Below are 81,008 nucleotides of genomic sequence, written 5' to 3'. Positions count from 1 at the left end.
GGGGTGGGGTCTGCGCCGCACCCCACCCCGGCGCTCCGCGCCGACCCTCCCCATCAAGGGGAGGGTAACCCATCAGGCGCCGCGCTCAAGAATTACGGTGACGGTACACCATTTTCCTTTGGCCGCCTGCCTCGCTTCCGCAGTTTCACGGCCTTTCCGGTTTGGCCGAAAATCCGGTCCAGAAATGCCTCGCTGCCCATCGGCCGGCCGATGCTCTCGGCCTTGCGCAAGGCGTCGAACGCCGCGACATCCGTCTCGAGCAAATCGAACAGTCCGGTCGACGACGGCAACCTGTCCTGCATCGGCCCCAGGTCCGTGACGCCGTCGGGCTCGCCCGTCAGATGTGCCCGAGCACTTGACCAGGGCCAATCCGCCGCCTGGCTCGCCAGTCCGGCGCGCACGGGGTTCAGCCCGACATAGCGCACCGCCGACAGAAGGTGGTCCTCGTCCATCGCAACGGCGCCGAAGCGGCCTTGCCAGAAATGCCCGGTTTTCCTTTGTCGTGCGTGGATGATCCCGGCATAGGCACGGTGCACCTTGGCGAGCGCACGCCGCAGGCCATCCGGGTCAGCTGGCGTCAGGATCAGGTGCACATGGTTCGGCATGAGGCACCACGCCCAGATGCCGACACCGGCGGCACGGCAATGCTCGACCAGCAGGTTTTTGTAGAGCGCGTAGTCTTGCAGCGTGAAAAACACCTTGGCGCGCCCGTTGCCACGCTGCGTCACGTGGTTGCAGCAGGCCGGGAACGACGATGCGGGCAAGGCGGGCCATGTGCTTAATCTACCTACGGTGATGCCGGCGAATAGGGTAAAAAGTGCACTGTCACCGTAATTCGAGCAAACGGGGCAAAAGGTGCACTGTCATCGTAATTCCCACGGTGAAGGCGCACGTCTCGGAGATTCTGCGCAAGCTCAATGTCTACAGCCGCACGCAAGCGGTGATCGACGTTTCGAAGCTGGACAATGCGGAGCTGTTTCGCGATCAGGCGGGGTTTTGAGCTTTTACCCGTCACCTCGTTGCTTCACATGGTGTGGCAGCCCGGGAACGATAATGCGGGCAAGGCGAGCCATGTGATCAATTTACACACAATGACGGCCGGGCGAAGATGGTAAAAGGACACTGTCACTGCAATCCGAGAAGTTGCTCGACACTCTCTCTTGTGATCGGACCATATAGCGGCGGTGTCGATAGGGTTGTAATAACCATCTTTATCCAATTGGCATCTGATCCATAAAATGCTATATCGTCTCGAAGTTCTATTGCGTCTGCCCATGCTTCTAGATCAGTTTTGCTCAAATTTCCATCTAGAAATCTCTTCATAACGCTCTCAACATCTGTTCGATTTAAAATAACAGGATCTCCATCATAATCCCAAGAAAAAGTATTTAAGGCATTTATACATGAATCTATTGGTTTCTCCAATCCTATCAAAGATTTTACCGCCTTTATCCTATCTTCGTTGATCATTTGCTGACCTCGTGATCGTTGACGCTAACCGCTGACCCTTTGTCAGATCCGCTACCGCCGCTTCCGGACTTAGGACTGTCAGCCTTCGATAGCTTATCTTTGTTGGAAACTAGCCCCCCAAGCGGGTCGAACACTTTCTTGCTGTAACTTAGGGTTTTTCCGTTCATGTCGACCACCTTCTCATACGTGGCATAGGAACCGGGAACCTTCCCAGGTGAAACGGTTGTAAAAGTTGCAGTGCCTTTTTGGACAGATATGGAAACATTCTCAGTTGAATTGCTCGGCACTTTACCCATGTAGTTTTTAAAGCTTGACAACTGAGAGGAGCTTAATTTTTCTGTTACTGTATCCAAGGCCTTTTTCATAGCTTCCGACCTGGATAGCGCCACTGCCCCAACTGCGCCAGCCGGAGCAATCAGCCCTGTCTCTGCGGCGACCATTTCGGTGGCAAACATTGCCGCTTCAGGAAAGGCAGCACTTACAGCTGCCGCTGCTTCCGGCGCTGCGACAACAGCTCCAACACCTAACGCGGCAATGCCTCCAATTGCCGCGCCTTTCGCGGCATCTTGCTCGACGTCGGCGAGGGCTTGTACTTGGGGTCCGACTTCCCGGTTGATGTAGCTTCTAGCGATACCCTGTAAATCGGCATGCCCATTGGCGTCACTCTTGTTTACCGGATCATTCTGAGCATAAGCATATCGGTTGGTGCCAACACCTTCCTTGGTCGGATCCCAATCATCCGGCGAAATGAACCTCCCCAGCACCGGATCCATGTACCGTGCATTGAGATACAGCAGTCCGGTCTCGGGATCGAAGCGTTCGCCGATGTAGTTCTTTTGGGTCTGGAAGCCGGTGTTGAGGCTCTCGCCATAGGTGGCGTAGCTGGTGCTATCGACGACAGTGCCCGTCATGTCGGTGACCTGGCGCACCGAGGCAAGATGCTCGCGGTGCAGGAAGTATTTGGTCGTGCCGACGACCTTGATGTCGGGATGCGGATAGCGGGTGTAGATCTCTGCGCCCGGTGTCGCCGGATCGATCTCGACATTGGCGTCGGGATAAAGCGTCGTGGCGAAGCTCGATGACTTCTTGGCTCGCGCTCCGTCCGGTCCATAGGCGAGATTGACGGTGTTGGAGGCGCGCGTGACCGTCTTTAACCGGTTGGCTTCGTCCCAGATCAGCGTTCGGCTGCCGTCCGAGGCCAAATTGCCATTGGCGTCATAGGCCATCGCATTGGCGCCGACACTTATTGGCGCATGCGGACGTGGCGCTGTCGCTGCCGGATAGGTGTAGGTGCCGGCCACACGGGTGCGTGAGGTCAGATTGTCGTTGGCAGCATAGGCAAAAGTCTCGCTGAGCGCCATATTGCCAAGATTGGTGCTCGCCGTCAGCCGATCGGCATTGTCATAGCCATAGGTCCAGCTGTCGGAGGCGGTCAGCCCCGTGGTGCCGGTGATGCGGCCGACGCTGTCACGCGCGTACTGATCGTCGAGCAGGATGGTGGCGCCTCGTGCCGTGGTGACACGCGTCACCCAGCGCCGCGTCGGCGAATAGGTGAAGGAGGTTTTGACGCCATTGGTGTAGGTGATCTCCTTGGTCTGGCCATCGGCCTCGTAAATCGTCGAGGTGATGAAGCCGGGGGCGGAGGCGAGCTTGTTGCCGGCGGTGTACTGCAGGCGGTTGGCGTTCGAACCGAAGTCGAGTTGAACAGGGAAGTACTGGACATATACGTTCTGGCCGGAGCCGTCGTGGACGTTGAACGTATAGTTGGTGATCCCCGCGATCGTGGCATCCTGGCGAGCAACCTTGCCGAGACCGTCATAATTGTAGAGCTGGACGGCAGCCGCGTTTTCCGAGCGGGTCAACTGGCCGATGTTGTAATAGCCAGCCGCCGCCTGATCATAGGTGTTCTGCGTCTGCGTCACCGCACTGCCGCCTGGCGCGGTAGCCGTCTTCAGCGTCAGCCGGTCCATCTGGTCGTAGGCGAGCGTGGTGACCGTGCCCCTGGCGTCGGTCTGGCTGACCAGCCGGTTGGCGGTGTCATAGACATAGGTCCAGGTGCCCAGATCGGCGTCCGACGCCGACAGCCGATTGCCGAGCGTGTCGTAAGTGTAGGTCCAGGTCGAACCGCCAGGATCGGTGACGCCGATCAGCCGACCGAGCAGATCGTAGCTGCGGCTCTCCGGCAGATTGAGGCCACCGACGTCGCGAATGATGCCGGCAATGTCACCGCGTGTCGTCGATGGAGTTCTGGTCAAATGCCCGAGCTCATCGGTCAGCGTCACCCCGTAAAGTCGGGGGGTGGGTGTGCCGGTTGCGGTCGCGATGTCGTGCAGATAGCTGCGCTGGCTGGCATCCGGCAAAACCGTCTTCACCAGCCGGTCGGCCCAGTCATAGCTGCTGGTGGTCCACTGTGCCGTCTCACCGACGAACCTCGGGAAGGCGGTACGCAGCACATTGCCGCGAAGATCGTAGTCGGTCTCGGCAATGCGTCTTGCACTGGCCGCCGTCTCTCCGGGGGTTTCCACGCGGTAGACCCGGCCGAGCCCGTCATAGAAGGAGCGGGTAAATCCTCGCCAGCGCCCCCACTCGCGCCATTGGGCAGCGGGGTATATTTGACCAGCGCCTGTGTTGCCGGATTGCCCTCGTTCTCGAAGCGCGTCTTGGCATAGGCGCCGGTGACGCTCTGAGAGACCTGATAGGGCCGGCAGAAGGCGTCATAAGTAAAGGTTTTGACGAGACCATTCGGGTCTGTCTTCGTTGCCGGCAGGCCGCACACGGCATTGTAGGTGGCGGTCGAAACAAAGCGCGCGTCGGCGACCTGTCCGCGGGAGGACGCGCTCCTTTCAAGACGATCGGAATAGCGCGTGAGAAGTGATCAGGCCAGCAAATGCGCCAGCAGCGCCCTTAGTTGGGCCGGCTTCAGCGGCTTGCGCATCAGTTCGATGCCGCCGGAGCGGGCGGCCTTGGCGACGGCTTCCGAACTGTCGGCGGTGACGATCAGCGCCGGCACGGCGCGGCCGAGATAGTCGCGGACTTCGGCGATGGTCGTGGTGCCGAGATCGCCGCCGTCGAGATGCTGGTCGGCAATGACGATGTCGGGCACCCAGTCGGTGTCGCCAAGCATGTCGAGCGCATCGTCGGTCGAGGTCGCGGCCCGCACCAGGCATTGCCAGCGTTCGAGCAGGAAGGTCATGGCTTGCAGCACTTCGATATCGTTCTCGACCAGCAGCACCTTGGTGCCGAACAGGCCATAGCCGCGCGGCCGTTCCATGTCGGCAACGCTGGCGATGGCATCGGCTGGCGCACCGATGCCGACGGGTACATCGATGTGGAAGATCGTGCCGCGTCCGACCTTCGACGAGAATGTCACGGGATGACCGAGCGCGCTGGCCATGCGGCGCACGATGGCGAGCCCGAGCCCGAGACCGCCACCGTCCAGTTCGGCATTGGCCGGCGAGGTGCCGCGGTGGAACTCCTCGAACACCGCCTCGCGCTGGTCGTCGGGAATGCCGCAGCCCGTGTCGGCGACGTCGATGCGGATGGTGTCGCCGCGATGCCTGGTGCCGACAAGCACGCCGCCCGAGCGTGTATAGCCCAGCGCGTTGGAGAGAATGTTCTGCAGGATACGGCGCAGCAGCGTGCGGTCGGAGCGGACCACGGCATGGACCGGCCGGAATTTCAGCGACAGGCCTTTCATCTCCGCCACTGGCAGGAAATCCGAGCGGAGCGACGAGAACAGCGCCTCCAGGCTGACGTCGCTGATGTCGGGCTGCACCACGCCGGCATCGAGCTTGGAGATGTCGAGCAGGGTTCGCAGCAGGTCCTCCATCGTCTCCAGCGAGCGCTCGACCTGCCGCACCAGTTTCTTGCCCTCGTCGCTGGTCTGAACTTCGGCGAGCGCCGAAACCGAAAGGTGGGCGGCATTCAGCGGCTGCAGCACATCGTGACTGGCAGCGGCGAGGAAACGGGTTTTTGACAGGTTCGCCAGTTCGGCGTTTTCCTTGGCGGCACTGAGGTCAATGTTCGACTGCTCCAGCCGCCGCAAGGTCGAGTGAAGTTCCTCGGTACGTGTACGCACCCGGTTTTCCAGCGAGATCGTGGTCTGGAACAGCGAAAAGGCGTTGCCTTGCTGGTCCATCGAGCGCTCGACGCGGCTGACCAGTGCCGCGTTGATCTTCTTCAGCTTTTCAAGATCGTTTATGTCCCTCAGCGGCATCTTGTTGCGCCGTCCTATTCCGCCGCCTGGCGCTCGCCGAAGGCGATGCCGGTGAAAGTCTGGTTCAGATGCATCGACCGGTACTGTTCGCCATAGGTGCCGAAGCCGATGACATTGTTGACCCGGTAGAGTTCCGAGATCTCGCGAAACACCTGCCGATTGCGTGCGTCCAGCCGACGCAGCACGCAGTCGAAGCCGAGGATCATGTCGATACCGCCAAGCCTCTCCTCGACGTCGCGCAGGGCGGCGCGCGTCGATTCGACCATGTCCTTGGGCTGAGCGATCGACAGCACGACGCCATCGTCTATGGCGCAGAAGAACGACAGCGAGCCGTCGGCATGCATTTTCTGGATCGACCGGCAATAATATTGTCCGCCCACCTTCACCACCACGGGATGCGAGGCGAAGCTCAGTGGCGTCAGCATCTGCGCGACGATACCGACGGACGCGGCGTATTCCTGCGCCGCATTGGTGGCGTTGAACTCGCGCACGATGCGGTGATCTGGATCGGAAGCCGTCACCACCAGTTTCTCGTCGGTGGGAACGAAATTGTCGGTCTTGAAGACATGGAAGGGAATTTCGGTCGATATCAGCACGATGATGGCGCTGTCGGAGGTGACCTTGCCGTTCGAGATCAGGCGCGTCGTCTCGAATTTCAGATCGTCGCCGGCGGAGCCGCCAAGCAGCGGAATGTCATCGAGGCCCCAGTGGATGGCTGAACTCACCGCTTCTTCGGCATAGGAGAGCCCGTCGATGAAGCAGAGCGCGAAAGTGCCTTTGGTCCGATCGCAACCGAGGCGCGCGCGCAGCGATCGCCGCAGGGTCTCGACCTCGCCGGTGATCCTGTCCATACCCGACGAGGACAGATTTTCGACCATCACGCTGACGGCGGTAAACGCGGTGGACGGAAGCAGCATGGCCAGCACATGACCATCCTCGAGACCTTGCGGCGTGATCTCGCCGGCAGTCGAGCAGCCGGCGTGGTGGAGCGCCGGCGCGTGGGTCATGAGCGCCTGGGAAAGGGCGCTGGCTTCGACCAGGCTCTGGGAAAAGAACAGCAGGGCAAAGCCCGCGTCGATGGCGGCTGCTTCCAGTGCGATCGCCTTGGCGAACGCCTCCATGTCGGGCTCGTCCGTGGTGAGCGCCGACAGGCCGCATGCATAGCGCGTCTGTGAATTGGCCAGCGATGTTCTCCGCATTTCCTCCGACGCTTTTTTGTGCGCGGCTGTTTTTAAATGCTTCTGTCGCGCGGGCGTCGACCGACATTGTTGCCTTCAATCGGCGGTTTGGCAATGGGGCCACCGGCACCGCATGTTTGGGCGCGGCCATGACCGAAAGTACAATGTGCCGCGTTTGCGACGTGCTGTTTTTTGTCCGATGTGCGGTGTACCAATAACGCATGGCCGATGCGCCAACGCCGCGTTGGCAACGTGATGACCAAGGTAGATACCCAGGGAGGGACCATGTCGGACGTTTCGTTGATGGTGAACGGAAAGCGGGTCAGCGGTGCTGCCGAGGACCGAACACTTCTGGTTCACTTCCTGCGGGAAAATCTCGGCCTTACCGGCACGCATGTCGGTTGCGACACCTCGCAATGCGGTGCCTGCGTCGTCCATGTCGACGGCAAGGCGGTCAAATCCTGTACGATGCTCGCGGTGCAGGCCTCCGGCTCGACCGTGTTGACGATCGAGGGCCTGGCCAATGGCGCCGACCTGCATCCGGTGCAGGCCGCCTTCAAGGAACATCACGGGCTGCAGTGCGGCTTCTGCACGCCGGGCATGATCATGACGGCGACCGACATGATCGGCCGCCACCCCGAAGGGCTCGACGAGGCGACGGTGCGTGCCGAGCTCGACGGCAACATCTGCCGCTGCACCGGCTACCACAACATCGTCAAGGCGATCCTCGCCGCATCGACGACGATGAAGGGGTCGAAGGGTAAGGCGAAACAAGCTGCTTAGGCAAGGGAATATGGGAGTAGGGCAGTAGGGGAGTAGGGCAAGAAGGCCAACGCAACGAGGCCCTTTTTCCTACTCCCTTACTCCCCTGCTGCCCTACTCCCATAAATTCCGGAGGAATTTCTGATGGGCATTGAAGGTGTTGGCGCTCGGGTCGCGCGCAAGGAAGACAAACGATTCATCACGGGCGCCGGCCGCTATGTCGACGACATGGTGGTTCCCGGCATGAAGCACGCCGCCTTCGTGCGCAGTCCGCACGCGCATGCGCAGATCAAGAAGATCGATGTGAAGAAGGCCCAAGGCATGCCCGGCGTCATCGGCGTGCTGACCGGCAAGGAACTCAAGGCCGATGGCATCGGCAATCTCATCTGCGGCTGGATGATCCACTCCAAGGACGGCTCGCCGATGAAGATGGGGGCATGGTCGCCACTCGCCTTCGACCGGGTCCGTTATGTCGGTGACGCCGTCGTCATTGTCGTCGCCGAGACCAAGGGGCAAGCGCGTGACGCCGCCGAGGCGGTCGAGATCACCTACAAGGAGTTGAAGGCCGTCGTCGACGCCTCCAAGGCGATGGACAAGGGTGCGCCGCAGATCCACCCCGAAGCGGACAACAATCTGATCTTCGACTGGGACATTGGCAATGCCGACGACACGGAAGCGGCCTTCGGGAAGGCAGCCCATGTGGTCAAGATGGACATCATCAACAACCGGCTGGTGCCTAACGCCATGGAGCCGCGCGCCGCACTTGGCCATTACGACAAGGCCGAGGATCACTACACCTGCTGGACGACCTCGCAGAACCCGCATGTGGCGCGGCTGGTGATGAGCGCCTTCTACAATGTCGCGCCGGAAAACAAGCTGCGCGTGATCGCGCCCGATGTCGGCGGCGGTTTCGGCTCGAAGATCTACATCTATCCCGAAGAGATCGTCTGCCTGTGGGCGTCGAAGAAGACCGGCGTGCCGGTCAAATGGGTGGCTGACCGGACCGAGAGTTTTCTGACCGACGCGCATGGCCGCGACCATCACACCCATGCTGAAATGGCCTTCGACAAGGACCACAGGATCCTCGGCCTGAAGGTCGAAACCCAGGCCAATCTTGGCGCCTATATGTCGCTGTTTTCGTCGGCGACGCCGACCTACCTCTATGCGACGCTGCTGTCGGGCCAGTACAATATCCCGGCCATCCACGCCAATGTGAAGGCGATCTATACCAACACCGCGCCCGTCGATGCGTATCGCGGGGCAGGGCGGCCGGAAGCGACCTTCGTCATGGAGCGCATGATGGAGACGGCGGCCCGCCAGTTCGGCGTCTCGCCGGCCGAGCTGCGGCGCAAGAACTTCGTCACAGCGTTTCCGCATCAGACGCCGGTCATCATGTGCTATGACGCCGGCGACTATGCCGCTTCGCTCGATGCGGCAATGAAGGCGTCGGATTATGCCGGCTTTGCCAAGCGCAAGGCCGCCGCCGCCAAGAAGGGGCTGCTGCGCGGCATTGGCATGAGCTGCTACATCGAAGCCTGCGGCATCGCGCCGTCTGCTGCCGTCGGCTCGCTCGGCGCCGGTGTCGGCCTTTGGGAATCGGCGGAAGTGCGCGTCAACGCGGTCGGCACGATCGAGGTGCTGACTGGCTCGCACAGCCACGGCCAGGGCCATGAGACGACCTTCGCGCAACTGGTCAACGAGCGCTTCGGCGTGCCGCTCGATTCGGTCTCGATCGTGCATGGCGACACCGACAAGGTGCAGATGGGCATGGGCACCTATGGCTCGCGCTCGGGTGCAGTCGGCATGTCGGCCATCGTCAAGGCCCTCGACAAGGTCGAGGCCAAGGCCAAGAAGATCGCGGCACACCTGCTCGAAGCCGACGAAGGCGATATCGTCATCGAGAATGGCGCGCTGAAGGTCGCCGGCACCGACAAGAACGTGCCGTGGTTCCAGATGGCGCTGGCCGCCTACACTGCCCACAACCTGCCGGGCGGCATGGAGCCCGGGCTGAAGGAGACGGCGTTCTACGATCCGTCGAATTTCACCTTCCCGGCGGGCTGCTATATCTGCGAGGTCGAGGTCGACCCGGAAACCGGCGTCACCGAGATCGTCCAGTTCGTCGCTGCCGACGATTTCGGCAACATCATCAACCCGATGATCGTCGAGGGCCAGGTGCATGGCGGGCTGGCGCAAGGCATCGGCCAGGCGCTGCTCGAAGGCGCCCATTATGACAATAGCGGCCAGCTTTTGACCGCGAGCTACATGGACTACACCATGCCGCGCGCCGGCGATCTGCCGTCGTTCAAGGTCTCGACCTCGAACACGCCATGCCCGGGCAATCCGTTGGGGATCAAGGGCTGCGGCGAGGCCGGCGCCATCGGCTCGCCGCCGGCGGTGATCAACGCCCTCACCGACGCCATCGGCAGCAACGATCTTGCCATGCCGGCTTCGCCGTCCACCGTCTGGGCCGCGATCCGCGCGACGAAACACTGAAAGCGAATAGCGAATAGGGAGTAGCGAATAGGGAAGAGAAGGCGGTGCGACTGGATAGATCCTATTCGCTATTCGCTACTCCCTATTCGCCCATTCACCCAAGGGAGAATTCCATGTACGCAGTCAACTATCACCGCGCCGCCTCGGTCGCCGATGCTGCCAAGCTGGTCAAGACAGGCGACGCCAAGCTGCTTTCGGGCGGTATGACGCTGATCCCGGCGATGAAGACGCGGCTTGCCGCGCCGTCCGACCTTGTCGACCTGTCGCGGATCGCGGAGCTGCAGGGCGTCAAGGTGTCGGGCAAGACCGTCACCATCGGCGCCGCCACCACGCATCACGCCGTTGCCAATGACGAGAAGCTGAAGAAGGCCTGTCCGGCGCTTGCCCATCTGGCGTCACTGATCGGCGATCCGGCGGTGCGCCATAAGGGGACGATCGGCGGCTCGATCGCCAACAACGACCCGGCGGCCGATTATCCGGCGGCGCTCCTGGCGCTGGGCGCCACCATTATCACCAACAAGCGCGAGATCGCTGCCGACAAGTTCTTCAAGGGTCTGTTCGAGACCTCGTTGAAGGAAGGCGAGATCGTCACCGCCGTCACCTTCACCGCGCCGGCCAAGGCGGCCTATGAAAAGTTCCGCAATCCGGCATCGCGCTACGCCATCGTCGGCGTGTTCGTTGCCAAGGGCAAGGATGGCGTCAGCGTCGCCGTCACTGGAGCCGGCGATGACGGCGTCTTCCGCTCGAAGGAGATCGAGGCAGCATTGGCCAAGAATTTCGCGGCCTCGGCACTGGAAGGTGTGAAAGTGCCGGCGAAGAATCTGATGACCGACATCCATGCCTCGGCCGATTATCGCGCCAATCTGATCGCGGTGATGGCCAAGCGCGCGGTTGCGGCAGCCAACGCCTGAGAAACTGTTTGGAAACTCTACTCCGGCGGCCATCTGATGGCGTTTTCTGTGCTTCCGGTGCTCACGTACCAAAAGTACGCTCCGCTCCGGTTCTCGAAACCACCACCATATGACTCGCCAGGGCGAGTTTCGAAACAGTTTCTAATACGATCGGTCGCAGACAAGGAAAGGGGGCCTCCGTGGCCCCTTTTCTCGTGCGGCGGCCTGCATCCGTTCAGTTGCTGATGGAATCGCTGCCGCACTGCTTGAAGCAAATCCCCGCCGAGCCGGAGGCCGGACCTGATCCGGCAGCAATCTCGCACTTGCACAAATTCATATTGCACTGCAATATGGACTGGGCGGGAATGCGAGCTGGGTTCGAAATGTACCGTCGTACCCTTCGCATACCTATTGCGAGAGGATCGGCATGACCGACATTTCCGCGACGCACGTCGTTCCGTCCCGATCCGCCGCCGACAGATCAACCAGAACAAGACTGGCCTATCTCGACGGCTGGCGCGGGCTTTCGATCGCGCTGGTTCTGATCGGCCATTTCTTTCCGGTTCCGGGAATCAATCTTGGCGTGCTGGGCGTCGAATTCTTCTTCGTGCTCAGCGGCCGGCTGATGGGCGAGATCCTGTTCATCGAACGCTACCCGCTGAAAAAATTCTTCAAACGCCGCTTCTCCCGCATCTATCCGGCTCTTCTGGTCTTCGTAGTCGTCGCGATGATCGCGCTCTCCGGCACGTTCCTCGCCTTCAAATGGAAGGCCGCGCTGACGGCGCTGACATTCACCTACAATTATGCCGGCATTCTCGTGGCTCGGGCAGGGGCGCTCGACCATATCTGGTCGCTCTGCATCGAGGAGCACGCCTACATCATCCTGGCGCTGATCAGCGTCATCGTCTCAAGTCGCTCTCGCGTGGTCGTGCTGCTCCTGGCGCTGGCCTTGCTGGCCATGGCCAATGGCGCGGTTTCGTACTGGGTCTTGGGGATGGACTACGAAACCACTTATTGGCGCACGGATGTGCACATCGCGTCGATCCTCCTGTCGGCTTCGATCTGCCTGCTCAAGGCCGACGGCAGGCTGCCGGCGTTTTTGAGAGGCAAGCATGTGGCCCTGGTGGCAACGGTCTGTGCCGTTGTCCTGTTCCTGGATCGGGTGCCGACGCCGATGCACTATCTCTTCGCGGTGCCGCTGCTGGCTCTGGCCGTCAACGCACTCGATTTCAGCCCACGGTATTTTTCCGGATTGCTGTCGTCCTGGCCGATGGCGACGCTGGGGCTGTGGTCGTACTCGCTCTATTTATGGCAGCAGCCGTTCTACAAATTCGTCTATGAGCAAGGCAGCGCGCCGATACCGATGCTGGCCGCGGTCTTCGCTTGCGCGGCCTGCAGCTACTACCTCATAGAGCGCCCGGCGCGCGAATGGCTCAACCGCAACTGGTGAATGCCGTCGTGCCCGGCCAGATGATCGTGAGTGCAGGTGGAGGGATCGTGCTTCGTAAGCAGACGATCCATTAATTGTTTCTAATCTAACTTTCGGGAAAGCAATGACCTGCTTTCCGATCTGGGCCAGTCTCATTAGACATTGGTCTTATGGCAGGCATTCCTTATTGCCTCGCCGGCTTACCCGCCTAGTTTGTTCGCAGGACACATCTGAGAAGATGGTTCGAAGACGCATCTGGGAGGATGGAATGGATACGACCGGGGAAAGGGCGGGCGGCTGGCTCGACCGCTCACGCACCGTCGCCGAGCCTGGCTTCAGCAGGTGGATGGTGCCGCCGGCGGCGCTCTGCATCCACCTTTGCATCGGCCAGGCCTATGCGTTCAGCGTTTTCAACTTGCCGATGTCTAAGCTGATCGGCATCACCGACTCGGCGCCCGACGACTGGAAATTGACCGGCCTCGGCTGGATTTTCTCGATCGCGATCCTGTTCCTGGGCATTGCGGCGGCGTTCGGCGGCGGCTGGCTGGATCGCGTCGGTCCGCGCAAAGCCATGGTCGCTTCTGCCTGTTGTTTCGGCGGCGGCTTCATTGTCTCGGCGCTCGGCGTCTATCTGCACCAATTGTGGATCATCTATCTCGGCTACGGCGTGCTGGGCGGCATCGGTCTCGGCCTCGGCTATATCTCGCCGGTCAAGACGCTGATCACCTGGTTTCCGGACCGGCCGGGCATGGCAACCGGCATGGCGATCATGGGCTTCGGCGGCGGCGCCTTCATCGCCTCGCCGCTGTCGGTTTATCTGATGAAGCTGTTTTCGACGCCTGAGCACATCGGCGTCGCCGAAACCTTCCTGGTGCTGGGCATCGTCTATTTCGTCTTCATGCTGATCGGCGCCGTTATCGTCAGGGTGCCGCCGGAGGGCTGGAGGCCTGCCGGATGGACGCCGCCGGCGGCACAGAATGCGATGGTGACGACGTCCAATGTCCATCTCGACGATGCGTTGAAGACGCCGCAGTTCTGGCTGCTGTGGGGCGTGCTGTGCCTTAATGTGACGGCAGGGATCGGCGTGCTCGGCCAGGCCTCGGCGATGAGCCAGGAGATGTTTCCGGGACGCATCACGCCTGCCGCTGCCGCCGGCTTCGTCGGCCTGCTGTCGATCTTCAACATGCTCGGCCGCTTCTTCTGGGCCTCGACCAGCGATTATATCGGCCGCAAGACAACTTATGCCATCTTCTTCGCGCTGGGCGTCGTCCTCTATGCGGCGGTGCCGTGGACCGGCCAGACCGGCAGCGTTTTCCTGTTCGTGCTGTTCTACGGGATCATCCTCAGCATGTATGGCGGCGGCTTCGCCACCATTCCCGCTTACCTGCGCGACGTCTTCGGCGTGCGTTACGTCGGCGCCATCCATGGCCGATTGCTGACCGCGTGGTCGGTGGCGGGCGTGCTTGGCCCGGTGCTGGTGAATTATATCCGGCAGTACCAGATCGACAGCGGCGTTGCGAAGGCCGACGCCTACACGGTCACCATGTACATCATGGCCGGCCTGCTGGTTGTCGGCCTCCTGCTCAACCTGATGATGCGGCCCGTCAATGCGCGCTTCCACATGAAGACCGAACCAGCGGTGGCTTAGAGTCAGTTCCATCCCGACAGAATCGGGATGGGCTCTATCTTATTGTTTGAGCATGATCTTTTCCGAAAATCGGAATCCACTTTCGGGATCAGCTCTGAGGAGACCGACCATGGCGCAAGACAACGAGAATTCGATCAGACTCACGCTGGCCTGGCTGCTGGTCGGCATCCCGTTGGTCTGGGGGTTCTGGATGACGCTGGTGAGTGCGACAGCCCTGTTCCAGTAGTCCTCGTCTTCGTGCGCAGATCTGCCTGGTCTGTCAGGCGCTGATCTGCCTGGCGTAATAGCGCACCGCTTTCTTGCCGCCATGGATGACGGCGTCGCCGGCCTCGACGAAGCCGAGCGCAGCGTGAAAGGCATCCGAGGCGGGGTTCGGCGGGGCGGTGTTGACTTCGCAGGTGACCAGCGTGTGGCCAGCGCGCTCAACATGGCCGAACAGGTCCTGATAGAGCCGGCGGGCGTGGCCGCGGCCGCGTGCGTGCGCCGCCACGACGACCCGGTCGACATAGACGAAGCGCTCATGGCGCTCGCGGAACCACAGGAAATTCGGGCTGTCGTAGCGGGCGTCCTGGTCGAAGGTCATGATGAAAGCTTCGAGATCGCCGATGCGCCTGGTGTAAAATGCTTCGCCAAGCAGGAAGGCCAGCCGCTCAGCCTCCAGCCACGACAGTTCCGCGGCATGCTCGTTGTTGAGCGCCAGGATCGCCGCTTCGTCTTGGGCCGATACACGGGCTATCGGGGCAGGGCTCGAGGTCATGCCTTGGCTGCCGCGATCGTTGCCGCTACCAGCGGTGTGTCGGTCAGCGTGTTGCGATACTCGCGATCGAGATCGGAGCCACCCATGCCGACATGGGGATTGCGGTAGTCCATGGCACTCGGCACATCCTTGAGGGCGGCAAAATGCATTTCGGACAGGCCGGTTTTGCTGCGCACTTCGGCAATGTTGTGCAAATCCAGTCCGCCGCAGCCGAGGATGACGATGCGGTCGCCGGCCTGCCGCACCAGATCCGCCAACAGCGGCAAGCCTTCGATGGCAGTGTCACGCTGGCCGCTGGTCAGCACGCGGCCGACCTTGCTGCGGATCAGCGATTCGAGCGCCTCGGCCGGCTCGCGCGTCATGTCGAAGGCGCGATGGCAGGTGACGTTCAAGGGGCCGGCGGCCTGCGTCAGTTCGCTCATGCGCGCCTCGTCCATGGTGCCATCGGCGTTCAGGCAGCCAAACACCACGCCGGGCACGCCGAGTTCGCGCAGTGCCGAGACATCTGCCAGCATCGAGGCATATTCGGTCTCACTGTAGAGAAAATCGCCGCCGCGCGGCCGCACCATGACGTGAAACGGCACGTTTGCCTGCTCGATGGCGGCGCGGATCGTGCCGAGGCTTGGCGTAATCCCGCCTTCGACGAGGCTGGCGCACAGTTCGACCCGGTCGGCGCCGACGGCTTGCGCCGCGAGAAGGCCGTCAATGCCTTCGACACAGATTTCGATCAGCGGCAGGCGGAGAGCTTTGGTCAAGGGGCGATCCATTCCATGATTCCCGGCCAGCCCTACCACCGCGCCGGTTGCTGCGAAAGCGCGAACAGACTTTCGCGCCGGGCACGGATTTCGCGGTTATTGGCGCAATTCCGTGTTCTTGGCGCCTTGCTCGACCTGATCGATCACCAGAAGCTTCACCTCGATATCACCGATATTGGTGGCCTGATGCCACTGGCCGATCATTTCGATGATGAAATCGCCGGCCTTGTAGGTGTTGCTGTCGCCGGTCTCGACATTGGTGACCTTCAGCGTGCCGGCCTGGACATAGGCATAGCGCGGGAAAGGGTGCCTGTGGACCGGCAAGGTCGCGCCCGGCGCGATGTCGTAGGTCGAGACCAGCACCTGCACGTTCTTCTGCGGCAGCGTGATCGGTTGGCCGGACGCGGTCGTCGTGCGCGACGCAAGAGGGGTCACGACGACAGGCGTGCCGCTACTGTCCAGCGCGTGGGCCGGGTTCGCGGAAAAGGCTGCCGCGAGCAGCAGTCCGGACATCAAAATTTTTCGCATGATTCGCATCCACCCCTGGCGTCAACATCGCGCAGTGGCCACCAGCACGCAAGGCAGCGCCTTGGGCACCTGCCTGCCGGCCAAAAATATTTTTGTCGCCCCTCTTGAAGGAAAAAAACACGATTACCAGATCGTTTTCCGTCGAGGCTTCGGCTCGACATACTGGCGTCGCAGCGACGCTGCGACAGCCTCGTAATCCATGTTGCTTCACGGAGGATATGGCTATGAGAAGCTCTGATTATACCCCTCTTTACCGCACAACGGTCGGCTTCGACCGTCTCTTCGATATGCTCGAAAAAAGCGTACGCTCCGACTGGCCTCCCTACAATATCGAGAAGACCGGCGAGAACGACTATCGCATTACGATGGCTATCGCCGGCTTCGCTCTCGATGAGGTCGAACTCATGCAGAACGGCCCCGAATTGTCTGTCGTCGGCCAAAGGAAACCCGACCAGGAAAATCGGGAGGTCCTTCATCGCGGCTTGGCGACGGGCAACTTCAAGCAGGTGTTCAAACTTGCCGACCACGTAAAGGTCAAGGCGGCCAACCTCGAGAATGGCTTGCTGTCAGTGGACCTGGTCCGCGAAGTGCCCGAGGAACTCAAGCCTCGGCGCATTGAGATAGGGTCCGAAGCCAAAGCGGTTTCGCTCGAGCAACCCGGCAAGAAGCAGTTGATCGACTCGGATGCGGAGCCTCAACGCGAGGTCGCCTGATTCCCTGGACCTAAATCTACGGTCCGCCTCCCGGTTCGGCCGGGAGGCACAGATCGCGGAGAATGGAGATGAGAACCGACACTTACAGTTTTCACCAACCTGAACCGAAAAATCTTGCCGCGGAATCCGCCGGATTGCGGACGCCGGATGATGTGCTGAACGAGGAGACGATGACGATCGGTGCAAAGCGGGCTTTGCTCGCTTTCTGGGCTTCCGACGTTCATGCGGTTCCTGACAATCCCGCGTTGCGGCAATTGGACAACGGCGCCATCGTGGAAGTCAGCGACATACTTCGCGCCCTCCGCCTTCTGGACGAAACCGGGCGGGAACCGCGTGTTTCAAAGGAGTCGGGAACCGTCAGCCTGTCTTTCGACCGGCGCCGCAAGAAGAGCCGGCTCGGTTGGATGCGGCGCCCCTGGCGAGATGACGATGATGATCCGCCGCCAATCCCGGCCTTTGCGACGGTACCGCCCGGGCGTGGAGGCGGCGGCATGTTGGCCGAGCCGGAGCATGCAATCGCATGATGACCCGAACCAACAACAACCCAGGTGCGGAATGGAGGATTACATGAGTGACAGGACGTTCGACCGACCGGTTCTTGTCAAGAATGGCGAGTTCATTCAAGAAATAGGGTGCCTCGACGATGCGTTCGACTTCTTTGACGAGTGGCCAAGGGAGCGGCGGGGTCCGATTTTCGAAACGGCCTTTCGAGCTTGCCAGCGTGCTCACGACGGCCAGGTTCCGCTGACAGTGGCGCGCGATGCCGTCGCCGGCTTCGCAAGATCCGTCAAAATCTTGCAGGACCCGCTTGCCCAATTCCCTTGGATGGACGGCACAAGGTCAGGTCGTGGTGGGGTAACCGCTTAGCCTTGATAAGGGGCGGCCCCATCAGGATGGTCCGGCTGCATGGTCGTCGTTTCCGCATCGCTACTAGGTGAGCTGCCCTGCCAGCTCACCTTTGGCGGGCGGTTGTTGTTTCGAGCCGTTAGTACGGTTTTTTGGCGGGCGCGTCCGCGTCGCCATCAGCGGCATGCGACACTCTCGCAGATTATGCCACGGCCCTCAGCGGAGGCTCCGCCATTGTCCCTAGGCCGTCGCATTCCGTGCAGGCACCCGTCTTTCCGGGGCAGCCACCCCGATGGGTTCCCTGCGGGCAGCAGTGCCCGTTTGACGCATACCATTTGGAGCAGTCGAAAACCCTGCCGCTGCCATGACAGCGCGGGCATTCCATATTCGATGAAATCATACCAATTCTTGCCCAACCCAAACGCACTCGCCCCATGCCGCAAGTAACAGGAATCATTGCGCTTTCAAGCACATTGCCCTGACTTAAATTGGGGGGATCGACGGATGGCCGGCATCGATGGCGAACTATCGTTGCGCCGTAATTGAGTTGCTCGTGAAAATCTTGCTCGTCACAAGCCGGGTTGGGCATTGGTCGGCACCAGCAGGCTGCGCCGCCTTGTCCGGTTCCTTGTCGGCAGTGACAGCGACTGCGTCGCCGGGCTGCGCGTTGGCGGCCTGTGTGGCCGTGGACGCGAAGAGGACCGTCTGAGTGATGAGAGCCGAAACCGCGGCAACCTGGACCAGCACGGCGGCAAGGGCGATCTTCTTGAGCATGCGAGAAAACGCTTTTTGGCGCTCCCGGTTCCCCCATTCAGGTTTTCGGCTTGTTGCGGGAACAAGGGACCGGCAGTGCGGTTAACTCGATTATGCCGAGCAAGATCAAAGAACCACCGTCGAAGCCCGAACCGGAGAAGCTACCTGTCCGACGTCGGGACAAAGAAGCCCCGCCAGAGCTTGAACATGTCGACCCGCCACCACGAGACGTGCGAGAGGCACCGGCGCCCAATCCGAACGGCGACAAGAGATGAAATCCTGATGGGATCTCCGTGATCGAAGCGCGCTGCATAGCGGCGCCAGGTCAAGTTGAGGATCAACCTGCTGCCTGCGGTTAGCCCGCTCCTCACGGTGGCGAGTCAACAGATCCTAGAACGTTGTACAATTGACGGTGTTGCCGAACCGATTGCATGTCGTGCTCCTTGGCCGATTTGCAGCCGCCTGAGCTGCCATCTCGGCGTTAGACTGGGCAATCTCAGCATTGACGGATGCGGATCGTATAGCTGCGGCCTGTCGTGTAGAGCCAGATTCATTCTGGATGCACTGCGCTATTTCGGGCGTGCCTGGCTTGAAACCGTAAGCTTGGCATCGTTTGGAAAAATATTGGACTTGGGTGTTCACCGAGGCAGTCGCGAACCACGCGGGAGAACCGGGCCTGCCGAGATATCTCTCCCCATCTGCGCCGGTACAACCAACGAGAAGTATCAAAGGGAGCAAGATTGCTTTTTTGGACATCATCAGTGTTCTCCTAGAAAGTTGCAACGGGTCGCGTGCCAATCAGAGGCAGGCCTTCGCGCTCTCGATGCTGCCAGCGCTGGAGACGCAGTCAGACACACGCCGGGCCTTGGTTTGAGCTTCTTCTAGGTCGGACAAGGCCGATGCCTTCTCAGTCTGCGCGTCTTCATAGGTCGAGTTCAGCGAATTGAACTTATCGACGAGATCGTTGTATTTTCTGACCTCTGCATCGTAGGTATCGACCACGTCGTCGAGCTTTGATTTGCAGACAAATCCTTTGTAATCGCATGTGTAAGAATCGAAGCAGACCGAATCCTTACGGACACAGGTAGCGTTGCTGTTGCAGACGACAGCGCCATAATCCAGGCAGGCCGGCTCACCGAACGAGCATGAGAAAGATTGGCCTGCCGAAGTCGGGGCTGCCCAAAGGCTAAGCGCCAATAGCGCACTCGTCGAGATAATAGCCCGCGACATTGATCTCCCCCAAGATCTCTGAATTATTTTAGCACATTGCCAAGCAGATAGCGTGTCGCCCGGACTTGGCCGATAGTCGCAGGAACTGGACCGAAAGCAAGGCGCAGGCAGAACCCGCTGCCTCACGATGACGGGCTTTTCCATGCCATTTCTACGATAGGGGTTCCGGCTCCGACCTCAGCCTCCGTTCGCCATATGCGCCATTCGGGAAGAAAGCTCCGTTAGCAAGCGCTTCCGAAGTAGCAGCCTGACCGGTGAGACTTATCGCCCCAATCGAATGATTCCCGGGAGGGACTTTCATTATGATCTGGATGTCATCGTTATATACCGCCAGTGTGCCTGGGATTCAGCGTCCCGCGCCGGGTGGCAGTTCGGTCCCCAAAACTGGCTCAAGTACCCAATTGACGCCAAATGACAGGCATCGACGAACCGCGCTAGGGTTAAGCAAATAGGATCCTTGAAAACCAGATTCCTCTGACTTCAGGACCACGATAGCCGGCATATTCCCAAAAATGGTTCGCACCCCATACAATCGCCCGCGTCCTAAATCGTGAACGATCAAGGCGAAGAACGGCAGGGCTACCGCATAATAGATGACAATAACTACCGCGTAGGAGAGTAGGGCCTCAGTGTGAGACTGGGTGCCCCGGGGCGAGCAGGGCGAGGCCATTGGCGACCTTGGACAGGTCTTCCATTACCTCGAACCCCATTTTGTCGAATCACTCCAGTTTGCTGGGCGCAGGATTTTCGCGCGCAAAACTTCAGGAGTTCAATGAGCCCATCGTAATTAGTCACAGGGTAGATGTTGCCCCTGGCGTTGCCCCAAGTCAGGAGGGAGTCAGATTAAAGCGATCGGAACTTCGCTAAGCCTTTGAAGAATTTGGCTCCCCGGGCCGGATTCGAACCAGCGACCAACCGGTTAACAGCCGGTTGCTCTACCACTGAGCTACCGGGGAACGGAGGCTCTTATGTGAGTGGCGCAGCCTATAGCTGCCCTTTTCGGCTTTGCAAAGAAGCTTTTCACATTTTTCCGAGGCTTTTTCGCGCAGGCCTTTCTCGCAATCGTCGAAGGATGCCCTCATATTAGCCGTCCTGGCAGGGATATGGAACCGAAAGCGCGGCGGCGTCTTTGGTTTGAGCATGCTTGCGAACGATCGAAACGGGTCAATCTTTCGAGACGATGACAGCACAAGACAACCAGATGCCGGCGCGCAAAATCTCCGTTTTCGGGCGCGAGTTCAAAATGCCGCGCTCGCGCGGGCTCAGAATCACGATCGGCATCCTGCTGACCATCGGTGGCATCCTCGGTTTCCTGCCGATCCTCGGCTTCTGGATGGTTCCGCTCGGATTGCTGGTGCTGTCCTATGAATTCGCCATGGTTCGCCGTCACCGGCGTCGCTTTGTCGTCTGGTGGGAACGGCGTCGCCGGCCCGATTGACCGCCGATAGCGCAAGGTGGTGTTTCAGTGGGCGGCGTGCTCTTCCAGTGCCTCACGGATCTGCTTGAGAACAGCCGCGGCCGAGGCAAGCCTTGCCCTGTCATGCGGCGACAGGATGCGTTTCTTCTCCCATCAGGCTATGCTTAACTGTCCGCTAATAAAGCGGTCCGATGATTTGCCGGACGCCGTCCGGACTGACGCGAGGAAACCGTTCGGAATGCAAGGTGGCCGCTTGACGGCATTTTCGCCGCAACCTATTGGAACCGGGTGGAACGCCGGGAGCAATGAGGCCTCGTGGCGGAGTGGTTACGCAGAGGACTGCAAATCCTTGCACCCCGGTTCGATTCCGGGCGAGGCCTCCAATGCCCGGGCCCCCGCGCGGCAGCGCAGGGGCCTGAAGTTCCTGACACAATGGACCGCGGTTCTGGCGCGGCAAGCGGACTGGTTGGGACATGAGCGCTGATTTCTCCGAACTACGCGTCAAGATGGTCGACGGCCAGGTCCGCACCACAGATGTGACCAGCGCGCCGCTGCTCGATGCAATGCTTGTCGTCCCAAGAGAGATGTTTGTCGGCGCCGCCCAGCGCGATCTCGCCTATATCGACGAGGACATCCGCATTGCAGCCGGCGCGGACGGTTCGCGCTACCTGATGGAAGCGTCGCCGTTGGCCAAGCTTATCCAGCTGGCCGAGATCAACCCGACCGATTCGGTGCTCGATGTCGGTTGCGGAACGGGCTACGCCTCGGCCATCCTGTCGCGGCTGGCCGGGTCCGTAGTGGCGCTCGAAAACGATTCGGCGCTGGCGGAAACCGCCAGATCGACGCTTTCGTCGCTTGGCTGCGGCAATGTGACCGTCGTCCAGGGCGCGTTGCCGCAGGGGCATGCCGCCAAGGCGCCTTATGATGTTATCTTTATCGGTGGCAGTGTCGCGGAAGTGCCGGCCCCGTTGCTCGACCAGCTTGCCGAAGGCGGCCGACTCGTCGCCGTCGAAGGGCAGGGCAATTCCGGCGTGGCCCGTCTCTTTTTCAAGGCCGGGGGGGTTGTAACCGGAAGACGTGCATTTAATGCGGCAATTAAGCCACTACCGGGGTTTGAACGCATTCGTGCTTTCGAATTCTGAATGATTTGGCCTTGCAGCAGAGGCTTTGTCATGGTCGCTTGCATTTGAACGATCGCTGCTGATGCCAAACTGGGGGCACTTTGGGGGTGAGCAGCAGGGAACACGAACACGCGGCGCCGGCTGATCTATGAGAGAAGCAGGCGCGGCGCGGTTCCCATGGAAAACGAATGAGGGTTTAACCGTGCCGTCTTTACGCAAGTCACTTTTCACCGCCGTCCTCGTTTCGGCGACCATGCTGTCCCCACTGGCCGCTTCAGCCGAAACCATCTCCGGCGCGCTTGCAAAGGCCTACCAGTACAATTCTTCACTGAATTCGGCCCGTGCCGGCGTTCGCGTCACCGATGAGGGTGTCGCCATCGCCAAGTCGGGCTACCGCCCGGTTGTCACCGGCTCGGCGGATATCGATTATTCGAGCAGCCATCTCAACGGCACCAATTCAAGCGTGCGGCTGACCACCGGCAATTTTGGCGTTCAGATCGACCAGACGCTGTTCGACGGCTTTCAGACCAGGAACAATGTTGCTGCCGCTGAAGCGCAGGTCCGGGCCTCGGTCGAAAGCCTGCGCAACACTGAAGAGGGCATCCTGTTCAGCGCGGCGCAAGCGTATATGAACGTCATTCGCGACCGGCAGGTCGCCGTGCTGACCGAGCAGAACCTGCAGTTCCTGACCGAGACGGCGCGCGCGGCGCGTTCGCGTTTCGAAGTTGGTGAAGGCACACGCACCGATGTCGCCCAGGCCGACGCCTCACGCGCCGCCGCCGTGGCATCGCTGAGTGCTGCCCGGGCGCAGGCGCTGGCAAGTGCGGCGCTCTATCGCCAGATCGTCGGCGACGAGCCGGGCAAGCTCAAGGGCGCTTCGCCGGTGGCAAAGCTGTTGCCGTCGAGCCTCGCCGCCGCCGTCGGGGTGGCCTCGAACGAGCATCCGGCCATCCTTGCCACGCAGCATCTGGTCGACGCCGCCGCGTTTTCGGTGAAGTCGGCCGAAGGCGCGCTGTTGCCGCAGCTGTCGGCTTCCGCCGGCGTTTCGAGCGCCTATCGCAATACCTCGCCTTTGCCGGGTGTCGGTTCGCAGGATGGCACGACCAATTCGGCCAGTGTCGGGGCAACGCTGACCATCCCGATCTATTCGGGTGGCCGCACCTCGGCGATCGTGCGCCAGGACAAGGAATCGCTCAGCCAGGCCCGCATCCAGGTCGATGTCAGCCGCGACCAGGTGCGCCAGGCCGTCACCGCCGCCTGGACCGAGTACACCGCCGCGCAGCAGCAGCTGACGGCCAACAGGCAAGTGATCGAAGCCGCGAAGCTGGCACTGAACGGTGTCATCGAAGAGCGCAATGTCGGCCAGCGCACCACGCTCGACGTCCTCAATGCGCAGGCGACGGTCATCACCGCCCAGATCAACCAGGCCGGTTACGAACACGATGTGGTGGTGGCGAGCTACGCCATCCTGCAGGCGACCGGCCGTCTGTCCGTCGACCGCCTTGGCTTGCAGGTAGCGAAATACAAGCCTGAAGAGCACTACAACGCGGTCAAGGACAAGTGGTACGGACTGCGCACGCCGGACGGCCGCTGAGGCGTTCGGCCTAAACTGGCCGTGTTCCCTGCTTGAGCAGGATCTTTCGCGCTGCGGCTCTCGGGTTCAGATGGCGCTAATCTGTTGAAATCCCACAAGTCCCCAGATTGGGGATTCTCGTGCGGCGATCCGTCGGTTACGCTGTGGCCATGATTCGATCCGGCTCTGCCGGAGCGGAAAACCCAACAGGGGTCACAAGGGCGGCGGATGTGACGATGGCAACGGCAAGCAGCGCACAGCGCGAACCTTCCATGGAAGAGATACTGGCTTCCATCAGGCGGATCATCGAGGACAGCGACGGCGGCCGCAAGCAGCCGGGCGACGCCGATGAGCTGAGCCAGGATCTGGAGCGCGCGTCGAGCGCCTATGCAGCCCCCGACGTGGAAGCTTTTCGTGCCGACCTGCATGCCGCCCCCGAGGGCAGGAAGCCTGTCACGCTGGCGGAAGTCCAGTCACAGCTGCCGCCGGCCGAGCCGGTGGTGGCGCGCATGGAAACGCCGGTGCGCCCCGATCCCAGCCCGGCAAGGCCATCGATGACACTCGCCGAGGTCAGCGCCCGCGTTGCAGCGGAGCCAATCACGGCTGAAGCGCCAATATCGCGTCCTGTCGCCGACGCTTCCATCGCCGATTGGCGTCGCGAGATCGCCGCGGTTGGCGAGCAGGCGAGGGCGGCGGTGCCAGACCGGAGCGAAGCCCGCAAGACAGCTGCCCAGCCGTCGATGGAGGCTCCAGGGGATGAACCGACCGCGAAACCGGCTACCGAGCCGTCTCGTCCGGATGCAAGCGTGGTGCGGCCGGTGGCGGCCAGCGACGCGCCGCGTCCGGCGATCGTTTCCGAGCACACCGGCCGTCAGGTCGCGGCTGCCTTTGGCGAGCTTTCCGACGCATTTGCCAGCCGCAGCAAGAAGACATTCGACGAGATGGCCGAAGAGATGCTGCGGCCGATGCTGCAGGATTGGCTCGACAACAATCTGCCGACACTGGTCGAAAGGCTGGTGCGCGAGGAGATCGAGCGCGTGGCGCGCGGGGCGCAGTAGTTCCCCATGCCGATTGCCCAGAGGAAACGGCGCCTTCGTGGCGCCGTTTCTTTTGGTGAAGTCGTTGTCGGCAGGACGACGGATCGCTTTGCGTTGAAATGACTGAGGCCGCGCCTATCTGCTTGTGAGGGTCCGAGACTGCCCTTGCGGTTGACTTGGCCAAAACCTTCCGATTTACACCGGACCAGCAAAACTCCCGACAGCGCGGACCATTTTCCCATGCTTGAAAAGACCTACGACGCCAAAACCGTCGAGCCGAAGATCGCCAAAGTCTGGGAAGAGGCCGACGCGTTTCGCGCCGGTGCCGGGGCCGAGGAGGGGGCGGAGGCCTTCACCATCGTCATCCCGCCGCCGAACGTCACCGGCTCGCTGCATATGGGACACGCGCTCAACAACACGCTGCAGGATATATTGGTGCGCTTCGAGCGCATGCGCGGCAAGAACGTCTTGTGGCAGCCGGGCATGGACCATGCCGGCATTGCCACGCAGATGGTGGTCGAGCGGCAGCTGATGGAAAAGCAGATCCATCGCCGCGACCTGACCCGCGAACAGTTCATCGAGAAAGTGTGGGAGTGGAAGGCCGAATCCGGCGGTGCCATCTTCAACCAGCTGAAGCGGCTCGGCGCCTCGGCCGACTGGTCACGCGAACGCTTCACCATGGACGAAGGCCTGTCCAAGGCGGTGCTCGAAGTGTTCGTCACGCTCTACAAGGAAGGGCTGATCTACAAGGACAAGCGTCTTGTGAACTGGGACCCCAAGCTGCTCACCGCGATCTCCGATCTCGAGGTCGAGCAGCAGGAGGTCAATGGCAATCTCTGGCACTTCCGCTACCCCGTCGAAGGCAAGGTCTTCGACCCGGAAAACCCGAAAACCTTCATCGCCGTGGCGACGACGCGCCCGGAGACGATGCTGGGCGATACGGCCGTCGCGGTGCATCCCGACGACGAGCGCTTCCGGCATCTGGTCGGCAAGAACATCGTCCTGCCGATCGTTGGCCGCAGGATTCCCGTGGTGGCGGATGAGTATTCCGATCCGGAAAAAGGTTCGGGCGCGGTCAAGATCACGCCGGCGCACGACTTCAACGATTTCGAGGTCGGCAAGCGCCACAAGCTGCCGGCGATCAATATCCTGACCACGGAGGCGGCGGTAAGCCTTAGGGATAATGAAGATTTTCTCGCCGGCCTCGAGGTGACGCCGGAGCGCCAGGCGGTCTGGGACGAACTCGACGGCCTCGATCGCTTCGTCGCGCGCAAGAAGATCGTCGAGCTGATGGAAGAGGGCGGCTTCCTCGAAAAGGTCGAGCCGCATCGCCACGCGGTGCCGCATGGCGATCGCGGAGGCGTGCCGATCGAGCCGTTCCTGACCGAGCAATGGTATGCCAATGCGGCGGAACTGGCCAAACCGGCGATCGCTTCAGTGCGCGAAGGTCGCACGAACTTCGTGCCGAAGAACTGGGAAAAGACCTATTTCGACTGGATGGAGAACATCCAGCCCTGGTGCATCTCGCGCCAGCTCTGGTGGGGTCATCAGATTCCGGCCTGGTACGGGCCCGACGGGCGCGTCTTCGTCGAAAAGACCGAGGAAGAGGCGCTGAGCGCCGCGATCGAATTCTATCTGGCGCTGGAAGGACCGTGGAAGGCCTGGGTCGAGGACAAGCTGGAGAACTTCAAGCCGGGCGAGATCCTGACCCGTGACGAGGACGTGCTGGACACCTGGTTCTCGTCGGCGCTGTGGCCGTTCTCGACGCTGGGTTGGCCGGACGAGACTCCCGAGCTGAAGACCTACTACCAGACCGACGTGCTGGTGACCGGCTTCGATATCATCTTCTTCTGGGTCGCCCGCATGATGATGATGGGCCTGCACTTCATGGACGAGGAGCCGTTCCACACCGTCTATGTCCATGCGCTGGTGCGCGACAAGAACGGCGCCAAGATGTCGAAGTCGAAAGGCAACGTCATCGACCCGCTCGACCTTATCGACGAATACGGCGCCGATGCGCTGCGCTTCACGCTGACGGTGATGGCGGCGCAGGGCCGCGACGTGAAGCTCGATCCGGCGCGCATCGCCGGCTATCGCAATTTCGGCACCAAGCTGTGGAACGCGACGCGTTTTGCCGAGATGAACGAGGTCGCGCGCAATGACGATTTCTGGCTGAACGACGCCAAGCTGGCGGTCAACCGCTGGATCCTCACCGAGCTGACGCGGGCGGCGCGCGAGATCACGGACGGCATCACCTCATACCGCTTCAACGAGGCGGCGGGTGCCGCCTACCGCTTCGTCTGGAACCTGTTCTGCGACTGGTACCTGGAACTGCTGAAGCCGGTGTTCATGGGAACCGACGAGGCGGCCAAAGCCGAAAGCCGAGCCTGCGTCGCCTTCGTGCTCGACGAGATCTACAAGCTGCTGCATCCGATGATGCCGTTCATGACCGAGGAACTGTGGGCGCAGACCGCTGGCGAAGGCAAGCAACGCCCCTCGCTGCTGTGCCATGCCACGTGGCCGTCACCGGACTTCGAAGACGCCGAGGCTGCAGCCGACATCAATTGGCTGGTCGACCTCGTCTCCGGCATCCGCTCCGTGCGTTCGGAGATGAACGTGCCGCCGGCAGCCATCGCACCGCTCGTCGTGGTCGGCGCCAACGATGTGACACGCGAGCGCCTCGTTCGCGAGGATTCGGCGATCAAGCGGCTGGCGCGGGTCGGCGACATCTCGCTTGCCGATGTCGCGCCCAAGGGTTCGGCGCAGATCGTGCTCAACGAGGCGACGATCTGCCTGCCGCTTGGCAGCCTGATCGACCTCGCCGCCGAGGCTGCACGGTTGCAGAAGGAACTGGCCAAGGTGACCGAGGAGATCGCACGCCTGCACAAGAAACTGTCGAACGAGAGGTTCGTGGCCAGCGCGCCGGCCGAGATCGTCGATGCCGAGCGTGAAAAGCTCGCCGAATACCGCGATGCACAGGACAAGCTGTCGGTCGCGTTGGCCAGGGTTCGCGACGCCGGTTGAGGATAGATTCGCGAGACTTTAGACCCCTCTAAAATGCTGGTTTTCCGCCTCGAAAATCAGCATTCCGTTGCGTTAATATTGACGTAAACGGAAGTTTTAGCCCCATTGTTGCCATAATGTAACAATGGGGCTCCTGGAGCCCAAAAAAGGCCTGTTTTCGAGCCTTTTTGGATGGTTCTCTCTGTTTTTTGAGAGCCGCTCAGCCTTCACAGACCATTTTTCGGCCTTGCCGCACCCGGTTGCATTTCCTCGAAAATGCGGCTGGCCAGTGTGTACATGTACGCCCGCGAATTCGTTGTTGCACCGTTAACCTGAATTGGTTCTAGCTTGGTGCACTCGAATTCGGGGGAGGACATTTCATGACTATTCTGCGACTGAAGGCGCTGCTGGGGGCGGGCTGCTTTTCGCTGGCTTTGATCGGGACGGCGATGAATCCGGCACATGCCGGCGGCCTGGAGCGTGCTGGCTACGACATCGACCTGTTGTTCGATCCGGCTCCGTTCGCGACCGAAGCGGAAGCGACCTATGTGATGCCGGATCGCAAGTACAAGAATGCGCGCGGTCCGGGCGGAGCCGATCTCGGCTTGGGCACCTCGGCCGACGGAGCCGAGGGCTATTGGGTTCCGCGCATTGGAGCTAAGGTCCAAGTTGTTCAAGGCGTCGACTGCATGGTCGACTATTCGCAGCCCTGGGGTGCACATACGGCGCCGGGAAATGCGTGGAACGGCGCGTTTTCGAATATCGAAACCGATATCAAGAGCGACAACTACGCGGCTACCTGCTCCTACAAGATGGACGCTGGCAAGGGCCAGCTTCGGTTCATAGGCGGCGTTTTCTACCAGAAGATCTATGGCTTCAAGGAGAACTACACAGATATCGGCTTCGGCACGATGGTCGGTCGTGTCGATCTGGAGGCAGATGGCTGGGGCTGGCGTGCGGGCGTCGCTTATGAAATTCCAGATATCGCGCTGCGCGCCAGCCTTGTCTACAATTCACAAGTGAAGCTCGACAATATCTCCGGTACTCTGAACATCGGCGGCATCGTATCTGTACCGATTTACGGTGCGGAGGAGTCAATGCCGGATTCACTCGAATTGAAACTGCAGTCGGGCATCGCACCCGGCTGGCTCGCTTTCGGTTCGATCAAGTGGGTCAATTGGAGCGTCCTGCAAAGCGTTCCGATCTGTGCCCAAGGCACACCTTCCTCATTCTGCGTAACGAATGGTCTGGGCCAACTAACTTCACTCGACTTGATGTATCGTGATGGCTGGACTGTCACGGGCGGTATCGGCCACAAGTTCAATGATCAGTGGAGTGCCGCCGGGCAGCTTTCCTGGGATCGTGGCACGTCGCATGGTTATGGTGCACAGACCGATACTTGGACGCTGGGTGGTGGCGTTGCCTATACGCCTACGCCGAATATCGAGGTTCGTCTGGCAGGCGCGGTCGGTGTGCTGACCAGCGGCCACTCAGGGGAGTTGGCTGGCGAGAACGGCTACATCGCGGGCACCGATGACAGCTATGACTTCGGCAACGATCTGGTCACGGCAATTTCCGGCGGTATCAAGATCAAGTTCTAACCTGTTGAGAATTTTACAAAAAGGCCGGGCAATACCCGGCCTTTTTCATTTGGGCGGCTCTTGCCCGTGCGCCATTCATATAGGCCGCGTGCACATAAGCCGCGCTGTTGCCGCCCTCGTGCGATTGTGGCGTTTTGGCAACACTTTCTGAACAACCCCTGCGCTGGAAGCCGGGCTGAGGAAATTGCCTATTTCCCGCCATAAACCCGGCGCACCTCGATCTTGTCTCGGGACACGCGCCAAAAGGCTCGGCGAGGGGGCAGGCCGCTCCGCCCCATTTGCAGGGAAGATGGGGCAAGGAAGAGTATGGACGCCAAAGTCATCTCCAAGGCTAAGCTCCCTAGCCGCTATGTGACCGTCGGTCCGGCGCGTGCGCCGCATCGTTCCTATCTCTATGCCATGGGTTTGTCGGCGGCCGAGATTGCGCAGCCGCTGGTCGGGGTCGCCTCCTGCTGGAACGAGGCGGCGCCCTGCAACATTTCGCTGATGCGCCAGGCGCAGGTGGTCAAGAAGGGCGTCGCGGCCGCCAGCGGCACGCCGCGCGAATTCTGCACCATCACCGTCACCGATGGCATCGCCATGGGTCACCAGGGCATGAAGTCGTCGCTGGTGTCGCGCGAGGTCATCGCCGATTCGGTCGAGCTCACCATGCGCGGCCATTGTTATGACGCGCTGGTTGGGCTCGCCGGCTGCGACAAGTCGCTGCCCGGCATGATGATGGCCATGGTGCGGCTCAACGTGCCGTCGATCTTCATCTATGGCGGTTCGATCCTGCCCGGCAGCTATCGCGGCCGCCAGATCACCGTGCAGGATGTTTTCGAGGCGGTCGGCCAGCACTCGGTCGGCACGATCAGCGATGACGAACTGCTTGAGATCGAGCAGGTCGCGTGTCCCTCGGCCGGTTCCTGCGGCGCCCAGTTCACCGCCAACACCATGGCGACCGTCGCCGAGGCGATCGGCTTGGCGCTGCCCTATTCCTGCGGCGCGCCGGCACCCTATGAAATGCGCGACCGGTTCAATTTCGCCTCGGGCGAAAAGATCATGGAGCTGATCGCCAGAAATATCCGGCCGCGCGACATCGTCACGCTGAAGGCGCTGGAGAATGCGGCGACCGTGGTCTCGGCCACCGGCGGTTCGACCAACGCGGCACTGCATCTGCCGGCGATCGCGCACGAGGCCGGCATCAAGTTCGATCTGTTCGACGTGGCCAAGATCTTCGAGAAGACGCCTTACATCGCCGACCTCAAGCCGGGCGGCAAATATGTCGCCAAGGACATGTTCGAGGCCGGCGGCATTCCGCTGCTGATGAAGACCCTGCTCGACCACGGCTATCTGCATGGCGACTGCATGACGGTGACTGGCCGCACTTTGGCCGAAAACATGCAGCACGTTGTCTGGAATGAGCATCAGGATGTGGTCCGCCCGGCCAACAGACCCATTACCCAAACCGGCGGTGTCGTGGGCTTGAAGGGAAACCTGGCCCCCGAAGGCGCGATCGTGAAGGTCGCCGGCATGGCGGAGTTGAAATTCTCCGGGCCGGCACGCTGCTTCGATTCGGAAGAGGAATGTTTCGAGGCGGTGACGCATCGCAACTACAGGGAAGGCGAGGTTCTCGTCATTCGCTACGAAGGACCGCGCGGCGGCCCCGGCATGCGCGAAATGCTGTCGACGACGGCAGCACTTTACGGCCAGGGCATGGGCGGCAAGGTGGCGCTGATCACCGACGGGCGCTTCTCGGGCGCGACGCGCGGTTTCTGCATCGGCCATGTCGGCCCCGAAGCAGCCGTGGGTGGCCCGATCGGACTGCTCAGGGATGGTGACGTGATCTCGATCGACGCGGTGAACGGCACGATCGATGTGGCGTTGTCCGATAGCGAACTGGCGGCGAGGGCAAAGACATGGAAGGCGCGCGCGACCGATTATCAGTCGGGCGCGATATGGAAATATGCACAGACGGTAGGGCCGGCGCGCGATGGCGCGGTGACCCATCCGGGCGGTGCGAAAGAAACACACTGTTATGCGGACATCTGAGTTGTTGAGGTCATCTGTCTTTTCGGCACTGGTCGTGGCCGCCACGTTTGGCGCGACCTTTGGCGCCGTCGGCCAGGCCATGGCCTTCGACGACAAGGTGTTCGACGACAAGACCGGGGTGAAGCCGCAATCGAGCCCCTGGGCGGTCTTCCAGTTCGGCTTCTCCGCCTACAAGAACGGCCACAAGGAGCAGGCTGCCGAGGCCTACAAATACGCCGCCGAAAACGGCCAGATCGGCGCCACCTGGAAGCTTGCCCGCATGTATGCCGAGGGCGACGGCGTGGCGCGCGACGACTATGAGGCGTTCAAGTTCTTCTCCGAGATCGTCGACCAGGATGTCGAGCCCGGCTCGCCCGAGGAAAGCTATGTCTCCGATGCGCTGGTGGCGCTTGGCGACTATTTGCGCACGGGCATTCCCGGCAGCCCGGTCACCGAGAACGAGGTGGCGGCCCAGGAATACTACATGCGCGCGGCTGCCAACTACCGCAACCCGAACGCACAGTTCGAGATGGGGCAGATGTTCCTGAAGGGCGAGGGCGGGGTGAAGGCCAGTGTCAAGCAGGCCGGGCGCTGGTTCCAACTCGCCGCCGAGAAAGGCCATGCCGGCGCCCAGGCGACGCTGGGCCATCTGTTGTTCCAGAGCGGCAAGATCGTTCGCGGCCTGGCGATGATGACGGCAGCGCTCGAACGCGCTTCGCCCGCTGACCAGCCCTGGATCCGCGGCATGCAGGAAGAGGCATTTGCCACCGCCGGCGAGGCCGACCGCCGCACCGCGATCTCGCTGGCCGATGATATCCTCACCAAGGGCAACAACGCGGACCAGTAGTTTTGCTGGCGGCTGAACTGCCGATCTCCCCCACAAGGCGCGAGATTGGCTCAGTTCGCGATCGGCTCCGTCGGCACCATGCTGGGCGCCGGCGTCGAGATTGGCGTGACATGGGGGTGTGGCGCCAGCGTGTTTTCCGGGCAGCTATCCCCGATCTTCGTCCACGAGGTGTTGTTGAGCACCATATCGCAGCGGGCCAGATGGCTCTGCTCGGCCACCGTCAGGCAGGCGACCTGACCGATCTGGTAGGATTTTCCATTGGCCAGGCATTCCTGGTCGGCAAATGCCGTACCAGGAACGGTCATGGCAAATGCCAGGCCAATGGGACAAAGATGAAATCGTGCGCTCATGGAACCCCAGCCGCCATGCTGGTCTGCAATGAACGGCGCGAAATGTGGCGATATGAGGGTTCAGCGCAGACGGGCCCGGCGAGGGTTCTCTCAAGCCGGCTGAAGCGCGAGATCGATCGCCACCGGGACATGGTCGGATGGTTTTTCCCAAGCGCGCACATGCTTTTCGATAGAGGCCGATGAGAATCGGTTGGCGGCTTCCGGCGACAAAAGCAGGTGGTCGATACGGATGCCGTTGTTCTTCTGCCAGGCGCCGGCCTGATAGTCCCAGAACGTATAGGTGTCGCGCGCGTCGGTGACCGCGCGCACCGCCTCGGTGAAACCAAGATTGAGCAGCCGGCGGAAGGCTTGTCGCGTCTGCGGCTGGAACAGGGCGTCGCCCAGCCAGTTCTCCGGAAACCGCGCGTCGATCGGCTCGGGAATGACGTTGTAGTCGCCGGCGAGCACCAGAGCCTCCTCAAGTCTCAGCCGTTCTTCGGCCCAGCGCTCAAGCCGCGCCATCCAGGACAGCTTGTAAGGAAACTTCTTCTCGTCATCGATCGGATTGCCGTTCGGCAGATAGAGCGAGGCGACACGCAAGGCGCCCTTGTCGGTTGAGAAAACGCCTTCGATGAAACGCGCCTGTTCATCGGCATCGTCGCCGGGCAGGCCCCTGATCACCTCGTCGAAGCGCAGCTTCGACAACAGCGCGACGCCGTTGAAACCCTTTTGGCCATGGGTTTCGACATTGTAGCCAAGCGCCTCGATCTCGGCGCGCGGGAACTGCTCGTCGACCGTCTTGATCTCCTGCAGGCAGACGATGTCGGGTGCGCTCTCGGTCAGCCAATGGGTCAGGTTGCCGATGCGGGCGCGGACACCGTTGATGTTCCAGGTGACGATTTTCATGGCGGTCTCGATGCTGTTCAGTTGGGCTCTTGCGGCGGATGGCGTTCGACGAGGCCGATCGTATTGCCAGCCGGGTCCTTTAGGAAGGCCATCCATTCGCTTTCCCCCGCTGGACCGAACTGGCCGTCCGTGTCGCGATGGACAAGCGTTGGCGGCGCGGTGAAGGGCACGCCGGCGGCAGCAGCCGAGGCATGGAACTGATCAAGGCCCGATATGTCGAGATAGACGGTTCCGGCCGGTACGCCGTCGGTGAACAGCAGCCTGATTTCTCCGGCCATGATGAAGGCGATGCCCGGCGGATCGAAGCGTGCATGGACGGCCATGCCGAGCACGTCGCGCCAGAAAGCCAGCGTCACGTCGAGGTCACGGCCAGCCGACAGCGCGATCTGACGGACCGCACCGATGGCAGGCATTCTATATGGAGAAACTCGTGCCGCAGCCGCAGGAGGCGACGGCGTTCGGATTGCGGATCTGGAACGACTGGCCCATCAGATCGTCGACGAAATCGATCACAGATCCGCCCATATAGACCAGCGACAAATCGTCGATCAGCACGGTGGCGCCGTCCTTCTCGATGGCGACGTCGTCGTCGTTGCGCGTATCGACCAGATCGAACTTGTAGGAGAAGCCCGAGCAGCCGCCGCCTTCGACCGAAACGCGCAGCGCCGTCTTGCCGGCTTCGTTCGAGACAATCCTGGCGATCCGCTTGGCGGCGGCCTCGGTCATATCGACTTTCATGGCAGTCTTGGCATCAGCGCCCATGGGCGTCACCTTGCTTTCGGTTTCACATGATAGGTATGAAGCGCGAGGGGCCAAGTCAACCTGGCTAAGTCAAACGCGGCAGCATCAGCCATGACCAGTGAGTTGGGCGACATCGGATTCGGCTATCGGCCACGCGCCGCCTATGCCTGCGATCCGGCAAACTCGCGCGGGCGGCTGTTCGACGAGGTGGAGAGCCCGACCCGCACGCCATTCCAGCGGGACCGTGACCGCATCATCCATTCGACGGCCTTCCGGCGGCTGAAGCACAAGACGCAGGTCTTCATCGCCCATGAAGGCGACCACTATCGCACCCGGCTGACCCATTCGATCGAAGTGGCGCAGATAGCGCGCGCCCTGGCACGGGCGCTGCGCGGCGACGAGGATCTGGCCGAGGCGGTGGCGCTGGTGCATGATTTCGGCCACACGCCCTTCGGCCACACCGGCGAGGACGCGCTCAACGAGAAGATGGCCGTCTGGGGCGGCTTCGACCACAACGCACAATCGCTGCGCATCGTGACAAGGCTGGAGGCGCGCTACGCCGAGTTCGACGGGCTCAACCTGACCTGGGAAACGCTGGAAGGCCTGGTCAAGCACAATGGGCCGCTGACGGATGCCAACGGCAAGGGTCTGAAAGGGCCGGTGCCACAGGCGATCCGTGATTATTCGCAACTGCACGATCTCGAACTCGACCGGTTCGCCGGCATCGAGGCGCAATGCGCGGCGATCGCCGACGATATCGCCTACAACACGCATGACATCGACGACGGGTTGAGGGCAGGGCTCTTGACGCTGGACATGCTGGAGACGGTTTCGCTGCCGGGAACGATCCTGAAAGGCGTGCGCGAACGCTATCCTTCCCTCGATGCCGTGCGCACCGGCCACGAACTGATGCGGCGGCAGATAACGGCCATGGTCGAGGACGTGATCAGGTCGACGACCGCCAATCTCGATCGCATCAGGCCGCCGAGCGCCGATGCAGTGAGGGCAGCTGGCGAGACGATGGTGGTTTTCTCGGCCGAAATGGCTGCCCTGGAGAAGGAACTGAAGGCCTTTCTGTACAAGCACCTCTACCGGCACGCCGAGGTTATGAGGGTGCGCGCGGATGCCGAGCAGATCGTCAAGGATCTGTTCGACGCCTATTTCGCCGATCCGCGCGCCATGCCGGATGGCTGGCGCGAGGGGCTGGATCGGGCCGATGATCGCATCAAGGCGCGCAGCGTCGCCGACTTCCTGGCGGGTATGACCGACACCTACGCGCTCAAGGAACACCGGCGTTTGTTTGACCATACGCCTGAATTGGGCTAGGGCGGGCTCGATTTTGCCGGCCAACGAGCCGGATTCGCTGCAAAGCCGCCAGAGCCAGACCCCAGAGTCACACAAATGAACATCTTCGCCGATTTCACCGCGCGAATCATAAAAGCCGTCGAAGCGCTTGATCTGAAAGACAAAGACGGCATTTCGCCTGACCTGTCGCGCATTGCCGTTGAGCCGCCGCGCGACGCCAGCCATGGCGACCTGGCGACCAATGCGGCAATGGTGCTGGCCAAGCCGACCGGCCAGAACCCGCGCGCGCTGGCCGAAAGACTGGCGCAGGCGCTGCGCGACGACAAGGATGTCGCGGCAACAGAGGTGGCCGGCCCCGGTTTCGTCAATCTCAGGCTGAAGGACGGCTTCTGGCAGACACATCTGACCGCACTGCTCGGCGAGGGCCGCAACTATGGCCGCTCGATGGTTGGCGGCGGCAGGAAGACCAATGTCGAATATGTCTCGGCCAATCCGACCGGACCGATGCATGTCGGCCATTGCCGGGGTGCTGTCGTCGGCGATGCACTTGCCAATCTGATGGCCTTCGCCGGTTACGACGTGACCAAAGAATACGTCATCAACGACGCCGGCTCGCAGATCGACGTGCTCGGCCGTTCCGCATTCCTGCGTTACCGCGAAGCGCTGGGTGACGACATCGGCGAGATTCCGGGCGGGCTTTATCCGGGTGATTACCTGGTGCCAGTTGGTCAGGCGCTGGTCGCGGAATTCGGCCGCTCGCTGCTGCAGATGCCCGATGACGAGGCGCTCGCCATCGTCAAGGATCGCACCATCGATGCGATGATGGCGATGATCCGCGAGGACCTGGCGATGCTCAACGTGCATCACGACGTGTTCTTCTCCGAGCGCACGCTGCACGCCGACAATGCCAGGAAGATCCGATCCGCGATCAACGATCTGACGCTGAAGGGCCATATCTACAAGGGCAAGCTGCCGCCGCCCAAGGGCGAGAAACCCGACGATTGGGAGGACCGCGAGCAGACGCTGTTCCGCTCGACCGCGGTCGGCGACGACATGGACCGGGCGCTGGTCAAGTCGGACGGCTCATTCACCTATTTCGCCGCCGACGTTGCCTATCTCAAGGACAAGGTCGATCGCGGCTTCGTCGACCTGATCTATGTGCTCGGCGCCGACCATGGCGGCTACGTCAAGCGGCTGGAAGCCCTGGCGCGGGCGATTGCCGGCGAAGAGGTCAAGCTCACCGTGCTGCTTTGCAATCTGGTCAAGCTGTTTCGCGAGGGCGAACCGGTGCGTATGTCGAAGCGGTCGGGCGATTTCGTGACGCTGCGCGAAGTGGTGGAGGAGGTGGGCCGCGACGCGATCCGCTTCATGATGCTCTATCGCAAGAACGATGCGCCGCTGGATTTCGATTTCGCCAAGGTGACCGAGCAGTCCAAGGACAATCCGGTGTTCTATGTCCAGTACGCCTCGGCGCGCTGTCATTCGGTGTTCCGGCAGGCGAGCGAGCAACTGGGCGAAGCCAATTTCGACCGCAACAGCCTGGCGTCCGCCGCGGCATTGCTGACCGACGAGGGCGAGATCGGCCTGATCCGCAAGCTTGCCGAATACCCGCGGCTGATCGAGTCCGCCGCCCTTGCGCTCGAGCCGCATCGGCTGGCATTTTACCTCTATGATCTGGCTTCCAGCTTCCACGGGCACTGGAACCGTGGCACGGATAATCCGGACTTACGTTTTGTTAAGGTTAACGACCGACAATTGACGCATGCCAGACTAGGGCTGGTGCAGGCTGTTTCGGACGTTTTGACGTCCGGCCTGACGTTGATCGGGGCCGCCGCGCCCACTGAAATGCGTTAGGTTTGACTAAATAACCTGTCACCTTTTGCCCACATTGCGCTGGTAAGGGCCAACCCTACGCGACGTCCATGGCGTCCGAATGAGTGCGAGTTCGGGAACAATAATGGCAGACAGAACCCAGCTGAGAGTAGCCGACAACAACGACATCGCTGAGGATGATCCGTTCGCGGAACTGACCAGGATCATGGGATTCGACCCGCGCCAGCCGGTCAGGCCGCAATCGCCCGCCCAGCCGCAGGCCCCAGCCGCCGATCACGGGCTCGAAGAGGGCGATTTCGATGTCGATCTCGAGAAAGAAATGATGGGCGAGTTCGGCGCTGACGACAGCGACGCCGCTCCGGTTGTTCAGGCTCATGAGCCGACTTTCGTGCATGAGCCGGCATTCGAAGCGGCTGACGCCAGCGCGATGGACGACGAGCTTTCGGTGTCGCTCGACGACGATTTCGAACTGGACATGGCTGAGATCGACGACCACGTCGCCGGCGCCAGCCATGCGGTCGCCGCTGAAGCCGTGCCGTCCGTCGAGCCCGCTTTCGCGTCCGACATTGGCGATGCCGTCGCCGGTTCGCTCGAGGACGTGTCCCCCTTCGAGGACGATCAGTCGATGGCGGACGAGCTTGCCGCCTCGCTCGACCAGGACCTTCGGATCGATGAGGAAGCCGAAGAGGCCCTGTACAGCGTTGCCGATACGCCCGCTTCTGTCGAGCCGGTTGCCTCCGATGACGAATTCGACGATGCGGTGGCAATGTCGCTTGAAGACGAGCTGATGCTCGACGACCATTCGGCGGCGGAACAGTCATTCATGGCCGCCGATCCCGTCGAGCATGCCATGCCGGAGCAGGCGGCGGCGCTTGACGGCCAGGCAATCTCCGACGAGAGCTTTGCTGGCCTCGACGATGCCATGGCCGATGTCGACATGGATTTCGACGTTCGCGCGGATGAGCCGATCGCCTTCGACGAGCCGGAAGCGCATGAAGTGCTTGCCAATGCTGCGGACTCAACAAGCGAGATTTCCAACCCTGAAGGCCTGTCGGACGATGCCTTCGACCTGAACTTTGAAGATTCGTTCGCCGAAACGGTCGAAGAGCCGGTCGCCGAAGTTGCTGCCGCTACGATCCAGCCGGCGGCGCCAGAAGCCAATGTCGCGCCGGCGGTGCACGCCCCGATTGCGGACGAACGGAGCCTGGAAGACGAGTTGAATGCGCTGCTGGGCGCCATGACTTCCCGCACGGCGCCGGCGGCCAGCGAGCCTGTCACGGCTCAGCCGGCTGTCGCTGCCCCGCCGCCTGTTGCCGAGCCTGCCGAGGAACCGGCCGACCTTGTCGGCGACCTCGACTGGGATCTTGACGAAACCACGCCTGAGCAAAATCGACATGTTGGCACGGCCCAAGCGGCCGACGCGGATATTGACGATCTTATGCTTGATGAACTCCAGGATCCGAACTCGGACACCATTGGCGATGTCGATTTCGACGATGATGCGTTGGACGCGGCTTTGGCCCAGGGCCTTGATCCGCGTGACGAAGCCGCTCCCCGGGACAATTCGGCGGATTCTTTCGATTGGCTTGCGGAGCGTTCCCAACCGACAGAGCCGACGCGTTCGTGGAGCCGCGTGACGCCGGTTCCGCAGCAGCCGTCATTCATCACTCAGCCTACGTTTAGCGCTCAGCCGGCCGCTTCGGTGGCATCATCCGTGGCCGCAGCGCCGGCAGTCGCCGCCACGACGTCCTATGGTTCGTCCGAGCCGGTCGAAACCTTGGCTCCCGCTGCCCCAGTATCGGCGCCGCAATCGCGCCAGCCGGCGCGTTACGAAGACATGCCCGATGTCGAGACGGTCGATGTGCCCGAGCGTGTCGTGGCGCTGGCGGACGATCTCGATATCCCCGAACTGCACTTCGAGGAAGACCAGCCGGCGTCGCCTGGCTATGACGATCTCGATGCCGAGTTCTCCAGCCTTCTCTCCGAGATGAACGCGGTGGAGGTCGCTGCCGCCCCCGCAAGCAACGCGGCCGGCGCATCTTACGATGATGGCTCCTATGCCGCGGGCTTCAAGCCGGGCTATGACAGCCTCAAGCCGGGCTATGACGGGGTCAAGCCGGGCTATGAGCCGGAAGCGCGAACCTATGCGGCGCGGCCGATGGAAATGTCTGCCCGCGCGGCGGCGCCCACGGGTTATGCCGACGCCTCGGGCTACGACCTCGACAACCTGCCGGGGAGCCAGCCGGCTTCCCAAGCCGATGATTTCACCGTCGATGAACTCGACTACGATCCCGAACTCGACGAGGAGATGGCTGTTCCGGGTCTCGGCGAGCGTGAGGCCGCAAGGCCGTCGCGCGGACGCGGCCTGTTCATCGCCGCGATTGTCGGCGCGGTCGCGGTCGCGGGCGGTCTCGGTGCCTTTGCGCTGTCCTTTGGCGGCAAGGGCGGCAGCGAAGCGCCCGTCATCGTCAAGGCCGACAACGCGCCGATCAAGGTCAAGCCGGAGAATCCGGGCGGCGCCGTGGTGCCGAACCAGGACAACAAGGTCTACGACGCGGTCAGGGGCGCCAAGCCCGCCGAGCCGGTCCAGGAAAAGCTGGTCACCAACACCGAAGAGCCGGTGGACGTGCAGGCGAAGGACCCGGCCCGCGCCATCGATCTTTCGCCGGACCAGAATGCAGCCGGCGCTGGAACCGATGTCGGCAATGCCGCGCCGATGGCTGGCGCTGCTTTGGCCGACAATACGGCGCCAGCTCCCAAGTCCGAGGACCGCATCGCGCAGGTGCTGCAGGATGCAGACAAGGGCACAAATGCCGATGTCGTCGCCATTGCACCGCGCAAGGTGAGGACCATGGTGGTCAAGTCGGACGGTTCGCTGGTGCCGCGTGAAGATCCGGCGGCACCCGCCGCTCCGCAAGTGGCCGCTACCGAGCCGGTCGATCCGGCGCCGCAGCATGTCGCCCCGGCGGCGCAAGCCGATGCCGACCAGACCGGTACCGTGGCGCCTGCCGCCGCCCAGGCGGACGACGAGCCGGCCCTCAAGCCGGTGGCCAAGCCGAAGGCCGAGGCCAAGGCCCAATCGGCCAACACGCCGGCAAAGGTTCCGCTCGCGCCGCAGCGTCCGTCCGACCAGCCGGTCGATGTCGTCGGCGAGGTCAAGCCCGATCAGGTTGCGTCCATCGATCCGGCATCGACCGCGGCCGGCGGTGGCTCGTGGTCGATGCAGATCGCCTCGCAGCCGACCGTCGAAAGCGCCCAGTCCAGCTATCAGGATCTGCAGCGCCGCTATGGCAGCGTGCTTGCCGGGCGTACCGCCAACATCGTCAAGGCCGAGATCGCCGGCAAAGGCACGTTCTACCGCGTGCGCGTTCCGGCCCAGTCACGCAATGACGCGATCAATTTGTGCACCAGCTACAAGGCCGCCGGCGGCAACTGCTTCGTCTCGCGCTAAAGCCGGAGCCAACCGATTGAAAGCCGGCGCGGTCACCGCGCCGGCTTTTTTCATGGGGAAAGCAGATCCGGCGTTGCCGTGGATGAATCCCTGGCGATTCCCTTTGATCGCACAAAGCCCTAAACTGCCGACATGACCGAATCAAAATCCATGATCCTCGGCTGCGCCGGGAAATCGCTCACCCGCGAAGAAATCAATTTCTATCGCAATGAATGCCCGTGGGCCTTCATCCTGTTTGCGCGCAACATCGGCGAGACCGAACAGATCCGCGATCTGGTCGCCGAGATGCGAGACTGCATAGGGCGTCCGGACGCGCTGGTGTTCATCGATCAGGAAGGCGGCCGTGTGCAGCGCTTGCGGCCGCCGCTGGCGCCGAACTATCCAGCCGGCGGCGCGCTGGGCGCGCTGTGGCGCGACGATCATGATGCCGGCGCCCGCGCGGCCTGGCTGATGGCGCGGCTGCATGCTTTCGACCTGTTACGCTACGGCATCACAGCCGACTGCCTGCCGGTGCTCGACGTGCCGATCGAAGGCGCCAGCGATGTCATCGGCGCGCGTGCCTACGGCAAGGACCCGCGACCCGTGATCGAGCTCGGCCGCGCAGCCGCGGAAGGGCTGATATCGGGCGGCGTGCTGCCGGTCATGAAGCATATTCCGGGCCATGGACGTGCCTTTGCCGACACGCATTTTGAACTGCCAGTGGTCAATGCCTCGCTCAGTGATCTGCAGCGGCATGATTTCGCCCCGTTCAAGGAGCTTAGCCATCTGCCGATGGCGATGACTGCGCATGTCGTCTACAGCGCGATCGACCCTAACAATCCGGCGACCACCTCCGGCAAGGTCATCGACGAGATCATCCGGCGCGAAATCGGCTTCGACGGACTGCTGATGAGCGACGACACATCGATGAAGGCACTTTCTGGGGATTTCCCGACAAAGGCGGCCTCGATCCTTGCGGCGGGCTGCGATCTGGTCCTTCACTGCAACGGCGTTTTCGAGGAGATGGCCGGCATCGCATCGCGCACCACTGGGCTTGAGGGCACGTCGCTGGAGCGCGCCAAGCGGGCGCTGACCTATATAAAGGACCGTGACACGGTCGAAGAAACCGAAATACGCGCCGAATTCGCCACCTACTTCGATGCGGTGGCATAGCAAGGGAAAGTGACAGGCAGTGGCGGAGACATTGGAAAGCAAGGCCGCGAAGGCCGCACCGATGGACCGTCTGTGGGCCGAAAATGACGATTCACGCGTCACCGGCGACCCGTCGCTGGTCGTCGACGTGGCCGGCTTCGAAGGTCCGCTCGATCTTCTGCTGCATCTTGCCCGCACCCAGAAAGTCGATCTGGCGCGCATTTCGATCCTGGCGCTGGTCGAGCAATATCTGACCTTTGTCGAGACGGCGAGGGCGCTCAGGCTGGAGCTTGCCGCCGACTATCTGGTGATGGCGGCGTGGTTGGCCTTCCTCAAGTCCAAGCTCCTGATCCCCAAGCAGCCAGGCGACGAGGGCGAAAGCGGCGAGGAACTGGCGGCGGTGCTGCAGTTCCGACTGAAGCGGCTGGAAGCCATGCGCGACGCCTCGGCGCGTCTGGTCAACCGCAACCGGCTCGGCCGCGACGTGTTCGCGCGCGGCATGCCGGAAATGGTCATCATCGAAAAGCGCAACGCCTATTCTGCCTCGCTCTACGATCTCTTGACCGCCTATGCCCAGCAGCGCCAGAAGCAGGCGATCAACAATGTGACCATCGCCAGGCGCGGTGTCTGGTCGCTCAAGGACGCGCGCGACATCCTGACCCGCCTTGTGGGAGCCGTGAGCGACTGGACGACGATGGAGAGTTTTCTGATCGCGTACATGACCAGTCCCGAGGAGCGGCGCACGGCGATCGCGAGCTCGTTCGCTGCCACGCTGGAACTGGTGCGCGAAGGCAAGATGGATGTGCGGCAGGATCAGACGTTCGCGCCGATCTACCTGCGCGGCCGAACGCAGACAATCAAGGCAGTCGAGGTGGCATCATGAGCGAACGCGCCAACGCTTCGGTTGTCCCGTTCAAAGTCGGCGATGAACCCGAAGAGGGCCCGCTTTCCCAGGATCCGGCCGAGCAGCAGCTACAAAACCCGGCCGAGCGACTGCATCTGGCCGAGGCTGTGCGCATGGCCGAGGCGATCGTGTTCGCCAGCGCCGAACCCGTCAGCGAAAAGCAGCTTGCGGCACGCCTGCCGGACGGCATCAACATCGCCCTGGCCATGGCCGAGCTGCAGCAGATCTATGCGCGGCGCGGCGTCAATCTGGTGCGTGTCGGCGATGCCTGGGCGTTCCGCACCGCCGGCGACCTGGCTTTCCTGATGAGCAGGGATACCGTCCAGCAAAGGAAGCTCTCCCGCGCGGCTCTCGAAGTGCTGGCGATCATTGCCTATCACCAGCCGGTGACGCGTGCCGAGATCGAGGACATCCGCGGCGTCGAAACCTCGAAGGGCACGCTCGACACGCTGCTGGAAACGGAATGGGTGCGCATGCGCGGTCGGCGAAAGACACCCGGACGCCCGGTCACCTACGGCACCACGGAGACCTTCCTCGATCATTTCGCGCTGGAAGAGATCCGCGATCTTCCCGGCATGGAGGAACTGAAGGGGGCCGGCCTGCTTTCGGGCCGCATGCCGTCGAATTTCTCCATTCCGCAGCCGCCGGCCGATCCCGATGCATTGACCGACGACGAGGATGCGCTGACCGATATCGATCTCGAGGAACTCGGCCTGCTGACGCCGCGCGTCACGGAAGATTGACTGGCATTGGCGGCCTGATCTGTCGAGGATGCGCGGATTCGTAGCGGGGCCGCCACGTCGAAAATGCGTGACATCCGCCACCCTTTCATAAACTCTGTCGCAGTTGTGTTTGAATCCCAACGCGAAAACGCATAGATCATCGCCAGGGAAAACATTCGAGAGAGATTTGCTATGGGTTCATTTTCGATTTGGCACTGGATGATCGTGCTGGTGATCGTGCTTTTGGTGTTCGGCCGCGGCAAGATTCCCGAGCTGATGGGCGACATGGCCAAGGGCATCAAGAGCTTCAAGAAGGGCATGGCCGACGACGACGTTGCCGAAGACAAGCGCACCGTCGAACATCGTGCCGACGAGACCGTTGCGGCCGCGAAGGAAAAGGCCAGCAAGAGCTGAGCCCAAAGGTTCTAGTCGGAACAGAGTGTCATGTTTGAAGTCGGCTGGACCGAAATGCTGGTCATCGCGATCGTCATGATCGTGGTCGTCGGGCCCAAGGATTTGCCCAATATGCTGCGCACCTTCGGCCGCACGACGGCGAAGCTGCGCGCCATGGCATCCGATTTCCAGAAACAGTTCAACGAGGCGCTGAAGGAAGCCGAGCTCGACGACGTCAAGAAGTCCGTCGACGAGCTCAGGGGCATGAGCCCGATGGCCGAGATCAGGAAGCAGCTCAATCCGTTCGAACAGGCCGCGGCCGACGTTCGCTCCGGCGTCGACGCGGCGATGAAGCCGAAGCCGGCAGCCGATCCGGCAACGCCAGCCGCTTCGACCCCGCAGGCGGCCGAGCCGCTGAAGAACGGTGCAACGACCATGCCCGGCGTCAACGGACCGGAAGCAGCGCCGGCAGCGCCGATTTTCCCGGCGATGACCGACGAATCGGTGGTAACGTCATCAGTGCCGACGACACCCGTCGTGGCGCCGAAGGCGTCCACGGCGAAGAAGGCAGCCAAGCCTGCACCGTCAAGGGCGACGCCGGCTATAAAGGCTTCGGCAAATGGCGCTAAAGCTCCTGCGAAAACGGTCACCGCTAAGGCCACGCCTGCGGCCAAGGTGCCAGCGAAGCCCGCGACGGCGGCAATGCCTGAAACGCCCAGGGCCAAGACGCCCGCTGCGGCCAAGGTGATCGCGTCCAAGACCGTAGTGACCAAGACGGGGGCGAAAATCGAACCGAAACCTGCTGCGGCCAAGAAGCCGGCGGCCAAGAAGACGGCTGGAGCCGCCAAGTGAGCGTTTCGGACACCGAAAAGGACGAGATCGAGAAATCGTCGGCGCCGCTGATGGAGCATCTGATCGAGCTGCGCCGGCGGCTGATCTGGTCGCTGGGCGGTTTCTTCGTTGCCTTCCTGGTCTGTTTCTTCTTCGCCAAGAAGCTGTTCAACCTTCTGGTCGTCCCGTTCAAATGGGCGACGCAGTGGGCAGGCCTCGATCCGCACAAGGTCGAGCTGATCTACACGGCGCCGCAGGAATTCTTCTTCACGCAGGTCAAGCTCGCCATGTTCGGCGGCATGGTGATCGCCTTTCCGCTGATCGCCACGCAGATCTACAAATTCATCGCGCCCGGCCTCTACAAGAACGAGCGCAACGCCTTCCTGCCGTTCCTGATCGCGTCGCCAATCCTGTTCCTGATGGGTGCGTCGCTGGTCTATTTCTTCTTCACGCCGATGGTGATGTGGTTCTTCCTCGCCATGCAGCAGGCCGGCACCGACGATCAGGTGCAGATTTCACTGCTGCCAAAGGTGTCGGAATATCTCAGCCTGATCATGACGCTGATCTTCTCCTTCGGCCTGGTGTTCCAACTGCCGGTGGTGACCAGCCTGATGACACGCGTCGGCATGCTGTCGTCCAAGGGGCTGGCCGAGAAGCGCAAATGGGCGATCGTCATCGCCTTCGTCGTCGCGGCGGTGCTGACGCCGCCCGATCCGATGAGCCAGATCGGCCTCGCCATTCCGACCATCCTTCTCTACGAGGTCTCCATCTGGGCTGCCCGGCTGATCGAGCGCGATCAGGAAAAGCAGCGCGTGGCACGCGAGAAGCAGGACGCGGCGGAAGAGGTCGCCGAGAAGAAGCCGGCGGACGCGTCCTCCACCTGAACGGCGCCGCCGCGTCTGGCCAGCCTCGATAGGAATTTTTTCTTGACCTGGTGAGGGCAGCTATGCTATGATTCTGGGTATGGTGCTGACTTGCGCCAGCGACCCGCCGTAGAGGCGGGTTTTTCATTTCAGGCTCTCCCCCGCCTTCAGCCGAAAGCGCGTCAAAGCGTGATCGCATGCTTGCGTTCCCCATGCCCCATCTTGCATCGATCGAGGATGCGGTTTACGCCCTCTGGCTGAAACGCATCGCACTGAAAGCGATGCGTTTCAGTTTTGTTTGAAGCATGTCGTTGTCCCAAACCGCTGCGCACTTTGGGCGACATGCTACCCCGGAGCGTTCAAACCATGCTTGACATCAAATGGATTCGCGACAACCCGAAGGCCCTTGTCGAGGCGCTGGTGAAGCGCTCGTGGTCGGCTGACGAGGCGCAGTCCACGGTCGGCGGGCTGATCGCCTCCGACGAGGCGCGGCGCGAACACGTCACGGAACTGCAGATCAAGCAGGAGCGCCGCAATGCCGCGTCGAAGGAGATCGGCAACGCCATGCGTTCAGGCGATGCGGCCTTGGCCGAGACGCTGAAAGCCGAAGTCGGCGAGATCAAGACCTTCATCCAGAACGGCGAGGCGCGCGAACGCGAGCTCGACAAGGCGCTGAACGATGCGCTGGCGGTGCTGCCCAACGTACCGTTCGACGACGTGCCTGTCGGCAAGGACGAGCACGACAATGTCGTCAAGCACATCGTCGGCAAGGTGCCGACGCGGCCGAACTGGGTGAAGGAGCATTTCGAGATCGGCGAAGCGCTCGGCATGATGGATTTCGAGCGCGCGGCAAAGCTGTCAGGCTCGCGCTTCACCGTGCTGAAAAGCGGGCTGGCGCGGATGGAACGCGCGCTCGGCCAGTTCATGCTCGATTTGCACACGACCGAGCATGGCTACGAGGAAGTCATCCCACCGCTGATGGTCAAGGACGACGTAATGTTCGGTACGGGACAGCTGCCGAAATTTAAGGAGGATCTCTATCCGATCTTGAATGATCTTGAGGTTCAAAAAATCAGATTCAGGCAAACGCTCGATCTTCAAAATCAACTGGTAGCTGAGAACACTTGGCTCGGTAATTTTAATGAGAGCTTTGGCTCCGCCATGACGGAGCAGCGAAAGGCGGGGCATGACGTTAACTGGACGTCTCCACTTTTTCTCTCTCTCCACGATCATTTTTTGAAATTTAGAGATACATTCAATAACTACGCCAACGAATTCAGCGAGCTTTCGAGCAAGTTTGCGGAACTGGAAAAGGCGGGCGGGACGGGCCAATGGCTGATCCCCACCGCCGAAGTCCCGCTCACCAACCTGGTGCGGGAAGAGATCACCGCGCATGAAAAACTGCCGCTGCGCTACACCGCGCTGACACCGTGCTTCCGTTCGGAAGCGGGCTCGGCCGGGCGCGACACGCGCGGCATGCTGCGCCAGCATCAGTTCTACAAGGTCGAGCTGGTGTCGATCACCGATCAGGAATCGTCACTTGCCGAGCATGAGCGGATGACGCAATGCGCCGAGGAAGTGCTGAAACGGCTCGGCCTGCCGTTCCGCACCATGACGCTGTGCACCGGCGACATGGGTTTTGGCGCACGCAAGACCTATGACATCGAGGTCTGGCTGCCCGGCCAGAACGCCTATCGCGAAATCTCGTCCTGCTCGGTGTGCGGCGATTTCCAGGCACGCCGCATGGACGCCCGCTACAAGGACAAGGACGGCAAGGGCAACCGCTTCGTCCACACGCTCAACGGCTCGGGCACAGCCGTTGGCCGCGCGCTCATCGCCGTCATCGAAAACTACCAGAACGAGGATGGCAGCGTAACCATTCCTGAAGTGCTGCGGCCTTACATGGGCGGTCTGGAAAAGATCGAAGCGAAATAATGCGTATCCTCCTGACCAATGACGACGGCATTCATGCCGAGGGCCTGGCGTCGCTCGAACGCGTCGCACGTACGCTGTCCGACGATGTCTGGGTGGTGGCGCCCGAGCAGGACCAGTCCGGCTATGCGCATTCGCTGTCGATCTCGGAGCCGCTGCGGCTGCGCAAGATTGGCGAGAAGCATTTTGCCGTGCGCGGCACGCCGACCGATTGCGTCATCATGGGCGTCAAGAAGATCCTGCCTGGCGCACCCGACCTGATCCTGTCCGGCATCAATTCGGGCGCCAACATCGCCGACGATGTCACCTATTCCGGCACCGTCGCCGGCGCCATGGAGGGCGCGCTGCTCGGCATTCGCTCGATCGCGCTCAGCCAGGGCTACAGCTATGTCGGCGAAGATCGCGTCGTGCCCTACGAGACGACGGAGGCGCTGGCGCCGGCGCTGCTGAAGAAACTTGTCGCGACGCCATTGCCCGACGGCGTGCTGCTCAACGTCAATTTTCCCAACTGCACGCCCGAGGAAGTCGCAGGCACGGTGGTCACCTCGCAGGGCAAGCTCGTGCACTCCCTGTGGGTCGACGAGCGCCGTGACGGGCGCGGCCTGCCTTACTACTGGCTGCGTTTCGGCCGCGAGCCGGTCGAAGGCAAGCAAGGCACCGACCTCTACGCCTTGCGCAACCGGCTGGTGTCGGTGACGCCGCTGCAGCTCGACCTTACCGCCCATGAAATCCGTGACCAACTGAGCAAGGCGCTCGCATGAACCAGGGCCTCCCGATCGACGACCGCGAAGGTTTTGCCGCCTTTCTGCTGCGTCTGCGCGGCCGGGGGACTGTGCCGAAGGCGCTGATCGCGGCCTTCGAGGCGATGCCGCGGCGCGGCTTCCTGGCGGCCCAGTTCCATCAGATCGCCTGGTCGGACCGCATGCTGCCGATCGAATGCGGCGAGGCGATCGAAGGCGCCGACATGCAGGCGGCGGTGATCGCCGCACTTACCATCGAGCAGGGCAACCGCGTGCTCGAGATCGGCACCGGCTCGGGCTACACCTCGGCGGTGATGTCGCGGCTGGCCGCTCGGGTCATCACCACCGATCGCTACAAGACGCTCGCCGAGCAGGCGCGGCAGCGCTTCGAGGCGCTCGGCATCGGCAATGTGATCGTGCGCCACGCCGATGGTTCCGGCGGGCTGCCGAATGAAGGGCCATTTGACCGCATCGTCGCCTGGGCCGCCTTCGACAGCCTGCCGCGTTTCCTGCTCGACCAGTTGTCGAGCGGCGGTATCGTCATCGCTCCGATCGGCCCCGAAGAGGGCGAACAGGTGCTGGCCAAGCTGACCAAGGTCGGCAGCCGCTTCGAGCGTGAAGACATCGGCCTCGTTCGCCTGCAGCCGATCCTGCGCGGTGTCGCCGCTATTATCTAGCGCGGATGTCGATGTTCGGCCGCGTCGTGCGCCCGTCTTCGACCCCGGCTGGCCTGACCCGAAATCTTCGCACGGCTCGCTCTCTAATATTTTAAGAAAAATTGCGTCGGATTCCATGAGGTTAACCGTCGAGTAACATTAACGCGCTTTAATCATGCCTAGTTTGTACCGGGTATGTGCGGGTTAGTGCGATGCAACTCAGTGTTTTGAAGACAAACGGTCGCAATCTGGCGCGAGGCTGCGCCATTCTGATGGTCGCGGGTGCTGCTGCGGGGTGCAGTTCCCAGGTTTCGCGGTTCAATGGCGTCGACGACGTCTTTACATCCTCGACCAACAATCAGCGCGCCATCATCAACAAGCAGGATGCCGTACAGCAGCCCTATCCGGGCGATGTCGCCGCCGCTCCGATCGATGGCAGCCATACACAATCGGTCAGCCGCTCCAGCCTCGAGCCGGTCTCGACGCGGCCGCTGCCGCCGCCCGTTGCCCAAGCGCAGCAGGCGCCGGCATCGAAGCCGGTGCGCACCGCATTGGCCCCGGCACCGCATGTCGACAGGACCACGACCGGCACCGTCGCTCCGGCGGCGTCGCCTTTCAAGGTTTCGCAACCTGACGAACCCCGCGTGGCTGCTTCCGGCACTCCGCATGCAACCGAGATCGTCGTCAGGGACGGCGAAACGATCGGCGGCCTGGCGCAGCGCTACAAGGTGCCGTCCGACGTGATCATGAAGGTCAACGGGCTGAGCGCGACCAAGGGGCTGAAGACCGGCCAGAAGCTGGTCATCCCGGCCTATGCCTATTCCAGCAAAGGCGAGGCGAAGGTCGCGGATGCCAAGCCGGCGAAAGACGGCAAGCACAACCTGCCGGCCACTGCGCCGGACAAGGTCGCCGTTCTGCCGCAGCAGCCGAAGCCTAAGGAAGGCAAGCCCGCCGCTCAGGTCGACGCGTCGGCCGCAGCAAACCAGCCCAAGGAGCCCAAGCCGCAGGTTGCCAAGACGACCGGCGCTGCTGGGACCTACACGGTCCAGTCGGGCGACACGATGTCTTCGATTGCCAGGAAGACCGGCGTCGGCGTCGTTGCTCTAAAGCAGGCCAACGGGATGAAGGACGGACTGCTCAAGATCGGCCAGACCCTGAAGGTGCCGGCCGGCGGAACCGCGACCGTCGCCGCTGCCAAGCCGGCCAAGGTCGATCCGGTGACGACGGCCACCACGCAGCCCGCGGCAAAGACCACGCCGTCTGAAACGCTGGCGTCCTACACGCCGCCGAAAAAGGATTCGAAGGTCATCCAGCAGGCCGAGGCCGACGATGCCGTCGCGCCAGACGCCACCGGCATCGGCAAGATGCGCTGGCCGGTGCGCGGTCGCGTGATTTCCGGTTTCGGCTCGGGCAAGGACGGCGTCGATATCGCCGTGCCGACGGGCACGCCGGTCAAGGCGGCCGAGAACGGCGTCGTCATCTATGCCGGCGACGGCCTCAAGGAATTCGGCAACACGGTGCTGGTGCGCCACGAGAACGGCCTGGTCACCGTCTACGGCCATGCCAGTTCGATCGAGGTGCAGCGCGGCCAGAAGGTCAAGCGCGGCCAGGAAATCGCGCTGTCGGGCATGAGCGGCACGACGGACTCGCCGAAGCTGCACTTCGAAGTGCGCAAGAACTCGGCGCCTGTCGATCCCTCCGGCTATCTCGAATAGTCGGGGCTGTTTCGAATAGAAGAAAAAAAGCAATTTGCGGGCCGTCTGACCTCCAGTCCGGCCCGCCGGCTCAGCCCGTTCCGAAAGGAGCGGGCTTTTTCAGTTCCGGTGCGCCGCGCCAGTCTTCAAGCAAGATGGTCGCGCAGAGTGTCGGCGATCATGACGCCAAGGCTGCTGGCCTTGACGCCGAGAAGCGTCTCCGCGTCGGAGGAATCGACCAGCAAGGGTTTGTCGAAGAGGTAGCTCATCTCGATAAGCTCATGCATGCCCAATGCTTCTATTTCGGAGATGGAATAGGAGCGTGTTCCTGGAATTTCACGGTGAAGCATTGCCGCGGTCGCCCGGATGAGTTCCCGGGATGGGGCGTGTTGCGATGGAACATGGAACGCCCGTCCCCATTCGCCCGTGTAGCGCGAGGCAGCGACCAGTGTCCTGGCCACGTCCTTCGTGAAGGACCAGGCGTGAGTTGCGTCGAGGTCGCCAATGAAAGCCGTCGGTTTCCCCTCGAGTATGGAGGGCAGCGCGACCAGTGAGAAAGAGCTGATCGCGCCATGTCCAAGATAATCGCTGGACCGCACTTCGACGGCCGGCACGTCCGCACGGACCGCCCGCTGCCACATGATCGTCCGCGCGGTTCCTTTCTTCGAAGTCGGATCCAGAGACAGGTCGGAGTGAAGCGGGCTTTCGGCATCTTTGCCATAGCCATAGAGGTTTCCGAGCACCACAAGCTTCGCGCCGACCGCTTCGGCAGCCCGCACGGTGCCGTCGATGATTGGGAAGAAGTCGGTCGGCCAGCGGTGATAGGCGGCCATGGCGCACATGAAGATCGCGTCGGCGTTTCGGCTGATACGCGCCAGTTCCGCGGCATTGGTGGCGTCGGACTGCACGGTCCGGACGTTTTGCAGCGCGTTCGAACCGACACTCCGGCTCGTCAAGACAACATCATGGCCTTCTTCGCCCAGAAGCCGCGCGGTCTCGCGACCAACCGGGCCTGCTCCCACAACAACATAGAAACTCATGGCATAACCTCTCATCCAAGTTTTATGGAGAGGCGTAGGTACATAGCCACGGCATTGAAAATCGCGCGGGAATTGCCAAGTCTTGAACAGGTTTTGCCATGAATCGAGAAAGCATGCTCTCGCAAGTCGCCCCGGCCCGATCCCCGTCCGACGTAACATTGGCCTCCCGGCATGTCGAAGCCGGGGTCCATCGTCTGCTCCGGGCGCCACACCATCGCATCATGGTGCATGCAAGTGCCGCGACGCGCTCCTACTGCCATGAGGTTGGACGATATTTCGTCAGGCGCGCCGGCGATATCGACCTGGTGCCCGCCGGTCAGGAGGGTGGGTTCGAGGCTGAGACCCCGTTCGACACGATCGAGATCGCGTTACAACCGGCCTTGATGGAAAGGGTGGCAGCCGAACTTGGCGGCAACGCGCGCGCATTGCCGCTCGGCACACGTCACCTGCTTCGTGACCAGCGCATCGAACACCTCGCGCGAGCACTGGAGAGCGATCTCAATGCGAAGTCGCCGGGCGGGTCGTTGTTTGTCGACAGCATCGGCGCCGCGCTCGCTGTGAGGCTGCTTGGCCTCGATGAACCTGATATCGATCGCGCGAACCGGTTGTCGGATACTCAGCTCAAGCGCGTGCTGGAGCATATCGAGGTTGCGCTGCACGAGCCTCTCTCGATCCATCGACTGAGCCGGGTTGCCGGCGCCAGCAGTTCGCACTTGCGGACATGGTTCAAGGCGGCGACCGGCTTCACCCTGCACCGCTACGTGCTACGGCGTCGCGTCGAACGCGCACGCGTCCTGCTGCAGCACGGCGATCTCAGCACAAGCGAAGTGGCGGAATTGACGGGCTTCGCGCACCAGTCACATCTGGCGCATTGGATGCGGCGTGAGATCGGCCAAACGCCGCGTGATTTGCGGCGGTCGCAGCCGCCCAAATGATCTTGTCATCGGATGGCGTTGGCGACGCTATCCAACGCATCAGTCCTTCAGCGGTTTGCCGAGCCGGCCAGCCAAATCCTGGGTGAACTGCCAGGCGACGCGGCCCGAGCGGCTGCCGCGCGTCGTCGCCCATTCCAATGCTTCGGCGCGCAGCGTGTCGGGATCGATTGTCAGCCCGTGATGGCGGACGTAGCCATCGATCATGTCGAGATACTCGTCCTGCGAACATTTGTGGAAGCCGAGCCACAGCCCGAAGCGGTCGGACAGCGACACCTTTTCCTCGACCGCCTCGGACGGGTTGATGGCGGTCGAGCGCTCATTGTCGATCATGTCGCGGGGCAAAAGATGCCGGCGGTTCGAGGTGGCGTAGAAGATGACATTGGCTGGGCGGCCCTCGACGCCGCCTTCGAGCGCTGCCTTGAGCGACTTGTAGGAGGTGTCATCGTGATCGAAGGAGAGGTCGTCGCAAAACAGGATGAAGCGGAAGGGCGCCGCCTTCAGCAGACCCATCAGCTTCGGCAGCGTGTCGATGTCCTCGCGGTGGATCTCGATCAGCTTCAACGGCAGGTCGGACCTGGCCTTGGCGTTGATTTCCGCATGCACGGCCTTGACCAGCGACGATTTGCCCATGCCGCGCGCGCCCCACAACAACACATTGTTGGCCGGGTAGCCGGCAGCGAAGCGTTCGGTGTTGTCGACAAGGATGTCGCGGACACGGTCGACGCCACGGATCAGTCCGATGTCGACGCGGTTAACCCTGTGCACCGGTTCCAGATAGCCCGGATCGGCCTGCCAAACGAAGCAATCGGCCTCGCGGAGGTCGGTTTGGGGCACCGGCGGCGGGGCAAGGCGGCTCACCGCTTCGATCAGCCGGTCGAGTTTCTGGTTCAGGGCCTCAATGCTGCTGTCGGTCATGTCTGTCTTTTGTTTTCGCGTTTTTGATGTCTTGGGGCGTGAAGCTGCCCGATTTCGCCTGATACAAAACCGGTTGCAACCTTTTGTTCGAGCATAATTTTTTGCGGAAACCGGCTCGCGCTTTTTGCGATCCTGCTCTAACACGGCTCAACAGGCCGGAAAAGCAGCCGATTTGGCCGGCCGCGCAGTTGCATTGACAACTTTACCGACTATATTCCGGCCAAATTTCAAGGGGCCGCCAGATTGGCGGCTGTTTTCAAAATTCAGGAGTACCTCGATGTTCGTGACACCGGCATACGCCCAAGGCGTCGGCGCTTCTCCCGACATGTTCATCAGCATTTTGCCGTTTGTCCTGATTTTCGTGATCATGTATTTTCTGATCATCCGGCCGCAGCGCACGCAGCTGAAGAAGCGCGGCGAGATGCTGGCCGCGGTCCGTCGCGGCGACACGGTCGTCACCGGCGGCGGCTTCGTCGGCAAGGTGACCAAGGTGATCGACGACAACGAGCTCGAGGTCGACCTCGGCAATGGCTTGAAGGTGACGGCGCTGCGCTCGACGATCGCCGATGTGCGCGTCAAGGGCGAGCCGGTGGCCAACCAGAACGCCAAGAAATAATCCAATTTTAGGCGGAGCGATCCGCGGACACGCTCTGACGGACGACGCCATATGTTGTATTTCTCGCGCTTCAAGATGATCCTGATCTGGGTGGCCGTGGCCATCACGGTGATCCTCGCCGCGCCCAACCTGTTCTCCGCCAGCACGCTGGCGCAGCTGCCCAACTGGGTGCCGAAGCGGCAGATGACGCTCGGCCTCGACCTGCAGGGTGGTTCGCACATCTTGCTGGAAATGAACCAGAACGATCTGATCAAGGACCGGCTGGAGACGACGCGCGACGAAATCCGCACGCTGCTGCGCGACGCCAAGATTGGCTATACCGGCCTTGCCGGCACCGGGCGGACCCTGCAGGTTCGCATTACCGATCCCGCCCAGATCGATGCCGCCAAGACGGCGCTGAAGACGCTGACCGATCCGGTCGCCGCCGGCCTGTTCACCGGCGGTTCCGTGCAGGAAATGACGCTCGACGATTCCGAGCCCGGCCTGCTCAAGTTCAACGTCACCGATGCCGGCATCAAATACCGCACGTCGACCGCGCTGACGCAATCGATCGAGGTGGTCGAACGCCGCGTCAACGAACTCGGCACGACCGAACCCATCGTGCAGCGGCAGGGCGACGACCGTATCCTTGTCCAGGTGCCGGGTCTTCAGGACCCGCAAAGGCTGAAGGAAATCCTCGGCCAGACCGCCAAGCTGACCTTCCAGATGGTCGACCAGTCGATGCCGGTGCAGGACGCGCTCAACGGCCGTCCGCCTGCCGGCTCGTCGGTGCTGTATTCGCAGGACGATCCGCCGGTTCCGTATCTGATCGAGAACCGCGTCATCGTCTCGGGCGAAAACCTCGTCGATGCGCAGGCGACCTACAATTCGCAGAACAACGAGCCGGTGGTGTCGTTCCGCTTCGATTCGAAGGGGGCGGCGCGCTTCGGCCAGGCCACGGCGCAAAATGTCGGCAAGCTGTTCGCCATCATCCTCGACAACCAGGTGATTTCGGCGCCGCAGATCCGCGAGCCGATCCTCGGCGGCACCGGCCAGATCTCCGGCAATTTCACCGCCCAGAGCGCCAACGATCTCGCCGTGCTGCTGCGCGCCGGCGCACTGCCGGCGACGTTGACGGTGATCGAAGAACGTACAGTGGGTCCGGGCCTTGGCCAGGATTCGATCCATGCCGGCAAGGTCGCCGGCATCATCGGTTCTATCCTCGTCGTTGCCTTCATGTTCGTCGCCTACGGCTTCCTCGGCTTCCTCGCCAACATCGCGCTGGCGGTGCACGTGGCGATGATCGTCGGCGTGCTCTCGCTGCTTGGCGCGACGCTGACCTTGCCTGGTATCGCCGGTATCGTGCTGACCATCGGCATGGCGGTCGATTCCAACGTGCTGATCTACGAGCGCATCCGCGAGGAGCGGCGCGCCGGCCGCTCGGTCATCCAGGCGATCGATACCGGTTTCACCAAGGCGCTGGCGACCATCGTCGATTCCAACATCACCTCCCTGATCGCCACCGTGGTCCTGTTCTATCTTGGTACCGGTCCGGTGAAGGGCTTTGCCATCACCTATGCCATCGGCATCCTGACGACCGTCTTCACCGCCTTCACCTTCACCCGTCTGCTGGTCTCGATCTGGCTGCGCCGGGCTCGCCCGAAGGAATTGCCGAAGGCGCCGGTGACCTTCGTTCCGCCCGGCACCAAGATCCCCTTCATGGGCATCCGTCGCTGGACGTTCACGCTGTCCAGCGCACTTTCGATCCTGTCGGTGGTGCTGTTCATGACCGTCGGCATCAACTACGGCATCGATTTCAAGGGCGGTTCGCTGATCGAAGTGCAGGCCAAGAGCGGCAATGCCGATCTCGCCGACCTCCGCGCGCGGCTGACCGAACTCAACATCGGTGAAGTCCAGGTGCAGCAGTTCGGTACGCCGAACGACGTGCTGATCCGCGTCGGGACGCAGGATGGTGGCGAAAATGCCGAGCAGACCGTCATCGACAAGGTGCGCGGCGAGCTGCAGGATAATTACGATTTCCGCCGCGTCGAAGTGGTGGGACCGACCGTGTCCGGCGAGCTCGCCAAGCAAGGCACGATCGCCATGCTGATCGCGCTGCTCGGCATCCTGATCTATGTCTGGTTCCGCTTCGAATGGCAGTTCGCGGTCGGCGCCATCGTGGCGACGGTGCACGATGTGGTCATGACACTCGGCTTCTTCGTCATCTCCGGGCTGGAGTTCAACCAGTCGTCACTGGCGGCGATCCTGACGATCATCGGCTATTCGCTGAACGATACGATCGTGGTCTATGACCGTGTCCGAGAGGATCTGCGAAAATACAAGCGCATGCCGCTGCCGCAACTCCTGAACAACGCCATCAACGAGACGCTGTCGAGAACGACGCTGACCTCGGTGACGACGATCCTGGCGCTGCTGGCGCTGGTTCTGTTCGGTGGCGAGGTGATCCGCTCGTTCACCATGGCCATGCTGTTCGGCGTGATCTTCGGCACCTATTCGTCGATCTTCATCGCCGCACCGCTGCTGATCCTGTTCAAGCTGCGGCCGCAGGCTTCAGCCGACGAGGAGAAGCCGGTCAATGGCGGCAAGGCGGTCGCGACCTGACGCGCCCCCCCGAAGAGGTTTAACGGTGACCAGCAAAGGCATCGTCATCCGCGAGGCGCATTTCCCGGGCCGCGCGCCGATCGAAGCCTACGGCAATGGCGGATTCCGCTTTGCCGACATGTCGCATCGCGGTTCGCTGCTCTGTCTGCCATCCGGCATCCATGGCTGGGAGCCGGTGGATCCCTTGGCGCTGACGGTGGCGGATTTTGACAGGCTGCTGTCCGAGGCCGACAAGATCGAGATCCTGCTGGTCGGCATGGGCAGGGATCTTCGGCCGTTGCCCGCTGCATTGCGGGCCGCGCTGAAGGCCGCCGGCATTGCATCCGACCCGATGTCGACGGGTGCCGCGGTGCGGACCTACAATGTCCTTCTGGCGGAAGAGCGCGCCGTGGCCGCCGCGCTCATTGCCGTCGATTGATATGCCTCGAAGCGCTGAAATCGTCATGGACGCGGTGCGTGCCGCCGACCATGATCGCTATCTGACCGCGCTCTACGCGCCGGACGGCAAGCGCTACGCGCTGTTTTCGCTCTACGCCTTCAACGCGGAGATATCAGGTATTCGCGATCGCATCCATGAGGCGCTACCGGGCGAGGTGCGGCTGCAATGGTGGCGCGATGTCATTGCCGCCGGCGGCGAGGCCGGCGCCGGCCATCCCACTGCCGAAGCCGTGAACGCTACGATAGCGACATTCGGCCTGCCGAAGCCGGCCTTCGAGAACATGCTCGATGCGCGCATCTTCGACCTCTACGACGACCCGATGCCGTCGCGCACCGATCTGGAAGGCTATTGCGGCGAGACGGCCGCAGCACTCATCCAGCTTGCGGCGATGGTGCTCGACCCCGGCGAGGCGCCGCGCTTTGCCGAACTGGCGGGCAGGGCAGGCTGCGCACAGGCGATGACCGGCCTGCTGCTGCTGTTGCCGCTGCACCGCCAGCGCGGACAATGTTTTGTCCCGGCCGACATTCTGGCGGCAGCGGGATCGTCGCCGGAAGAATTCGTCACCGGCGACGGCGGACCCGGCGCCAAACGCGCGGTGGCGGCGATGATGGCGCTGGCACGGGAACATCTTTCCGCCTTCGAGCAAGGCGCACCGGCTCTCCCGGTCTCGCTGCGCCCGGCATTCCTGCCACTTGCCCTGTCACGCGCCTATCTCGGCAAGATGGAGAATGGCTCGCCGCTCGAAGGCGTGGCGCGGCTGTCGGCCTTGCGCCGGCATTGGCTGCTGCTGCGTCGTGCGAGCAGGGGCTGGCCTGCTCTTTGACGTAAACGTCAATCATGTTAAGACGTCCCCGCGCCAAACTGTTGCCGAAGACAACAGACCGGCTCGGAGGAGATGAATGAGCTTACCCATATTGGTGGCGATCGTTACCTTCGGCATCGCACTGTCGGTTGCGGCGGTGCATTTCACCGGCGGCAGCAAGACGGCGACGCTCAGTGGCACCGATCAGGCAGTGAGCCGATTCGCCGAGGATTTTCCCGACGAGATCGTGGCGGCGGTCCGCCTGACAGCAGATGCCGGGACCGCGTTCCTGGATATCGGGCGAGGGCGCTTCGGGATCGTTCACAGCGTAGGCGACTGCTTCTTGACCCGCATCGTCACGCCTCAAGATGTCACGATTTTGGACGCTGGAGACGGGAATACGGTCTCGCTGCGGCTCGCCGATTTCACCTGGAAGGGCGGCCGCTTCCGCTTTGCCAGCGCAACGGATGCGCAAGGCTTGCTGAAGGCGCTTGAGCCGCAGAGTTTCGGCGGAGAGGCGGCATGATGGACGACTACAATTTTCCGCAGGTCACTCAACTGGCCATCCCGTTCTTCGTTGTCGCGATCCTGATCGAGCTTTGGTTGGTGCGCACCGGCCGTGCCAAGGGTTCGTTCGAAACGCGCGACACATTGACCAGCCTGATGATGGGTACCGGCAATGTCGTTGCCGGGCTGCTGCTTGGCGTCGTGTCCTACTGGGCGTTGCTGTGGCTCTGGCAGTTCCGCGTCTTCAATCTCGGCCTGTCGATCTGGATCTTTCTGGTGGCCTTCCTGCTCGATGATCTGCGCTACTATTTCTATCACCGCATCGCGCACCGGGTGCGCTGGGTTTGGGCCGAACACGTCAACCACCATTCCAGCCAGCACTACAATCTGTCGACAGCGCTGCGGCAGAGCTGGACGGGCCTGTTCACCTTCATGTTCATGCTGCAGGCGCCGCTGATGCTGCTCGGCTTCCACCCGGCGGTGATTGCCTTCACCTTCGGCTTCAATTTGGTCTGGCAATTCTGGATCCACACCGAGACCATCGGCAAGATGTGGGGCTGGTTCGAGTTCGTCTTCAACACGCCCTCACACCACCGCGTCCACCACGCCACCAATCCGCGCTATCTCGACGCCAACTATGCCGGCACGCTGATCATCTGGGACCGGATGTTCGGCACGTTCGTCGGGGAACTGGAGGAGGACAGGCCGCGCTACGGCATCGTCAGGAATCTCGGCACCTTCAATCCGCTGAAGGTGGCTTTTCACGAGTGGATCGGCATGTTCCGGGATGCCTTTGCGCCGGGTCTTTCGCTCAGCGATCGCCTGAACTATCTGATCAAGCCGCCCGGCTGGAGCCATGACGGCTCGCGCGAAACCTCGGAGAGTTTGAAGGCGGCCTATGTCAGGCGAAATCCGGGTGAGGCGGGAAAGCCGGGATTGCCGATGGCTGGTGTCGAGCCGGCTGAATAATATCGCCTCAGGATGGTTCGTTCGACCCGCCGTCGCGCATCAGCGTCTCATAGTCGCGACCGCCATAGAAGATGTTGACGATGCGGATGACATCGTTCTCGGTCAGGTGGTGATGACGGCGGAATGCTCGGAATGGGACGGGTCGTAATCCCCGAACGATATCGTCGCGCGAGCGACCGCCACGAGGCGCATTGCCGATACTCTGACAGCGCTCTTCTATCCGATCCACGAAACCGTTGGCGATGTTTTCGCTGCCGCTGCTCTCAAGGATGTAGGCGCCAATTGCTTCAAGATCGGAGATCGCGCTTTCGCTAAGAACGACGGCGGGACGCTGGATCATCGCTCTCCCTCGTCAGTTGCGAAATCCGGCTCTTTACCCGGTCGATCGCCTCATCGAGCGGAACAGCGGGTCTTTTGTCTTCGATCGACGCCTTCACCCGCGCCCTGATGGACGCCATGCGTTCAGCGTGCTCTTCCTCCTCGCGCTGGAAGGCAGGGCGGCGCGGATGACTTCACTGGCCGAACCGAAGGAGCCGTCTTCGACTTTGTCCCGGATCATGGGGTCCAATCAGAACGCGAAGCTGTTTATTCCGCCGCTTCGGCCGTTTCCGGTTGCGCCGGAAGTCCCAGCCAGTGCCGGCAATCGGCGCGTGCACGCGATGTGATGGCGTGCCGCTTGGCAACGGTCTTGTCCTTGCCGCGCATGCGTTTGCCCTCGGCCTTCGGAGCTTCGACAGGTGGGAACAGGCCGAAATTGACGTTCATCGGCTGGAATGAGCGCTTTCCCGGCTCGTCATCGGAGACAATATGACCGCCGGTGATGTGGTTGAGCAGAGCGCCGAAGGCCGTGGTCAGCGGCGGCAGGGACGGAGCAAGGCCGAGCCGCTCCGCTGCGGCGAAGCGGCCGGCGAGCAGGCCGATGGCCGCACTTTCGACATAGCCTTCGCAGCCGGTGATCTGGCCGGCGAAACGCAGGCCGGGCCGCGACTTCAGTTGCAGCGAAGCGTCGAGCAAGGTCGGCGAGTTGATGTAGGTGTTGCGGTGCAGGCCGCCGAGACGGGCGAAATCAGCGTTTTCGAGACCCGGTATGGTGCGGAAGATGCGCACCTGCTCGGCATGCTTCAACTTGGTCTGGAAACCGACCATGTTGTAGAGCGTGCCCAGCGCATTGTCCTGCCGCAACTGGACGACGGCATAGGCCTTTACCGTCGGATTGTGGGCATTGGTCAGCCCCATCGGCTTCATAGGCCCGTAGCGTAGCGTCTCGACACCGCGCTCGGCCATGACTTCGATCGGCAGGCAGCCGTCGAAATAGGGCGTGCCTTCCCATTGCTTGAATTCGGTTTTCTGGCCGTCGACCAGCGCTTGCACGAAGGCAAGGTACTGGTCCTTGTCCATCGGACAATTGATGTAGTCCTTGCCGGTGCCGCCTGGCCCGACCTTGTCGTAGCGCGACTGGAACCAGCAGGTATTCATGTCGATCGTGTCGAAATGGATGATCGGCGCAATGGCGTCGAAGAAGGCGAGCGCATCGGCGCCGGTCGCTTCCGCGATCGACTGGGCAAGCCCGGGGGCGGTTAACGGACCCGTGGCAACGATCGCCTGGTCCCAATCCGTCGGCGGCAGACCTGGCACTTCCTCGCGCCGGATGGTGATCAGCGGGTGTGCTTCGAGTTTTTTCGTCACGGCATCGGCGAATCCGTCGCGATCGACGGCCAGCGCGCCGCCGGCCGGAACCTGGTTGGCGTCGCCGGCGCTCATGATCAACGAGCCGGCCAGCCGCATTTCGGCGTGCAACAGGCCGACCGCGTTGTTGTCGGCGTCGTCGGAGCGGAAGGAATTGGAACAGACGAGCTCGGCCAGGCTATCGGTCTTGTGCGCATCGGTGCCACGAACGGGCCGCATTTCATGCAGGATGACGGGCACGCCGGCTTGCGCTGCCTGCCAGGCGGCTTCGGAACCGGCGAGGCCGCCGCCGATGATGTGGATTGGGTTTTTGCTCATGAGCGCCGGAATAATCGCTTGGTGCGGCGATTGCAATTGCCGTGCGCGGTGCGGGGCAAACAGCTGCTGATGGGAGCGCCTCCTGAAAACAACAACACCCGCCGGGGGAGGAGGTCCGGCGGGTGTCGTTTTTGGGGTCGACCTTCGGGAGGAGGTGAAGGCCGGCCATATTCGTCATCGCCGGGGAGGAGGTCGGCTTTGACGAAATTCCTTTCGCCATTTTTAGAAGGGGCGAAACCTCTGGAGCAAAATTCGTCTTGCCCCTGGGAAACAGCGCCCGCCGCGGGAGGAGGTGCGGCGGGCGCCGTTTTTGTGGCCAACCCTCGGGAGGAGGTGAAGGTCGGGCCGATTCGTCATCGCCGGGGAGGAGGTCGGCTTTGACGAAAACTCTTTCGCTGTTTGAAAAGGAGCGAAACCTTTGGGGCAAAATTCGATTTCCGGGAAACAACGCCCGCCGCGGGAGGAGGTGCGGCGGGCGCCGTTTTGGTGGTCAACCCTTGGGAGGAGGTAAGGGGTGACCGTATTCGTCAAGGTCGGGGAGGAGGTCGACCCTGGCGAAATTCTGTCTAGATCGCCTGGCGGGCGATGATCTTGATTTCGTCGCGGACGATACCGAGATCATGCAGCTGGCGGTTCGAAAGGCGACCCAGCTCGGTAACCGTCTCGCGATAAACGCGCCAGTTGCGATAGTTGCGGATCAGGTTCATTGTCGTTCTCTTTTTCAAAACTGGTTCGGACCATTCGCGGTCCGAAGAATTAGACCGCCTTGCGAGCGACGTAAGGAATGTCGCTGCGGCTGATGCCGAGGTCGGTCAGTTCACGGTTGCTCAGGCGGCTCAGCTCGGACACGGTGTCCCTGTAGCGGCGCCAGTTGCGGTAGTTGCGGATCAGGTTCATGGTAGTTCTCGTTTCGTCTTTCTTGCGGATCATTCCGTTTGTGTACGAACTATAAATAGGCGGACCCATATCGATTTAAAAGCGCTATGGCTGCATGGCAGCAATGCAAATTGTGCAATGCAGCATTAACGCGCGTTCACGGACCTGACACAAAGAAACCCGAATCGAAAAATGCCTTAGCGCCAACGGCTTGACCGGATCGGCTGCAAAAAAGACCAAACTGGGGGGAGAAGCAGCATGGCGAGCTATTCGTCGCGGATCAGGGCGGATATCGCGCGCTGGCAGCAGGCCGGCATGATCGACCCCGCGACGGCCGATTCGCTGGCGCGCGATGTCGAGGCCAACGAGCGCAAGTCGCTGAGCTTCGGCTCGATCCTGGCTATGATGGCCGCCTTGCTGTTCGGCGCCGCCATCCTGATTTTCGTCGCCGCCAATTGGGACGCGATCCCGAGGCTGGCGCGCGTGGCGGCGCTGTTTGCCGTCATCCTTGGCGGCTATGTCGGCGGCGCGGTGCTGAAGGCCCGCGACCATGCGGCAATCGGGGAAGCGCTGTGGATCGTGGCGGCCGCGGCTTTCGGCGGCTCGATCGCGCTGATCGGCCAGATGTATCATCTCTCGGGCGACGAGGCCTCGGCTCTGGTGACCTGGGGAGCCGGCACGGCGCTGGCGGCGGTTGCGCTGCGATCGAACCCGCTGACGGTGGCTTCGGTCGGCATCGCCGATGCCTGGCTGTTCCTCAAAGGCTTCGACTATTACAGCCGCAGCGATTTTCCGCACGGCTTCGTCGTCATGGCGATCGTGCTGTTTGCCGTCTCGTTCTGGACCCGCAGCCAGGCGGCGCGCCACCTGATTATCCTGTCGGTGCTGTTCTATCTTGTGCTGCTGGTCACCAACCACGACACGCTGCAGGTGGCGATCCCGCTGGTCGTCGCCTCGGCGCTGCTGTTCGCGGCCTCGGTCTTCGCGCCTGGCCCGGTCGACCTGGTCGTGCAACTCGGCGGCCGCTTGCCCTTACACGCGCTGCTCGGCTTCCTCACCGGCCTCGCAATGATCCAGTTCGAACTCGCCGACGAGAGCACCTACAACAGCGGTTTTGCCCTCGCTTCGGCGATCGCGCTGGCCGGTGTTGTCGCCGCGATTGTGCTGGCAGGACGGGAGAGCCGTGGGCTACGCTGGCTTGCCTATCTCGGCTTCGCCTTCGAACTCGCCATCATCTATGTCGTGACCCTGCAATCGATGCTCGATACGGCCGGTTTCTTCCTGGCCGCCGCGGTGCTGCTCGGCATCCTCGCGATCGTCATCATCCGCGTGGAAAAACGCATGAAGGGCCCAGACGCCAAGGGAGCCACGGCATGATCACCGGGAAAAGGCTTGTCATCTCGGCGCTGGTGCTGGCGCTCGTCCAGATAGGCTTCCTGAGCTGGATCATCGCCGGCCGGGCGGCGATCCTGCGCAACGGCAAGGAAGTGCTGCTGAAGATCGAACCCGTCGATCCGCGCGACCTCCTGCGCGGCGACTATATTATCCTGGGCTACGAGATTTCACGCATACCGGTGAAAATGATCGCCAACATTCCGCCCGACAAATTTTCAAGCGACGATACGTCGATTGTGGTGCGCCTGAAGAAGGGCGCCGACGGCTATTGGCAGCCGACGGCCGCCTGGTTCGGCCAGGCGCCAACGATGGCAACCGCCGACGAGGCCGATATTCTAGGCCACATCGCCGAAGGCTGGGACCTTCGCGGCGAAGAGGCGACCATCGCGCCGGACTATGGCATCGAGCGCTTCTATCTGCCGGAAGGCGAGGGGATGGCGATCCAGAACGACATGCGGGTGCGGCCATTCGGCATCCGTCTTGCGCTTGCCGGCGACGGCACCGCGCAGATCAAGGCGCTGGTCGACGGCGACAAGACGCTGTTCGAGGAACCACTCTACTAGGTCCCTTATTTCCGATGGTGTGAAGCATGCCAGTTAGCCTGTCGACGCGTGACGACATCAACCTCGACACTGTCTTCCGCGTCGCCTGGAAGAAGGACACGGTGGAGATCAGCGAGAAGGCCTTGCAGCGCATCGCCGAATGCCGCGCCTCGTTTCTGAAGCTGATTGAATCCGATCCGCCACCGGTCATCTATGGCGTCACAACCGCCATGGGGGAATTGGCAAGCCGAAAGCTCGAACCTGACGAGCGTGATCGCCATGCGCGCATCAAGGCGTTTGCCGCCGCCACCTCGTTCGGCGATCCCTTGCCGGATCGCGTGGTCAGGGCGATCGTGCTTGCCCGTCTGACAAATTTCATCGAGGGCAACGCCGCCACCACGCCGCGCATCGCGCTTGCCGTGGCCGCGATGCTCGACGGTGGGCCGATGCCTGTCGTGCCGGCCTCCGGCCAGGGCGGCGCCGGTGAGATCCTGGCGCTCTATCCCTTGTTTGCAGAACTTTCGACGCGCTTCGACCTCGAGGTCAAGGAACGCGGCTCGCTCATCAACGGCTCGCCCTGCGCCGCCGCTTTGGTGGCCGACGCAGCGCTCGCGGGGCGCCGCCGCATCCGCATGGCGCAAAAAGTGTTCGCGCTGTCGATCGAAGCGTTTCGCGCGCCGCTCGAGCACTATGACGCGGCGCTCGACACGCTCTGGGGCGATGAGCATGAAACGGCTGCCCTGCAGGGATTGCGGGAGTTTCTGGTTGGCGCCGGCGATGGGCGACGCAACTATCAGGCGCCGGTCAGCTACCGCATCGTGCCGCGCCTCCTCGGCCAGGCGCATCGTGCGCTGGCGACGGCCGAGCGGGCGGCCAATGTGTCGCTGGCCTCGGTATCGGACAATCCCGTCTACATCCCGCCCGACGATGCACATCGGCTCGGCCGCTGCATCTCGACCGGCGGCTATCACAATGCGATGGCAACGCCGGCGCTGGACGATCTGGCGGCGATATGGGCCGACATCTGCCTGCTCTGCGACCGCCACGCCTCGAAGCTTCTGAACGGCAAGGTGTCGCTGCTGCCGGATCTGCTGATGACCGGACGTCACTCAGCCGACAGCGATGGCCATGGCAATGTCGGCTATGTGCCGATGGCGATCACCGGCTATCTCGAACAGGCCAAGCTGGCGGCGCAACGTACCTTCATTCCGGGCACGGAATCGGCTGGCGCGGGGCAGGACGACGTCGCCACGACGGCGTTCTTCGCATGGACCAAGGAAGCGACCGCCGGCCGCTGCGTCGATGCCGCCATGGCGATGCTGGCAATGATCGCCTCGCAGGCGCTGCACGTCACCGAACGGACGCCGCCGCCGGCACTGCGTTCCTTCGTCGATCAAATCAGAGCTATCGTGCCGCCTGTCGGCGCCGATCGCGTGCTGGGGCCGGAGCTTGCCAGGTTGGCGGAATGGTTCACTGAGAAAGTGTTCGAGGCGTAGAGATGCCAACAAAGCGGTAGCCGGTGAATTGGTGCGCCTGAACGGATGAAATTCGAACCTGCCGAGCTTCAGGTGGCCTGCCACCCGAAGCTCGAAGGGTGGTGCGGACGACGGGAATCGAACCCGTACGATCAGAGATCGAGGGATTTTAAGTCCCTTGCGCGATTGCTTGGTTTGTTGCTGGCCAAGGGTTCTGAGCGTCTAGCCCTCCCACATCGTCCCTCGAAGTGTGGGAGTTTCCCACTCAATTCCCACTGGGTTACCGTATGTGGGAAATGCCTTTTTCGCTTTCCAAATAAGTCGGCGCCGCCTAAGTCTGCGGCGTACGCGGGCGTGGTGAAATTGGTATACACACCGGACTTAAAATCCGGAGGCTTCGGCCATGCGGGTTCAAGTCCCGCCGCCCGCACCATGCTTCCCAAAGGATCGAACGCATCACGGAACAGAGGCAATTTAAGCATGGCTAGGCGACCAACGAAAAAACCAGCGAAAAAGATGTCGGCCGGACCGCACAGCTTGGCGCTGCGATTGGATGTCATGGGGGTAACCGCATACATGACCAAAGCTGCAATTGACGAGCTCATCAAAGAGCTAGTCAGGATTAGCAGGTCTGATCCGGAGGAACTCCATGATGTGCATGTTGCGATGCACTTCGGCGGCTGGACGCCCTCAGGCGAATACATCGCGCCGAGTTTCGGCCATCACCATGGGCTTGGATCAATCTTGACTAAACTGCGCAACGAGCAACTGAAGGACGGCATGACGAAGGCGGAAATCGAAAGCGGCATCACGCCAGATGAGGCGTATCGGACTTTCGATATTACCATCATGCATGTGTCTCCCGAGGTAGTTCGGCGCGCGGCCATCGAAAACGAAGCGGCCGAAGAACAGCAGAACTGACGAGCCGCAGGTATGCGCGAGAGAAGTGTTTTAAGTCCCTTGCGTCTACCAATTCCGCCATGTCCGCAGGCCAGCCCTTTTCAGACGCCAGACACAGGCCGTCAAGTCGTGTTGTTGAGCGTTCGCCGAACGTGCAAACAGACCGGGCGGCTTGATGATACTGGCGCGATCACGGAATTATCGGCGCGGCGGGTAGTGGTAGGATGCCTTGTGGTGGATTTGATCCGCCAAGGCCGGCGCCTCTCAGGCCCAACCCATTCCCCCCGCCCACTGGGAGCGTCGGCCACCCTTCCATGAAGAGAGCCCCTCAAGTGGTCGCCTGGGCCGGCAGCGTCGCGATTGTGGGCCTGGTCAGAACTTGTAGCTCAAATTGATCCCGACCGTATTCAGCTTCACGTTCTGATCGCGATCGTTAAAGGGTTCTGCCACCTCGTAGTGCTCGGAGCCGAAATCATAGTAGCGATACTGCGCGCCGACGACGAACTTGTCGGTCAGCGCGTAGTCGACGCCGGCACCCACAGTCCAGCCGACATTCGTGCGCGTGCTGTCGAACGCCGGACCCGCGACTTGCGATGTTTCGATGCCGGCAAAGGCGACGCCGCCAATGCCGTAGACCAGCAGGCGGTCCATGGCGTAACCCGCCTTGGCGTTGACCGACCCGAACCACTTGATGTCGGTGCCGAATGTGCTTCCCAGCGCCGATACCGTCGTGCCGCCGACCGAGGAATAGTTGAGGTCCGCCTCGGCGCCGAGCACCGCCTGGTCGAATTGCCACAGGCCGGCGACGTGGCCGCCGACAAAACCGCCGTCAATGTCGGGCGCGATGGAAAACGGCGCACCTTCTGTCACCGATACATCGGATTGGCCCCAGCCATAGCCGGCCTGCAGACCAGCGTAATAGCCCGTCCAGTCGAATCCGGGCGCGGTCATCGGCACGTCGACCGCCGGGTCGGCTGCAAAAGCCGGCACGGCCAGAACGGCAAGGAAACCGGCACTAGCGACCATCAATCGACGCATCGAACTCCCCGAAATGACGGTTCAGAAAGATCCTCGTCAGAAGGATAACCGCATTCGCCGCAATCGCAATCCCCCTGTCGCCGTACAGAATCCTCTATTTGGCATCGATGAAGTCCAGCACAGCCCGGCTATATTCATCCGGCGCTTGCAGCATGGCGAAATGACTGGCGTTGGGCAGGATGATCAGCTTCGCACCTGGGATGGCGGAGGCGATATAGTCGGTGTGTTCGCGCTTGATCGCCTCATCGTGGTCGCCGGCAACGATCGCCGTCGGCGTGGTTATCTCGGCAAGCTGTTCCTTGCTCCACGCCGGCTCGCTCTCCCACATGTGGCTCATCTGCGCCACGAAGGCGTCATACTGGTCCGGTGTTTTCGACATCTTCTTGTAGTCGCGGCCGGAGCGGTCGATGTAGGCGGCAAAGGTCTTGTTGGTCATCACGCCCGGATCAAGGCCGTCGGTGGTTACGTTGGCGGCTTGCGCGAACAGCCTTGTCAGCCGCTCCGGATGATGCAGTGCGATGTCGATACCGATGATGCCGCCATCGCTCCAGCCGACAAGCGCGGTCTTGTCGATCTTCAGGTGGTCGAGCAGCGCCAGATAGTCCGATGCCATCAAGTCGTAGCCATAGGGCTGCTCGGTGCGGGTGGAGCGGCCGTGGCCACGGCTGTCGGCGACGATTACCTTGTGCGTCTTGGAAAGCGTGGCCACCTGGCTGGCCCAGATGTCGCCGTGGCCGAGGCCGCCATGGATGAGCAGCACCGGATCGCCCGCGCCGAAAACGGCGTAGTACATCTGGATGCCGTTCACCGGCGCGTATCCGCTCTGATCGGGTTTGGGCATGGCCGCTGGTTCCGGCAAGGTCTGCCAACGCTCCTCGGCCACGGCAGAAGTGGTCGACGCTGCGAACAAGATAACGATGGCGAACGCTTTCCAAAAACGGGTCATGTCTTCCCTCATATGGTTCGGTTCGCGGTCAGCATCGCCTTCCAGCCGGATTAGTCAACAAGCTCGCCCTGACGCGGTATGTCGGACCGACGGCTCTGGCGGCGCCCGCCGACATTTGCGAGACTGGCGGCAACCGAGGAATCGCCAATGACGAAAGCAACGCCCGCAAAACCCAGACCGTGGACCGAGATGGCGACACATCTGGTCGATGTCGCCGTGGGGCGCAAACCCGCTGACCTGGTCGTGCGCAACGGCCGCTGGGTGAACGTTCATTCGGGCGAGATCATCGCCGGCACCGACATCGCCATTGCCGGCGGGCGCTTTGCCTATTGCGGGCCCAATGCCAGCCATGCAATCGGCCAGGGCACCAAGGTGGTCGATGCCGGCGGGCGTTATCTGGTGCCCGGCCTCTGCGACGCGCATATGCATGTCGAGAGCGGCATGGTGACGGTGACCGAGTTCTGCCGGGCCGTCATTCCGCACGGCACCACCTCGATGTTCATCGACCCGCACGAGATCGCCAATGTTCTGGGTCTGCCCGGCGTGCGGCTGATGCATGACGAAGCGGTCGCCATGCCCATCAACGTGCATGTGCAGATGCCGTCCTGCGTGCCTTCGGCGCCGGGGCTGGAACATGCCGGCGCCGAGCTGACGGTCGCCGATGTCGCGGAAGCGATGACCTGGGAGAACATTATCGGCCTGGGCGAAGTGATGAATTTCCCCGGCGTCGTCGCCAATGATCCGGTGATGTCGGGCGAGATCGCGGCGACGGTTCATGCAGGCAAAACGGTCGGCGGGCATTATGCCTCGCGCGATCTCGGCCTGCCGTTCCATGGCTACGTCGCCGGCGGCCCCGAGGACGATCATGAGGGCACGCGCGCCGAGGACGCCATCGCCCGCGTGCGCCAGGGCATGAAGGCGATGCTGCGGCTGGGCTCGGCCTGGTACGACGTCGCCTCGCAGATCAAGGCGGTGACGGAGAGCGGCATCGATCCGCGCAACTTCATCCTGTGCACCGACGACAGCCATTCCGGCACGCTGGTCCAGGAGGGCCATATGGACCGCGTGGTGCGCCACGCCATCCAACAGGGATTGAAGCCGGTGACGGCGATCCAGATGGCGACGCTCAACACCGCCCAGCATTTCAAACTGGAGCGCGAGATCGGCTCGATCGCGCCGGGCCGGCTGGCCGACCTGCTGATCGTCTCGGACCTCGCCGCAATGACCATCGACGAGGTCTATGCACGCGGCGTCAGGGTGGCCAAGGGCGGCAAGCTCGAAATCGACATTCCGGCCTATGATTACCCCCGGACGGCGAAGAACACCGTCAAGCTCGGCAAGAAGTTGAAGGGCGACGACTTCGATATCGCCGCCCCCAAGGGCGCCAACGAGGTTCGGGTGCGTGTCATCGGCGTCATCGAGAACCAGGCGCCGACGCGCGCGCTGGAGGCCGATCTGCCGGTCGAGGACGGGCTGGTCGCAATGGACCGCCGCAACGACATCTGCCAGATCGCGCTGGTCGAGCGTCACAGGGGCACGGGCGGCGTCACCAACGCCTTCGTTTCGGGCTTCGGCTATATGGGCGACTGCGCCATGGCGTCCAGCGTAGCGCATGACGCCCACCACATCATCTGCGTCGGCACCAACAAGCAGGACATGGCGCTGGCGGTAAACCGTCTGGGCGCGGTCGGTGGCGGCGTCGTGCTGTTCTCCAAGGGCAAGGAACTGGCGCTGGTCGAAATGCCGATCGCAGGCCTGATGTCGGACGAACGGGCGGAAATCGTCGCGGCCAAGGCCGAGAAGCTCACCGAGGCGATGCGCAAGATGGGCTGTTCGCTGAACAACGCCTACATGCAGCACTCGCTGCTGGCGCTGGTCGTCATTCCGGAGCTCAGGATCTCCGATGTCGGCCTGATCGATGTGACGACATTCCAGAAGGTCGATCTGTTCGTCTAGGATTGTTGCTATTCAGGCCATGCCGGCCTGCAAGTAGCGATTTTCTGCGCTTCCGGTGCTCACGTACTTAAGTACGCTCCGCTCCGGTTCTCGAAAACCACCACTTTCGGCTCGGCCTGACCCGAATCTCAACAATCCTAGGGCCAATGTCGCCCGCCGGCTCACCCGCCGGTGGCGATGGTCAGCACCTTGAACGGCGTGGTGATGACGATCTCTGCGACCGAGCCGACGGCCTTGCCGAGGCCCTGGCCGAGATTTTTGAGCTGTGTCGGGTCGGGTTCGTCCGAGGCGAGGCCCGCCGGCGCCCGCAGCCGGTCGCCGAGCAGTTGCACCAGCATCGGGTTGTCGGCGAATTTGGCGTGGTTGAGGCGGTCGCCGCCCTTGGCCTGGGAAAGATCGACCACCGACACGCCATAGCTGGCGAGGTCTGCAGCGTTGCCGTAGTCGCCGACGCGCGGCTTGTCGCCCGAGATCAGGGACGAGAGCTTGAGAGCCCGGTCATCCGCAGAGAGCAGGATGGCGAACGGCTTGTCGGGTTTGCCGTAGCGGATCATCTGCTTCTTGAAGACGTCGACATCGATGTCGGGCGAGGCCAGGATGACGTAGCCCAGTTTGCCGCCGAGATCCCGGTCGCCGGTGATGGCAAGCTGGCGCAGCGCCTCCATGGTCACCCAGGTTCCCATCGAATGGGCGATGATGTCGATGCTCTTGACCTTTGTCTTGGCCAGCATCCGGAGCGTCGCCTCGAGGTCGTCGCGCGCTGCGTTGGCGCTTTCCTTGTCGTAGATATAACCCGTGGTCTTGCCGCTCGAAGCCCAGGAGAACAGCACCGGGGTGCCGGGATATTTGGTGTCGTGGGCGATCTGCGTCAGCCGGTAGATGCCGTCGTCAAAACCGTTGTTGAAGCCGTGCACGAAAACCAGCGCACGGTCGCCGCGCATGGAAATGTCGGCGCCGACCGCTTTGGCGAACTGGGGCGCGCCCTCATAGAAAATGACGTCCTTGGCGGTAAAATCCTTGGCAGGATTGCTGTTTGCCGATCCCTTGGCCCGCTCGATGGCGCCGACCTGATGGCTTTTGGGAACGGTGACGTCGACACGGGCAAAGCTGGTGGTCAGCGAGCGATCGCCGTCGTAAACCTGTCGCGGCTCTTTTGTTGCCCTCTGGCGGGTGGTGGCGACGAAGATTTCATGCGTGGCCGCGATGTCGGATGCGGGCACCGAGACCGTCGTCCTGTTGAGCAGGTCGTGCGGTTTTCCGCCAGCGCAGCCGGTGACAGCGAGCGCCAATGCAACGACGAGGTAGCTCTTCGAACGCACGGTCACACGCAGGCTCCCGCAAAAGGGGACGTCAAACGCGTGACGTCGCTGGCTATTCCGATAAGGCCAGAGACCGGCGCGGTCCAGTTCAAAGTGAATCCATACGTCCGCGATGCCGGGCAGGCATGGCCGCGAGACCGCACCTATTGGCCAAGCAGGCTGATGCGGTCGGTGACATCACGGTCGCTGGCAAAGCCGTCATCCTCGCGCAGCCGCTGGCCGATCATCTTCACCAGCGTCGGATTGTCGGCGAACTTCGTATGGTTGAAGCTGTCCGATCCCTTGACCTTGGACAGGTCGACGACCGTCACGCCATAAGAGGCAAGATCGGCGGCATCCTTGTAGTCGCCGACACGCGGCCGTGAACCGGCGATCAGGCCGGAGAGCCGCAGCGCACGGTCGTCGTCCGACAACAGCAGGATGAACGGCTTGTCGGGCTTGCCATAGCGCCGCATCTGGCTCTTGAACACGTCGACATCGATGTCGGGCGAGGCCAGCACCACGTCGCCGAGCTTACCGCCGAGATCGCGATCGCCGGTGATGGCCATCTGGCGCAGCGTTTCCATGGTGACCCAGGTTCCGAGCGAATGTGCAACGATGTCGATGCGCCGCGCGCCGGACTGCTCCAGCATCCTGAGCGTCACTTCCAGTTGGTCGCGGGCAGCGCTGGCGCTTTCCTTGTCATAGACATAGTCGGTGGTCCTGGCGCCGGATGCCCAGGAAAACAGCACTGGCGTGCCGGGATAGCCGGAATCATGGACGATCTGGGTCAGGCGATAGACGGCGGCATCGAAGCCGGTGTTGTAGCCATGCACGAAGACCATGACGCGGCCGCCGCGCGCTGCGATGTCGGCGTTGAGCGCGCTGGAGAATTTCGGCTGCGTGTCGTAGCCGACGACCTCGGAAGCCATGAAATATTTGGCCGGGTCGTCCGACTTGCCGCGCGAGCGGCGCTCGATCTGGCCGGTCTTGTGAAGCCCCGGAACGGTGACGTTGACGCGGGCATAGTTCAGCGTCGCCGACCGTTCGCCGTCGAAAACCTTGTTGGGATCGTCGGATTTCTTGCGCGTCGTGGCGATGAAGATCGAGTGGTTGCCGGCGATCTCCGTCACCGGCGCCGACACCATGGCGCTGCCAAGCAATTCCTGTGTTTGCTGGCCGGCGCAGCCGGCGACGAACAAGGCCAGGACAACGGTAAAAATCTTCTTCAAAGGCACGCCTGAATTTCCAACTCCGGCCGAAAGGCCTGTCTATCCTCACGATACCTCCCGGACAGGCAGAGTGCGGCAGAACTAAGTCCTGTCGAGTCGAAATGTGATCGGCGCCCCGCTGCGGCCATCGCAGTGTTGCGCGAAAGCCAAAATGGCGGGAAACGCCTGCGTGATGTGCGCAATGAGCGGCGTCGCCGCTGGCCCTCCAATCCCCGCGGAGATAGCGATTTCATACCGCCCGATGCGAGGGGGCATGAGAATGCACCCGCAAGTAGCTGAAAATATTTCGCAAAATTTCCGCCCGGAAGGACGTAAATGATGGACGATGGCGCTGCGGAGCCGGATATGTGATAGGCGGGCTCGCGCCGCACCTGGTCATGGCGCTCAACAACCGAACGTTCGCGACCCGATTAATGATAGAGATCCGCGGACAGCATGCAACGCAAGGTGATTTTCCCCAGGGGTGGTTTCCGATGAACAGTTTCTCTTCCCGCGTTGCTGCCGCTGCCGCCGCGATCCGCCAGATCTTCCCTGAAACGCCGCTACAGGAAAACGACTATCTGTCGAAAAAGACCGGTGCGCGGGTGCTGTTGAAGCGCGAGGATCTGTCGCCGGTCCGCTCCTACAAGATCCGCGGCGCCTTCAATTTCTTCCGCAAGACACTGGCGGCCGGCAACGAGGCCGAACTGTTCGTCTGCGCGTCCGCCGGCAACCACGCGCAGGGCTTTGCTTTCGTCTGCCGCCATTTCGGCAGGCGAGGCGTCGTGTTCATGCCGGTGACGACGCCGCAGCAGAAGATCGACAAGACCAGGCTGTTCGGCGGCGATTTCATCGAGATCAGACTGGTCGGCGATTTCTTCGACGACTGCTATCGCGCTGCCCTGGAATTCACCGACAGTTCCGGCGCCCATATGGTGCCGCCCTTCGATCACAAGGACATCATCGAGGGCCAGGCAACCGTTGCCTACGAGATCGCGGACCAGATGCCGGGCGCCCGCATGCCCGATATCGTCATGCTGCCGGTCGGCGGTGGCGGACTTGCCGCGGGCGTCACCCACTATTTCGCCGATCAGGGCAGGGAAGCACGCTTCGTCTTCTGCGAACCGGCAGGCGCGCCGAGCCTGCGCGAGAGCCTCGCGGCGGGGAAACGGCTCAAGCTCGCCAAGGTCGACAATTTCGTCGATGGCGCCGCGGTGGCCGAGATCGGCCGCGAGCCGTTGCGTCATCTCAAGGATTTTCCGGCCGACACGGTGCGGCTAATCCCGGAAAACAGGCTCTGCGCCACCATGATCGAGATGCTCAATGTCGAAGGCGTCGTGCTGGAGCCGGCCGGCGCGCTGGCGATCGATGCGCTCAAGGATTTCTCCAAGAAGGAGATCAGGGGCAAGACCATCGTTGCCGTGGTTTCGGGCGGCAATTTCGATTTCGAGCGGCTGCCGGACGTCAAGGAACGGGCGTTGCGCTTCGAGGGTCTGAAGAAATACTTCATCATCCGTTTTCCGCAGCGGCCGGGCGCGCTGCGCGATTTCCTCGAACTGCTCGGACCCGACGACGACATCGCCCGTTTCGAATATCTGAAGAAATCGGCGCGCAATTTTGGTTCGGTGCTGATCGGCATCGAAACCAGGGACCGTCGCAATTTCGATCGGCTCAAGGCGAAGTTCGAGGCCGAGGGCGTTCAGTATCAGGACATCACCGACAACGAGACACTGGCCGGGTTCATCATATGAGCGATCGGATGATTGATCCGGGAAAAATCTTCGTCGCGCTGTTTTCCGGCATCAATGTCGGCGGCAACCGCATCGTCAAGATGGCGGAGCTGCGGTCGTTCTTCGAGGGCCTCGGCTTTTCCGACGTCGCCACCTACGTGCAGAGCGGCAATGCCGTGTTCCGGGCGAAGAAAGGCGACGCGGCGGCACTGGCGAAACTGCTCGAAGCAGCCTTCGAGAAGAAATGGGGGTTCCATTCGCGCATCATGGTGCGCGATCTCTCCTGGTTCGAGAAGCTGGTGCGCGAAAATCCCTATCCAGAAATTGCCGCGGACCACACGAAGCTGCACGCCTATGTGCTGGAACGCGAGCCGACCGCCGATGAGGTGGCGCGGCTGACCGAAAAGTGCACCGGCCCCGAACGCTTCGAGATCAAGGGCGATGTGCTCTACCTCAGCGCACCGAATGGGCTGGGCAAATCGGTGTTTGCCGGGCTGATCCCGCGCACGCTGAAAGTGCCGGGTACCGCGCGCAATTGGCGCTCGGTGCAGGCGCTGCTGGAGATGGCCGCACACGCCGGTGAGAAGTAGTTGGCCGGCTAGGCGGAAGTTGGTTTCCAGTCGAAGGTCAGTTCTTCGCGGAAAGCAAAGCGCTTGATGTGATCGGCGACAACGCTTTCCAGGCGCTCGATCGATCCTGCTTCGTCAGTCGACACCGTGATATGCAGCGCTGCGGCATCGGCAGCCATGACGGTACGGCCCATTGAGAGATCGATGGTGCCATGGGTGGGATCGAACTCGACCGGGAATTTGTGTGCCCAGTGCTTGCACAACTGCTGCAGGTAGCGGCTGGCATGTTCGGTGGCGACGTCGGCATGGCTGGTCGGCATGAATTCTCCTGGGCAAGCGCCCTTTTGCATGGCTGGGCGCCGGCCCAAGCCTGGCGCCTCAGCCAGACAGATAGGCGCCGCCCCTGAAAAACCAAACGGTAGCGGGCTCATCAGCCTGGCATTGTCCGCTCAAGACAGCGTGATCGGCTACCAGCTTCCGGTGTTCGCCATCGAAGCCCAAGGCTCAGCCTTGGCCTTGGCCGGGCCTTTCTGCAAAAGCTCGATCGAGATGCCGTCCGGCGACTTGACGAAAGCCATGTTGCCGTCGCGCGGCGGCCGGTTGATGGTGACGCCATTGTCCATCAGATGCTGGCAGGTGGCGTAGATGTCGTCGACCTCATAAGCGAGGTGGCCGAAATTGCGCCCGCCCTTGTAGTCTTCGGGATCCCAATTGTAGGTCAGTTCGACCAGCGGTGCCTTTTCATTGATGCCGCTCTCCTCGTCTTCCGGTGCGGCGAGGAAGATCAGCGTGAAGCGGCCCTGCTCGTTTTCGTAGCGGCGCACTTCCTTGAGGCCGAGCTTATTGCAGTAGAAGTCGAGCGAGGCATCGACGTCGGCGACGCGGATCATGGTGTGCAGATAGCGCATGTGATTTCCTCGATAAATTGCGTTGCGGCGCAACATAGGGTCGGCCCTGTCAAAGGGCAATCGTGCGGCGGTGCGCAATGCCGGCAAAGAACAAAACCGGTATTGCCCCAATGAACCGTGAAAAAAGGCACGGCAGGTCTTGCACACACCGGAAGCCGCAGTGTTAATCTGTTGGCAAGAATCAGTTGCGGTGTTCTTGAAAAGAGGGGGCATTCTTATGGGGGAAAAGGCCTCTTTCATGGGGCGGGACGGAACCCTTGGCGACGCCTTGCAGCGTGACGAAGGCGGCGACGCTTCTGATCTGCTCGAAGTAGCCGGCGCCATCAAGTGGTTCGATGTGGCCAAGGGTTATGGTTTCATCCTCCCGGATGACGGCATCTCGGGCGACATCCTCCTTCATGTGACATGTCTTCGAAGAGACGGCTTTCAGACGGCGCTGGAAGGCGCACGCGTGGTCTGCCTCGTCAAGCATGGCGAGCGCGGATTGCAGGCCTTCCGTGTGCTCTCCATGGATGTCACCACCGCGGTCCACCCGGCCGAGATGCAGGAGCAGCGCACCCATGTCGCTGTGACGCCGGAGAGCGGTCTCGAACGCGCCTTGGTGAAATGGTTCAACCGCACCAAGGGGTTTGGTTTTCTCACCCGCGGCGAGGGTACCGAGGACATCTTCGTCCATATGGAAACCTTGCGCCGTTACGGTATCACCGAGCTTCGGCCCGGACAGGTCGTGCTGGTTCGTTTCGGGCGCGGCGACAAAGGCCTTATGGCCGCCGAAATTCACCCCGATATGGGGACCTTGCCGGTCTCGCACTAGGGCGTTTCCGGCCGAGGATCTCGAATGGCTTACAGGAACTGGCTGACCGCGGGCGCGATGTGCGCGATTGCCTTCATCGCCGCCGCCGGTGGTTACTTCTATTCCGAAAAGCCGACCTCGGCGGACAGCCGGGCAATGATCCTTCCGGCCGATCCGGCGCCATTGGTCGTGGTGACGAAAGGCGGTGATCGCTCTTTCTCCATCGAAGTCGCCGACACCGCCGCGGAGCGCGAGGCTGGCTTGATGTATCGCCAGGATATGGCGGACAACCACGGCATGCTGTTCGTCTTCGAGGTCCAGCAGCAGGTTGGCTTCTGGATGCACAACACCCCGATGCCGCTTGATCTGATTTTTGTCGGCCAGGATGGCAAGATCCGGGCGGTCAAGCACGGCGAGCCGCAATCAGACGCCGTCATTTCGCCTGGTGTACCGGTGCGTTTCGTGCTTGAGCTCAAGGCAGGCACTGCCGCCAGGAACGGCATCGAGTATGGCGACCTTTTGCGCCATCCGGCGGTGGGCACGGTGTCCGGCCCGAGCATGCCGCCCGCCGACAATGGCGATGCACCCAATGGCGGTGGCGGTTGAGTGCGCAAGCGGGGTCGCTGATGCAGTTTTTCACCCATGACGGCTTCGATCTTGCTTTCCTCGAGCGCCAGCCGGAATCGGGCGAGGGCGATCCGGTGCTGATGATCCACGGCTTCGCTTCGAGCCACTATGTCAACTGGGTGTCGCCCGGCTGGTTCAAGACGCTGAACGATGCCGGTTACCGCGCCATCGCCTTTGACAATCGCGGCCACGGCGCGTCGTCCAAGAGCTATGATGAGGCGGACTATACGCCGGTCAAGATGGCCTCCGATGCCACTGCCTTGCTCGACCATCTCGGCATCGAGCGCGCCCACGTCATGGGTTATTCGATGGGCGCGCGCATCGCGGCGTTCATGGCGCTGTCCGATCCGGACAAGGTGGCGACGCTGGTCTTCGGCGGCCTCGGCATCGGCATGATCGACGGTGTCGGCGATTGGGATCCGATTGCCGACGCGCTGCTTGCCGAAGATCCGGCCGCGACCAGCCATCCGCGCGGCCGGTCGTTTCGCGCCTTCGCCGACCAGACCCGCAGCGATCGCCGTGCCTTGGCGGCTTGCATCGCCAAATCGCGCGAATTGCTGAGCGAGCAGGATGTTGCCCGCATCGCCCAGCCGACGCTGGTCGCCGTCGGAACCACCGACGACATAGGCGGCTCGCCCGATGAGCTTGCAGCGTTGATGCCGAACGCCAGCGCTTTTCATATCGAGGGCCGGGACCATATGCTGGCCGTCGGGGACAAGACCTTCAAGCAGCGCGTGCTGGAGTTCTATGCCGAAAATCCGCTCTGAGCGGAGGGCCAGGGCAGCGAGAAGCAGTGCCGTAGTCGGGGACGAGGCTGCTTGGCATCGTGATAGGCGCCTATCCTGATTGTCCTTAGCCGTTTGCAAGGGCCGCCAGCGATCGCGCGATGTTTTCCCGGGCCTGCGGTTCGAAGCGCTGGCGAAACTCTTGCGTGTGGAAGATATGCGGGCGGGCGAGGAAACTCTTCAAGACGGCACTGCGTCCGGCTCGCCACATCGGCTCCTCCACCCAGTGGTACTCGCGCCGCACGGCGCGCTCATAGGCGTCGAAGGCGTCCGGTGCGGCACCCAGGATCGACAGGTCCATATCCAGGAAAAGACTTGCGTCCCGTGTGGCCGTCGCGTCGTCGAACGGCGGCACCTGGTGCGTGGCGGTGGCGACGATCATTGCCGAGATGCGGTTGATACGTGAAGGATCTGCGCGGCCCGCCAGCTTTTTTTCGGCAAGGGCGGCACTTTGCGCCTCATTGTCCTTGGCCTTGCTGTCATAGACGGCATCGTGGAACCAGATCGCCGCTTCGATCGCCTCGGGATCGGCCAGCAACCTTCGATAGTCGCCAGCCAGCGCCAGCATCGCTTCGATATGGGCAAGGTTGTGGTAGTGGCGGCCTTGTGCCCGGTAGAGCCCTGAGAGCTCGCTTTTCAGCGCGTCGTCGATCAAGGGTTCGTTTTCCATGGCTGCTTGAATTCCCGCGAACCAAATCCATTTGACAAAAGCACTAAGGAAAATTGAGTTCAATCGTGCTATGATCTGGCTTATATGTGCGGCCAGGCAGCAGGCAAGCACAACAGGCAAGCCAGGCAGGACGCAGGACGAGACGGCGATGAACAGCATCAGCATTTCCCGACACAGCGCATTGAAGCCGGTCGATCCGATCTGGCGTTCGATCCGCGACGAGGCCATGGAGGCTGTCAACCGCGACCCGCTGCTCGCTGCATTCCTCTATTCGACCATCCTCAACCAGGACAGCCTGGAAGAAGCAGTCATTCATCGGCTGGCCGAGCGGCTGGCGCACCAGGACATCGGCTCCGATCTCATCCGCCAGACCTTCAAGTCCATGCTGGCCGACGACAAGGAGTGGCCGACGACGGTACGTGTCGACATCCAGGCCTATTACGATCGCGATCCGGCTTGCGACCGCTTCATCATGCCGGTGCTCTATTTCAAGGGGTTCCACGCCATCCAGACGCATCGGCTGGCGCATTGGCTGTGGAACCAGGGGCGCAAGGATTTCGCGCTCTATCTGCAGAGCCGCTCGTCCTCGGTCTTCCAGACCGACATCAACCCGGCCGCCCGCATTGGCAAGGGCATCTTCATCGACCACGCAACCGGCCTCGTGGTCGGCGAGACCGCGGTCATCGAGGATGACGTGTCGATCCTGCATGGCGTGACGCTGGGCGGCACCGGCAAGGCCGGCGGCGACCGCCACCCCAAGATCCGCTACGGCGTGCTGATCGGCGCCGGCGCCAAGATCCTCGGCAACATCGAAATCGGCCATTGCTCGAAGATCGCGGCAGGCTCGGTGGTGCTGTCGCCCGTACCGCACAACAAGACGGTTGCCGGCGTGCCGGCCCGCGTCGTCGGCGAGACCGGCTGCGATCAGCCGTCGCGCCAGATGGACCAGCTTTTGCCGTCGCAGACGATGGATCAGGTCGTCAGTTTCGACATCTGATCGTCATATGTCCGCTGCCTGAGGCCGTGGGCAGACATGGGCGATTGTTCTCGCCCAAGGTCTTTTGAGATTCAGGTCAGGCCGAGCCGAAAATGGTGGGTTCCGAGAACCGGAGCGGAGCGTACGTTTGGGTACGTGAGCACAGTTCTACCGCGACGCGGTAGAACGGGGAAGCGCAGGAAACCGCCATTTGCAGGCCGGCCTCACGTGAATATCAACAGACCTTAATCAGGCCGCTTGCCTTTACATCGCCATTGTCGACGTGCCAGAAGCGCGTTCGAACGAGCAAGCCCGATGATCGGAGAAGACTGTTGAAGCCGGACGAAATCAGAAAGCTGGACGCCTATTTCAAGCGCGTCTTCCAAAACCCCAAGCTTGAGGTCAAGGCGCGGCCGCGCAAGGACGATTCGGCCGAGGTCTATGTCGGCGACGAATTCCTCGGCATCGTCTTCAAGGACGAGGACGACGGCGACTACAATTTTTCGATGGCGATTCTCGACATCGATCTGGCCTGAGCCAGCAAATCTTGCGGTCGGCCGGCTCATGCGGCCGGCCAGCCGGTTCCCTTGAAGCGTTCTTAACGTCCCGCCTTCAGAACGCGCCCGGCTTCGGTGGCGATTGCCGCGTCGAGCGCCTGCCAATCGCCCAGAAACTCCCTTGGGAAGCGATAGGTGAGGCTGAGTTCGTCGCCGACCTGGATGTCGCGCTCGCAGGGCGCCAGCGATTGGTCGGCACTCGGCCCGCTCAGGCAACGGG

At 62.1% G+C, this 81,008-nt stretch carries 77 protein-coding genes, 3 tRNA genes and 1 pseudogene (1 of these 81 cut by a window edge); 51 read left to right on the top strand and 30 right to left on the bottom strand.

The window, feature by feature from the left end:
• Positions 1 to 92: 92 nt before the first annotated feature.
• Positions 93 to 764, bottom strand: a complete 672-nt coding sequence (locus LB519_RS27350; protein WP_224621619.1) for a transposase — start codon at positions 762 to 764, stop codon at positions 93 to 95.
• 113 nt (positions 765 to 877) lie between these two features.
• On the opposite strand from LB519_RS27350, the pseudogene LB519_RS27345 reads away from it, so the two are divergent.
• A pseudogene (locus tag LB519_RS27345) lies at positions 878 to 1,000 on the top strand (LuxR C-terminal-related transcriptional regulator); the annotation flags it as partial.
• A 125-nt stretch (positions 1,001 to 1,125) separates the two neighbouring features.
• Here LB519_RS27345 and LB519_RS27340 read toward each other — a convergent pair.
• From LB519_RS27340 to LB519_RS27325, 4 genes are all read right to left on the bottom strand, one after another.
• The gene (locus tag LB519_RS27340; protein WP_013531260.1) at positions 1,126 to 1,470 is read right to left on the bottom strand and encodes a hypothetical protein; all 345 of its coding nucleotides are present in this window, start codon (positions 1,468 to 1,470) and stop codon (positions 1,126 to 1,128) included.
• Positions 1,467 to 3,995 (bottom strand): RHS repeat-associated core domain-containing protein, encoded by a 2,529-nt coding sequence (locus LB519_RS27335; protein ID WP_224621618.1) that lies wholly within the window; start codon positions 3,993 to 3,995, stop codon positions 1,467 to 1,469. The genes LB519_RS27340 and LB519_RS27335 overlap by 4 nt, the downstream gene beginning before the upstream one ends.
• Before the next feature lie 350 nt (positions 3,996 to 4,345).
• On the bottom strand, positions 4,346 to 5,686 hold the full coding sequence (locus LB519_RS27330; RefSeq protein ID WP_013531263.1) for a hybrid sensor histidine kinase/response regulator: 1,341 nt from the start codon (positions 5,684 to 5,686) through the stop codon (positions 4,346 to 4,348).
• A gap of 14 nt (positions 5,687 to 5,700) precedes the next feature.
• The gene (locus LB519_RS27325; RefSeq protein ID WP_050592709.1) at positions 5,701 to 6,885 is read right to left on the bottom strand and encodes an FIST signal transduction protein; all 1,185 of its coding nucleotides are present in this window, start codon (positions 6,883 to 6,885) and stop codon (positions 5,701 to 5,703) included.
• Positions 6,886 to 7,149: 264 nt separating this feature from the next.
• Here LB519_RS27325 and LB519_RS27320 point away from each other — a divergent pair, with 264 nt between their 5' ends.
• The 5 genes from LB519_RS27320 (at position 7,150) to LB519_RS27300 (ending at position 14,086) form a co-directional block, all read left to right on the top strand.
• Positions 7,150 to 7,647, top strand: a complete 498-nt coding sequence (locus tag LB519_RS27320) for a (2Fe-2S)-binding protein (protein WP_013531265.1) — start codon at positions 7,150 to 7,152, stop codon at positions 7,645 to 7,647.
• Between the two features lie 123 nt (positions 7,648 to 7,770).
• Positions 7,771 to 10,119, top strand: a complete 2,349-nt coding sequence (locus LB519_RS27315; protein ID WP_013531266.1) for a xanthine dehydrogenase family protein molybdopterin-binding subunit — start codon at positions 7,771 to 7,773, stop codon at positions 10,117 to 10,119.
• 113 nt (positions 10,120 to 10,232) lie between these two features.
• A complete protein-coding gene (locus tag LB519_RS27310; RefSeq protein WP_063172334.1) occupies positions 10,233 to 11,030 on the top strand; it encodes an FAD binding domain-containing protein in 798 nt (265 codons plus the stop codon).
• Between the two features lie 406 nt (positions 11,031 to 11,436).
• Complete coding sequence (locus LB519_RS27305; RefSeq protein WP_013531268.1) at positions 11,437 to 12,459, top strand: acyltransferase family protein; 1,023 nt, start codon at positions 11,437 to 11,439, stop codon at positions 12,457 to 12,459.
• A 247-nt stretch (positions 12,460 to 12,706) separates the two neighbouring features.
• Positions 12,707 to 14,086, top strand: coding sequence for an OFA family MFS transporter (locus LB519_RS27300; RefSeq protein ID WP_013531269.1), 1,380 nt, complete (start codon positions 12,707 to 12,709; stop codon positions 14,084 to 14,086).
• 259 nt (positions 14,087 to 14,345) lie between these two features.
• On the opposite strand, the gene LB519_RS27295 is transcribed toward LB519_RS27300, so the two are convergent.
• The 3 genes from LB519_RS27295 to LB519_RS27285 all read right to left on the bottom strand — a co-directional run bounded on the left by LB519_RS27295 (position 14,346) and on the right by LB519_RS27285 (position 16,126).
• Positions 14,346 to 14,843, bottom strand: a complete 498-nt coding sequence (locus LB519_RS27295; RefSeq protein ID WP_127369315.1) for a GNAT family N-acetyltransferase — start codon at positions 14,841 to 14,843, stop codon at positions 14,346 to 14,348.
• Positions 14,840 to 15,610, bottom strand: a complete 771-nt coding sequence (locus LB519_RS27290) for a copper homeostasis protein CutC (protein WP_224621617.1) — start codon at positions 15,608 to 15,610, stop codon at positions 14,840 to 14,842. The genes LB519_RS27295 and LB519_RS27290 overlap by 4 nt, the downstream gene beginning before the upstream one ends.
• A gap of 84 nt (positions 15,611 to 15,694) precedes the next feature.
• Positions 15,695 to 16,126 carry a cupin domain-containing protein gene (locus LB519_RS27285; RefSeq protein ID WP_024503833.1) on the bottom strand — a complete coding sequence of 144 codons (432 nt, stop codon included), beginning with the start codon at positions 16,124 to 16,126 and terminating at the stop codon, positions 15,695 to 15,697.
• Between the two features lie 224 nt (positions 16,127 to 16,350).
• Between LB519_RS27285 and LB519_RS27280 the strand changes: the two genes are divergently transcribed.
• From LB519_RS27280 to LB519_RS27270, 3 genes are all read left to right on the top strand, one after another.
• Complete coding sequence (locus LB519_RS27280; RefSeq protein ID WP_013531273.1) at positions 16,351 to 16,839, top strand: Hsp20 family protein; 489 nt, start codon at positions 16,351 to 16,353, stop codon at positions 16,837 to 16,839.
• A gap of 62 nt (positions 16,840 to 16,901) precedes the next feature.
• A complete protein-coding gene (locus LB519_RS27275) occupies positions 16,902 to 17,363 on the top strand; it encodes a hypothetical protein (RefSeq protein ID WP_224621616.1) in 462 nt (153 codons plus the stop codon).
• Positions 17,364 to 17,406: 43 nt separating this feature from the next.
• A complete protein-coding gene (locus LB519_RS27270) occupies positions 17,407 to 17,706 on the top strand; it encodes a DUF982 domain-containing protein (RefSeq protein WP_127367195.1) in 300 nt (99 codons plus the stop codon).
• A gap of 504 nt (positions 17,707 to 18,210) precedes the next feature.
• Here LB519_RS27270 and LB519_RS27265 read toward each other — a convergent pair.
• The 3 genes from LB519_RS27265 to LB519_RS27255 form a co-directional block, all read right to left on the bottom strand.
• On the bottom strand, positions 18,211 to 18,459 hold the full coding sequence (locus LB519_RS27265) for a hypothetical protein (RefSeq protein ID WP_224621615.1): 249 nt from the start codon (positions 18,457 to 18,459) through the stop codon (positions 18,211 to 18,213).
• 777 nt (positions 18,460 to 19,236) lie between these two features.
• Positions 19,237 to 19,668: a hypothetical protein gene (locus tag LB519_RS27260; RefSeq protein ID WP_224621613.1), complete on the bottom strand. Its 432-nt coding sequence runs from the start codon at positions 19,666 to 19,668 to the stop codon at positions 19,237 to 19,239.
• Positions 19,669 to 20,549: 881 nt separating this feature from the next.
• Positions 20,550 to 20,624 (bottom strand) — tRNA-Asn (locus LB519_RS27255).
• Between the two features lie 224 nt (positions 20,625 to 20,848).
• Here LB519_RS27255 and LB519_RS27250 point away from each other — a divergent pair.
• The 9 genes from LB519_RS27250 (at position 20,849) to LB519_RS27210 (ending at position 32,277) form a co-directional block, all read left to right on the top strand.
• The gene (locus tag LB519_RS27250; RefSeq protein WP_024503836.1) at positions 20,849 to 21,106 is read left to right on the top strand and encodes a hypothetical protein; all 258 of its coding nucleotides are present in this window, start codon (positions 20,849 to 20,851) and stop codon (positions 21,104 to 21,106) included.
• A gap of 288 nt (positions 21,107 to 21,394) precedes the next feature.
• Positions 21,395 to 21,468: transfer RNA gene (locus LB519_RS27245), tRNA-Cys, on the top strand.
• A gap of 90 nt (positions 21,469 to 21,558) precedes the next feature.
• Positions 21,559 to 22,227 (top strand): protein-L-isoaspartate O-methyltransferase family protein, encoded by a 669-nt coding sequence (locus tag LB519_RS27240; RefSeq protein WP_024503837.1) that lies wholly within the window; start codon positions 21,559 to 21,561, stop codon positions 22,225 to 22,227.
• A 181-nt stretch (positions 22,228 to 22,408) separates the two neighbouring features.
• Entirely contained in the window at positions 22,409 to 23,800 is a 1,392-nt protein-coding gene (locus LB519_RS27235) for a TolC family outer membrane protein (RefSeq protein ID WP_318011960.1), read from the top strand.
• Positions 23,801 to 24,015: 215 nt separating this feature from the next.
• Positions 24,016 to 24,837 carry a PopZ family protein gene (locus LB519_RS27230; RefSeq protein ID WP_224621611.1) on the top strand — a complete coding sequence of 274 codons (822 nt, stop codon included), beginning with the start codon at positions 24,016 to 24,018 and terminating at the stop codon, positions 24,835 to 24,837.
• A 219-nt stretch (positions 24,838 to 25,056) separates the two neighbouring features.
• The gene (locus tag LB519_RS27225; RefSeq protein ID WP_224621609.1) at positions 25,057 to 27,840 is read left to right on the top strand and encodes a valine--tRNA ligase; all 2,784 of its coding nucleotides are present in this window, start codon (positions 25,057 to 25,059) and stop codon (positions 27,838 to 27,840) included.
• 359 nt (positions 27,841 to 28,199) lie between these two features.
• On the top strand, positions 28,200 to 29,420 hold the full coding sequence (locus LB519_RS27220) for an OmpP1/FadL family transporter (protein ID WP_063172327.1): 1,221 nt from the start codon (positions 28,200 to 28,202) through the stop codon (positions 29,418 to 29,420).
• Between the two features lie 306 nt (positions 29,421 to 29,726).
• The gene (gene ilvD / locus LB519_RS27215; RefSeq protein WP_024503842.1) at positions 29,727 to 31,451 is read left to right on the top strand and encodes a dihydroxy-acid dehydratase; all 1,725 of its coding nucleotides are present in this window, start codon (positions 29,727 to 29,729) and stop codon (positions 31,449 to 31,451) included.
• Entirely contained in the window at positions 31,438 to 32,277 is an 840-nt protein-coding gene (locus tag LB519_RS27210) for a tetratricopeptide repeat protein (protein ID WP_013531284.1), read from the top strand. The genes ilvD and LB519_RS27210 overlap by 14 nt, the downstream gene beginning before the upstream one ends.
• A 50-nt stretch (positions 32,278 to 32,327) precedes the next feature.
• Here the strand turns inward: LB519_RS27210 and LB519_RS27205 are convergent, their stop codons facing one another.
• The 4 genes from LB519_RS27205 to erpA form a co-directional block, all read right to left on the bottom strand.
• Positions 32,328 to 32,582, bottom strand: coding sequence for a hypothetical protein (locus LB519_RS27205; protein ID WP_224621607.1), 255 nt, complete (start codon positions 32,580 to 32,582; stop codon positions 32,328 to 32,330).
• A 135-nt stretch (positions 32,583 to 32,717) separates the two neighbouring features.
• Positions 32,718 to 33,512, bottom strand: a complete 795-nt coding sequence (gene xth, locus LB519_RS27200) for an exodeoxyribonuclease III (protein ID WP_013531286.1) — start codon at positions 33,510 to 33,512, stop codon at positions 32,718 to 32,720.
• 17 nt (positions 33,513 to 33,529) lie between these two features.
• Complete coding sequence (locus tag LB519_RS27195; protein ID WP_013531287.1) at positions 33,530 to 33,925, bottom strand: VOC family protein; 396 nt, start codon at positions 33,923 to 33,925, stop codon at positions 33,530 to 33,532.
• Between the two features lies 1 nt (position 33,926).
• Positions 33,927 to 34,274, bottom strand: coding sequence for an iron-sulfur cluster insertion protein ErpA (gene erpA / locus LB519_RS27190; RefSeq protein WP_013531288.1), 348 nt, complete (start codon positions 34,272 to 34,274; stop codon positions 33,927 to 33,929).
• Between the two features lie 90 nt (positions 34,275 to 34,364).
• On the opposite strand from erpA, the gene LB519_RS27185 reads away from it, so the two are divergent.
• The 13 genes from LB519_RS27185 to LB519_RS27125 all read left to right on the top strand — a co-directional run bounded on the left by LB519_RS27185 (position 34,365) and on the right by LB519_RS27125 (position 50,729).
• Positions 34,365 to 35,579, top strand: a complete 1,215-nt coding sequence (locus LB519_RS27185; protein ID WP_024503844.1) for a deoxyguanosinetriphosphate triphosphohydrolase — start codon at positions 34,365 to 34,367, stop codon at positions 35,577 to 35,579.
• A 75-nt stretch (positions 35,580 to 35,654) separates the two neighbouring features.
• Positions 35,655 to 37,412, top strand: a complete 1,758-nt coding sequence (gene argS / locus LB519_RS27180) for an arginine--tRNA ligase (protein WP_027160434.1) — start codon at positions 35,655 to 35,657, stop codon at positions 37,410 to 37,412.
• Positions 37,413 to 37,515: 103 nt separating this feature from the next.
• The gene (locus tag LB519_RS27175) at positions 37,516 to 40,842 is read left to right on the top strand and encodes an SPOR domain-containing protein (RefSeq protein WP_224621605.1); all 3,327 of its coding nucleotides are present in this window, start codon (positions 37,516 to 37,518) and stop codon (positions 40,840 to 40,842) included.
• A 132-nt stretch (positions 40,843 to 40,974) separates the two neighbouring features.
• Entirely contained in the window at positions 40,975 to 41,994 is a 1,020-nt protein-coding gene (gene nagZ / locus LB519_RS27170) for a beta-N-acetylhexosaminidase (RefSeq protein ID WP_013531292.1), read from the top strand.
• Between the two features lie 61 nt (positions 41,995 to 42,055).
• On the top strand, positions 42,056 to 42,856 hold the full coding sequence (locus LB519_RS27165) for a segregation and condensation protein A (protein WP_013531293.1): 801 nt from the start codon (positions 42,056 to 42,058) through the stop codon (positions 42,854 to 42,856).
• The gene (gene scpB, locus LB519_RS27160; RefSeq protein WP_013531294.1) at positions 42,853 to 43,620 is read left to right on the top strand and encodes an SMC-Scp complex subunit ScpB; all 768 of its coding nucleotides are present in this window, start codon (positions 42,853 to 42,855) and stop codon (positions 43,618 to 43,620) included. The genes LB519_RS27165 and scpB overlap by 4 nt, the downstream gene beginning before the upstream one ends.
• Before the next feature lie 171 nt (positions 43,621 to 43,791).
• On the top strand, positions 43,792 to 44,013 hold the full coding sequence (locus tag LB519_RS27155; protein ID WP_013531295.1) for a twin-arginine translocase TatA/TatE family subunit: 222 nt from the start codon (positions 43,792 to 43,794) through the stop codon (positions 44,011 to 44,013).
• Positions 44,014 to 44,043: 30 nt separating this feature from the next.
• The gene (gene tatB, locus LB519_RS27150) at positions 44,044 to 44,844 is read left to right on the top strand and encodes a Sec-independent protein translocase protein TatB (RefSeq protein ID WP_224621603.1); all 801 of its coding nucleotides are present in this window, start codon (positions 44,044 to 44,046) and stop codon (positions 44,842 to 44,844) included.
• Positions 44,841 to 45,707 carry a twin-arginine translocase subunit TatC gene (gene tatC, locus LB519_RS27145; protein ID WP_013531297.1) on the top strand — a complete coding sequence of 289 codons (867 nt, stop codon included), beginning with the start codon at positions 44,841 to 44,843 and terminating at the stop codon, positions 45,705 to 45,707. The genes tatB and tatC overlap by 4 nt, the downstream gene beginning before the upstream one ends.
• A gap of 345 nt (positions 45,708 to 46,052) precedes the next feature.
• A complete protein-coding gene (gene serS / locus LB519_RS27140; RefSeq protein WP_224621602.1) occupies positions 46,053 to 47,621 on the top strand; it encodes a serine--tRNA ligase in 1,569 nt (522 codons plus the stop codon).
• A complete protein-coding gene (surE, locus tag LB519_RS27135) occupies positions 47,621 to 48,379 on the top strand; it encodes a 5'/3'-nucleotidase SurE (protein WP_024503850.1) in 759 nt (252 codons plus the stop codon). Before serS ends, surE begins: the two co-directional genes overlap by 1 nt.
• Positions 48,376 to 49,035 carry a protein-L-isoaspartate(D-aspartate) O-methyltransferase gene (locus tag LB519_RS27130; RefSeq protein ID WP_224621601.1) on the top strand — a complete coding sequence of 220 codons (660 nt, stop codon included), beginning with the start codon at positions 48,376 to 48,378 and terminating at the stop codon, positions 49,033 to 49,035. The genes surE and LB519_RS27130 overlap by 4 nt, the downstream gene beginning before the upstream one ends.
• A 191-nt stretch (positions 49,036 to 49,226) precedes the next feature.
• On the top strand, positions 49,227 to 50,729 hold the full coding sequence (locus tag LB519_RS27125; protein ID WP_224621600.1) for a peptidoglycan DD-metalloendopeptidase family protein: 1,503 nt from the start codon (positions 49,227 to 49,229) through the stop codon (positions 50,727 to 50,729).
• A gap of 125 nt (positions 50,730 to 50,854) precedes the next feature.
• Here the strand turns inward: LB519_RS27125 and LB519_RS27120 are convergent, their stop codons facing one another.
• Positions 50,855 to 51,748 carry an NAD-dependent epimerase/dehydratase family protein gene (locus tag LB519_RS27120; protein ID WP_224621621.1) on the bottom strand — a complete coding sequence of 298 codons (894 nt, stop codon included), beginning with the start codon at positions 51,746 to 51,748 and terminating at the stop codon, positions 50,855 to 50,857.
• 113 nt (positions 51,749 to 51,861) lie between these two features.
• Here LB519_RS27120 and LB519_RS27115 point away from each other — a divergent pair, with 113 nt between their 5' ends.
• Positions 51,862 to 52,683 (top strand): AraC family transcriptional regulator, encoded by an 822-nt coding sequence (locus LB519_RS27115; RefSeq protein WP_224621599.1) that lies wholly within the window; start codon positions 51,862 to 51,864, stop codon positions 52,681 to 52,683.
• Between the two features lie 39 nt (positions 52,684 to 52,722).
• Here LB519_RS27115 and LB519_RS27110 read toward each other — a convergent pair whose 3' ends face one another.
• Positions 52,723 to 53,598, bottom strand: coding sequence for an ATP-binding protein (locus LB519_RS27110; protein WP_024503854.1), 876 nt, complete (start codon positions 53,596 to 53,598; stop codon positions 52,723 to 52,725).
• Positions 53,599 to 53,875: 277 nt separating this feature from the next.
• On the opposite strand from LB519_RS27110, the gene yajC reads away from it, so the two are divergent.
• From yajC to LB519_RS27080, 6 genes are all read left to right on the top strand, one after another.
• On the top strand, positions 53,876 to 54,214 hold the full coding sequence (yajC, locus tag LB519_RS27105) for a preprotein translocase subunit YajC (RefSeq protein ID WP_013531305.1): 339 nt from the start codon (positions 53,876 to 53,878) through the stop codon (positions 54,212 to 54,214).
• A gap of 51 nt (positions 54,215 to 54,265) precedes the next feature.
• Positions 54,266 to 56,815, top strand: a complete 2,550-nt coding sequence (gene secDF / locus LB519_RS27100) for a protein translocase subunit SecDF (protein ID WP_063172318.1) — start codon at positions 54,266 to 54,268, stop codon at positions 56,813 to 56,815.
• Between the two features lie 25 nt (positions 56,816 to 56,840).
• On the top strand, positions 56,841 to 57,233 hold the full coding sequence (locus LB519_RS27095; protein ID WP_027160422.1) for an Mth938-like domain-containing protein: 393 nt from the start codon (positions 56,841 to 56,843) through the stop codon (positions 57,231 to 57,233).
• A 1-nt stretch (position 57,234) separates the two neighbouring features.
• A complete protein-coding gene (locus tag LB519_RS27090; RefSeq protein WP_164753889.1) occupies positions 57,235 to 58,077 on the top strand; it encodes a phytoene/squalene synthase family protein in 843 nt (280 codons plus the stop codon).
• Between the two features lie 76 nt (positions 58,078 to 58,153).
• The gene (locus LB519_RS27085) at positions 58,154 to 58,582 is read left to right on the top strand and encodes a hypothetical protein (protein WP_127368528.1); all 429 of its coding nucleotides are present in this window, start codon (positions 58,154 to 58,156) and stop codon (positions 58,580 to 58,582) included.
• A complete protein-coding gene (locus LB519_RS27080; RefSeq protein WP_224621598.1) occupies positions 58,579 to 59,532 on the top strand; it encodes a sterol desaturase family protein in 954 nt (317 codons plus the stop codon). The genes LB519_RS27085 and LB519_RS27080 overlap by 4 nt, the downstream gene beginning before the upstream one ends.
• A gap of 7 nt (positions 59,533 to 59,539) precedes the next feature.
• Here the strand turns inward: LB519_RS27080 and LB519_RS27075 are convergent, their stop codons facing one another.
• The 5 genes from LB519_RS27075 to LB519_RS27055 all read right to left on the bottom strand — a co-directional run bounded on the left by LB519_RS27075 (position 59,540) and on the right by LB519_RS27055 (position 62,433).
• Entirely contained in the window at positions 59,540 to 59,872 is a 333-nt protein-coding gene (locus LB519_RS27075; RefSeq protein WP_127368530.1) for a type II toxin-antitoxin system RelE/ParE family toxin, read from the bottom strand.
• A gap of 93 nt (positions 59,873 to 59,965) precedes the next feature.
• On the bottom strand, positions 59,966 to 60,091 hold the full coding sequence (locus LB519_RS31360; protein ID WP_224675324.1) for a type II toxin-antitoxin system ParD family antitoxin: 126 nt from the start codon (positions 60,089 to 60,091) through the stop codon (positions 59,966 to 59,968).
• A 26-nt stretch (positions 60,092 to 60,117) separates the two neighbouring features.
• Positions 60,118 to 61,536 carry a methylenetetrahydrofolate--tRNA-(uracil(54)-C(5))-methyltransferase (FADH(2)-oxidizing) TrmFO gene (gene trmFO / locus LB519_RS27065; protein WP_224621597.1) on the bottom strand — a complete coding sequence of 473 codons (1,419 nt, stop codon included), beginning with the start codon at positions 61,534 to 61,536 and terminating at the stop codon, positions 60,118 to 60,120.
• 566 nt (positions 61,537 to 62,102) lie between these two features.
• On the bottom strand, positions 62,103 to 62,243 hold the full coding sequence (locus LB519_RS27060) for a DUF1127 domain-containing protein (RefSeq protein WP_013531314.1): 141 nt from the start codon (positions 62,241 to 62,243) through the stop codon (positions 62,103 to 62,105).
• Between the two features lie 49 nt (positions 62,244 to 62,292).
• Positions 62,293 to 62,433: a DUF1127 domain-containing protein gene (locus tag LB519_RS27055; protein ID WP_013531315.1), complete on the bottom strand. Its 141-nt coding sequence runs from the start codon at positions 62,431 to 62,433 to the stop codon at positions 62,293 to 62,295.
• Between the two features lie 237 nt (positions 62,434 to 62,670).
• Between LB519_RS27055 and LB519_RS27050 the strand changes: the two genes are divergently transcribed.
• The 5 genes from LB519_RS27050 (at position 62,671) to LB519_RS27030 (ending at position 66,745) form a co-directional block, all read left to right on the top strand.
• Positions 62,671 to 63,789, top strand: a complete 1,119-nt coding sequence (locus LB519_RS27050) for a DUF2157 domain-containing protein (RefSeq protein ID WP_224621596.1) — start codon at positions 62,671 to 62,673, stop codon at positions 63,787 to 63,789.
• Positions 63,786 to 64,370 carry a GDYXXLXY domain-containing protein gene (locus LB519_RS27045; protein WP_224621595.1) on the top strand — a complete coding sequence of 195 codons (585 nt, stop codon included), beginning with the start codon at positions 63,786 to 63,788 and terminating at the stop codon, positions 64,368 to 64,370. The genes LB519_RS27050 and LB519_RS27045 overlap by 4 nt, the downstream gene beginning before the upstream one ends.
• 26 nt (positions 64,371 to 64,396) lie before the next feature.
• Positions 64,397 to 65,845 carry an aromatic amino acid lyase gene (locus LB519_RS27040; protein WP_224621594.1) on the top strand — a complete coding sequence of 483 codons (1,449 nt, stop codon included), beginning with the start codon at positions 64,397 to 64,399 and terminating at the stop codon, positions 65,843 to 65,845.
• Between the two features lie 327 nt (positions 65,846 to 66,172).
• Positions 66,173 to 66,257 (top strand) — tRNA-Leu (locus LB519_RS27035).
• Positions 66,258 to 66,400: 143 nt separating this feature from the next.
• A complete protein-coding gene (locus LB519_RS27030) occupies positions 66,401 to 66,745 on the top strand; it encodes a hypothetical protein (protein ID WP_164919925.1) in 345 nt (114 codons plus the stop codon).
• A 351-nt stretch (positions 66,746 to 67,096) separates the two neighbouring features.
• On the opposite strand, the gene LB519_RS27025 is transcribed toward LB519_RS27030, so the two are convergent.
• Positions 67,097 to 67,762 carry an outer membrane protein gene (locus LB519_RS27025; RefSeq protein ID WP_027160415.1) on the bottom strand — a complete coding sequence of 222 codons (666 nt, stop codon included), beginning with the start codon at positions 67,760 to 67,762 and terminating at the stop codon, positions 67,097 to 67,099.
• Between the two features lie 94 nt (positions 67,763 to 67,856).
• Positions 67,857 to 68,708: an alpha/beta fold hydrolase gene (locus LB519_RS27020; protein ID WP_224621593.1), complete on the bottom strand. Its 852-nt coding sequence runs from the start codon at positions 68,706 to 68,708 to the stop codon at positions 67,857 to 67,859.
• A 147-nt stretch (positions 68,709 to 68,855) separates the two neighbouring features.
• Between LB519_RS27020 and ade the strand changes: the two genes are divergently transcribed.
• Positions 68,856 to 70,664 carry an adenine deaminase gene (ade, locus tag LB519_RS27015; protein ID WP_127369396.1) on the top strand — a complete coding sequence of 603 codons (1,809 nt, stop codon included), beginning with the start codon at positions 68,856 to 68,858 and terminating at the stop codon, positions 70,662 to 70,664.
• A gap of 161 nt (positions 70,665 to 70,825) precedes the next feature.
• Here the strand turns inward: ade and LB519_RS27010 are convergent, their stop codons facing one another.
• Together LB519_RS27010 and LB519_RS27005 are read right to left on the bottom strand one after the other, a co-directional pair.
• Positions 70,826 to 71,989: an alpha/beta hydrolase gene (locus tag LB519_RS27010; RefSeq protein WP_224621592.1), complete on the bottom strand. Its 1,164-nt coding sequence runs from the start codon at positions 71,987 to 71,989 to the stop codon at positions 70,826 to 70,828.
• Positions 71,990 to 72,126: 137 nt separating this feature from the next.
• Positions 72,127 to 73,200: an alpha/beta hydrolase gene (locus LB519_RS27005; protein WP_013531324.1), complete on the bottom strand. Its 1,074-nt coding sequence runs from the start codon at positions 73,198 to 73,200 to the stop codon at positions 72,127 to 72,129.
• A gap of 467 nt (positions 73,201 to 73,667) precedes the next feature.
• On the opposite strand from LB519_RS27005, the gene ilvA reads away from it, so the two are divergent.
• Both ilvA and LB519_RS26995 read left to right on the top strand, forming a co-directional pair.
• A complete protein-coding gene (gene ilvA / locus LB519_RS27000) occupies positions 73,668 to 74,924 on the top strand; it encodes a threonine ammonia-lyase IlvA (RefSeq protein WP_013531325.1) in 1,257 nt (418 codons plus the stop codon).
• 8 nt (positions 74,925 to 74,932) lie between these two features.
• Positions 74,933 to 75,493, top strand: coding sequence for a DUF1697 domain-containing protein (locus tag LB519_RS26995; RefSeq protein WP_013531326.1), 561 nt, complete (start codon positions 74,933 to 74,935; stop codon positions 75,491 to 75,493).
• A gap of 8 nt (positions 75,494 to 75,501) precedes the next feature.
• Here the strand turns inward: LB519_RS26995 and LB519_RS26990 are convergent, their stop codons facing one another.
• Positions 75,502 to 75,792 (bottom strand): DUF2218 domain-containing protein, encoded by a 291-nt coding sequence (locus LB519_RS26990; protein ID WP_127366976.1) that lies wholly within the window; start codon positions 75,790 to 75,792, stop codon positions 75,502 to 75,504.
• Between the two features lie 147 nt (positions 75,793 to 75,939).
• Positions 75,940 to 76,380, bottom strand: a complete 441-nt coding sequence (gene gloA / locus LB519_RS26985; RefSeq protein WP_063172309.1) for a lactoylglutathione lyase — start codon at positions 76,378 to 76,380, stop codon at positions 75,940 to 75,942.
• A 217-nt stretch (positions 76,381 to 76,597) separates the two neighbouring features.
• Between gloA and LB519_RS26980 the strand changes: the two genes are divergently transcribed.
• From LB519_RS26980 to LB519_RS26970, 3 genes are read left to right on the top strand one after another with little or no spacing between them, the layout of a single operon-like run.
• A complete protein-coding gene (locus LB519_RS26980; RefSeq protein ID WP_063168103.1) occupies positions 76,598 to 77,194 on the top strand; it encodes a cold-shock protein in 597 nt (198 codons plus the stop codon).
• A gap of 24 nt (positions 77,195 to 77,218) precedes the next feature.
• Positions 77,219 to 77,779 (top strand): DUF192 domain-containing protein, encoded by a 561-nt coding sequence (locus LB519_RS26975; protein ID WP_063172308.1) that lies wholly within the window; start codon positions 77,219 to 77,221, stop codon positions 77,777 to 77,779.
• Between the two features lie 20 nt (positions 77,780 to 77,799).
• Positions 77,800 to 78,567, top strand: coding sequence for an alpha/beta fold hydrolase (locus tag LB519_RS26970; RefSeq protein ID WP_224621591.1), 768 nt, complete (start codon positions 77,800 to 77,802; stop codon positions 78,565 to 78,567).
• An 85-nt stretch (positions 78,568 to 78,652) separates the two neighbouring features.
• Here LB519_RS26970 and LB519_RS26965 read toward each other — a convergent pair whose 3' ends face one another.
• Positions 78,653 to 79,255, bottom strand: coding sequence for a hypothetical protein (locus LB519_RS26965; RefSeq protein WP_013531332.1), 603 nt, complete (start codon positions 79,253 to 79,255; stop codon positions 78,653 to 78,655).
• 148 nt (positions 79,256 to 79,403) lie between these two features.
• Here LB519_RS26965 and cysE point away from each other — a divergent pair, with 148 nt between their 5' ends.
• Together cysE and LB519_RS26955 are read left to right on the top strand one after the other, a co-directional pair.
• Entirely contained in the window at positions 79,404 to 80,252 is an 849-nt protein-coding gene (gene cysE, locus LB519_RS26960; protein ID WP_013531333.1) for a serine O-acetyltransferase, read from the top strand.
• Positions 80,253 to 80,563: 311 nt separating this feature from the next.
• Positions 80,564 to 80,767: a DUF3126 family protein gene (locus LB519_RS26955; protein WP_013531334.1), complete on the top strand. Its 204-nt coding sequence runs from the start codon at positions 80,564 to 80,566 to the stop codon at positions 80,765 to 80,767.
• Between the two features lie 62 nt (positions 80,768 to 80,829).
• Here the strand turns inward: LB519_RS26955 and LB519_RS26950 are convergent, their stop codons facing one another.
• On the bottom strand, positions 80,830 to 81,008 hold the final stretch of the coding sequence (locus tag LB519_RS26950) for a hypothetical protein (RefSeq protein WP_224621589.1). The gene runs 547 nt beyond the window's last position; only the last 179 of its 726 coding nucleotides appear in the window; its start codon lies beyond the right edge, outside the window — the gene reads right to left on this strand; it ends in the stop codon at positions 80,830 to 80,832.

Source organism: Mesorhizobium sp. AD1-1 (genome assembly GCF_020164655.1).
Classification (GTDB): Bacteria; Pseudomonadota; Alphaproteobacteria; order Rhizobiales; family Rhizobiaceae; genus Mesorhizobium; species Mesorhizobium ciceri.
The sequence above is the reverse complement of the archived record's forward strand: the minus strand, read 5'-3'. Positions and strand labels throughout refer to the sequence as shown.

Bases quoted from the DNA above. Each gene is read 5' to 3' on its own strand.
- secDF (WP_063172318.1), top strand. From the start codon at position 54,266: ATGTTGTATTTCTCGCGCTTCAAGATGATCCTGATCTGGGTGGCCGTG.
- LB519_RS27120 (WP_224621621.1), bottom strand. From the start codon at position 51,748: ATGAGTTTCTATGTTGTTGTGGGAGCAGGCCCGGTTGGTCGCGAGACC.
- LB519_RS27315 (WP_013531266.1), top strand. From the start codon at position 7,771: ATGGGCATTGAAGGTGTTGGCGCTCGGGTCGCGCGCAAGGAAGACAAA.
- LB519_RS27285 (WP_024503833.1), bottom strand. From the start codon at position 16,126: ATGCGAAAAATTTTGATGTCCGGACTGCTGCTCGCGGCAGCCTTTTCC.
- gloA (WP_063172309.1), bottom strand. From the start codon at position 76,380: ATGCGCTATCTGCACACCATGATCCGCGTCGCCGACGTCGATGCCTCG.
- LB519_RS31360 (WP_224675324.1), bottom strand. From the start codon at position 60,091: ATGATCCGGGACAAAGTCGAAGACGGCTCCTTCGGTTCGGCCAGTGAA.
- LB519_RS27230 (WP_224621611.1), top strand. From the start codon at position 24,016: ATGGCAACGGCAAGCAGCGCACAGCGCGAACCTTCCATGGAAGAGATA.
- LB519_RS27090 (WP_164753889.1), top strand. From the start codon at position 57,235: ATGCCTCGAAGCGCTGAAATCGTCATGGACGCGGTGCGTGCCGCCGAC.
- LB519_RS27325 (WP_050592709.1), bottom strand. From the start codon at position 6,885: ATGCGGAGAACATCGCTGGCCAATTCACAGACGCGCTATGCATGCGGC.
- LB519_RS27130 (WP_224621601.1), top strand. From the start codon at position 48,376: ATGAACCAGGGCCTCCCGATCGACGACCGCGAAGGTTTTGCCGCCTTT.
- LB519_RS26975 (WP_063172308.1), top strand. From the start codon at position 77,219: ATGGCTTACAGGAACTGGCTGACCGCGGGCGCGATGTGCGCGATTGCC.
- LB519_RS27260 (WP_224621613.1), bottom strand. From the start codon at position 19,668: ATGTCGCGGGCTATTATCTCGACGAGTGCGCTATTGGCGCTTAGCCTT.
- LB519_RS27195 (WP_013531287.1), bottom strand. From the start codon at position 33,925: ATGCCTGCCATCGGTGCGGTCCGTCAGATCGCGCTGTCGGCTGGCCGT.
- LB519_RS26995 (WP_013531326.1), top strand. From the start codon at position 74,933: ATGATTGATCCGGGAAAAATCTTCGTCGCGCTGTTTTCCGGCATCAAT.
- LB519_RS27075 (WP_127368530.1), bottom strand. From the start codon at position 59,872: ATGATCCAGCGTCCCGCCGTCGTTCTTAGCGAAAGCGCGATCTCCGAT.
- ilvD (WP_024503842.1), top strand. From the start codon at position 29,727: ATGGACGCCAAAGTCATCTCCAAGGCTAAGCTCCCTAGCCGCTATGTG.
- LB519_RS27055 (WP_013531315.1), bottom strand. From the start codon at position 62,433: ATGAACCTGATCCGCAACTACCGCAACTGGCGCCGCTACAGGGACACC.
- LB519_RS27225 (WP_224621609.1), top strand. From the start codon at position 25,057: ATGCTTGAAAAGACCTACGACGCCAAAACCGTCGAGCCGAAGATCGCC.
- LB519_RS27110 (WP_024503854.1), bottom strand. From the start codon at position 53,598: ATGACCGACAGCAGCATTGAGGCCCTGAACCAGAAACTCGACCGGCTG.
- LB519_RS27175 (WP_224621605.1), top strand. From the start codon at position 37,516: ATGGCAGACAGAACCCAGCTGAGAGTAGCCGACAACAACGACATCGCT.
- LB519_RS27340 (WP_013531260.1), bottom strand. From the start codon at position 1,470: ATGATCAACGAAGATAGGATAAAGGCGGTAAAATCTTTGATAGGATTG.
- cysE (WP_013531333.1), top strand. From the start codon at position 79,404: ATGAACAGCATCAGCATTTCCCGACACAGCGCATTGAAGCCGGTCGAT.
- LB519_RS27290 (WP_224621617.1), bottom strand. From the start codon at position 15,610: ATGGATCGCCCCTTGACCAAAGCTCTCCGCCTGCCGCTGATCGAAATC.
- LB519_RS27240 (WP_024503837.1), top strand. From the start codon at position 21,559: ATGAGCGCTGATTTCTCCGAACTACGCGTCAAGATGGTCGACGGCCAG.
- LB519_RS27295 (WP_127369315.1), bottom strand. From the start codon at position 14,843: ATGACCTCGAGCCCTGCCCCGATAGCCCGTGTATCGGCCCAAGACGAA.
- LB519_RS27250 (WP_024503836.1), top strand. From the start codon at position 20,849: ATGACAGCACAAGACAACCAGATGCCGGCGCGCAAAATCTCCGTTTTC.
- LB519_RS27270 (WP_127367195.1), top strand. From the start codon at position 17,407: ATGAGTGACAGGACGTTCGACCGACCGGTTCTTGTCAAGAATGGCGAG.
- LB519_RS27280 (WP_013531273.1), top strand. From the start codon at position 16,351: ATGAGAAGCTCTGATTATACCCCTCTTTACCGCACAACGGTCGGCTTC.
- LB519_RS27210 (WP_013531284.1), top strand. From the start codon at position 31,438: ATGCGGACATCTGAGTTGTTGAGGTCATCTGTCTTTTCGGCACTGGTC.
- LB519_RS27045 (WP_224621595.1), top strand. From the start codon at position 63,786: ATGATCACCGGGAAAAGGCTTGTCATCTCGGCGCTGGTGCTGGCGCTC.
- LB519_RS27115 (WP_224621599.1), top strand. From the start codon at position 51,862: ATGCTCTCGCAAGTCGCCCCGGCCCGATCCCCGTCCGACGTAACATTG.
- LB519_RS27030 (WP_164919925.1), top strand. From the start codon at position 66,401: ATGACCAAAGCTGCAATTGACGAGCTCATCAAAGAGCTAGTCAGGATT.
- trmFO (WP_224621597.1), bottom strand. From the start codon at position 61,536: ATGAGCAAAAACCCAATCCACATCATCGGCGGCGGCCTCGCCGGTTCC.
- LB519_RS27165 (WP_013531293.1), top strand. From the start codon at position 42,056: ATGGACCGTCTGTGGGCCGAAAATGACGATTCACGCGTCACCGGCGAC.
- LB519_RS27155 (WP_013531295.1), top strand. From the start codon at position 43,792: ATGGGTTCATTTTCGATTTGGCACTGGATGATCGTGCTGGTGATCGTG.
- nagZ (WP_013531292.1), top strand. From the start codon at position 40,975: ATGACCGAATCAAAATCCATGATCCTCGGCTGCGCCGGGAAATCGCTC.
- yajC (WP_013531305.1), top strand. From the start codon at position 53,876: ATGTTCGTGACACCGGCATACGCCCAAGGCGTCGGCGCTTCTCCCGAC.
- erpA (WP_013531288.1), bottom strand. From the start codon at position 34,274: ATGGGCGCTGATGCCAAGACTGCCATGAAAGTCGATATGACCGAGGCC.
- serS (WP_224621602.1), top strand. From the start codon at position 46,053: ATGCTTGACATCAAATGGATTCGCGACAACCCGAAGGCCCTTGTCGAG.
- LB519_RS27185 (WP_024503844.1), top strand. From the start codon at position 34,365: ATGACCAGTGAGTTGGGCGACATCGGATTCGGCTATCGGCCACGCGCC.
- LB519_RS26990 (WP_127366976.1), bottom strand. From the start codon at position 75,792: ATGCCGACCAGCCATGCCGACGTCGCCACCGAACATGCCAGCCGCTAC.
- LB519_RS27020 (WP_224621593.1), bottom strand. From the start codon at position 68,708: ATGACCCGTTTTTGGAAAGCGTTCGCCATCGTTATCTTGTTCGCAGCG.
- LB519_RS26965 (WP_013531332.1), bottom strand. From the start codon at position 79,255: ATGGAAAACGAACCCTTGATCGACGACGCGCTGAAAAGCGAGCTCTCA.
- surE (WP_024503850.1), top strand. From the start codon at position 47,621: ATGCGTATCCTCCTGACCAATGACGACGGCATTCATGCCGAGGGCCTG.
- LB519_RS27310 (WP_063172334.1), top strand. From the start codon at position 10,233: ATGTACGCAGTCAACTATCACCGCGCCGCCTCGGTCGCCGATGCTGCC.
- LB519_RS27060 (WP_013531314.1), bottom strand. From the start codon at position 62,243: ATGAACCTGATCCGCAACTATCGCAACTGGCGCGTTTATCGCGAGACG.
- argS (WP_027160434.1), top strand. From the start codon at position 35,655: ATGAACATCTTCGCCGATTTCACCGCGCGAATCATAAAAGCCGTCGAA.
- LB519_RS27220 (WP_063172327.1), top strand. From the start codon at position 28,200: ATGACTATTCTGCGACTGAAGGCGCTGCTGGGGGCGGGCTGCTTTTCG.
- LB519_RS27305 (WP_013531268.1), top strand. From the start codon at position 11,437: ATGACCGACATTTCCGCGACGCACGTCGTTCCGTCCCGATCCGCCGCC.
- LB519_RS27025 (WP_027160415.1), bottom strand. From the start codon at position 67,762: ATGCGTCGATTGATGGTCGCTAGTGCCGGTTTCCTTGCCGTTCTGGCC.
- tatB (WP_224621603.1), top strand. From the start codon at position 44,044: ATGTTTGAAGTCGGCTGGACCGAAATGCTGGTCATCGCGATCGTCATG.
- LB519_RS27085 (WP_127368528.1), top strand. From the start codon at position 58,154: ATGAGCTTACCCATATTGGTGGCGATCGTTACCTTCGGCATCGCACTG.
- LB519_RS27040 (WP_224621594.1), top strand. From the start codon at position 64,397: ATGCCAGTTAGCCTGTCGACGCGTGACGACATCAACCTCGACACTGTC.
- LB519_RS26970 (WP_224621591.1), top strand. From the start codon at position 77,800: ATGCAGTTTTTCACCCATGACGGCTTCGATCTTGCTTTCCTCGAGCGC.
- LB519_RS26980 (WP_063168103.1), top strand. From the start codon at position 76,598: ATGGGGGAAAAGGCCTCTTTCATGGGGCGGGACGGAACCCTTGGCGAC.
- LB519_RS27300 (WP_013531269.1), top strand. From the start codon at position 12,707: ATGGATACGACCGGGGAAAGGGCGGGCGGCTGGCTCGACCGCTCACGC.
- LB519_RS27265 (WP_224621615.1), bottom strand. From the start codon at position 18,459: ATGCTCAAGAAGATCGCCCTTGCCGCCGTGCTGGTCCAGGTTGCCGCG.
- LB519_RS27320 (WP_013531265.1), top strand. From the start codon at position 7,150: ATGTCGGACGTTTCGTTGATGGTGAACGGAAAGCGGGTCAGCGGTGCT.
- LB519_RS27275 (WP_224621616.1), top strand. From the start codon at position 16,902: ATGGAGATGAGAACCGACACTTACAGTTTTCACCAACCTGAACCGAAA.
- LB519_RS27125 (WP_224621600.1), top strand. From the start codon at position 49,227: ATGCAACTCAGTGTTTTGAAGACAAACGGTCGCAATCTGGCGCGAGGC.
- LB519_RS27050 (WP_224621596.1), top strand. From the start codon at position 62,671: ATGGCGAGCTATTCGTCGCGGATCAGGGCGGATATCGCGCGCTGGCAG.
- LB519_RS27205 (WP_224621607.1), bottom strand. From the start codon at position 32,582: ATGACCGTTCCTGGTACGGCATTTGCCGACCAGGAATGCCTGGCCAAT.
- scpB (WP_013531294.1), top strand. From the start codon at position 42,853: ATGAGCGAACGCGCCAACGCTTCGGTTGTCCCGTTCAAAGTCGGCGAT.
- ilvA (WP_013531325.1), top strand. From the start codon at position 73,668: ATGAACAGTTTCTCTTCCCGCGTTGCTGCCGCTGCCGCCGCGATCCGC.
- xth (WP_013531286.1), bottom strand. From the start codon at position 33,512: ATGAAAATCGTCACCTGGAACATCAACGGTGTCCGCGCCCGCATCGGC.
- LB519_RS27080 (WP_224621598.1), top strand. From the start codon at position 58,579: ATGATGGACGACTACAATTTTCCGCAGGTCACTCAACTGGCCATCCCG.
- ade (WP_127369396.1), top strand. From the start codon at position 68,856: ATGACGAAAGCAACGCCCGCAAAACCCAGACCGTGGACCGAGATGGCG.
- LB519_RS27330 (WP_013531263.1), bottom strand. From the start codon at position 5,686: ATGCCGCTGAGGGACATAAACGATCTTGAAAAGCTGAAGAAGATCAAC.